Here is a 115,343-nt window from a genome sequence, read left to right as displayed (position 1 = left end):
ACTCGCGGTCGCTCACCTCCGAGGAGCAGCTCTTCGACATCACGCTCGAAGAGGCCCTGGCGATCTATGCCCAGCCCAAGCAGCGCGGCCGCGCCGCCGCCAAGCCGCCGCTGAAGGAACTGGGGACCGACCCGGTGAGCGGGGCCCCGGTCGTGGTGAAGGACGGGCGCTTCGGCCCGTACGTCACCGATGGTGAGACCAACGCCACGCTGCGGACCGGCGACAGCGTCGAGACGATCACGCCGGAGCGCGGCTACGAGCTGCTCGCCGAGAAGCGCGCCAAGGGGCCCGCCAAGAAGAAGACGGCGAAGAAGGCACCGGCCAAGAAGGCGACGGCGAAGAAGACGGCGGCGAAGAAGACGACCGCCAAGAAGACCGCCGCCACGAAGAAGACCGCGGCGAAGAAGACGACCACCGCGAAGAAGGCCACGGCCGCGAAGAAGACCACGGGGGCGACGAAGACGTCCGCGGCTTCCGGGGCGTCCGCGGAGAGCTGAGCGGGGCTGCCCGGGGCCGTACACGGGGCCGTACGGTCGCCTCGCCCGCAGGTCCGGGTGAGGCGGCGGGGCTGGGGCGTGGCAGCGGGATGGGCGAGGCGTGTAGGTCCGGGTGAGGTCCGCGGGACCGGGCGAGGCGGCAGGTCCTGGTGAGGCCGCAGGGCCCGGTGAGGCGGCGGGGCCGTGCCGTGGGGCCGTGACCGGAGTGTCCCGGCGGCCCGGTGCCGGAGGACGTGACGGTCGCCGAACGGGCCGGGCGGGCGCGTGGGCGCCCGGTGGCGGGTGCCGAACGGATTGTCACGGCGGTTCGGTGCGGCCGGTCCCGTTGCCTCGACGGAGTGGTTCCGCTTCCGGCCGGAGAGCGTCGGAGAGCACAGTGGTCGACCGGGGCAGCACGGCACTCCGCCCCGCCTCGGCGTCCACATGTTCGGGCGGGGCCTCCGGGGACCCCGCCGCTCCGGATAGGCTGGGCGGATGACGCGAGCCGAGCAGCCAACGGTCGTGAGCCCCACCTCCGACGCACTTGCCGCAGACTCACGCGAGCGCGCCGTACGAGCCCTGTTGCGTGTCCCGCCGCTGAAGCGGTTGTGGAGCGCCCAGCTCGTCGGCAGTATCGGCGATGCCCTCGCCCTTCTCGTGCTGGTGCTGATGTCGCTGCAAGCGGCGGTCCTGGAGGGCTCATTCGGAGCCGGGTACCGAGGGGCGGCATTCGCCGTCGCCGCGGTGTTCGGTGCCCGGATCCTTGCCACCTTGCTCTTCGGAGCCGTACTCCTCGGGCCGCTGACGACGCTCACCGCGCCGGGCGGGCCGCTGGACCGGCGGTGGCTGATGATCGGGACGGACGGGTTCCGGCTCGCACTGCTGGTCGTCGCACCGCTGTGGATCGACTGGATGCCCGAGCAGGCACTCATGATGATCCTCATCACCGTCTTCCTGGTCGGCGGGGCCGAACGCCTGTGGACGGTGGCCAAGGACGGCGCGGCCCCCGCACTGCTGCCCGGCCCGCCCCCGGAGGGCGCCGCGGTGCGCCCGCTCCCCGACCACCTCGACGCCCTGCGGCGGCTCTCCCTGCGCACCGACTTCGCCGCGATCCCCGCCGCGGCGGCCGTCCTGCTGGTCGCCACGCTGGTCGGCAACCTGCTGGGCTCGGGCCTGGACTGGTTCTCCGCCCACCAGGCGGCGCTCGGCTCGTACGTCGCGGCCGGTCTGTTCTCGGCCTCGATCTCCACCCTGTACTTCCTGCACCTGCCCGGTTCGCAGACGCCCCGCCCGCGCTCGCCGCTGGAGGGCCTGCGCCGTCCGTCGACCGGTGGCGCGCCCGACCGGGGCCGCACCGGGGTCCTGCCGGTGCTCGTCGGCGCCTCGTCCGCCGTCGCCGGAGCGATCGCCGCCGCGGCGGCAGCGTCCGTCCTGCACGCCGGGGAACTGGACGGCGGTCCCGTCACCTTCGCCCTGCTGATCCTCGGGCTGACCGGCGCCACCGGCATCGGCATCCGTACCGCGGGGAAGGTGCTGCCCACGCTGTCGCGGCGCCGACTGCTCGCGCTGGCCATCGCCGTCACCGGTATCGCGATCCTCGCCATGGGCCTGGTGCCGGACACCGCGACGGTCCTGCTGATCGCGGTCATCGCCGGATACGCGGCGGGTGTCTCCGCCCGCACCGGGCACATCCTGATCGACCAGGAGACCGAGGAGTCCCGCCGGGCCCGGACCACGGAACACCTCCAGGCCGTCGTACGGGTCCTCGTCGCGGTCGGCGCGCTCGCCGGCCCGCTGCTGTCCGCCGCGATCGGTGCCCACCGGCTGGCGTCCGGAGCCTTCGTCTTCGCCCACGGCGGGGCGGCCTTCGCGCTGATGCTGATCGGTGCGCTGCTGCTGCCCGTCGCCGTGATCGTCCTCGCCAAGACGGACGACCGCTCGGGCGTGCCGCTCCGCCGAGACCTGCGCGAGGCGCTGCGCGGCGGCGAGCCGGACGTCGCGCCCGCCGCGACCGGCTTCTTCATCGCCCTGGAGGGCGGCGACGGCGCGGGCAAGTCCACCCAGGTCGAGGCGCTCGCCGAGTGGATCCGGGCCAAGGGCCACGAGGTCGTCGTCACCCGGGAGCCGGGTGCGACCCCGATCGGCAAGCGGCTGCGCTCCATCCTGCTCGACGTGTCGTCGGCCGGGCTCTCCAACCGGGCCGAGGCGCTGCTGTACGCCGCCGACCGCGCCGAGCACGTCGACTCGCTCGTCCGCCCGGCCCTGGAGCGGGGCGCGATCGTCATCTCCGACCGCTACATCGACTCGTCCGTCGCGTACCAGGGCGCGGGCCGTGATCTCTCGCCGACCGAGATCGCCCGGATCTCGCGCTGGGCGACGAGCGGACTCGTGCCGCACCTGACCGTCCTGCTGGATGTCGACCCCGAGACCGCGAGGGAACGGTTCACCGAGGCGCCCGACCGGTTGGAGTCCGAGCCGCCGGAGTTCCATGCCCGGGTGCGGTCCGGCTTCCTGACGCTGGCCGCGGCCGACCCGACGCGCTACCTGGTGGTGGACGCCGGTCAGGACCCGGAGACGATCAGCACGGCCGTGCGCCACCGGCTCGACCAGCTCCTCCCGCTCTCCGAGGCCGAGATCAAGGCTCAGGAGGAGGCGCGCCGGAAGGCCGAGGAAGAGGCCCGGCGCAAGGCCGAGGAAGAGGCGGCCCGGAAGGCCGAGGAGGAGCGGCTGGAGCGCGAGCGGCAGGAGCAGCTCGCCAAGCTCCGGGCCGAGGAGGAGGAGCGCAAGCGCCGCGAGCTGGAGGAGGCGCGCAGGCGCGAGGCGGAGCGCCAGGCGGAGGAGGCCCGGCAGCGGGCCGAGGAAGCCCGCCGGCGGGCCGAGGCGGAGCGGGTCAAGCGGGAGGCCGAGGAGGCCGCCCGTGAGGCCGAGCAGGCCAGGCTGCGCAAGAAGGCCGAGGAGGAGGCCAGGCTGCGCAAGGAGGCCGAGGAGGCGCGGCTGGAGAAGCAGCGCCGGGCCGAGGAGGCTCTGGTGCGGGCCGAGGAGGCCCGCCGCCGGGCCGAGGCCGAGGCCGCCGCCACGGCGGAGGCGGCGAGGCAGGAGGCTGCCGCCGCGGCATCCGTGCCGGACAACGAGATCACGGTGCCGACGCCGATCATCGACCCGGACGACGTGACGCAGCAGGTGCCCTCGCCGACGAAGAGGCCCGCGCGGTCCGACGAGGCCGAGACGGCGATGCTGCCGAAGTTCCGGGATCCGTCGGACCGCCCCGGCGCCGGGGGCGCCGCGGACGAGACGGCGGTTCTCCCGCCGGTACGTGACGGGCGGGACGCGTACGACGCCCGTGGCGGGAGGGGCGTGCGCGACGCGGATCCGGCGGACCGGGTCCCGCGAGGCATCTTCCGCGACGAGCGTCGCCCGGCGGGTTCCTCGGCCGAGGGCGAGAACGAGCGCACGCGCGAGCTCCCGCAGATCGGCGACCCGCACGCGAACGGGCCGCAGCAGACGCAGGACCAGTGGGACGACCGGGAGTCGCGCGCCCGGCGCCCGCGCCCCGACTGGGCGGAGGAGACCCCGTTGGACGATCTGCCGACGCTGGCGGACGAGCTGCTGGGCGACCACCGGGACGACGACGGGCCGGGGCCCTCCGGCCGGGGACGCCGTCCGCGTCGCTGAGCGGGACGGCGCGAAGGCCGAGGGGGACGGGAGGGGACGGGACGTTGCGTTCGGCGGGGCCGCCGGAGTGCGGCCCGGCCGGGATTGTCGGACCCGTCCCCCACAATGGAAGCCGGACCGGGACCGGGACCGGCTTCCATCGTGGGGGAGCCGGAACGCACCGGACGGCCCGGGCGGCTGAACGGACGGCCCGGACGGAACGGGAAGGCCGGGAAGCCGGGGCCGGGCCGGGGCGAGAAGACCGGAGGGCCGGAGGCCCGGGGCGGGGCCACGTTGCGGAACAGCGACGTGGCGAAGCAGCGAAGTGGTGACGGGCGGCGCCGACCGGCCGCGTCGCCGCATCGCACGACGACAACCGTGCGGCCGCCTTGCCGCACACCACCGGAAGGGCGGTGACCCATGACCGTATGGGACGACCTGGTCGGGCAGGACCGGGTGCAGGAGCAGCTCGGTGCCGCCGCCCGGGACGCCGATGCGCTGGTCACCGCCCATGCCGGGGACGAGCCGGTGGAGCCGGGGTCGAAGATGACCCATGCCTGGCTGTTCACCGGTCCGCCCGGCTCCGGCCGTTCCACCGCCGCCCGGGCCTTCGCCGCCGCGCTCCAGTGCACCGGTCCCGACCGCGCACTGGGCGGTGCGCCCGGGTGCGGTTTCTGCGACGGCTGCCACACCAGCCTCATCGGTACGCACGCGGACGTCGAGGTGGTCCGTACGGACCTGCTGTCCATCGGTGTGAAGGAGACCCGCGAGCTGGTCCGCCGGGCGCAGCTCTCCCCGGCCGGGGGACGCTGGCAGGTCATCGTGCTGGAGGACGCCGACCGGCTCACCGAGGGCGCGGGGAACGTGCTGCTGAAGGCCGTCGAGGAGCCCGCGCCCCGTACGGTCTGGCTGCTCTGCGCCCCGTCCCTGGAGGACGTGCTGCCCACCATCCGGTCCCGTTGCCGCCACCTCACCCTGCGCACGCCCCCGGTCGACGCGGTCGCCGACGTGCTCGTCCGGCGCGACGGCATCGATCCCGAGCGGGCCGCGTCCGCGGCCCGTGCCACCCAGGGCCACATCGGCCGGGCACGCCGGCTCGCCACGGACGAGCGGGCCCGCTCCCGTCGTGTCGCCGTCCTGAAGCTGCCGCTGCGGATCGAGGACATCGGAGGCTGCTTCAAGGCCGCCCAGGAGCTGATCGACACCGCCACCGAGGATGCCAAGCAGGTCGCCGAGGAGGTCGACGCCAAGGAGACGGAGGAGCTGAAGGCCGCGCTGGGCGCCGCCTCCGGGGGCCGGATGCCGCGCGGCACGGCGGGTGTGATGAAGGAGCTGGAGGACCGGCAGAAGCGCCGCAGGACGCGTACCCAACGTGACAGCCTCGACCTCGCACTCACCGAGCTGACCGGCTTCTACCGCGACGTACTGGCCATGCAGATGGGTTCGCGGATCGCCATCGCCAACGGGGACGCGCAGGACGCCCTCGACCGGGTCGCCGAATCCTCCACGCCCGAGCGCACCCTGCGCCGGATCGAAGCGGTGATCGCCTGCCGACGGGCCCTGGATCGCAATGTCGCGCCGCTGCTCGCGGTGGAGGCGATGACGATGGCGCTGCGCGCGGGCTGAGGCGCCGGTCCCCGTCCGGGCGCGGCACCGACCGCGAGCCGTCCGCACCGACGCGCACGGCACAGCGGCCCGCCGTCGTCATCGCCCGTATCGGCCCTTTCACCCGTAAGGGCGGTAAGCGGGGCGATCCGTGCCCCGGCGGCTACGCTCCGGGGATGGACTCCAGGCGCCCGCTCCGCACCCTCGCCACCGCACTCTGCACGGCCGGTCTCCTCGTCTCCGGTTGCAGCAGTGGCGGGTCGGCGAGTTCCTCTCCGTCCGCCGCCGCCACACCCGCCGCGCTCCGGCCGTACTACGCGCAGCAGCTGAACTGGCGGGACTGCGGCGTCGAGGGGTTCCAGTGCGCGACGATGAAGGCCCCCCTGGATTACGCGAAGCCGGGTGACGGCGACATCGACCTCGCGGTCTCCCGCGCCGGGGCCACCGGTCCCGGTGAGCGGATCGGCTCCCTCCTGGTGAATCCGGGCGGCCCCGGCGGCTCCGCCATCGGCTATCTCCAGAGCTACGCGGCCATCGGCTACCCCGCCCAGGTCCGGGCCCGTTACGACATGGTCGCCATCGATCCGCGCGGGGTCGCCCGCAGCGAGCCCGTCGAGTGCCTCGACGGGCCGCAGATGGACGCTTACACCCAGGTCGACCAGACCCCGGACGACGCGGCCGAGGTCGACCGGCTCGGCAGCGCCTACCAGCAGTTCGCGAGCGGCTGCGAGCGGCACTCGGCCCGGATTCTGCCGCACGTCTCCACCGTCGAGACGGCACGGGACATGGACATGCTGCGGGCGCTGCTGGGCGACGAGAAGCTGCACTACGTCGGCGCGTCGTACGGCACCTACCTCGGCGCGACGTACGCGGACCTCTTCCCCGCCCGGGTGGGCCGCATGGTCCTGGACGGGGCGATGGACCCGTCGCTCCCCGCGCTCGATGTGAACCGCGACCAGACAGCGGGCTTCGAGACCGCGTTCCAGTCCTTCGCCGCCGACTGCGTGAAGAGGGCCGACTGCCCGCTCGGCACCACCTCCACCGCCGACGCGGCCACCCGCCTGAAAGGGCTCTTCGCCGCCCTCGACACCAAACCGGTCCCCACGGGCGACTCCCGCGAGCTCACCGAGTCGCTCGCGACCACCGGCGTGATCGCGGCCATGTACGACGAGTCGGCCTGGCCCCAGCTCCGCGATGCCCTCACCGGGGCGGCGAAGGGGGACGGCTCCGGACTCCTCTCCCTGTCCGACAGCTACTACGAGCGCGAGCCGAACGGCGCGTACGCGAACCTGATGTTCGCCAACGCCGCGGTGAACTGCCTGGACATGCCGCCCGCCTTCACCGGTGCCCCGGCCGTCACCCGGGCACTTCCCGACTTCGAGAAGGCGTCCCCGGTCTTCGGTCGTGCCTTCGCCTGGGCCGCCCTGAGCTGCGCCCACTGGCCGGTCCGCTCCACGGGCACCCCACACCGCATCGAGGCCGAGGGCGCCGCCCCGATCGTCGTGGTCGGCACCACCCGCGACCCGGCCACCCCGTACAAGTGGGCCGAGTCCCTGGCCGGCCAGCTCTCCTCCGGCACCCTCCTCACCTACCGCGGCGACGGCCACACCGCGTACGGGCGCGGCAGCGAGTGCATCGACGCGGCGATCAACACCTACCTCCTGGACGGCACTCCGCCGGACGACGGCACGCAGTGTTCCTGAGCACCTCCGCCGATCGGGCCACTGACCTGCGAGAACGGGCGGGAACGGGGATGGTGCGGAGCACCCCCGGAAACTGTGTAGACTTGGCGACGCTGCTGATCGCACCATAGTGCGACAGGGCGCGCCGCCTTAGCTCAGTTGGCCAGAGCAACGCACTCGTAATGCGTAGGTCTCGGGTTCGAATCCCGAAGGCGGCTCAGGCAAACCCCAGGTCAGGTAGTCGTTGACCTGGGGTTTCTTGTTTTGCTCGCACCTGGGCAGGGTGAATCGGGTGCTTGTGGTCAGGTCAATGTGTCGTCATGCGTGGGGCCGAGGACGACGTCCGGTTGCCGCATCGGTGCGCATGTAATGCGTATGCGATCCGTCGGCCCTCCATGTCGGGCCGACTCCACCATCACCATGAGGGACTTTCGACGCAGGGGGTACTCGCGTCTTTCCCTGCCTGTCAGGGGTGGGTGTGAGCGAGGGCGAGGGATGCGGACCGGCTTCGGGACGGAACCCGGGTGCGCCGCGCTGACGGTATGTCAAGACGAAGGGGCGGCATGGTGTGACGGACTGGTCGGCGTGAACATCTTCGGCGCGTGTCCGATCGGCGTCGTGCCGAGGCGGAACCCGAGTTCCGTGGGAATTCGACCCGGACGGCACTGGTGGCGGCGGTCGTCACCGGCTTGTCCGTCGTCGTGGGCCTCATCAGGGGGGGCGGACGAGTCCGGGCGGGCACGGAGGCCGTACAGCCGGGCCGAAAGGAAATAGTCGCGAACGAGACGACGCGCTGCTCGTGGGGCTCGGTGCGGCGTTCCCGTCGGACGGCGGTGTGGAGTTCCCGTCGGATGGCGAGGCGCTCGAAGCGGTGGAGCCGGGCGAGGGCTGTCCGACGACGTGACGGGGCTTGAGCAGGCCCTCGGTGATCGGAGCGCCCTTGTGGAAGGGCCGGGGCGGGCATGCTCCGACCCGGCCCTTCCACGACGGGGCGCGGCCGATTGTCGGATTCGCCGTCCGGGCCGGCGAGTCCGGTCAGGTGGCTGCGGCCGTGTTGCGGGACCACAGCAGGATCACCGCGACCAGCCCGGCGAGGGAGGGCAGTGCGCCGGCCAGGGTCATGAGGAACGGGTGCGGCTGGGTGAAGTGGTAGAGGGAGAGCGCCGTTCCGGCGACGAAGGCGCCGGTCGCGAGGGCTCGGGCCCGCGGCTTGCCGTTCCTGACTGCCCGCGCCGTCCACCACCACAGGCCGAGGCCGATGGCCTCAAGGGCGAAGAGGTAGGTCAGGATGCTGGATTCGGCGGTCTCGGCCCTGGTGGGGTCGGCGGGGTAGAGGGCGTGCAACTGGTCGGCGAGATCGCCGCTCAGGGCGACCGTGACGCATGCGCTGAGCAGAGTCAGCACCGCCCCGGCCCGCAGAGCGCCGATCGTCGTGCTTCGGTCGGACATGGTTCTCCCCGTTCTCGTCGTGCTTGTGCGTGTACTCCGAGTACTGTGAGCCTCAAGTTAGCAGACATGAAACTTGAAACACCATGTTTCATAGGAGACGAGTTGAAGAACGACGAGCAGCGCGGCGGGAACGGCGTCGAGGGCGCGCGGGGACAGGGCCCCACCGGCCTGGCGGGCCGACGGCGTCGGCTGTCGGACGCGGAGACCGCGCAGCGGATGCTCCGGTGCGCCCTGGCCATGGTCAACAGCACCGGGCTGACCGTGAGCCTGGAGCACATCAGACTGGAGGACGTCATCCGCGACGCGGGCGTCTCCCGGAGCGCCGTGTACCGACGCTGGCCGTACAAGGACATGTTCTTCAGCGACCTGCTGCGTGAACTCGCCAAGGCCGCGGCTCCGGCCGCCGTCTCCGACCGGGAGACGGTCGAGCGGGTCAGGGTCCGGGCGTTGGAGCGCCTTGACTGGTTCCGTACGCCCGCTTCCCGTCACGAACTCCTTGTCGAGCTGCTGCGGCACGGCGCCGAGCAGGACTTCGAGGCCATGCGCCGTTCGACGGAGTGGCGGACGTACCTGGCCCTGCACGCCACGTACTCAAGCCTCGACGACGGGGAACTGCGGGGTGATCTGCAACGGGCCCTCGCCGAGTCCGAGCGGGCCTTCGCCACCCGGATCGCGGGGGCGTACGGGCGGCTCGCGTCACTCGTCGGATATCGGCTCCGTCCCGGTGCGGGCGGGTTCGAGTCGTTGGCGGTGCTGGTCAACGCGACCATGCGGGGACTGGTGCTCACCGCGCTGTCCCTGCCCGACGCGGGTGAGCCGGTCCCGCAGTCGGCCCCGGCCGACGGCCCCGCGGGGGCGGCGACCGTGTCGGGGCTGCCCGCGGCGGGGGTCATCGGCATCGCCCTGGCCTTCTTGGAGCTGGACCCCGAGGTGGTCTGGGACGACGCGCGGATCGAGCGGGTGCGGGGTGTGCTGGAGACCGGAAGGGGGTTCGACCAGCTGGCGCCGGGCGGTGCGGGAGCGGTGTGAGGGGGGAGTGGGGAGGGGGATCCTGCTTGGTGCTTGGTGCTTGGTGCTTGGTGCTTGGTGCTTGGTGCGGGGTGCGGGGTGCGGGGTGCGGGGTGCGGGGCGCGTGGGGTGTGTGGGGGCGGGGTGTCGATGGGCCCGGGAGGCGGCGGGGGGCCGGGGTTGCCGATCCGGGTGGGAAGGCGTGAAACCGCAGTGAAAACCATGTGGAAGTGATGTCGGTGCGGCCGCTTATGCTGCACCCGACGTTCACGCGGGACCAGGGGAGGGCGCGGCATGTTGGGCAAGCTGTTCGGCAGGGGTGGGGAGGGGCCGGGGGCGGATGCGCATGCCCTTCCCGTGCCGCGCAGGCAGAAGAGCGGGATGTACACGCTGCGCGCGCTCGGGGACGTACGGGTGCTCGCGCTGGTGGAGGCGGCCGACGCGGGTGACTGGGAGGCGGTCAAGGAGGCGCTGGCCCCCTTCGATCTCGGCCGCGACCACCGGGTTCTCGGCGAACTCGCCGGTCTGGGCGGTGTGCAGGACTGGATCGGCCGGGCTGTGGAGGAGGACAAGGAGCACCGGGCGACGGCCCTCCTCATATCCGGGGCGCGCCACATCGACTGGGGCTGGGAGGCGCGCACCGCCGCGCGTGCCGTGGACGTCACGCAGGAGCAGTGGCGGGTCTTCCACGAACGGCTCGGCATCGCCGAGGAACAGTTGTTCGAGGCCGCCGAGTTGCGGCCGGAGTGGGCCGCGCCGTGGTGCCGCCTCCTCACCTCCGGGCGCGGGATGTCGCTGGGCCGCGCCGTCAACGAGACCCGGTTCGACGCGGCCCTGCGCCGCGATCCCCTGGGCCTGGAGGCCCACCTCGAATGGCTGTCGCAGGTGCAGCCCCGTTGGGGCGGCGAGCCGGGCCGGGCCCTGGCGTTCGCCCGCGACGCACTGGCCCGCGCCCCGCAGGGCCACCGGCTCGGCTGCGTGGTCGCCATGGCGCACATCGAGGAATGGGTCGAGTCGGACGACGGCGACTGCCTCGAAACCGCCGAGATCCAGGCCGAGTTGCGGGCCGCCGCCGATCACAGCATCCTGCACCCCGCCTACGACCGGCGTCCGGGCTGGCAGCACGACTTCAACATGTTCGCCATGGCCCTGTCGCTGGCCGGTGAGCGCCATACGGTCCGGCGCGTCTTCCAGGCACTCGACGGTGCCTACACCAGCTGGCCCTGGGCCTATTTCGCGGAGCCCGAGAAGCAGTTCGCCCGCAGCCACCGCCGCGCCTGAGCGCACGCCGGTGGCTGCTCCGTCCGCCGCTTGCCGTTACTGTCCTTCCTCCGCCGGTGGCTGCTCCGTCCGCCACCTGGCGATGCCGTCCTTCCTCCGCCGCCGATCCCGGTTCCTTCCTGCACCCGTCCCCCTGCCGCTCCTCCTCCTTCGGACTGCCCGATGACTTTGCCCGACACCGACACCGACACCGACACCGCCGCGAGCACGGCCGGCGCCGATCGCACCTTCCAGGTGGATCTGCGCGGCCTCGTCGATCTCCTCTCCCATCACCTCTACTCCAGCCCCCGCGTCTACCTGCGCGAACTTCTGCAGAACGCGGTGGACGCGCTGACCGCCCGGCGTGGCCTCGAACCGGACGCCCCCGCCGACGCGTTCGGCATCCGCCTGTACGCCGACGGTTCGGTGGTGCGCGTCGAGGACGACGGCGTCGGTCTCACCGAGGCCGACGTGCACACCTTCCTCGCCACGATCGGCCGCAGCAGCAAGCGCGCCGAACAGATCACCGAGCAACGCGGCGACTTCATAGGCCAGTTCGGAATCGGCCTGCTCTCCTGTTTCCTGGTCGCGGACGAGATCCACGTCGTGAGCCGCTCGGCCCGCACCCCCGGCGCCCCCGCCGTCGAGTGGCGGGGGCGCGGCGACGGCAGTTACACCGTCCGGACCCTGCCCGTATCGGCCCGCCCCCGGCCCGGTACCACCATCACGCTGACGCCGCGCGGCGACGCGGGCGAGTGGACCCGGCCGACGCAGGTGCACGCGCTGGCCCGGCACTTCGGTTCGCTGCTGCGCCACCCGGTGACCTTCGACGACGGCACGGGCGGCACGGGCGGCACGGGCGGCACGGGCGCGCCCGTCAACCCCGAGCCCGCACCCTGGGCACGTACGTACCCCACCCCGGGCACCCGTTCCCGCGCCCTTGCCGCGTACGGCGAGGAGGTCTTCGGGTTCACGCCGCTGGACACCATCGAGCTGGACCTGCCGGCCGTGGGCCTGAAAGGCATCGCGTGCGTGCTGCCCGAGGCGGTGCCGGCCGGGCGCCGTCACGGCCACCGCGTGCACGTCAAGGGCATGCTGCTGTCCGAGCAGGCCGAGGAGATCCTGCCGGACTGGGCGTTCTTCGTCCGCTGCGTCGTCGACGCGGAGAGCCTGCGCCCGACGGCGTCCCGCGAGTCGTTGTACGAGGACGACACGCTCGCCGCCGTGCGCGACGCCCTCGCCGAGCAGTTGCGCGCGTGGATCGCCCGTGCCGCCGCCGGTGACCCGGACCTGCTCGCCCGCTTCCTCCGGGCCCACCACCTCGCCGTGAAGTCGCTCGCGGTGCACGACGACGAGATCCTGCGGATGCTGCTGCCCTGGCTGCCGTTCGAGACCACCGACGGGCACACCACCCTCGACGAGTTCGCGCGCACCCACCGCACCGTGCTCGTGACGTCGAGCGTGGAGGAGTTCCGGCAGGTCGCGGCGATCGCCTCGGCCGCCGGACTCGGCGTCGTCAACGGCGGCTACACCTACGACCGCGAACTGGTCCACCGACTGCCCGAGATCAGGCCCGAGGCCGTTGTCGCCGACCTCGACCCGGCGACCCTCACCGCGCACCTCGACCCCGTCGACCGCGAGACGGAACTCGCCGCCGTTGCCTACCTCGCCCTGGCCCGCGACGCCCTCGCCGTCTTCGACTGCGACGTCGCGCTGCGCACCTTCCAGCCCGCCTCCGCCCCCGCCCTCCTCGTCGACAGCCGCGAGGCCCGGCACGAGCGCACGCGCTCCCAGCTGGCCCGCGAGCAGGAGGGCGGGCTGTGGGGCGACATCCTCGGCGCCCTGCGCCAGGAGGCGCCGCGGGCCCAGCTGATCCTCAACCAGCTCAACCCGCTGGTCCGCACCGCCGTCGCCATCGAGGAGCCCGAACTGGCCCGCACCAGTGCCGAAGCCCTCTACGGGCAGGCCGTGCTGCTGTCCCGGCGACCGCTGAGGCCCGCCGAATCGAGCCTCATCAACCGCTCCTTCCTCGACCTTCTCGCCCACGCCCTCCGCAAGGACAGCTGACGATGCCCACCGCACCCCGTCCCCAGAGCACCGACGAGCTGTACCAGGCGCTCCAGGAGAACGACCGGCGCCCCTACGGCCGCACCCGCACCATCATCGCCGAGGAACTCGTCGACGCCGCCGAGCAGTTCGCGGAGCCCGTCCCGCTGGTCCACGCGCTCTTCGAGCTCCAGGAGGCGTACACCTACGGCTCCGAGCCCCGCAAGTCGCCGGTCGTCTTCGCGCGCCTGCTCACCCTGTTCGACGAGCAGCCTGACGTCTTCGACGAGCGGCGGCGCCACACGTTGTTCTGGCGGTTCAAGTGGGTGTCCAACGCCCTGCGCGAGCTGCCCGAGATGCCGCTTGCCGCTCTGCGCCAGTGGCTGACGGAGATGCGCGACCGGTACGAGAAGGCAGGTCTGGGTCTCCAGCCCTACTACGGGGAGGCGTACCAGCTCGCCGCCCACGTCGGCGAGGACACCGCCCTCGCCTACGAGCTGTGGGCGGGCCGCTCGCGGACCCGGCTCAGCGACTGCGAGGCATGCGAGACCTGCGAGCGCGCCCTGTACCACCTCGGGGCGGGCGACGACGAGCGGGCGCTGGACGTCTGGGAGCCCGTCCTGGCCGGGACGGAATCCTGCCAGGAGGAGCCGGCCCGTTCCGTCTCGTACGCGCTGCTGCCCCTGCTGCGTACCGGCCGCGCCGACGTGGCGCGCGAACTGCACCTCGCCGGATACCGCAGCTGCCGCCGTAATCCCTCGATGTCCGGGGAGATCGGCCGGCACCTGGAGTTCTGCGCGCTGACCGGCAACGAGGCACGCGGTCTGGAACTCCTCGCCGAGAACCGCAGCCTGTTCGAGGAGGTGGACTCGCCGCTGGACCTGTTCGACTTCCTCACCGGCGTGGAGGTTCTGCTCCAGCGCGTCGAGGTCCTCGGCCGCGGCGGCCTTCCCACCGCCGGATACGCGGGCCGCACCTGGACGGTGGCCGGTCTGCGCGCCGAGGTGCGGGGGCGGGCCGACGACCTCGCCGCCCGTTTCGACGCCCGCAACGGAACCACGGCCCATGCCGACCGCCGCAGGGCCCGCCTGGACCGTGCCCCGCTCCTGGACGCGCTGGAACTGACCCTGCGCACCCGCAGCCTCGACGATGTGACCCCGGCCGCCCCGGTTGCCGCACGCACCCCCACCCGCGCGACCGCCGACGTCCCCCAGGCGCTGCCCGAACTCATCCTCCGGGCACGGGCGTTGGACGCGCAGGGCCACCCGGACGCGCAGGCGTGCTGGGCGCGGCTGCGCGGGCTGGTCGCCGCTCGCGACTACACCCACCCCGACGACCCGGCCGTGGGCCCGTTCGCACGGCTGCGAGCGGACCTGCTGAGCGAGGAGGCGGGCCGGACGGACCGGAAGGAGGGGTTCGCCGAGGCCGCCGCCCTCCACGAGGAGGCAGCGGACCTGTACGCCGACGCCGGGGTGCCGGGGGACGCGGCGTTCGCCCGTGCCTGCGCCCTGGTCTCCGCCGCCGAGGCGTCCGCGGAGGGTGCCGACGGTGCCGGGGCGAAGGCCGCCGCGCTGACCGCCGCCCACGCGTCGGTGGTCCGCCTGCACGAGGAGACGTCCGACCTCGTCCCCTACATCGAGGCCCGGCTGCTGCGGCTGCGGGCGACCGCGCTCGGCATGCGCCTGCAGACGACGGGGAACGAGGAACACGTCGCTCCGGTCCTTGCCGAGGTCGACCTGCTGCACGCGTTCGCCACCCGGCACGACATCGGCGGGCAGATCGCCAACGCCCAGCTGCTGCGGACCAGCACCCACGCCATCTCCGGCGACCTGCCCGCCGCGGCCATCGAGGCCGACGGCCTCCTCGACCGGCTGAGGACACACGGACCCGCCTGGCACCTGCCCCGCGCACTCGTGCTGCGCGGCAGGCTCCGGCTCGGCCTCCGGGACGTGCAGGGCGCCTATGCCGACCTGACCGAGGGACTGCGTCTGGCCGGTGACTGGCCGGCCGACGTGGTGGACGCGGCCCGCCTCCACGGCACGCTCGCCGAGGCATGCATGCACCTCGGCCGCCCCGACGACGCACTGCGGCACCTGACGCGCTCGGCGGAACTGGACCTGCGCCACGGCAGCCGGACCGAAGCGTTCTGCACCTACAGCAACGCCGCCCAGCTCTGCATCGACCTGGGCCGCGTCGAGGACTGCATCGCCCTGCTCGACTCCCTCCTCACCGAACCGGACGTCGCCGCCGGGGAGCTGGACGACCGGCTCGTCGCGCAACTGCGCCTCACCCGGGCCCGCGCACTGCACGCGGGGGAGGACCTCAAGGCCGCCACGACGGAGTTCGTCGCCCTCGCCGCCGAGTCGGCGGGCTGGGACGACGACCCGGGGAGCCACGCCATGATCGCCGCGGAGACTGCCGTACTCCTCGGCGAGGCCGGAGAGTTCGGCCGGGCCCGGGAGGCCGTCGGGCAGGCACTCGCGGCCCACGCCCGGGACCCGCGCTACGAGCAGCTCAGCAACTGCCTGCGCGAACTCGCCCGCCTCCAGGCCCAGCAGCAGGGCCCCGAGGGCCTGGCCGGTGCCCTCGGCCACCTCGCCGACGCGGGCCGGATCGCCGACGAGGCCCGTGCCGCCGAGTACGAGGCCCGCGGCCGTTCCCTGGACACCGCCCTGGCCTACGAACACGGGCGGGTCAACGCCTACGCCGGTGAGTACGAGACCGCCCTGGCCGCCCTGGAGAAGGCCCTCGCCCTGCTCGGCGAGCCGGGACCGGAGGACGACCGCGCCGGTGAATGGGCCGAGTGCGTCCGCCTCGCGGGTGCCGTGGAGGGGATCTACCTGGAACGCACCGCCCCCGCCCTCACCCGCCTCGACGCGGCGGTCTCCCGCCTCGCGGCCCTGGGCCACACCGAGGAGACCGAGCCGCTGAGCTCCTTGGCGGCCGATTTGCGCGACGAGGCGTGACGCGACCGGGGCCGTGTCCCGTTCCGGCGGGCGACGCGGGGGCGTCGACGGCGGCGTGACACGGCCCCGGACAAGGCGGCGGAGACACGGAAACATTGACCCCATAACGCGGAGGGAGGGGGAGAACGGGATCTCCTGGCAATGACGTGTACGCGGCTACGTTGACGGCAAATCCCCCGACGTCAAGGAGAGTTCCGTGGAGAGCGCCATCCTCCGCAGACGTGCCCTGGCCGCGTGTACCGCCACCGTGGCCATCGGCGCTCTCGCGTTGGCCGGTCTGACCGGCACCGCGTCCGCCGACCCCGCTGCCCCGCTCCCGACCCCCGCCGCAGATGCTCAGCAGCTCTCGCCCGGCCTGCTGAAGGCGATGCACCGTGACCTCGGGCTGACCGAGTCCCGGGCGCGCGCCAGGATCGGCCGGGAGGCCCGGGCCGCGGTCGTCGCCGCGGATCTGGAGCGTTCCCTCGGTGCCGACTTCGCCGGGGCCCGGGTGAGTGGCGACACCGCAGACCTGACCGTCGCCACCACCGATGCCGGCCAGGCCGCCCGGATCGGCAATGCCGGTGCCGAGGCCGTCGTCGTCGATCACAGCCTTGCCGAACTCAACACGGCCAAGGCGGCGTTGGACAGGCAGGCATGGCGGCAGGCGCCCAGCGGCGTGCCCGTCTGGTACGTCGACATCGCCTCCAACCGGGTGGTCGTCCAGGCCGCCGACGTCTCGGCCGCGGACGCCTTCCTCGCCGCCGCGGGTGTACGCGACGGCCTCGTGACGGTGCGTCGGACCAGTGAGCAGCCGCGCACGTTCGCCGACCTCCGGGGCGGTGACGCCTACTACATGAACGGGCAGGGGCGCTGCTCCATCGGCTTCCCTGTGAGGCGCGGTACCCAGTCCGGCTTCGTCAGCGCCGGTCACTGCGGCACGCCCGGGGTCAGCACCAGCGGCTACAACCAGCAGGCACAGGGCTCCTTCCAGGGGTCCACCTTCCCCGGCCGGGACTACTCCTGGGTCGCCACCAACGCCAACTGGACGCCGCGCGCCCTGGTGAACGGCTACGGCAACGCCGACGTGACGGTAGCCGGGTCCACCGAGGCCATCGAAGGCGCGTCGGTCTGCCGCTCCGGATCGACGACCGGCTGGCACTGCGGAACCGTTCAGCAGCGCAACACCAGCGTCACCTACCAGGAGGGCACCGTCTCCGGGGTGACCCGCACCAACGTGTGCGCCGAACCGGGGGACTCCGGCGGCTCGTTCATCTCCGGGAGCCAGGCGCAGGGTGTCACCTCCGGCGGCTCGGGCAACTGCTCCCAGGGCGGCACGACGTACTTCCAGCCGGTGAACCCGGCGCTCCAGGCGTACGGGCTCACGCTCGTCACCAGCGGCACCCCGACCGACCCGCCCACCAACCCGCCGACCGGTGGCACCTGGGCGGTCGGGGCGAACTACAACGCGGGCGATGTCGTGACCTACGGCTCGGACAGCTACCGCTGCCTCCAGGCGCACCTGGCGCAGACCGGCTGGACCCCGGCGGACACGCCCGCTCTCTGGCAGCGGATCTGACGGATCCGAGGGGCCCGAGGGCCTGGCCGGTCCGAGGGACCCGGTGGATTCGACGGGTCCGGATGCGCCGGAGGAACCAGGCCCCCGAGGGGTCGGAGGCCTGGTGGACCCGAGGTTCCGGCAGGGTCCCGGAGGGACCGGGGTCCACCTCCGGTCATCGCGCCGCCCGGCTCGCGCTTCGGCCTCCCGGCCGGGCGGCGCGTACCACCCCGTTGCCCGCTCGCCTCCCGGTGCACCCCGGTGAGCTCTTCCGCGGGCCCCGCCGCAGCTTCTCCGCGGCTTCGGCCTCTCCGCTCGATGTCATGCACGTGCCCTTCCCCCATACCGAGGAATCAGCCATGACTCCAGAAGTGCCCGAAGGTTCCGGCGACGACCGCCGGATCAGCCGCAAGACCCTGCTCAAGGCCGCGTTCGTCGCGGGCGCCGTCCCGCTGCTCGCCGGTGGTGGCGTCGCACTGGCCCGCGACGCCGGAAGCAGCGGCAAGCCCCTCGCACTCACCCCGGACTGCGACGACGGCGACGGTCCGACCCACGAGCAGATGGAGGGGCCCTACTTCAAGCCCAACTCCCCGCTCCGCACCAGCCTGGTGACCGCCGGTACCCCGGGTGTCCCGCTGACCGTCAGCGGCTATGTCTTCGGGCGGTCCTGCAAGCCGATCCCGGGAGTGCTCCTCGACTTCTGGCAGGCGGACACCAACGGCGCGTACGACATGAACGGGTTCGCCTTCCGCGGCCACCAGTTCACCGACCAGTCCGGGGCCTTCTCCCTGACCACGATCGTCGCGGGGCTGTACCCGGGCCGCACCCGGCACATCCACGTCAAGGTCCAGGCGCCCGGTTCGCGCATCGTGACCACGCAGCTGTACTTCCCGGACGAGCCGCGCAACAACACGGACATGCTCTTCGACCCGGCACTCCTGATGAACGTCAGGGACATCGGTTCCGGAAGGGAAGGGACCTTCGACTTCGTCCTCGACGTCGAGCAGGGCCCGACCAACCCGCCGACCGACCCGCCCACCGACCCGCCGACCGGTGGCACCTGGGCGGTCGGGACGAACTACAACGCCGGCGATGTCGTGACGTACGGCGGGGTCACGTACCGCTGTCTGCAGGCACACGCGGCCGCGCCCGGCTGGGAACCGCCGAACGTGCCCGCGCTGTGGGAACGCGGCTGAGAGCTGTCCGGCACCTGCACGTACCGGGCAGCGCGGCGTGCGCCGGGGTGTTCTCGCGGGGTGCGCGTCGCGCTCGGCCCGGACCGGAACGTCTTCCGGTCCGGGCCGAGCGCGTTCGTGCCGGGGGCGCCCACGCGTCCGCGCCGGGGCGGGCGGTTTCCGGGCGCTTGCGGGTTGCTTCCGGTTGCTTCCGGTTGTTGGGGGTTGTTCCGGGCGGTGGGCAGGGGCGGGGCACGGGGCGGCCGGATGCCGTCCGGGCGGTCGGGTGCCCGACCGCGGAGTAGCCTGGGGGTACGGCTTCCCGGCGAGGTGAGCCGGTTCGCGTCGCCCTGCACGTCGAAGGGGGCCGGTTACACATGGACACGCTGATCAATGTCGTGATCGTGCTGGCGATGATCGCGGTCGCGGCGTTCGTCATCCACCTGCTCAACACCCGGCATCGGCATCAGCATCTGCGCCCCGCGCACTACGATCACGGCCTTGCCGGTTTCGGGGACGGCTCCGGGAGCGGCCCGGCCACCGGTCGGCACCCGGAGCCGGGGACGGCGACTACTTCGCGTCCGAATAGCGCCGAACCACCGCCGTCGTGAACGGAAAACGCACCGGTGTCTCGCCGAAGGCGGTCCGGCCTGCCGTGCTGCCCGCCGCGCGGATCGCCGCCACGACCGCCTCCGCCTCCTCCTGCGGACAGTGGACGATCACCTCGTCGTGCTGGAAGAAGACCAGCTCGGCACGGAGACCCGCTGCACCGATCGACCGGCGCAGCGCCGCGAGGAGCAACAGGGCCCAGTCGGCGGCACTGCCCTGCACCACGAAATTGCGGGTGAAGCGCCCCCGCGCGCGGGCGTCGGACGAGGCGTAGCCGGGGGTGAACCCGCCGTCGGTGGAGGGCTGGGTGTCATCCTCCTGCGGAATACCGGCCTCGTCGGCTTCCCCGCTCCCGGCCGCGGGCGGACTGGTGCGGCCGAGCCACGTCCGCACCAGGCGTCCTTCCTCGCCCGCCTTCGCCGCGTCGTCGACGTACGCCACGGCCAGCGGGAACCGCCGGCGCAGGGCCGCGAGGTTCTTCAGGCCGTCGCCCGAGGTCTGGCCGTAGATCGCGCCCAGCAGGGCGAGCTTGGCGTGCTCGCGGTCGCCGTGGAAGGCCCGGTCCGACAGGGCCGTGTAGAGGTCGCCGTCATGGCCCGCGACCTCCATCAGCCCGGGGTCGCGGGAGATCGCGGCGAGCACCCTGGGCTCCATCTGGTCGGCGTCCGCCACGACGAGGCACCAGCCCTCGTCGGCGACGACCGCACGCCGTATGACCTTGGGGATCTGGAGCGCGCCCCCGCCGTTGGTCGTCCAACGGCCGCTGACGGCGCCGCCGGGTTGGTACTCGGGGCGGAAGCGGCCGTCGCGCACCCAGTCCTGGAGCCAGCCCCAGCCGTGCGCCGTCCAGATCCGGTACAGCTTCTTGTACTGGATGAGAGGTTCGACCGCGGGGTGGACCAGGCCCTCCAGCTCCCAGCGCCGGGTGGACTTCAGCTTGATTCCGGCCCGGGCGAACGCCTTCACGACGTCGGCGGGGAGATCGGGGCGGACCCGCCTGCCGAAGGCGGCCGAGATCTCGTCGGCGAGCTCGGCCAGCCTGCGGGGCTCCCCGCCGCCCGCGTACCGCTCGCCGAGCAGCTCCTGGAGCACTTCCCGGTGCACATCGGCGCGCCAGGGGAGACCGGCACGGTTCATCTCGGTGGCCACCAGCATGCCGGCCGACTCGGAGGCGGTCAGCAGGCGCATCCGGCCCGGGTGGGCGGCGGACTCGTGACGGCGGAGCTGGTCGGCGTAGACCTGGAGCAGACCGGTGAACGGCAGGTCCGTGCCGGGGCGTGGTTCGAAGAGGGAGGGCTGCGAGCCGGGCTCGGCGGCGCGGGGCGGGGGATCGGGCGGCACGGGGGCGTTGTGCCGGCGGGCATGGGCGGCGGCCGCGGAGCGGGGCTCGCCCAGCCGGCCCTCGTGGGCGAGGAGGAGCGACTCGGCGGCCTCGATGTCGTAACAGCGGTCCACGGCGACGCCCGCCGCGAGCAGCCGCGGATAGATCTCGGCGGTGGACCGCCACACCCAGCGGGCGACCTGCGGCCGGGAGCGGACGGCCGCCACGGGGTCGGGCTCGGACCGGACCGGGGCGGTGGGCAGGCCGGAGGCGTCCAGCGGGGCGAGGAGCGCGCCGCCGGTCTCCGTGATGGCCAGAGCCCAACGTTCGGTCATGCCGCCGAGTCTGGCACCCGGTACTGACAACGGGCGGGACACCGCCCAGGCGTGGCGACGACGCCGCCCAGGCGTGGCGACGAGGCCGCCCAGGCGTGGCGACGACGCCGCTCAGGGGTGTGGCGATGACGTCGCTCGGGTGTGGCGGTGGCCCGCGACGACTCGGCGGCCTCGTCCCGTCGTCGGCAGGGGAGGGGCCCGGCACGTCGCCGTCATGGTGGGCCCGCCCCGGGGAGGGGCCCGGCCCACGGAAAGGATTCGGCCGCCCACGGGAGGTGCCCGGTCCCGTTCACCCGTTCCGGGCCCTCGGGGCCTGTCGGCTCCGAGGGCCCGGGGGCTTCGGGACCCGGTGGCGTGTCACGCCTCGGATTCCGACGTCCAGGTGCCGAGCGATATCTCGGCGGTGATGCCGGGACCGAAGCCCGCCATCAGACCGCGATGGCCGTCCAGGGCCGATGCTTCGTCGAACATCCGGCCGAGGGCGTCGAGGACCACCGCGCTGGCTATGTTGCCGTACTCGGTGAGCGTCGCGCGGCTGAAGCGGAACGCTTCGGGCGGCACGTCCAGGAAGCGGCTCAGGTCGTCCAGGATGCGCGGCCCGCCCGCGTGGATGATGTAGAAGTCCATCTTCCCCGCGTTCCACTGGTGTTGTTCGGCGACCGCGTTCAGCGCCGGGGCGAGGGGCTCCATCGTGCCGGGCACACGCTTGTCGAGCTGGAAGTGGAACCCGGTCGACCGGACCGCGTAGGAGATCCAGTCCTCGGTGTCCGGGATGATGTACGAGCCATTGCGCTCCAGCCGGACGCCGGTGCCCCCGCTGCCCCGGAGGACGACGGCCGCGATGCCGTCGCCGAACAGGCCGTTGGACAGCAGCGAACCCACACCCAGATCGGTGGGCTGGTAGCAGAGCGAGCAGAACTCGCAGGCGACCACCAGCACATTGGCGTCCGGATACGCCGTGCAGAAGTCGTGGGCCCGGTTGACGGCTGCGCCCCCCGCGGCGCAGCCGAGCTGGGCGATGGGCAGCTGGCGGGTCTCCGGCCGGAAGCCCATTTCGCCGATGAGCCACGCGGTGGGCGGCGGCATCATGAAGCCGGTGCAGGAGACGTAGACGATCAAGTCGATCTGCCGCGGCTCCAGTTCGGCCTGGTCGAGCGCCCGACGCACCACTTGCGGAACGCGCGCCTTGGTGTGCTGCTCGTAGGTGATGCTGCGGGCGTCGAAGCCCGGGTGCTGGAGCACCTTGTCGATCGGCTGGATCAGGTGCCGCTTCTGCACCCCGGTGTGTTCGATCAGACGAAGGACGAGATCGATCTGCGGATGATCACCGTGCAATCGTCGAGCCAGTTCGAGGGTTTCCTCGTTCGTGATGACGTACTCGGGAACCTCGATCGCCGGCTTGCAGAGAACCGCCATGGAACTCCTCCTAGCGGATGTGGTCCACGCGACCGGGCCCGGACGATGTGAGGGGTGACCGCCGACGGCGGGAGGCGGCGGGGGCGGCGGGAACGGCCACCGCGGCCCCGGGCGCACGGCGCCCGCGCGATGCGGGGCAGCAGTGCGGGGGAGGGGTGGGGTTCCCGCGCCGGTTGCGATTCCCCTGGAACGGGCGCGGACGGGCCGACCGTCCGAAGACTGTGTTCTTGCCGTCGTTCTTGCCGTCTCGGGCGGATCCTGATCCGCCACGGCTTGGTGGCCGTCGGGATCACGCTACGGCAGGTCGATCGGGGCCGCATGTCGGGACGCCACACGGCCACAGCCACGGCCCGTGCGCACTGTTCGCGTCCAGTGTTCGCGTCCACGGCCCGCGCTCGCGTCCGCCGCCTGTGCTCGCGCGTACTGCCTGCGCCCACCGCCTGCGGCCCGCCCCCATGGCCCGCGTCCGCGGTGCGCGGTGGGTGCGGGTGGCGGGGCGGACCGCGGCGGGGCGGCCGAAGCGGGGCGGGAGGGGGCGTTCGGGACCGGGCGTCCGGGTTGCCGGGCCCCCGGCCCCGGCGCATCATCGATGACGGCCGCCGCCGGGGGCGGGTGCCGCACGGCCGGCATCGTGGTGACGGGCGTTCGCGACCGGCACCGGGGTGCGGGGCGGTCGCGCCACGGTCACCAGGTGACGGGGAGTTCGAGGGGATAGCGCCAGATCGACGTCCTGTTCCAGCGCACCTCCTCGGCGGGCGTCGCCAGCTTCAGTGCGGGGAAGCGCCGCAGCAGGGTGCCGATGGCGACCTGGAGTTCCGTGGTGGCGAGCGGGGCGCCGAGGCAGTGGTGACCGCCCCACCCGAAGGTCATGTGGGACGGGCCCTCGCGCTCCAGGTCGAGCTCGTCCGGCCGGTCGAACTTCCGGCCGTCGCGGTTGGCGGTCAGATAGGAGACGTGCACGATGTCCCCCTTCCGGATCAGCACCCCGCTCAGCTCCACGTCCTCCAGGGCGACCCGGGGGATGCCGACCCCCTTGCGGAAGGGGATGAAGCGCAGCAGCTCCTCCATGGCCTGGGGCAGCATCTCGGGCCGCTCGCGCAGCATGGCCAGTTCGTCGGGCCTGGTCAGCAGCGTGTAGGCGAGGTTCCCGATCTCGTACGTGGTGGTGTCCTGGCCGGTGATGAGCAGGACCATGGCCATCACGGTGAGTTCCTGGTCATTGAGGATCTCGTCGCCGTCGCGTGCCGTGGCCAGCGTGCTGATGAGGTCGTCGCCGGGGTTCGCCCGGCGCTCCGCGGTCAGCTTCTGGAAGTAGGCGCGCAGATCGGCCTTGGACCGCACCGCGTTGTCCCGGTTCTCGACGGTGGTGTCCATCATGGTGCGGGCATGCGTCCGCAGTTGCGCCTGGTCCGACTCGGGGATGTCGAGGACCTCGCAGATGGTGATCAGCGGCAGCGGGGCCGCCAGGTGCGCGAAGAGGTCCGCGGGAGCGCCGTGCTCCTCCATCCGGTCCAGCAGCCGGTCCACGACGTGCTGGGTGCGCACCTTCATGCGTTCGATGTGCCGGGGCGCGAACCCCTTGGAGATCAGGCTGCGCAGCCGGCTGCTTCCCGGCGGGTCCATCACGTTGATCGCTTCGTCCTGCACGATCGGCTCGGGCGTCATGCGCGGGAAGTTGCGGCCGATGATGGCGTGCCGGCTGAATCTCCGGTCGGTGGTCACCGTGCGCACGTCGTCGTATCCGGTGACGAGCCACGCGTCGCCGTCGCCATGCGGCAAGCGGATGCGCGAGACGGGTTCTTCGGTCATCAAGTGCCGGAGGACCGGGTCGAATTCGAGGGCCTCGGCGTAGTCGAACGGGCAGAGCCGGGCGCCGGTGGCTGGTTCCATGCGGAGCTCCAGGGGGAGAAACTGACGGGCGGTTCGGGAGGGGTGGGGTGGACGGGACATGGGTGCCCGGTCTCCCGCACGGGCACGCGCCGCCCGGGGCCGATTGGTCCATATGCGGAACGGATTCCACAGCCCGGGGTGTCCGGGGTCGCTGGACCGGCGGACCTGTGGACCGGGCGTACGGGCGTGGCGAGCGGTCGGGCGGTCAGGCGGTCGGGCGGTCAGGCGGACGGGCGGTCAGGTGGTCGGGCGCGGCGGCTCAGCCGAGCGTGCCCGGGACGACGTCGGTCGCGTCCAGGGCGGAGCGCGCCGTACGGGCGAGCGCGACGCCGTCGCCCACGGCCCAGAAATGGGTGAAGAACAGGCGGGGGTCCTCGTCGAGGTGGTGGTTGTGCAGCTCGACGAGCTTGATCCCGCCGCGCCGCAGGGCCTTCAGTACTCCCGGGACCTCGGCGGCGAGCATCGCACAGTCCCCGCTGAGCGCCGCCCGGCCGCCGCCCAGCGGCTGGAAGTTGAACGCACTGGTCGATCCCAGGCCGGACGGCAGGATCAGGTGCCCGTCCGCGATCGTCTCCCGGCGGACGAAGAGGACCTTGTAGAGACCGTCCTCGACGGACCCCTTCGCGCCCAGCACCGCCTCCATCCGGTCGGTGTCCAGATCGACCGGGGCCGGTGGCAGCGACGGCCGGGCGGGCGGGGTGCCGGTGCGGTCGAATCCGGCGCGCAGGCCGCGGGCCATCGCGACCGGGTCGTACCCGTGCGCGTGGACATGGGTCCACCAGATGTCGGGGGTCTGGGCGAGCAGGTGCTTGTGGAGCGCGGTCTGCTGGATACCGTGCGCCAGCCAGGCGTCGGTCACCTGCTGCAACTCGTCCTCGGCGACCACCACGTCACCCATCACCATCGTGCTGCCATCGGCGTAGCGGACGAAGGCCACGTGCGTGCCGAGGGCGAGGCCCGCGGTGACGAGCACGCCCTCGGAGACCACGTGCAGGTCCCGCCGGGGGAAGCCCGTGTGGTAGATCGTGTCGCGCAGCATGTTGCCGGGACGGCCCAGGGCCCTTGCCACGCCCGCCCAGTCCGCCAGGACGGTCGGCGCCGGTGCGACCCGTTCGTGGTGCCCCGGCCCGGGGTGGGGTGTGGGCCCGGCGGGCCGGCCGGGCAGGGCGTGTGCGGCGGGGGTCGGCCCCGCGACGGCCAGTGCCGGCGCGAGCGCGGCCGCCGCCGTCAGTACCCGCCGCCGAGAGGTGGCGGTCCGGGCGGGCCCGTGCTGCTGCCGTGCTGCGGCCCGCTTCCCGGCCGCGCCACCGGTCTCGGCCTCGGCGGTTTTCCCGGCGGTGTTCCCGGTTGTGTCATCGGTCTTCACGTGATCGCCTCCCATGACCGGATGAAATCACGCGAAAACGGCATAAAAGCACGGAAGTAGATGCCGTGTCAGGAGTTCGGGCCGGATGGACCAATCGCACCGTCGGCGGCCCGTCGAACGTTGCCCCGGGTGCCGGGTGCCGGGTGCCGGGTGCCGGGTGCCGGGTGCCGGGTGCCGGGTGCCGGGTGCCGGGCGGCGGGTCGGGCCTCGGGTGTCGCGCGGGGAGAATGATCTGTCCGTCGGTGGCTCTCTCACTCACCCACCCACCCGCTTCCGCGGGGACGACGCACGCGCGGCAATCGAGCGGAGGTGCGATATCCACAGGCTGTGGACGGGGCTGTGGGTGCCCCGTGGCCACGGGGCACCCGCCCACCCGGAGTCCCCGCCCGGGACGTGCCGCCCCCGGGACGTGCCGCCCCCGAAACGTCGCCCCGCGCGGCCGGTCCGGAGCCGGTCGGCCGCGGGTGTCCGGTACCCGGCGCCCTGCCTACGCTGATCCCATGGAATCGGTGATCGACAAGGCGTTCGCGGCGGCCCTCTACTCGGACGGCGACGCCGGACTCGACGCCGGGGCCTCGTTGCTGGCCGCCGATCCGGGGGCCGATGCGGAACTCGCCCGTCGGGGCGAGGAGTTCGTCCGTCGCGCCTGGGAGCGCGGCTGGCAGCCGGCGGATGTCGTGCGCCTCGTCCGCCGTGAACTCGACGAGACCGCGGCGGGGCTCGTCGCCGGGCTGATCCTCTCGGAGACCCGGCGGTACGAGTCGTTGCCGCCCCGATGGGGCTCCCAGCTCGACGGGCTCCCCAACGTGCCGCCCCGGAACCGGCCCGACCGGTTCTCCTACGCCTCCGCCCTCCTCGGGCTGTACCGGCTGCTGCTCCGGCTTCCCGCGATCGAAGCGGTGGGGCCGCCGCCCGGCGCCTCCCCGCTCGGACACCACCTGCCGCCCGCGCCCGGCGCACCCCGCATGCTGACCCGCATCCGCGCCCTGCTGGCCAAGGCGGAGGCGACCGGCTTCCCGGAGGAGGCGGAGGCGCTGACCACCAAGGCACAGGAGCTGATGGCCCGGCACTCCATCGACGAGGCCCTGCTCGCGGCCCGCACCCACAGCGGCGAGGCGCCGGGGGCGTGCCGGATCGGCGTCGACGCCCCGTACGAGACGGCGAAGGCGATCCTGCTCGACGCGGTCGCCTCGGCGAACCGCTGCCACGCGGTGTGGAACGGTGACCTCGGTTTTTCCACGGTGGTCGGCTTCGAACCGGATCTGGAGGCCGTGGAACTGCTGTACACGTCCCTGCTGGTGCAGGGCACGGCGGCGATGACGAAGGCGGAGGCCGGGCAACGGGCCGGTGGGCGTCGGCGCACGAAGACCTTCCGGCAGTCCTTCCTGATGGCGTACGCCCAGCGCCTGGGGGTACGGCTCGCCGCCGACACCGCCCGGGTCACCGCCGCCGAGGCGGACGCGGAGACCGGGACGGGAGCAGGGGAGGGAACGGAACGAGGAGTGTCGGAGTCCCGCCTGCTTCCCGTCCTCGCGGCCCGCGACCTGGCCGTCACGGATGCCGCCGAGCGGATGTTTCCGCAGACCACGACCACCCGGGTCCGGGGCGTCACCGACCTCGACGGATGGCACGACGGAACTGCCGCCGCGGACCGGGCCAGGACGGGTGCGCCGGGGCCCGGAATCCACGACGGGCGCGGGGCCCGCCCGAAGCGCGGCGGGCGGAGGTGACGGACGGGGGCGGCGGACAGCGGCGGCGGGCGGGGTGACGGGGGATGCGGACGGAGCCGGGGGCGGACGAGGGTTGCCTCATTGCTTATGCGTTATTGCGGCAAATCGGGGCGATCGGGGCATTCCGGATAGTCTCTGAGGTATGAGCTGGCTCCGGGCGCTGAAGGAGACCGCCCACTCGGGGCTGACGATCGAGCGGCGGCGTCTCGAACCGCTCGTCGCGATCCGCGGGGCGGCCGGGCTCGCCCTGGTCATCGGGATCAGCCTCGCGTGGTTCGGGCCCGTCGTCGCCGCGAGTTCCGCGTTCGGCGCGTTCCAGGCGGCCATCGCCTCGTTCCAGCGCAGCTGGCGTCCCCGGCCCGTGCTGGCCCTGGTCTCCGGGGCGAGCCTCGCCGGGTCGACGTTCCTCGGCTACCTCACCGGCTCCCATGTGGTGCTGTTCCTCGCCCTGCTGGTGCTGTGGACGTTCCTCGCGGGGCTGGCCTGGGCGGCGGGGCCGACGGGCGGACTCATCGCCTCCTCCAACGTGGCGATCATGCTGGTGACGGTCACGTTGCCCACCTCCGTCGCGAACTCGGCGGTGCACGCCGGGATGATCCTGTTCGGCGGGGTCGTGCAGGCGGCGCTGATCGTGTTGTTCCCGGTCCGCAGATGGGGCGCCCAGCGCGATGCCCTCGCCGACGCCCTGGCCGCCGAGGCCGACTATGCCCGTCGACTGCTCCACGACCCGCTCGCCCCCTTCGACCCGGTACCGCTGATGACCGCCCGCAGCGCCGCCGCCGTCACCCCCTGGCAGGCCCGGCGCCGCCCGCCGGAACTGCGGGGGTCGCGCGGGGTCGCCGAGCGGATCAGGCCGGTGCTCGCCTCGCTCGCGGACCCGGCGATGGGGGTGCCGGACGAGGGGCCGGAGCGCGACCGGGTCCGTGAACTCCTCGGCGCCGCCGGTTCCGTGCTCGATTCGGCGGCCCGCGCGATCCGCCACGGCGACCCGGTGGAGCTCGACCCGTCCGCCGTCGCCGCACTGCGGACCCCCGATACCCGTTCCCTGCTCACCGGCCCGCCCCGCCGCGCCGCCGGCCGGCTCGGGACCCTGCTCTCCGACGTCATCGAGACCGCCGAGGGCGAGGGGACGAAGGAGGAGGCCCGGACCGAGAGGGCCGTCGAGGACATCAGGACGGCGGGCGGGGAGACGTCCACCGCATCGCACCGGCGGGCCCCCACGCTGCTGCGGCTGATCCCCGTCGTGGTGCGGGCGATGCGCGCGGAACTGCGTCCGGGCTCCCCGATCCTGCGGCACGCCGTGCGGGTCGCCGTCGTGGTCGCGGTCGGCTATCTCATCGGCACCGCCCTGCCGTTCGGCCACGGCTACTGGGCGCCGATGGCTGCCGTGATGGCGATGCGGCCGGAGTTCTCCCAGACGTACGGGCGGGCCGTGGCCCGCTTCGGCGGCACGATCGTCGGGGTGCTGCTCGCCACCGTGATCGTCCGGACCGCCCATCCGGGCCTCACCTCGTCGGCGGTGCTCGCCGTGTGCTGCGCCCTGCTGATGTACCTGCTGATGCGCACCGGGTACGTCGTCGGCCAGGCGTGCGTCTCGGCGTACGTGGTCTTCCTGCTCGGCATGGCGGGCGACAGCTGGTCGCAGACCGCGTCGGAGCGGGTGGTGCTCACCCTCGTCGGCGGCCTCCTCGCGATGCTCTCGTACGCGGCCTACCCGGCCTGGGAGACCCCGCGGCTGCGCGGCAGGCTCGGGGACTGGTTGAAGGCGGACGGGCGGTACGCCGCCGCGGTCGTCGACCAGTACGCCGAACCGGTCGAGCACGGCCACGACGACGTCCGTACCGCTCTGCTCGACACTCGCGAGGCCCGGGTCGCCTGGCAGGAGGCGGCGGCCGCCGCCCAGCACGAACCGGTGCGCAGCCGCGGTCTCTCGCGCGCCGCCGCGGACGACACCGAGCACGCCCTGGCCGAGTTCGGCCGGGTCGCGATGTTGCTGGAGGCCCATCTCCCCGGCGGTGGTGCCACCCCCGTGCCGGAGGCGGCGGAGCTGGCCGGGGCGCTGCGCCGGGCCACCGAACGGGGCGCGAAGGAGGTGCGGGAGCGGCGTGTGCCGGATTGGGCGGAGGTGCGTGAGGCATTGGCGCGGTGGGACGCACGGCAGCGGGCGGGCGAGAGCGGGGCCGCCCCCTTCGTGCGGAACGGGGCCGGCCTGCTGCTCGAAGCCCTGGAGGAGTTCTCCCGGGGCCTGGACCCGCACCCGCAGCAGCGGCCGGGCCGGTGAACGGCCCTGGACGCCATCGGCGGAACACCGGTCCTCACCGGCTACCGGACCGCCGACAGCCCGACCGGACCGTCGGCAACTCGACCGGTCGCGGGGGCCGCTCGGCCGCAGGAGTTCGTCCGATCCGTGGGGACGTGTCCGGCCGGACGGCCCGCAGGGACGCATCCGGCCGGAGAAGGGCTCATCCGGCCGCAGCAGGGCTCGTCCGGTCGCCGAAGCCTCCGCGACCGCGCCGATGTGGTGGGCCGTCAGGAAGCCGGCAGGTCCGCCGGGCCCGGCAGATCCGGGAGGCCCGACGGGAGCGCGCCGGGCGCGGTCTTCGCCAGAGTGTCCTTCGTTCCGGCGTCCCACGAGATCTCGATGGTCTTGCCGTCGTTGGATGCCACCGACCCGTGGGTGCGGTCGGTGTCGCCGTCGGCGCACTTGAGCGACAGCACGACCTTGCCCGTGCTCTGCACCTCACCCGTGCAGGCGCGTTGCTCGGTGACGAGCACCGCCTTCCCGGCCGCGACGGACAGGACCACCGCCTTGCCGTCGGTCTTCCCGGCCCAGGCACCCTCCAGTGACCCGGCGTCGTTGCTCGAACCGCTCCCGGAGCCGTTGTCGGCGGGAGCCCGGCCGGAGTTCTCGGCGCCGGATCCGTGGTCCGTTTCGCTCTTTCCGCCGTCGCTGCCGCAGCCGGTCAGCACGAGTGAAGCGACGAGGCCGGCGGCGATCACGACGCCGGAGCGCACGACATTCCTCATCTGGAATTCCCCCTTGTTGCGACAAAAGACCGCGCCACGTTACCAGCGCGAGTCGACGGGATGGGTGGCCCGACTCGGGGTAAGCGGTGTCATGAGGCATCCCCAAGCCCTCTTCCTGCGTCTGAAACTGTAATCGCGGGAACACCCCGCGTGCACGTGCATCCGCTCATGCATCTGCTCATGCAGCGGTATCTGGAACAAGGTTATGATCCGAGACAGTTGACACTTGCACCTTGTAACTCGGGGAGCGTCCTGTGCACCACGTGTACAACGGCATGGCGGCCACAGAGCTTCGCGGAGTCGTCTGGCAGAAGAGCAGACACAGCAACTCCCAGGGATCGTGTGTGGAGTTCGCGAAACTGCCCGGAGGAGATGTGGCGATGCGGAATTCACGCCACCCCGACGGGCCGGCCCTGGTCTACACACCCGCCGAGATAGAGGCATTGCTGCTCGGGGTGAAGGACGGCGAGTTCGACCACCTCGTCGCAGGCGGCTGACCGCAGGTATCAACGCGCTTGCAGAGTACGGAAGTTCCATCCGGTGCGATGAGGTGCGCCGGATCTGCGCCGCCCGTCCCGCAGCCCTTTCCCGCCCGCGCCGCCCGATCGCGGTGCTGCGGCATGCCGCGCGGCGGGAGTCCGGCGGCGGTGCGGCACATTGCGCGGCGGGCGTGCCCGGTCGTGGTGGCGCGGCATGCCGCACGGCGCCGCCCCCGTGGGCCCGCCGGGCCGGTGCTGCCGGTACGGGGTGGCGCTCAGGCGTCCGGTGCCCGGCGGTGCCGCGGGCCGACCGTGCCGGTCAGGTCCCGTCGCACAGCCGGAACAGCGCCCAGACCACCTTGCCGCGCGGCACCGCCCCCGCGGCCGTGGTCTCCGGCCCCAGGACGGGGGAAGGGTGCCAGCCCCACGAGTCGCTGAAGGACTCCACCAGGAAGAGCCCGCGACCCGACTCCGCGGAGTCCGCCGCCTCCGAGGCGACCGGGCTCTCCCGACTGGGGTCGCGCACGGCGCACACCAGGCGTGAACTCCAGCGCATCAAGTGCAGCCGTACGGGTGGTTCCTTGGGGTCCGGGGCGGTGTCCCCGGGCAGGGCGTGGCGCAGTGCGTTGGTGACGAGCTCGGAGACGACGAGGGCGACGTCGTCGAAGCGGTCGTCCAGCCCCCAGCCGGTCAGCGTCGTTCTGGTGAACCGTCGTGCGCCGCTCACGGCTTCGTAGCGGGCGGGCAAGGTGCAGGTCGCCGAGCCGGAGACGGCTGTGGGATCGATGGGTGGAAGCCCTTGCCTTAACGGCGCGAGCATCGTCGATCCAATCGTCCCCATGCGAGGCACTCCCGGGATTCGCGGCTGTATCGGTACTGCGGGGGTACAGCGGCACAACACGAACGAGCACGCAGGTGCGCGATGGCCATGGTTCCGAATGCGCAGGGCAGATGCAAGGGCAGATGCACGTGCACGCGCCCGGCCTGTCCGAGCCCGTGCCGGTTCTTGGTCATTTCTTCCTGCGGGTATTTTCACAGCTTTACGGAGCCCTTCCCTTCTGCGTAATCGAATGAGTACGGGCTGAAGCGTTTTGATGGCAGAATCCGGCACTTGGGGTTCGGGGGGACCTCGTGTCCAGGGAAGCGATGGGGAGGATCGGGCCAGTGGCGGCAGGCGAGTCGAGTGGATCTGTGGTGCGGCGCATCCTGCTGGGCTCACAGCTCAGGCGGCTGCGCGACTCGCGCGGGATCACCCGTGAGGCGGCCGGCTACTCCATCCGGGCTTCCGAATCGAAGATCAGCCGCATGGAGTTGGGACGGGTGAGCTTCAAGGCCAGGGACGTAGAGGACCTGCTCACGCTCTACGGAGTCACGGACGAGGCGGAGCGCGACGCCCTGCTCGGTCTGGCGCGCGAGGCCAACGTGGCGGGATGGTGGCACAGTTACGGGGACGTGCTGCCCGGGTGGTTCCAGACCTATGTCGGGCTGGAAGGGGCGGCTTCGCTCATCCGAGTGTACGAAGTCCAGTTCATCCACGGTCTGTTGCAGACCGAGTCCTATGCGCACGCGGTCGTCACCCGGGGCATGGGCGACGCCGCCCCCGCCGTCGAGATCGAGCGCCGCGTCGCGCTCCGGCTGGAGCGGCAGAAGGCCCTCGTGGCCGAACGCGCCCCGCGCTTCCATGCCGTGCTGGACGAGGCGGCCCTGCGCCGCCCGTACGGCGACCGCGAAGTGATGCGTGGTCAATTGCGGCATCTGATCGAGATGTCGGAACACCCCAACATCACGCTCCAGGTGATGCCGTTCAGTTTCGGCGGACACGCGGGAGAGGGCGGCTCTTTCACGATGCTCCGTTTCCCGGAATCCGATCTGTCGGACATTGTCTATTTGGAGCAATTGACAAGTGCGCTCTATCTGGACAAGCGCGAAGAAGTCGCTCAGTACGAAAGGGTGATGAATCGGCTGCACGAGGACAGCCCGGGACCCGAGGAGAGCCGGGATCTGCTCCGTGGTCTCCTCCAACTCACCTGAATCATCAGTACGATGACGATTCGACAGGAGTCTGCACCTGAGTAAGGGATCGCATGTCCTTCTTCTACGAGCTGGCCGACCAGTACATCGACGGTGAGTGGCGGACCGGAAGCGGCTCGTGGGACATCATCGACTTCAACCCCTACAACGGTGAGAAACTCGCCGCGATCACCATCGCGACCGCGCGTGAGGTCGACCTGGCCTACCGTGCCGCCGAACGCGCCCAGCGCACCTGGGCCACCACGGGCCCCTACGAACGCCGCGGCGTACTGGAACGCGCCCTGGGCATCGTCGAGGAGCGGCACGAGGTCATCGTCGGGGCGATCACCGACGAACTGGGCGGCACCCGCGCCAAGGGCGAGTACGAGGTCCGCGCCGCCAAGGAGTTCCTGCGCGACGCGATGCATCAGGCACTGCGCCCCCGGGGCCGCCTCCTGCCCTCCCCGGTGGACGGCAAGGAGAACCGCCTCCACCGGAGTCCGGTGGGTGTCGTCGGCGTCATCAGCCCGTTCAACTTCCCCTTCCTGGTGGCGATGAAGTCCGTCGCCCCGGCGCTCGCGCTCGGCAACGCCGTCGTCGTCAAGCCCCACCAGAACGCCCCGGTCGTCGGCGGGGGACTGATCGCGAAGATCTTCGAGGACGCCGGTCTGCCCGCCGGGCTGCTCAACGTCGTGATCACCGATGTCGCCGAGATCGGCGACGCGTTCATCGAGCACCCGGTGCCCAAGGTGATCTCCTTCGCGGGTACGGACCGGGTGGGCCGGCATGTCGCCGCGACGGCGGCCGGACTCTTCAAACGGACGATTCTCGAACTCAGCGGCAACAGCGCCCTGGTGGTGCTGGACGACGCGGACGTCGACTACGCCGTCGACGCCGCGGTCTTCAGCCGCTTCGTGTACCAGGGGCAGGTCTGCATGGCCGCCAACCGCATCCTGGTGGACCGCGGTGTGGAGCAGGAGTTCACCGAGAAGTTCACCGCCCGGGTGGCCGCGCTCAGGACCGGTGACCCGCGCGACCCGGACACCCAGATCGGCCCGGTCATCAACGCCTTCCAGGCCGAGGCGCTGACCGCCCTGGTCGACCGGGCCCTCGACGAGGGCGCCACGGCCCTCGTCCGCGGCCGTACCCGCGGCAACCTCGTCGAACCGACCGTGCTCACCGGGCTGCCCGAGGGCTCCGCACTCCTGACCCAGGAGATATTCGGCCCGGTGGCGTTGCTGAGGGCGTTCGACGGCGAGGAGGAGGCCGTACGGATCGTCAACGACAGCCCGTACGGACTGAGCGGTGCCGTCCACACGCGCGGGATCGAGCGCGGGGTGCGGTTCGCGCGGCGCGTGGTCAGCGGCATGTTCCACGTCAACGACTCCACCGTCCAGGACGATCCGCTGGTGGCCTTCGGCGGCGAGAAGTCCTCGGGCCTGGGCCGGCTCAACGGCGAGGCCACGGTGGACGCCTTCACCACCCAGACCTGGACGTCCGTCCAGCACGGCCGGAGCACGTTCCCCTTCTGACCACTTTCGAGGAAGGCTTGCGGACAGGAGTTGACCGCAAGCCTTCCTAGTGTGGTCGGTGTCAGGAAACAACCGGCACCTTTCAAGGCGGACAGCATGGTCACTCACGTTCCCGCGGAAGCCCACGGCGACGAGCGCGGCGCGCTCCTCTCCTTCGTCGAGGCACAGCGCGGTGCGATTCGGCGCTCCCTGCTCGGACTGACCGAGGAGCAGGCGGCGAGCCGCCCCGGAGTCGGCGAGCTGTCCCTCTCGGGGCTGCTCAAGCACCTCGCCGAGGGCGAGCTCAACTGGCTGCGGATGGCCCAGCAGCGGCCGAGCGAGACCGTCCGCGACGAGGACACCTGGGCGGACAGCTTCCGCCTCGTCGGCGACGAGACGGTTCCGCAGATGCTGAAGTTCTGGGACGGCGTCGTCGCCGAGGTCGAGGAGTTCATCGGCTCGGTGCCGAGCCTCGACGACACCTTCCCGCTGCCGGACGCGCCCTGGTTCCCGAAGGACGGCCGGGTATCGATGCGGTGGATGCTGCTCCATCTCGTCGAGGAGTTCGCCCGGCACGCCGGGCACGCGGACATCCTCCGGGAGTCCCTGGACGGCCGGACCGCGTTCGAGCTGGTCGCCGAGGCCGGGGGATACGCTGATCGGACGTGACGGGACGAGGGGCGGTGGGTGACATGTCGGCGATCCGGCTGCTGGTGCTGTGCGCCGTGCGGCAGCACGGCCGGGCGCACGGCTACCAGGTCCGCAACGACCTGGAGTACTGGGGCGCGCACGAGTGGTCCAACGCCAAACCCGGGTCGGTCTACCACGCCCTGAAGCAGATGGCGAAGCAGGGGCTGCTGGTCGCCCACGAGACCGCCCCGAGCACGGCGGGCGGCCCGCCCCGCACCGAGTACGAGATCACCGCACTCGGCAACGAGGAGTACCTCGCCCTGCTGCGGGCGGCACTCACCTCGTACGACCAGAAGCCGGACGTGCTGGCGGCGGGTCTCGGCGGCATCGTCGACCTGGAGCGGTCCGAGGCCGTCGCGCTGCTCAGGGAGCGGGTGGCGGGCCTCGCCGCCTGGCGCTCCTCCGTCACCGAGTACTACACGCCGGAGGCGGGACCCGAGTCGATCGGCCACATCGGCGAGATCATGAACATGTGGGTCCATTCGGCGGACGCCGACGCCGAGTGGACCCGTGGTCTGATCGCCCGCATCGAGGGCGGGGCGTACACCTTCGCGGGGGAGGGCGAGCCGTTCGTCGGCGTGCTGGCCGAGGGGCAGGAGAACCCGTACGCGACCGGGGTCCGCGACCCCGGCGACGACGAGTGAGCACGCCGGACACCGTTCCTCCCGGACCTGCCGCCGACGGCACGGACACCGCGGTGCCGCCGTCCGCCGCGGGCGAGGCCGTCAGTGGTGGAAGGACGTCGCCGCCTGCTTGTCGTGACTCAACGGATGCGGCTGGCGGCGCAGGTCGGGCAGGATCAGCCGGAGGTCCTCCGTGAGCAGTTCGGCGAGGTCCGCCGTGAAGCCGTTGCGGCACACCACCCGCAGGACGGACAGGTCCTGACGGTTGGCGGGGAACGTGTACGCGGGGACCAGCCAGCCGCGCTCGCGCAGCCGCCGGGACACGTCGAAGACGTCGTACGCCGCCACGTCCGGCGCGGTCGTCAGCGCGAAGACGGGCAGTTGGTCGCCCCGGGTGAGGAGCCGGAAGTCGCCGAGCCCCTCGATCTGCTTCGCCAGCCCGACCGCGATGTCCCGGGACGACTGCTGGACCGCACGGTAGCCGTCGCGGCCCAGGCGCAGGAACGTGTAGTACTGCGCCACCACCTGGGCGCCGGGCCGGGAGAAGTTGAGCGCGAAGGTCGGCATGTCGCCGCCCAGGTAGTTGACCCGGAAGACGAGCTCCTCGGGCAGTTCGGCGGGCGAGCGCCACAGCGCCCAGCCGACGCCCGGATAGACCAGGCCGTACTTGTGCCCGGAGGTGTTGATCGAGGAGACCCGGGGAAGCCGGAAGTCCCACACCAGGTCCTCGTCGAGGAACGGCGCGATCATCGCGCCGGACGCCCCGTCGACATGGACGGGGATGTCGAGCCCGGTGCGCGCCTGGAGGGCGTCCAGGGCGGCGCAGAGATCCGCGATCGGCTCGTAGGAACCGTCGAAGGTGGAGCCGATGATGCCGACGACGCCGATGGTGTTCTCGTCGCAGAGGTCGGCCGCGGCCTGCGGGTCGAGGTGGAAGCGGTCACCCTCCATCGGGACCGTGCGCGGCTCGACCTCCCAGAAGGTGCAGAACTTCTCCCAGCAGACCTGCACATTGATGCCCATCACCAGGTTCGGCCGGGCGGTCGACGGGTACCGGTCGGCGTTCCGGGCCGACCAGCGGCGTTTCAGCGCGATTCCCGCGAGCATGCACGCCTCGCTGGAGCCGGTCGTCGAACAGCCCACGGTGGCCGACGGGTCGGGCGCGTTCCACAGATCGGCGAGCATCGCCACGCACCGCCGTTCCAGTTCGGCGGTGCGCGGGTACTCGTCCTTGTCGATCATGTTCTTGTCGCGGCACTCGTTCAGCAGTACCCCGGCCTGGGGCTCCATCCAGGTGGTGACGAAGGTGGCGAGGTTGAGCCGTGCGTTGCCGTCCAGCATCAGCTCGTCGTGGACCAGCCCGTACGCGATCGACGGCGCCATCGGCCCGTCGGGGAGCCGGTGCCTGGGGGGCGCCGACTCCATGCCGCCGATCGGGTCGGCCTCCCCGAAGAACGGGTTGAGGGCGAGCCGGCGGCGTTCCCGGGACGGTTCCGAACCGGGCGAACCCGTGTGGAGAGGCATCGGCGGACAGTCCTTCTCGGCTCTCGGCGGCCCCGCGGGGGCCGGACAGGGCGCGGGCGGGGGCCGGGCGGGGCCCGGTGGGAGGTGTCCCGGGAGCGTTCCGTGTCCCGGGAAAACCGCGTACCCCCGGACGTGGTGGACGCGCAGTGACGTGACGGGGCGGATCCGTATCCGTATGGGGGCGACGATACGGAAGGCGGCGGCTTCCGGCGCGTCGGGCGGGGCCTCGGGGTGACGCCGCGCGGAGCGGCGGCGTGCGGGACCGCGCGGGGCGGCGGTCGGACGGTGGGCGGGCGGTGGGGTGGTCGGTCGGGCGGGTGGTCGGGCGGGTGGCTTCCGAGGGCGGCAGGGCGGCCGGACCGGCGGGTGGCTTCCGGGTGCGGGCGGGCGCCGCCTGGATCACCTCAGCGGTGTGCCGTCCGCCCGCAGCTGCATCTGCTGCCGCCCGGTCACCAGCAGCCAGGCCGGCAGCGAGGCGACGCACAGCACCGGGAACACACCGGCGTCACCGACCAGCACGGCCGCCGTGAACAGGCTCAGCCAGCCCTGCCGGGTGATGGCCAGCAGCACCCCCAGCACCGCGCAGGTCACCGCGAGCGCCACCGGTACCGGGGTGACCAGTGCGTGGGCGCACAGGCCGAGCGCGACGCCCACGAAGACGGCGGGGAAGATCCGCCCGCCCCGGAAGCCGCAGCTCGCCGCGATCAGCAGAGCCGCCGTCTTCACCACGGCCATCACCGCGAACTGCCCCGCCGACCAGCCGTTCGGGTCGGCGGCGAGCTCCTTCACCTCGTCGAGTCCCTTGAACAGGGTGAGACGACCGCCCAGCACGCCCAGTACGCCGAGCAGCAGCCCGCCCAGGGTGAGGGCCGGGACGGGATGCCTCAGCGCCCGGAAGAACCGGTGCGCCGGGGGAAAGGCGCAGACCGCCAGCAGGCCGAGCGCCGCGGCCGCCGTCGCGATCACGGCCGAGGAGAGCAGATCGGCCCAGTGCGGCCGGGTGTAGGGCGGCAGCGAGAGGTCGAAGGAGGGATGGGCCAGCAGGGTCATGGTGAGCGCGCCCGCCGCGCCCGCCGCGAGCGGGCCGAAGAGGCGGTCCCAGAGCGCACCCGACCCGGGGCGGGCGGCGAGCGTCTCGGAGAGGATCAGGGCGGCGGCGACCGGGGTGCCGAACAGCGCGCCGACGGTTCCGGCCGCGGCGAGCGGGACCCACAGCCCCGCCGGGGTGCCCGGGGCGATGCGGCGGCCCAGCCAGAAGGCCAGCGCGATGTTGGCGGCCGTGACCGGATTCTCCGGGCCGAGGCTGATCCCGCCCGCCAGGGTGAGGACCGTGACGAGGAGCAGCCCCGGCACCACGCCCGCCGCGAGCGGCGGATCGACGAGCCCGGTGGTCGCCGGATCGGGACCGGCACGGCCGGGCACCACCCGGATGAGCAGTCCCGTCACCAGCCCGGTCGCGGTGAGCACCAGGACTGTCCAGAGCGCGGACCGGCGGCCGACCGAGAACGTGTCGGGAAGCGTCTCCCAGAGCACCTCCTGCAACCCTTCGGCCAGCAGGCTGATCCCGAGCAGGGCCAGGGCACAGGCGGTCCCGACGGCCAGGGCGGGCACGATGAGGGGCAGCAGGCGGCGTACGGGGGCGGACTCCGCAGCGGGCCCGGCGGCACCGGAAGAGCCGACGGTGCCGGAGGGATCGGTGACCATCGGCTCACCATAACGACGCAAAAGCCCCATAACTCGCCGAGCGGTGCCGTGGGCGGAGCCGTTTCCGGCTTGCGCCTCACGTGACGTCAGGGCTCAGGCTCGGGACGTACCCGAACGGAGAGGGGGCGGGGAAGCCGTGGACTGCTCCGTGGGACAGGTCGCCGGCCTCGCCGGGGTCACGGTGCGCACCCCGCACCACTACGACGCGCCGATGGAGGCCGGCGAACCGGCCGCCGGTGAGCGGGCGATGGAGCCGGCCGAGGCGCACCGGCAGCACATCACCGCATGGTTCCACGCGTGCACGCCCGAGACGCGCCGGGGGCCGGCCGAGACGTACGTGTCCGACCCACGGTTCCGCGCCTTCTACGACTCGATGCGGCCCGGCCTCGCCGAGCACCTGCGCGACGCCGTCGAGGCCGACGCGGCGCGCCTCGCGCAGCCCGGTACGGGGGCGGGGCCGTGCCGCCCGGCCGGTACGGCGGCCCGTCGGGACCGCCCCCCGTACCGGCCGGGTAGGCGGGCCGCCGCTCAGACCTTGCTGATCACGGCCGCCGTGCCGTACGCGCACACCTCGGTGCCCACGTCGGCGGCCTCGGTCACGTCGAAGCGCATCATCAGCACCGCGTTGGCGCCCCGGGCCCGCGCCTGCTCGACGAGGCGCTCCATCGCCTGGTTCCGGGTCTGGACGAGCGTCTTGGTCAGTCCCTTCAACTCGCCGCCGATCATGGACTTCAGCCCGGCGCCGATCTGGCTGCCGAGGTGGCGGGACCGCACGGTCAGGCCGAACACCTCGCCGATCACCCGGGTCACCTGATAGCCCGGAACGTCGTTCGTGGTGACGACCAGGACGTCGGACTGGTCCGCCTGTCCGCCGCCGAAATCTTCGATACTCATCGTGTTGGTACCTCCTGGAGAGAGCTTTGTCCCGGTTGGCCCGGTCCGCATTGTTGCGCGGGCCACTGGAACCCGACGATGTCATTCTGCGTTGATAGCTTTGGGCGGCCACGCAGCTTGCAGGCGGCCAGGCAGCCGCCTTCGACCGACCCCAGGAGCCCGGACCCTTGAATACGCTTGCGCTCGGACCGAGCTGGCTGGACCCGGACTATCTCATCGGGCAGTTCGGACTGCTCGGTGTGCTGGTCATCGTCTTCGCCGAGTCCGGCCTGTTGATCGGTTTCTTCCTGCCCGGCGACTCCCTGCTGTTCACCACGGGACTGCTGGTGACGACGGGCAAGCTGCACACGCCGCTCTGGGTGGTCTGCGTCCTGGTGGCGCTGGCGGCGATCATCGGTGACCAGGTCGGCTACCTCTTCGGCCGCAAGGTCGGCCCGTCGCTCTTCAAACGCCCGGACTCCCGCCTCTTCAAGCAGGAGAACGTCGAGAAGGCGCACGACTTCTTCGAGAAGTACGGCCCGAAGTCGCTGATTCTGGCCCGCTTCGTTCCCGTGGTGCGTACGTTCACGCCGATCATCGCCGGTGTGAGCCGGATGAACTACCGCTCCTTCATCACGTTCAACATCATCGGCGGTGTCCTCTGGGGCGTGGGCGTCACGCTGCTCGGGGCCGCGCTCGGGAAGATCGAGTTCGTCCACAAGCACATCGAGGCCATACTCATCCTGATCGTGCTGATCTCGGTGGTGCCGATCGCGATCGAGCTCCTGCGGGCCCGCTCCAAGGCCAAGAAGGAGGCGGCGGCCGGCGGCGAGGACGACGCGGCTGCCGTGGCCGACGGCGCGGCCACGGCCCAGCGAGGCCGTCACGCCAAGCGCTGACGCGGCCCCACCCGTAATCGACCACGGGCCCCGGTCCGGAACCGCATCGGTTCCGGACCGGGGCCCGTCCCGTGCCGTCCCGTGCCGTCCCGTGCCGGACCGGGGGCTGCGCGGGGTCGGCGCGGCACCCGCCTCAGAAGCCGCGGGTCCGCTTGGCCGCCCGGCGGTTCGCGCCGCCGACCGCTCCCGGCACCCGCATGAACAACCGGGAGATCTCGCTCCCGAGATTCACCCCGATCGCGATGGCCAGCGCCGTCGCCACAGCGGTCGACAATGAGACCAGCCCGGCGTTCACGTTCCCCTGCGCCACGGCCAGCAGACCGAAGTAGGTGGCCGAGCCCGGCAGCAGCGGCCCGATCGCCGCCGTGATGTACGGCAGCGACGAGGTGTACCGGTAGCGCGAGAACAACTGCCCGAACAGGCCCACCAGACCGGCCGCCGTCGCCGTCGCCAGCACCGGCGAGATATCGGCGGTACGGGCCATCGCCCCGAAGATCACCCAGGCCACGGCGCCGTTGAGGGTCACCGCGAGGACGGTGGACCGGTCCTGCTGGAGCAGGATCGCGAAGGCGAGACAGAGCGCCATGGACGCGAGGATCTGCACCACGGGCCGGTCGGGGGCGAAGAACCTGGTCCCGGGGTTCAGCTGGGCACCCAGCTGAACGCCCAGATACAGCACGAGCAGCACACCGACGACGATGCCGATGAACAGGTACATCACTTCGAGCAGGCGCGCGGCGGCCGTGATGTAGAAGCCGGTCAGCCCGTCCTGCACGCCCGCGACCAGGGCCCGCCCCGGCAGCAGCGCGAACAGCCCACCGGTGATGACCGCCGACGGCCGTACGTCCGACCAGTGCGTCAGGGTCAGTGCCACCCCCAGGGCGGCGGGCGGCATCGCCGCCACCACGAACTGGTAGAACTCCGGCAGCCCGCGCCCGGCGCACAGCCAGGCGAGCCGGTCGCCGAGCATCGCGCCGATCGCTGCCACCACGAACACCAGCGCACCACCGCCGACCAGCACCGACGCCGCGCCCGCCAGGCCGCCGCCGGCCAGCGTCAGCACCCAGCCGGAGTACGGGTGCCGGTTGCGCCGGATCTCCGCGAGGCGCCGGTAGGCGTCCTCCAGCGTGACCTCGACATCCCCGGCGGTGATGTCGTCGATGAGCCGGAAGACGGCGGCCAGCCGGGTGTAGTCGGTGCCCCGGCGGCGCACGGTCCGGCTCGCCGTCACCGGGTCGTCCACCAGCGACGGCTGGTGCGAGATCGACAGCAGGGTGAAGGTGACCGTGGGTTCGCTGCGGTCCAGCCCGTAGCTGCGGGTCACCGCGAACATCGCGGCCTCGACGTCCTCGGCCCCCTCGCCGCCGGCCAGCAGCAGTTCACCGATGCGCAGGGTCAGGTCCAGCACGCGCGGCACCGCCGGGCCCGCCTCGTCGGGCTTCTGCACCGGCTCGGGCGCGGGGCGTTCGGCGACCGGCATCCGCAGCATCGTGCGCATCCGGTCCTGCCAGGGCGCCTCCTCGGTCAGCCGGATCATCGGGACGCCGTGCGCCGGGGTGAAGGCGGGCGGCGAATGCCGGTCGCGATACGTCTTCGGTGGGGCGAAGGCGGAACCGATCGTGTCCGAGCCGGAGAAGGAAGAGGAAGAACCGGAACCGGTGCCGGAGGACGAACCGGAACCAGATCCCGAGGACGGGCCCGCACCCGTCCCCCGGGGTTCGGACCCCAGCCCGGCCGGAATGGCGAATTCCGATGTCGGCTGGTCGTCCTCGGGCGCAGACGTGCGCCGCTCCACCCCGGCAGGCGGGACAAAGGCGCTGCGCGCCTCGTCGGACTGGGGCTTCTGGTCCTCGGGACCGCCCGTTTCCGCCACCACTCGACCTCGCTCCCCATTGGCTGCGCGTCTTTGGTTGCGCTGCTGCCCAGTATGGCCACGAGCATGGGCGGATCACGCGGGACGGTCGGAATCACGGAGTCGCGGACCTGCCGTGCGGCCGGTGCGCGGTGCGTGCCGGGGAGCCGCGCGGTCGGCACGGGCGGCCTCATGCGGAATGCGGATGACGGCCTCATGCGGAACGCCTCCGACGCATGCCCCGGCGCGGACGCGCGACCCGACCCTTCCTGGGCGCGCACACATGCCCCGTCCCGGACGCGTGCCCCGTCCGGTCGTCGATGCGTGATCCGTTCCGGCCACCCATGCGGGACCCGTCCCGGACGCCGGCCCGTGGCACGGCGTGCGGCCCCGGGCGCGTGTGAGCGGCCGTGGCCGCCGCCGGGCCGCCCGTTCACGCGGAACGGGCGGCCCCCCGTCGAAAGGAGTGCCGCCCGTTCCCGGCGCGGAGCCGTACGGCGGCGCACCGCGCTGCCGAACCGTTCGGGTGCGACGCGACCGCGCCGCGGAACCGTGCCACGCGAACCGGCCGGAGGAACCCGGCCGCGACCCTCGGGTCAGTGCGCGTTGCCCTGCGCCTCAAGGCGCTTGTAGGAGGCCTCGATCTCGGCCTCGGCCTCGGCGCGGCCCACCCAGTCGGCGCCCTCGACCGACTTGCCGGGCTCCAGGTCCTTGTAGACCTCGAAGAAGTGCTGGATCTCCAGGCGGTCGAACTCCGCCACGTCCTGGATGTCGCGCAGGTGCTCCATCCGGGGGTCGCCGGCCGGCACGCAGAGCAGCTTGTCGTCGCCGCCCGCCTCGTCGGTCATCCGGAACATGCCGATGGCGCGGCACTTGATGAGGCAGCCCGGGAAGGTCGGCTCGTCCAGGATGACCAGCGCGTCCAGCGGGTCGCCGTCCTCGCCGAGGGTGTTCTCGACGAATCCGTAGTCCGCCGGGTAGCTCGTCGAGGTGAAGAGCCGACGGTCCAGGCGGATCCGGCCGGTCTCGTGGTCCACCTCGTACTTGTTCCGCGAACCCTTCGGGATCTCGATGGTGACGTCGAACTCCACGGGTGGCTCCTCCATGATCAAGACATACAACTGGTGATTAAGTGTCCCCCACGCAGATGAGTGCTCGCGAAAGGGGCTGGTCAACGGTGGACGAGCCGGTGAAGAGACCGTCGGTCAATCCACTGGACAGGCTGGGCGCGCTCGCCCGGCGGGGCGGTGCGATCAGGCTGAACGGACTGAGCGACCGGCAGTTCACGGCCGTTGCCGCCGGCCTCGGTCTGGTGCTCGCGGCCGGCGTCGCCCTTGCCGCCGGCCCCTGGGACTCGGGTCAGCGTAAGGCCGAGCGGGACTGGGTGGCCGCCCGCGGCGGAACAGGTGGCGCACATCACGCGGTCGGCACGGGCGGCCAGCCTCCCGCCCCCAGCGCCCCGCCCGTTCTGGCCCCCCTCTCCGCCGCGGTCGACAACTCCGCCCCCGACGCCGCCACCGCACCCGACCGGACCGCCCTGGGCACCGCCCTCGCCCCGCTGATGAAGGTCCCCGCCCTGGGCACCGTGCGCACCGGCGTCGTCATCGACGTCGCCACCGGCGAACGGCTCTACGCCCAGGGTGCCGACACGCCCATGACGCCGGCCTCCACCGTGAAGATCGCGACCTCGGTCGCCGCCCTGAGCGCGCTCGGCCCCGATCACCGCATCGACACGACGGTCCGGGCGTCGCCCGACTCCCGCACCCTCACCCTGGTCGGCGGCGGCGACCCCACCCTCGACCGGGCGGGACTGCGCGCGCTCGCCGCCGACACCGCCCGCGCGCTGAAGGGCCGGGGCGTGAAGGAGGCCCGCCTCGTGTACGACGCCTCCCGCTACTCCGGTCCCGCGCGGCACCCGATCGGCCCCAACGAGAACATCGCGCCCGTCAGCGCCCTGATGACCGACGAGGGCAGGCTCGACAGCAGCGACAGCGGACCCGCACCGCGCAGCGACGACCCGGCCGGTGACACCGCCCGCACCTTCGTCGGACTGCTCGGCGACGCGGGCATCGCCGTCCGGCCCGACCCGGCCGCCGGCCGCGCGGCCGGCGACTCCCGGCCCGTCGCCCGGCACCGGTCCGCCCCGCTCTCCGCCCTCGTCGAACGCGCCCTGACCAACAGCGACAACGACATCGCCGAGGCCCTCGCCCGGCAGACCGCCGTCGCCGCGGGCGCCCCGGCCGACTTCGCCGGGGCCCGGCGGGCCGTCACGGAACGGCTCGCCGCACTCCGCCTGCCGCTGACCGGCGCGAACCTCGCCGACGGCAGCGGGCTGAACCGGAAGGACAAGGTGACCGCCGGACTGCTGGCGGGGCTCCTCGCCAGCGCCGCCGACCCGGCCCACCCCGAACTGCGCCCGGTCCTCACCGGCCTCCCGGTGGCCGGGTTCACCGGGACGCTCAGCGACCGCTACACCGCGAAGTCCGCGGGCACCGGCCTGGTCCGGGCCAAGACCGGCACCCTGACAGGGGTCAACTCCCTCGCCGGCACGGTCGTCGACGCGCGGGGCCGACTGCTCGCCTTTGCCTTCCTGGCATCCGGCACGACCTCCCCGTCCGAGGCACAGTCCTCCCTCGACGCCCTCGCCACCCGCCTGGTGCGGTGACCCGAGGCCCGCACCGACCGACGGTCGCGGCATCGGCCGCCGCCGTCCGATGACCCGGTCAACACCCCACCACGGACGGACCCGAGCACGTACGGTTGACACATGACGAGCGTCGGTGGTGCCGAGATGGTCGACTGGAATCTCGCGGTCGCGACCGCGACCCGGCTTGTCCGGCCGGGGCCCGAGATCGGTCGGGAGGAGGCCCGCGAGGTCGTCGCGGAGCTGCGGCGGCACGCCAAGGCGGCGGAGGAGCACGTCCGTTCCTTCACCCGCATGATTCCCGAGGGGACCGAGGCGGAGGACACCCCGGTCCTGGTCGTGGACCGGGCCGGCTGGATCAGGGCCAATGCCGACGGCTTCCGCGAACTGCTCCGCCCCCTGCTGGAAAAGATGCGGGAGCGGCGTGGCAACGGTCCCGGCGGCGCCGTGATCGGCGCGGTCGGCTCCAAGGTGACCGGCGTCGAGGTGGGGATGCTGCTGTCGTTCCTGGCCTCGCGGGTGCTGGGCCAGTACGAGACCTTCGCCCCCGCGGGCCGCGAGTTCCCGGCCGCGGCCGACGGCGGCCGACTGCTGCTGGTCGCCCCGAACATCGTCCACGTCGAGCGCGAGCTGGCGGTCGACCCGCACGACTTCCGGCTCTGGGTGGCCCTCCACGAGGAGACCCACCGCACCCAGTTCACCGGGGTGCCCTGGCTCCGCGACCACCTCCAGGGCGAGATCCAGTCGTTCCTCGAAGAGACCGACGTCGACCCGATGACCGTGCTGGAACGGCTCCGCGAGGCCGCCCAGTCCCTGGCCGGCGGCCGACCCGAGGGCGAGCGGGGCGAGGACGAGGGAAGCAGTCTGGTCGAGCTCGTCCAGACGCCCGCCCAGCGCGAGATCCTCGGCCGGCTCACCGCCGTGATGTCCCTGCTCGAAGGGCACGCGGACTACGTGATGGACGGCGTCGGGCCCGAGGTCGTCTCCTCCGTCGCCGAGATCCGGGAGAAGTTCCAGCAGCGCCGGGCGCGCGGCGCGAGCCGCCTCGACCAGGCGCTGCGCAAGCTCCTCGGACTCGACGCCAAGCTCCGCCAGTACCGCGACGGCGAGCGATTCGTCCGGGCGGTGGTCGACGAGGTCGGCATGGACGGCTTCAACCGGATCTGGACCTCACCGAACACCCTGCCGACCAAGTCCGAGATCGCGAAGCCCGAGGACTGGATCGCGAGGGTGCACCGTAAGGCAGAGTCCTGATCTCGACGGCTCGGACGGCGCGCGACAGGACGGAAACGCGCCGGTAATCACCCATCCGAGGGACCGTAGAGGCATGGGAAGGCGTGCAATGCTCGATGGACGGCCTGCCTCTGTCACCATCGATGCACTCTGAGTGACGGAAATCACCACCGTTCCGCCGCTCCGAGGCACCTCCCGATACTTCACGAAGGGCACCGGACATGGGTCCCCATCCTGCGGTCGCGGCGATACGCCTGGCGGTCCGCCGCGTACTCCACGACGTACTCACCGAACACACCAGGAACGCCGAACACGCCCGGTGCGCCCCGCACGCCGAGCTCACCGAGGCCGGCGCGGGCCGACATCGCGCCGCACTCCCCGAACGCCCCGATACCCCACTGGTGCTCGTCGCATGCTCCGGCGGCGCCGATTCCATGGCCCTCGCCTCCGCCCTCGCCTTCGAGACGCGCAAACTCGACGTCCGGGCCGGCGGCATCACCGTCGACCACGGCCTCCAGGACGGCTCCGACACCCGGGCCGCCGAAGTCGTCGACCGCCTCACCGCCATGCGGCTCGACCCGGTCGAGTCCGTCGCCGTGCGGGTCGGCCACGCGGGCGGCCCCGAGGCCGCCGCCCGCGACGCCCGCTACGCCGCCCTGGACGCGGCTGCCGAACGGCACGGCGCCGCAGCCGTCCTGCTCGGCCACACCCGCGACGACCAGGCGGAGACGGTGCTGCTGGGCCTCGCCCGCGGCTCCGGCATCCGTTCCCTCTCCGGCATGGCCGCCGCGTCCGGCCCGGCCGGCCGCTACCGCCGCCCCTTCCTCCACCTCGACCGGCAGACCGCCCGCAAGGCATGCCTCGTCCAGGCGCTGCCCGTCTGGGACGACCCGCACAACATCGACCCCGCCTACACCCGTTCCCGACTGCGCCACGAGGGCCTGCCCGCCCTGGAGAAGGCCCTCGGCAAGGGTGTCGTCGAGGCCCTTGCCCGTACCGCACAGCTCTCCCGCGACGACGCCGACGCGCTGGACACCTGGGCCGCCGAGGCCGAACGCACCGTCCGCGACGAGGCGGGGCGGCTGGAGTGCGCCAAGCTGTACGCGCTGCCGCCCGCCGTGCGCCGCCGGGTGCTGCGCCGGGCCGCCATGGAGGCGGGCTCCCCGGCCGGTTCGCTCTTCGCCCGGCACATCGAGGAGGTCGACCGGCTGATCACCGGCTGGCGCGGCCAGCGGGCCATCAACCTGCCCGGCCGCGTCGAGGCCAGCCGTCAGGGTGGCAGACTGGTGATTCGGCAGAGCTGAAGCACGAGCGGCTGACACGCAGGCGAGCGGCCGCGCCGGGTACGGGGTACCACCTCCGGGCCCGGCAGGCACAGAAAGAGACGCGGGTGAACGAGAAGGACATGGGCACCGACCTCCAGTCGGTGCTCCTCACCAAGGACGAGATCGACGCGAAGCTCGTCGAGCTGGCCGGGAAGATCGACGCGGAGTACGCGGGCAAGGACCTGCTCATCGTCGGCGTCCTCAAGGGCGCGGTGATGGTGATGGCGGACCTGGCGCGCGCGCTGTCCACCCCCGTCACCATGGACTGGATGGCCGTCTCGTCGTACGGCGCGGGCACCCAGTCCTCCGGAGTCGTCCGGATCCTCAAGGACCTGGACACCGACATCAAGGGCAAGCACGTCCTGATCGTCGAGGACATCATCGACTCGGGCCTGACCCTGTCCTGGCTGATGTCCAACCTCGGCTCGCGCGAGCCGGCGTCGCTGGAGATCTGCACGCTGCTGCGCAAGCCGGACGCCGCCAAGGTCGCGCTCGACTGCAAGTGGGTCGGGTTCGACATCCCCAACGAATTCGTCGTCGGCTACGGGCTGGACTACGCGGAGAAGTACCGCAACCTCCCCTTCGTCGGCACGCTCGCCCCGCACGTCTACGGCGGCTGACGGCCTGCGGCGGCTGACGGCCTGGGGAGCGAGAGGGCGCCGGGAGCCCGCTCCCTCTCGCTCCCCAGGCCGTGACCCCGTCGCCCGACGGCCCCGCGGGGCCGTCCCCGGCCGCTCCGGTAGCCCGTAGCCCCGGGCCTGCCCGGTGGGGCCGGGCCCACCGGGAACCGGAATGCCCGGCCCCACCGGATACGGCGTAAGGGAACCTTTCACCGGATTCCCGTCGTTGAGACGTGGAAGGCGGGTTTTGACAGACGTCCCCGGCAGCCGCAGGTGACAATGCTGGGGTACCGTCCGAAGAACAGTCTTTTCTCACAGCAGCATTTACCTACGGGCAGGAGGGACGGGGCGGCATCGCCCCGTATGGATGGACGTGAAGCGATACTTCCGTGGGCCGGTCATGTGGATCGTGCTGGCCGTCCTCGCCGTGGTCGTGTTGATGCAAGTCGTCGGCTCGTCGGGCGGCTACAAATCGGTGGACACCGGCAAGGTGATCCAGGCGATCAGCAAGGACCAGGTGGCGCAGGCCAAGCTGACCACCGGTGACGAACAGATCATCAAGATCGAGCTGAAGAAGGACCAGAAGCTCTCGGGCGAGTCCGGCAGCAAGTTCCAGGCGAACTACATCGGCAACCAGGGTGTCCAGCTCGCCGACACGCTGCAGAAGAAGTTCGAGAGCGGCCAGATCGACAAGGGCTACACGGTCTCCCCGTCGAAGCAGTCCCCGTTCATCTCGATCCTCCTGTCGCTGCTGCCCTTCGTCCTCATCGTGGTCGTCTTCCTGTTCCTGATGAATCAGATGCAGGGCGGCGGCTCCCGGGTCATGCAGTTCGGGAAGTCCAAGGCCAAGCTCATCACCAAGGACACCCCGAAGACCACCTTCGCCGACGTGGCGGGCTCGGACGAGGCCGTCGAGGAGCTGGAGGAGATCAAGGAGTTCCTCCAGGAGCCGGCGAAGTTCCAGGCCGTCGGCGCGAAGATCCCCAAGGGTGTCCTGCTGTACGGGCCTCCCGGTACGGGCAAGACGCTGCTCGCGCGCGCCGTCGCGGGCGAGGCGGGCGTCCCGTTCTACTCGATCTCCGGCTCCGACTTCGTCGAGATGTTCGTCGGTGTCGGTGCCAGCCGCGTCCGCGACCTCTTCGAGCAGGCCAAGGCGAACGCCCCGGCGATCGTCTTCGTCGACGAGATCGACGCCGTCGGCCGGCACCGCGGTGCCGGAATGGGCGGCGGCCACGACGAGCGCGAGCAGACGCTCAACCAGCTCCTCGTCGAGATGGACGGCTTCGACGTGAAGGGCGGCGTCATCCTGATCGCCGCCACGAACCGGCCGGACATCCTCGACCCGGCGCTGCTGCGACCGGGCCGCTTCGACCGGCAGATCGCGGTCGACCGGCCGGACATGCAGGGCCGCCTGGAGATCCTCAAGGTGCACCAGAAGGGCAAGCCGGTCGCGAAGGACGTCGACCTCGGCGCCGTCGCCCGTCGCACCCCCGGCTTCACCGGTGCCGACCTGTCGAACGTGCTGAACGAGGCGGCGCTCCTCACGGCGCGCGGCAACCAGAAGCTGATCGACAACAAGACGCTCGACGAGGCCATCGACCGCGTCGTGGCGGGCCCGCAGAAGCGGACCCGGATCATGTCCGAGAAGGAGAAGAAGATCACCGCGTACCACGAGGGCGGACACGCCCTGGTCGCGGCGGCCTCTCCGCAGGCGGACCCGGTCCACAAGATCACGATCCTCTCCCGCGGTCGCGCCCTCGGCTACACGATGGTGCTCCCGGAGGAGGACAAGTACTCCACGACGCGCAACGAGATGCTCGACCAGCTCGCCTACATGCTGGGCGGGCGCGCGGCCGAGGAGCTGGTCTTCCACGACCCGACCACCGGTGCGGCGAACGACATCGAGAAGGCCACCGCCACGGCCCGCGCGATGGTCACGCAGTACGGCATGACGGAGCGGCTCGGCGCGATCAAGTTCGGCGGCGACAACACCGAGCCCTTCGTGGGCCGGGAGATGGGGCACCAGCGCGACTACTCGGAAGAGGTCGCGGCCCTCGTCGACGAAGAGGTCAAGAAGCTCATCGAGACCGCCCACAACGACGCGTGGGAGATCCTCGTCGAGAACCGTGACGTGCTGGACAACCTCGTTCTCCAGCTGCTGGAGAAGGAGACCCTCGGCAAGGAGGAGATCGCCGAGATCTTCGCCCCGGTCGTGAAGCGTCCGGCCCGTCCGGCGTGGACCGGCTCCGCCCGGCGCACGCCGTCGACGCGGCCGCCGGTGCTCTCGCCGAAGGAGCTCGCCCTCACCAACGGAGCCACCACGGCGAACGGCTCGGCCGTCCCCACGGACAGCGTTCCGGCCACCGAGGTGCTCCCGGAGGACCGCCCGGAGAGCTGACCCGGGTGTGTCCCCTGTCACGGGGGCCGGGCCGGGACCGGAATGGATGCCGCGCCCCCGCAGGTTTTAGCCTGTGGGGGCGCGGCATTTTCGTACGACCGTACGAGAAGTGTGCGGGTGACAGCTCAGAGGAACGAGGCACAGATGACCGACCCGGTGACGTTGGACGGCCAGGGGCCGATCGGCGAGTTCGACGAGAAGCGGGCCGAGGCCGCTGTGCGGGAGCTTCTCCTCGCCGTGGGCGAGGACCCGGACCGCGAGGGACTGCGCGAGACGCCGGGACGGGTGGCGCGGGCGTACAAGGAGATCCTGGCGGGTCTGCGGCAGGAACCCGAGGACGTTCTGACCACGACGTTCGACCTGGGGCACGACGAGATGGTCCTGGTGAAGGACATCGAGATCGTCAGCCTCTGCGAGCACCACCTGCTCCCGTTCCACGGGGTCGCGCACGTCGGCTACATCCCGGCGGAGAGCGGCAAGATCACGGGGCTGTCGAAGCTCGCCCGCCTCGTCGACGTCTTCGCCCGCCGTCCGCAGGTGCAGGAGCGGCTGACGACGCAGATCGCGGACTCGCTGATGCGCATCCTGGAGGCGCGTGGCGCGATCGTGGTCATCGAGGCGGAGCACATGTGCATGTCGGTGCGCGGCATCCGCAAGCCGGGCGCGAAGACGACCACCTCGGCGGTGCGCGGGCAGCTTCGCGACGCGTCCACGCGGGCCGAGGCGATGAGCCTGATACTGGCCCGCTGAGGGTCTGCCGGGCCCGCTGAGAGTCGGGCCGGTGCCGGGCACCGTACGGAGCCCCGGTCCTGCGTGCGGGGCCGGGAGGTGCGCGGGGCCGGGGAACGGACCGGGCGGGCCCGGACCGGGCGGGATCAGACCGAGGAACGGCTCTTGTCGTCGTCCTCGTCCTCCGGGAGCTTGCAGATGCGCTCCAGCCAGAGGGCGGCGGCGACCACCGCGGCACCGGCCAGGACCGCGAGACCGGCGTAGATCGCCTGGTCGCGGCGGGCCGGGACGTCGAGGGAGCCGAGCAGGAAGACGCCCGTGCCGCCGTACATCCCGGAGACCAGGGCGACGACCAGCGCGCTGGCCTGGCCGAAGACGACCGCCCGGGCAGCCATCAGCGGCTCGACGCCCTTGGCGCCCGGCCTGCGCTCGCGCTGGGCCCGCAGCCGGGAGCGGATGGAGAGCGCCGCCGCGCACAGCACGGCGGCGATCACCGCGAGCACGATCGGCGCGGCGAGGGGGATGCCCGGCAGGCTGCCCAGGGAGTCCCAGAGGCGGGCGCCGCCCCATGAGAGCACTCCGGCCGCCGCGAAGAGACCGATCAGTACCCCGAGCCGTAGTTGCTTCACCGAGTGATCCGCCCTTCGCCGCCAGTGGCCCCGCAGCCGGGGGCTCCCCGCCGCGGGTGATGTCCGTCGCCGGTGGTCCCGGTCGCCGGTGGCACCCACGGGTGTGCCTGCCGTCCGCGGACCCGTGTCCGTCGAGCCTATCGACTACCAAGCGGTGTCCCGTAATCCTTGGTGGGTCGGCGCGCGGCGTCGGATGCGGTGCATCGCAAGGCGGAGGGACGTCCGCATACCGGATGTATGTGGACGTTCCGACAACGCAGCGAGGTGCCGTAGCTGTCGTCGCGCGCCCGTCAAGGAGTACGGGACAGCGCTCAGGGCAGTCGGAGTTCCAGGTCGGGCCGGGGGAGCACGCCGTCCCGGCCGACGGCGGCCAGCAGCTGCGCCACGGGCCCGGCACCGGGCAGCTCCGCGTCGGGTTCGACGTCGTGCCACGGGGCGAGGACGAAGGACCGCTCGCCGGCCCGCGGGTGGGGGAGGGTGAGCACCGGGTCGTCGGAGACGACGTCCGCGTACGCCACGATGTCGACGTCGAGGGTGCGCGGGCCCCAGCGTTCCTCGCGGACGCGTCCGAAGCCCTCCTCGACGGCCTGGCCGCGCTCCAGCAGCGAGGTGGGGGGGAGCGTCGTCCGCACCACCACGACGGCGTTGAAGTACGAGGGCTGGGAGCCGGGCTCGACGCCCCAGGGCTCCGTCTCGTACACCGGGGAGACCGCCTTGACCCGCAGGCCGGGAGTGTCCTCCAGGGCGTCTATGGCCCCCTGGAGGGTCTCCAGGCGGTTGCCGAGGTTGGAGCCCAGGGAGAGCACGGCGCGTTTGGGGTTGGAGAGGGTGATGTCCGCCGCGTCCACCTGCTCGACCACGGAGGCGGGCACCGGCTGCACGGTCGGGTCGCTCTGCCCCTGCGTGGAAAATGCGGTCATACTCGGCTCCGGGTGATCGTGATGGTGACATCGTCGAAGGGGACGGTGATCGGCGCGTCCGGCTTGTGCACCACCACCTCCACCTCCTCGACTCCTTCGTGTTCGAGGCACTTCAGGGCGATGCGCTCCGCGAGCGTCTCGATCAGATCGACGGGCTCGCCCTGCACGACCTCGACGGCCTGCTCGGCGACGATGCCGTAGTGCACGGTCTTCGTCAGGTCGTCGGAGGCCGCCGCGGGGCGGGTGTCCAGGCCGAGCACCAGGTCGACGATGAAGGTCTGGCCCTCTTCCCGTTCCCGGGGAAAGACGCCGTGGTGTCCACGGGCCTTGAGGCCGCGCAGCGCGACACGATCCACGCGAATCACTCCTGCTGTCGTAGGGCGTAGAGACACGTGGCCGCGTACGGACGGCGAGGTGCTCTCTTTCGAATCTACCTGCGAGCACTGACAGTGCTCCCCCGTGGGGGCTATGGACAGGACCTCACGGGACTGGTAGCCGCTACTACCCGCGGTCGTGAATTCCAACCCTTCCGGTGGAGTGAGATATCCCGTCCGGGCGCGGCGTTTCCGTGCCGCTCACTTCCCTGTCCGGGACCGGAAGGACCCGTTCCCGTCCCGGCCGGGAGGGGGCTGCGTGCCCGGTCAGGAGGGGGAGGGCGCTTCCCCGTCCTCGTCGGAATCGGCGATCACGGGCGAGCCGTGGTGGGACCAGAGCTTCCAGCCGTCGGGGGTGCGACGGAACACGTTGGTGGCCACGACGAGCTGGCCGACCAGGGGCCCGAGCGCGTTGCCGTCCTCCGCGGGGCCGCCGCTGAGGATGTTCTCCGTGCAGGTCACCAGGGCCGTGTCACCGGTCATCGCCACCACGACATCGGTGAGGAAGAACTGGATGTACTCGGTGTTGGCCATGATCAGGGCGTAACTGCGCAGCACCTCGCCGCGGCCGGTGAGCACCGGCCAGCCGGGGTGGACGCAGGAGACGGTGAGGTCCTCGCCGGGCAGCCAGAGCGCGGAGAGCCCCTCCAGGTCGCCGTGCTCCAGCGACTCGTAGAAGGCGGTGTTGGCCTGCTCGACGGCCGCGATGTCGGCGGCGGCCTCCGCGTGCTCGTCGCGGGGGCCGCTCACGCGGCGCCCTCGACGGCGCGGGCCACCCGCACGGCGTCGGCCGTGGCCCGGACCTCGTGGACCCGGACGGCCCAGGCGCCCGCGCGGGCGGAGAGCGCGGAGACGGCCGCGGTGGCGGCGTCGCGTTCCCGGGCGGGCGGCGGCGCCGCACCCCCGCCGGCCAGCACGTGGCCGAGGAAACGTTTGCGGGAGGCGGCGACCAGCAGCGGGCGGCCCAGGGCGCGCAGCTCGTCGAGGTGGGCGACGAGGGCGAGGTCGTGGGCGGCCTCCTTGGCGAAGCCGAGGCCGGGGTCGATGACGATCCGTTCCGGGGCGACGCCGCCCGCGACCACGGCGTCCATCCGCTCGCGCAGCTCCCGGACGACCTCGGCGACCACGTCCCCGTACACGGCGCGGTTGTTCATCGACTCGCTGAAACCGCGCCAGTGCATCACGACGAACGGCACGTCGGCGGCGGCGACGACGCCGACCATGGCCGGGTCGGCGAGACCGCCGCTCACGTCGTTGACCAGGACGGCCCCGGCGGCGACGGCCTCCTCGGCGACCCGGGCCCGCATGGTGTCCACGGAGACCACGACCCCTTCGGCCGCCAGGCCGCGGACCACCGGGATCACGCGCCGCAGCTCCTCCGAGGCGTCCACCCGGCTGGCGCCGGGCCGGGTCGACTCGCCGCCGACATCGATCAGGTCGGCACCGCGGGCGACCAGGTCGAGGCCGTGTTTGACCGCGGCCGTGGTGTCGAACCAGCGGCCCCCGTCGGAGAAGGAGTCCGGGGTCACATTGACGACACCCATGACCGCGCAGCGGTCCCACTCCGGCAGGCCCTGGACCGTGCCTCGTCCACGCAACGTACTCATGCGACCAGCGTAGGCCCGCGCGGTGCGTCGTCACGCCGCGCGGGCACAGTGCTCCCCGTCACGCCGCGCGGACGTGGTGCTCCTGGCCGGTCTGCGGGGTGTGGGCGCAGGGGCGGGGCTGGTGCCGGGGGAACCGGCGGGCGAAGGGGCGCGGCAGCGCGACGTTCACGAAGCCCTCGGCCCGCATGGCGGCGAGCGAGATCCGGGGCAGGTCCCGGGCGGCGCGGTAGACCACGAAGCGGGGCTCCCAGCGGGGCCGGAACTTGGCGTTGAACTTGTACAGCGACTCGATCTGGAACCAGCGCGACAGGAAGATCAGCAGTCCGCGCCAGAGCCGCAGCACCGGTCCCGCGCCCAGCTTCTCGCCGCGGGCCAGTGCCGAACGGAACATCGCGAAGTTCAGCGAGACCCGGGCGACGGACAGCTGCGGGGCGGCCTGGAGCGAGGCGACGATCAGCAGTTCGTTCATGCCGGGGTCGGCGGCGCGGTCGCGGCGCATCAGCTCCAGGGACATGCCGTCGCGGCCCCACGGAACGAAGTGGAGCACGGCCTTCAGATCGCCGTACGGGGAGTCGGCGGTGTCCTCGTCGGACTTGTGGGCGGTGGCGATGACGCAGTCCCCGTCGGCCGGGTCGCCGATCCGGCCCAGCGCCATGGAGAAGCCGCGCTCGTTGTCGGTGCCGCGCCAGTCGGCGGCGGCCTGCCGGATGCGGGCCAGCTCCTCCTCGCCGATGTCACTCGCGCGCCGGACGCGGGTCTCGTAGCCGAGCCGTTCGATGCGCTTCACCATCTGGCGCACGTTGCGCATCGGGCGCCCGGCGAGCGAGAAATCCGCGACGTCCACCACCGCCTCGTCGCCGAGCTCCAGTGCCAGGAGCCCGGTCTCGCGGGTCCAGACCTCGCCGCCGGTCTCGCTGCACCCCATCACGGCGGGGGTCCAGGAGTGGGCCCGCGCCTCGTCCATGAAGCGCTCGATGGCGCCGGGCCATGCCTCCACGTCGCCGATCGGGTCGCCGCTCGCCAGCATCACCCCGGACACCACGCGGTAGCAGACGGCGGCCTTGCCGCTCGGCGAGAAGACGACGCCCTTGTCGCGGCGGAGTGCGAAGTGGCCCAGCGAGTCCCGGCCGCCGTGCTTCGCCAGCAGGGCGCGCAGCCGGGTCTCGTCGTCCTCGGTGAGGCGGGCGGCCGGGTGCTCGGGACGGAAGGCGAGGTAGATGGTGGTGACGGCGGTCAGCAGACCGAGGGCGCCGAGCGAGTACCCCACGGTCCAGGAGGTGTCCCCGGCGTAGTCCATGGGGCCCTCGACGCCGAACAGCCCGTACAGCACGTGCTGGAGCCGGTCGGTGATGCTGGGGCTGCCCACGACCCGGCCCGGGTGGACGCTGACGACGACCAGGCCCAGGCCGAGCGAACCGGCGCCGAGCAGGACGAAGTTGGCGAGCGCCCGCCAGCGGCTCCTGGGGTCGGGCAGTGCGGCGAACTCGCCGCGGTGGCGGACCAGCAGCAGGCAGAGCGCCAGGGAGACGAGCGTGCCGATGACCGAGTGCCGGTAGGCGAACTGCGCCAGCGCACCGGCCGGCAGCAGCACCACGGCGGCCCGCCAGGCCCGCCGCTTGCGCCGCTTGAGGCCGTGGGCGAGGAGCAGCAGCAGGACGCCGGCGCTCAGCGAGAGCGCGGCGGCGAACGGCCCGAGGGCGCCGGGGAGTACTTCGGCGAGGCTGTGCATCCGGCTGTGCCGGAAGCGCGGGAAGACTCCTGCGGCCACATCGATCAGGCCGACGACGGTGCAGGCGGTACCGATCAGTGTCGGCACGGTCTCGGGACGAGGACCGCGTGCGAACTTGCGTACGAAGTCGCGTGCGGGACTCGGAACCGATCCTGATTTATCCCCATCTAGCGTGACAGACATCGCTTCCCGTGGCTCCGCGAGAGATTCCTGAGTCCTTCGGCCGAGGCCGTTCGGACGATGTGCGCTCTGTAGGACGAGGCTTCCGGCCGGAGGGTTCACCCGCCGAACGGAAATTTCCAGACAAGAAAGCTCACCCCACCATGGGTCTCACCAGCAAGACGCTTCTGGCCGTGGTCATCCTGTTGGCCGCGGTTTCCTTCGCCGCGACGGTCTGGCTCTGGCCCCGGCTGGCCCGGCGCAGCGTCTCGGCGGTGTTCGGCAGGGTGGGGCTGCTGTTCGTGACCCAGGTGATGATCTTCGCCTCCGCCGGCCTGGCGGCCAACAACTCCTTCCTCTTCTACGGTTCCTGGGCGGATCTGCTCGGCCAGGAGCAGGAGATGGGCACGGTCATTGACCACGCGGTCAAAAGCGCGGCGTCCGGGAACATCGCCCGGATCGGGATGCAGCACACCGGAGTGCCCGGCAGCATGCGCCCCGCCAGGGCCGGGCGCATAGACAAGGTGGTGATAGCGGGCCGGAAGTCGAAGATCGACAGTCCGGCGTACGTGTACCTCCCGCCGGAGTACTTCCAGCCCGCTTTCGCCCAGCGGAAGTTCCCGGCGGTCGTCGTGCTCACCGGCTACCCCGGAACGGCGGAGAACCTCCTGAAGGGGCTCCGGTACCCGCAGACGGCGCACGAGCGGGTGAAGGCGGGGCGGGCGCAGCCGATGATCCTGGTGATGCTGCGGCCGACGGTCGCGCCGCCGAGGGACACCGAGTGCGTCGACATCAAGGACGGACCGCAGACCGAGACGTTCTTCGCCGAGGATCTGCCGCAGGCGGTCTCGGACATGTACCGGGTCGGCACGCAGTCGCGGAACTGGGGCATCATGGGCAATTCGACCGGCGGGTACTGTGCGCTGAAGATCGGGTTCCACCACCCCGACCGGTTCGCCGCCAGCGCCGGGCTCTCCGCGTACTACAAGGCGGCGGAGGACCCGACGACCGGTGACCTCTTCCACGGCGACCAGCGGGCCCGCAAGCGGGCCGATCTGATGTGGAGTCTGGACCACCTGCCGCAGCCCGCCGGGTCCTTCCTGGTCACGACCTCCAGGCAGGGCGAGGGGAACTACCGCTCCACGCAGCGCTTCATCGGCAAGGTGAAGGCGCCGGCCCGCGTCTCGTCGATCGTGCTGGAAAGCGGCGGGCACAACTTCAACACCTGGCGACGGGAGATACCGTCGACGCTGGACTGGATGAGCAGCCGGCTCAGCGACGGCTGACGACCGCGCGTCGGCGGGCGGCGCCCGGCAGGCGGGGGCGCGTCACCCGGCCGACGGTGCCCGGCAGGGCGGGGCGGCGTCACCGTTCCGGCCCGGCGAGGCTTCCCACGGACTCGACCGCCACCGCCGCACGCGGCACGTCCTGCGCGTCGGCGTCGATGGAGCGGCGCAGCGCCTCGTGGAGCCGGGCCGGGGTGAGCACGCCGAGGAAGCGACCGGTCCCCTCCTCGTCGATGACGGCGATCCAGCCCGCGTCGTGCTGGAGCATGGTGGCGAACGCCTGCTTGAGCGGGGCGCCGACCGGGAGCCACGCCTCCATCCGCCGGGCGTGCGCCCGGACCGTGTCCCCGGTGCCGGGGGCCGGGCCGGTGGTGCCCGCGGCGGTGGGCCGGTCGGCCGGGATCCAGCCGTGCAGGTTGTCCTCCGCGTCCAGCACGACCGCCCAGCGCGCGCCCTCGGCCCGCAGTCGCTCGGTGGCCCGGTCCAGGGAATCGTCGAGATGGACCACCGGCGGCTGGTCGAGGTCGCCCTTCTCGATGGGGGTCACCGAGAGCCGCTTGAGGCCGCGGTCGGCGCCCACGAAGTCCGCGACGTAGGGCGTGGCGGGCGCGCCGAGCACGGCCGCCGGTGCGTCGAACTGCTCGATGGTGCCCTGTCCGTAGACGGCGATGCGGTCGCCGAGCCGGACGGCCTCCTCGATGTCGTGCGTGACGAACAGGACGGTTTTGCGGACCTGCGCCTGGAGTTTCAGGAATTCTTTCTGCAGCCGTTCCCGGACGACGGGATCGACCGCGCCGAAAGGCTCGTCCATCAGCAGTACCGGCGGGTCGGCCGCCAGCGCCCTTGCCACGCCCACGCGTTGGCGCTGACCGCCGGAGAGCTGTTCCGGATAGCGGCCGCCATATACGGAGGGGTCGAGTCCGACCAGTTCGAGGAGTTCCGCCGCGCGCTCCCTGCCCTTTTGCCTTTTCCAGCCCAGGAGATGGGGCACCGTCGCGGTGTTTTCCAGGATCGTGCGGTGCGGGAAGAGGCCCACCTGCTGGATCACGTACCCGATACGGCGGCGCAGTTGGACGGGGTCGATGGCGGATATGTCCTCCCCGTCGAGGAATATCCGCCCCTCGGTCGGTTCGATCAGCCGGTTCACCATCTTCATGGTGGTTGTCTTGCCGCAGCCCGACGGTCCGACGAGCGTGATCAGTTCACCCTCGGCGACCTCGAAGGAAAGGTCGTCGACGGCGGTGGTGCCGTCCGTGTACCGCTTGGTGACATGCTCGAAACGGATCATGGTTCCCCATTGTCGCGGGTGTTCTGTGAAGGACATGTTGCTGGAACAAAACGGCCTCGGCGATTGTCGGTGGTCGGGGATAGGGTCGCCGGACATCGGCGACTTCGAGTACACCGGCCGCTCCGGGGTATTCGGTACGCCGGAGCAATCGGCGCGGCGCAATCGGTGCGTCCCGGTGCGGGTGTTCCGGCGTACGTCGTGACGAGGCGGTGAACGGGAGGTGGGGGACGGATGGCTGCCGCGCAGAACTGCATGGTGACGAACGACTGGATCTGCGGGGAGTATCTCCGTTCCCGCAGCCAGGAGTTGATCGACGCGACGATCCAGCATGTGGGGATCACGGCGGCGTCGGTGCTGATCGGATTGCTGGTGGCATTTCCGCTGGCGCTGCTGGCCCGCCGCGGCCGCCATTTCGCCGGGGCGGTCCTCGGGCTGACGACGGTGCTCTACACGGTGCCGTCGCTGGCCATGTTCTCGCTGCTGCTGCCGTTCTTCGGGCTGTCCGCGGCGCTGGTCGTCACCGGCCTCGTGCTGTACTCGCTGACCATCCTCGTCCGGAACATCCTGGCCGGTCTCGAAGCGGTGCCGCAGGAGGCGAAGGAGGCCGCGCGGGGAATGGGCTACGGGCCGTTCCGGCTGTTGTGGGAGGTCGAACTCCCCCTCGCCCTGCCCGCGGTGATGGCGGGCCTGCGCATCGCCACGGTCTCGACGGTCGCCCTGACCACGGTCGGTTCGATCATCGGCAGGGGCGGTCTCGGCAACCTGATCGGGGACGCCCTGCCCAGCTTCTTCAAGGCCCAGGTGCTCACCGCCTCGGTGCTGTGCGTCCTGCTCGCGGTCGTCGCCGATCTGCTCCTGCTGGGTCTCCAGCGCCTGTTGACCCCCTGGACCCGGATGGGCGGCGGGTCCGGGGGCGCCGGTGCCGGAACGGCCGGCTCCGCCGACACCGCGGCAAAGGCGGTCTGAACCATGGGAGTTCTCGGTCAGGCGTGGACCTGGCTCACCACCGGGGCGAACTGGACGGGGGAGAGCGGAGCCGCCCACCGGCTCGTCGAGCACCTCTACGTCAGCGGGGTCGCGCTCCTCGTGGCCTGCGCGCTCGCGCTGCCGCTCGCGCTGTACCTCGGGCACATCGGGAAGGGGGGTGCACTCGCCGTCAACATCTCCAACGTGGGGCGGGCGATCCCGGTCTTCGCGGTGCTGGCCCTCTTCATGGTGTCGCCGCTGCGCAACGCCGGGTACGTCCCCACGGTCACCGCGCTCGTGCTGTTCGCCGTGCCGCCGCTGCTCACCAACGCCTACGTGGGGATGACGGAGGTCGACCGTTCGGTGGTCGAGGCCGCACGGGGCATGGGGATGTCCGGCGGGCAGCTCTTCCTGCGGGTCGAACTCCCCCTGGCCCATCCGATGATCATGACCGGCCTCCGGTCGGCGGCGGTCCAGGTGGTGGCCACGGCGACGATCGCCGCGATGGTCGGCCAGGGCGGCCTCGGCCGGATCATCACCGCCGGCTTCAACACGTACAACACACCGCAGGTGGTGGCGGGGGCGCTGCTGGTCGCCCTGCTCGCCCTGCTGGTGGAGGGGGCACTGGTGCTGCTGGACCGGATGCTGTCGCCCCTGCGCCGCCGCGGGACGGCATGACGGCCCTCCGGCGCCCCGCCCCCGCTCCTGCCCACAGTCCTGTTCCATTTCCATCTCGTGCAGCCCTGTCGCTGCGGACGGAGAACAACAACGATGAGAAAGTCCTCGCGCGTGGTCGGCGCGGTCATCGGCGCGGTCGCACTGGCGGGTTCGCTCGCCGCCTGCGGCGGCGACAGCCTGGAGGAGAACAAGGGCGGCTCGGCCGCCGCCGGGGGCTCGGACGGATCCGGCGGCTCCGGCAAGAAGGGCTCGCTGGTCGTCGGCGCCGCCTCCTTCACCGAGTCCAAGGTGCTCGCGGAGCTGTACGCGCGGATCCTCGCCGACGCCGGATACCGCACCTCCGTCACGACCGTGGCCAACCGGGAACTGTACGAACCCTCCCTGGAGAAGGGCGAGATCGACGTCGTCCCGGAATACGCCGCGACGATCGCCGAATTCCTCAATGCGAAGGCGAACGGGGCGAAGGCGGCCGCGCAGAAGCCGGTCGCCTCCGGTGACGCGGCCGCCACGGTCGCGGCGCTGGAGAAGCTCGCCGCACCGCGCGGACTGAAGGTGCTTCCGTTCGGCGCGGCCGTCGACCAGAACGCTTTCGCGGTGAGCAAGGAATTCGCCGCCGAGCACAAGCTGAAGACGCTTTCGGATCTCGGCAGGTCGAAGACCGCAGTGAAGATCGCCGCAGGCGACGAGTGCGAGGTGCGGCCGTTCTGCGCGCCCGGTCTGGAAAAGACGTACGGCATCAATGTCACCGGTGTCGACCCCAAGGGAGTCGGCACGCCCCAGTCCAAGCAGGCGGTCGAGGACGGCAAGGACCACCTGGTCCTCACCACCACCACGGACGCCGTGCTGGACAGTTATGGCCTGGTCTTCCTGGAGGACGACAAGAAGCTCCAGAACGCGGACAACGTTCTGCCGGTCGTCAATGCGAAGGACGCGGGTTCGCAGGACGTCGCCGACGCACTCGGCAAGATCACCAAGGCACTCACCACCGCGGACCTCGCGGAACTCAACCGCAAGGTCGACGCGGAGCGCGCAAAGCCCGCCGACGTGGCCGAGGACTATCTGCGGTCCAAGGGACTCATCGGCAAGGGGTGAGGAACGAAACGGTGATGAAGGAGATGGGCGGAGCGGGAACGAGGGAAGCGGGAACGCCGTAGGGAATCGGGGTGACAGAGGGGTGTCAGGTAACCGGCAGGGAACAGATTGGCGGGCGGTCCCCCACGTGCCTGCTGCACACGGTAAATTTCAGGCCATGCCACGTGGACGTCATCGCCATTCGTCACCGCTGCACAGAATCCTTCCGCCCTCGGCCGTCGCCGGGGTTCCGATTCTGTGTGCCGCGGGCGCCTGGCTGCTCGCCGAGCCTCTGGTCCTGCGCGGTCTGACGGCCGTTGCGGCGGCCGCCGCCGTCACGGGTGCGTACCTGATGCGCAGGTGGGACCGGGAGGCGGACCGTCGTGTCGCGGAGCTGAAGCGGGCCCGTGCCCGTGACGAGTGGCGGGCCGAGGAGCGGACCGCCGAGCTGGAGTCCGACCTGGACGAGGCGCGGGAACTGCGCCACCGGCTGGAGACGAAGCTGCGGCGCAAGCGGGTGGAGCTCGCCAATCTGCGCGGCGAGCACGCCGCACTGCTGCGCCGGTACGCCAACGCCGAGACCGGGCGGGCCAGCGCGCTGGAGGGGCGTCGGCAGCTCGCGCTCGAAGCCGCCGGTCCCAAGGAACTGCCGCCCGCGCGCAGCACCCCGACCCCGGCCTCCTACCTGCGTGCCGCCCAGGCGCTGGAGGACCTGTCGCGCAACGGGGCGCTCCAGGAGGCCCGTCGTATCGCCGAGCAGGCGAGGGAGCGGGCCCGGGAGGCGGAGGAGCGCGGCGGGAGGCACGCGGTGGCCGCGGACGCGTCCGCGGCGAAGCACCTCCGCCCGCCGACCGCGCTTCCCGCGCCCCGGCAGTCCGCCGCACTGCCCGCGGCCCGCCCGGTGCCGGCCGCCAGTCCGGTCGCCCCGGACGCGGCACCGCGGCGCCAGCAGGTGCCGCAGGGCAGCTTCGACTTCTTCGGTACGCAGAAGGCACGCGCCGCGATCGAGTCCGTGCAGAACGAGGACCTCGCGGACGTGGTGGGCGAGGAGGCCCTGGCCGCGCACCGCACGGGCACCGACGGCAACCGGGCCGTCGGCAAGGTCATCGACCTGACCGCCCACGACGAGACGGAGCAGCTGGACATGGGGGAGCTGCGCAGCGCGATCTCGTAGCTGCGCGGCGGGCCGCCGCCCGCCGGGTGCCGTGCACCGCCCGCCGCCGTCCGCGCGCCTCGCGCGGACGGCGGCGGGCGTTCCGTGGGCCGGCCCACGGGACGGCGGCCTACTTGTCGATGTCGCCGACGACGAAGAAGAGCGAGCCCAGGATCGCCACCATGTCGGCGACCAGCGTTCCGGGCAGCAGCTCGCCGAGCACCTGGATGTTGTTGTACGAGGCGGAGCGCAGCTTCAGCCGGTACGGGGTCTTCTCACCCTTGGACACCAGGTAGTAGCCGTTGATGCCCAGCGGGTTCTCGGTCCAGGCGTAGGTGTGGCCCTCGGGGGCCTTCAGCACCTTGGGCAGCCGCTGGTTGATCGGGCCGGGGGCGAGGCCGTCCATCCGGTCCAGGCAGGCGTCCGCCAGGTCCAGGGAGTTGTGCGTCTGCTCCAGCAGGCACTCGAAGCGGGCCAGGCAGTCGCCCTCGGCGCGGGTGACGACCCGCAGCGTGTCGCCGAGCTCCCCGTAGGCGAGGTACGGCTCGTCGCGCCGCAGGTCGAAGTCGACGCCCGAGGCGCGGGCGATCGGCCCGGACACGCCGTACGCGTGCACGGCCTCGGCGGACAGCACCCCCACGCCGCGGGTGCGGCCCCGGAAGATCTCGTTGCCGAGCACCAGGTCGTCGTACACGTCCATCCGGGACCGGACCGAGGCGACCGCGTCCCGGGCACGGCCGAGCCAGCCCGCGGGGAGGTCCTCCTTGAGGCCACCGACCCGGTTGAACATGTAGTGCATCCGGCCGCCGGAGATCTCCTCCATCACGGTCTGGAGCTCCTCGCGCTCGCGGAAGGCGTGGAACACCGGGGTGATCCCGCCGAGTTCGAGCGGGTACGAGCCGAGGAACATCAGGTGGTTCAGGATGCGGTTCAGCTCGGCGAGCAGGGTCCGCGTCCAGACCGCGCGCTCCGGGACCTCCATGCCGAGCATCCGCTCGACGGCCATGACGACGCCCAGTTCGTTGGAGAACGCCGACAGCCAGTCGTGACGGTTGGCGAGCATCACGATCTGCCGGTAGTCGCGGGCCTCGAACAGCTTCTCCGCGCCCCGGTGCATGTAGCCGATGACCGGTTCGGCCTGCTGGACGCGCTCGCCGTCGAGGACGATGCGCAGACGGAGCACGCCGTGGGTGGAGGGGTGTTGAGGACCGATGTTGAGCACCATGTCGGTGCTCTCCGCCGCGCCGCCGATGCCGACTGTCGTCTCCGTCATGCGGCCAGTATTCCCTGAACGGCGGGGTGACGAGGCGGTGGGTGGTGCGGGGTACGGACCCCGCTCCCCGTGCCGCTCAGCCCGTGTGCGCGGGGTGGTGCGCGGGCCGTGGACGGTGCTCGCGGTCCGCCCGGTCGACGCGTTGCATCAGCCAGCCGAAGTCGCCGAGGCCGCCCCGGGCCGTCAGCTCCGCGGCCTCGCCCGCCGCGGCCAGGGCCCGTACGTACCCGGCCGGGTCGGTCGACGCCCGGGTCAGGGGCGGGCGGGCGCCGTCGATGCCGAGGCGGTGCAGCGCCTCGCGCTGCGTCAGCACCTCGGGCCGGTGCCGGACCGCCGGTCCGGCATCCGTGCCCGGCCCGCCCGGCGCCCCGGCCGCCGCGCAGGCGTCCAGCGCCACGTGCGAGGTGAGGTCGCAGCTGCCGTCCGGCACCGGCCGCACCTCGCGGCCCGAACGGAAGCCGGTGAGCGTCCCGAAGGGGGGCCGCGCCCCGAGCTCGTGGGCGTAGTCCACCGCGACCGCGAGCCCGCCGTCCAGCGTGGACACCGCCCGCGCCCACGCCTCGTCGCGCGGGCGTCCGATCTCCGCCCGGCGGCCCGGTCCGTCCGACGGCCACCACCGCCGCAGCCACCGCGCGTCGGCCCCGGTCACCGGCTCGCCCAGCCGCTCCGCACCGTCCGCGGCCCGGACCAGGACATAGCGGTCGACGCCGTCCGCGTCCGTCTCGGCGACATCGGTCGGCACGTTGTCCAGCCACTCATTGGCGAACAGCAGCCCGCAGATGTGTTCCGGCGGTTCGGCGCACCACTCGATCCGGGGATCGAGACCGTCCGGCGCGGCGGCGCGTTCCACGGCGCACGCCCGCACCACGAGCCCGTCGGCGCCCTCGTCCGGCAGCGCCGCCAGCACCCCGGTCAGCAGCTCACCGCGCCCCGCCCCGACGTCGACCAGGTCGACCTCGTCGGTGCCCAGCTCCCGCGCCGTCCGCACCAGCAGCCGGGCGACGGCGGAGGCGAACAGCGGGGACGCGTGGACCGAGGTGCGGAAGTGCCCGGCCGGCCCCTCGGGACTCCGGTAGAACCCCGTTTCCCCGTACAGGGCGGCCTCGGCCGCCTCCCGCCACCCACGCCACTCCTCCATCACGTTCCCCAGTCTCCACCTTGGGGAGTACGGCCCCGGAAGCCGGATCGGCCCTTCGGCTGACCCGCCCGCCTTCCGCCTTTCCCTACGCTGGGCCACGTGCAGCGTCTCTACGACCTTCTCCGCAGACACCCGACGGGCGTCGACACCTTCTGGGCTGTCTTCCTCCTCGGGCTCTCCGGCCTGACGGTGGTGGCAGAACCGTGGCGCGGAACCCGTCTGCCGGTGGCCGTGCTGATCGTTCTCGGCCTGTGCACCGTCGTGGCGCTGCGCCGCCGCGCACCCGAGAAGATGCTGCTGCTCACCATCGGGGCGGGCCTCGCGCAGATGCTGTTCGGCGTCAGGCCGGGCCCCATGAACTTCGCGATGCTGGTGATCGTCTTCACCGTCGCCGCCATCGGGGAGCGCTGGGCGTCGCGGCTCGCCCTGGTCTGCAGCCTGTGCGCGGCCGGGCTCGCGCAGCTGCGCTGGTCGCAGCCGGAGTCGGACGTCGGCTTGGCGCAGCAGACCTTCATGGGCGTCGTGATGACCGTGCCGTTCGTGCTGGCATGGGTGCTCGGCGACTCGATGCGGACCCGTCGCGCCTACCTCACCCAGCTGGAGGAGCGTGCCGCGCGGCTGGAGCGGGAGCGCGAGGCGCAGTCGAAGGTGGCGGTGGCGGCCGAGCGGGCCCGTATCGCCCGTGAGCTGCATGACGTGGTCGCGCACAACGTGTCGGTGATGGTGGTGCAGGCCGACGGCGCGGCGTACGTCATGGACGCGGCCCCTGACCAGGCCAGGCAGGCCCTGGAGATCATCTCCGGCACCGGCAGGCAGGCCCTCGCCGAGATGCGGCGACTGCTCGGGGTGCTGCGGACCGGTGACGCCGAGGAGGCCGGGGAGTACGTTCCGCAGCCGGACGTGGACCAGATCGAGGTCCTGATCGAGCAGGTCCGGCAGGCCGGGCTCACCGTCGACTTCAAGATCGAGGGCACCCCGCGCCCACTGCCCAGCGGCGTCGAGCTCACCGCGTACCGCATCGTGCAGGAGGCGCTGACGAACACCCGCAAGCACGGCGGCCCGGACGCCGGGGCCAGCGTGCGGCTCGTCTACTTCGACGACGGCCTCGGGCTGCTCGTCGAGGACGACGGCCGGGGCGCCTCGCACGAGCTGTACGAGGACGGGGGCGCCGACGGTGCGGGACACGGGATGATCGGGATGCGTGAACGGGTCGGCATGGTCGGCGGCACGCTGGACGCCGGGCCCCGGCCCGGCGGCGGCTTCCGGATCAGTGCGCTGCTGCCGCTCAAACCGGCCCGTTAGCGCCGGGAGCGGCACCGGGGCCGGGAGGCTTTCGGGTCCGGCGGCTCACGGCCCTGCGGACGACCGCACCGCACGACCGGGAAGACTGCACGCACCGGGAAGACTGCACGCACCAGGAACACCGCACGTGCCGGGAACACCGGTCCATTCGGACCTCACGCTTCGGACGAAGCGGGACAGACAGGAGACAGAACCCTCATGGCGATCCGCGTGATGCTCGTCGACGATCAGGTGCTCCTGCGCACCGGCTTCCGGATGGTGCTCGCCGCGCAGCCGGACATGGAGGTCGTGGCCGAGGCCGGAGACGGCGCGGAGGCGGTCGACATCCTGCGCTCCACCGCCGTGGACGTGGTGCTGATGGACGTCCGGATGCCGCGGCTGGACGGTGTCGAGGCCACCCGGCGCATCTGCGCGGAGCCGGGCGCGCCCAAGGTGCTCATACTGACCACGTTCGACCTCGACGAGTACGCGTTCTCCGGGCTGAAGGCCGGGGCCAGCGGTTTCCTTCTCAAGGACGTGCCGCCCGCCGAGCTGCTGAGCGCGATCCGCGCGGTGCACAGCGGCGACGCCGTCGTCGCCCCGTCCACCACCCGCCGGCTGCTCGACCGCTTCTCCTCGATGCTGCCGAGCGGCACGAGCGAACCGCGGCACAAGGGCATCGCACGGCTCACCGAGCGCGAGCGCGAGGTGATGCTGCTGGTCGCGCAGGGCCTGTCGAACGGTGAGATCGCGGCGCGGCTGGTGCTCTCCGAGGCGACCGTGAAGACGCACGTCGGCCGCATCCTCACGAAACTGGGACTGCGCGACCGGGTGCAGGTCGTCGTCCTCGCGTACGAGTCGGGGCTGGTCCGGGCCGGGGGGATGGGCGGCGCGGGCTGATCGGCGGGGCCGGACCGGATCAGCGCAGGATGCCCTCCAGGAAGTCGCTGCCGAGCCGGGCCACGGTGGTCAGATCCAGCTGGTGCAGCACGTACCTGCCGCGCCGCCGGGTGGTGACCAGGCCCGCCTTCTTCAGCACCGACAGGTGCCGGGAGACCTCGGGGGCCGTGATGCCGTGCGTGTCGGCGAGTTCGCCGGTGGTGTGCGCGGAGCGGGCGAGATGGCGGCACAGGCGCATCCGCATCGGGTGGGCCAGCGCCTCCATGCGCAGCTGGAGCAGTTCCACGGAGGCCGGGCAGGGCAGCTCCGGCTGGTGCACCGGGTAGTGGATCACCGGACGCCAGCCCGGTGCGTGCAGCAGGTTCAGGTGCGGCCAGCCGAAGGTGGACGGGATGAGGGTGAGCCCGAGCTCCACGGCGCTGGTCCGGCCCTCGGACAGCTTGTCGGCGCTGATCCTGCTCCCGGCCTCGTCGACGCTCAGCGCCGCGGATACCGCCTCCAGCGCCTCGGCGAGCCCCTTGCGCCGCAGCAGATCCGTCTTGTGCCGCGCGTCGGCGACCAACTGGACCCGGACCCGCTGCCAGGTGTCGGCGAAGAACGCCCGGTCGCAGTCCTCGAACAGGCGCCGGACCCAGCGGCGCACCGGGGCGGGGTCGGCCAGCAGCTGCTGGGTGAACTCCACCTGGCGGGGGCCGCGCGCCGCCGCCATCTCCAGGGCCCTGGCGCTCATCGTCGCGTTCCCGAGCGGGGAGGGCGCGCCGACCCCGTACAGGCTGGTGCAGGTGAACTCCAGGGCGGCGGTGACGAACCGTTCGTCGTCGAGGCGGTCGAGGATGTCCAGGTCCTCGGCGAGGTTCGCGCCCGTCCTGCCGTTGCCGCCGCGGACCCCGGCGAACGCCATGAAGATGTCCGAGAACGTGTGGCGCCACAGGAAGTCGGCCTCGTGCAGCCGGTCGGCCAGATCGGGCTCCAGCGCGCTGGCGGTCGCCGTGGCCCAGCCGTGCAGGCCCGGGTGGTGGCCGGGTTCGGAGAGGGCGTGCAGGGCCAGGCACAGCTCGGCGAGGGGAGAGGTCTCGAAGACGATGCGTTCGGGGGCCAGCCCCGTGATGTCGATGTGCACGCTCACCCCTCCATGGTGCGGGGTGCGCGCGGGAGGCCCCCGTCGTTTGACGGGGGCCGTCAAACGACGGGGCGGGTCGGCCGGGTCCGGCCCAGGGTGGGCTCATGGACGCCATTCAGCAGCAGATGTTCGACAGCTACCGTGCGGCCCGGCGGGGCGAACTGCCGCCGCCGCTGCCGGGCCGGCACGACTGGGAGGTGGTGCGCGGGGCCCGCGACCGGCGCCGTTTCGCCGCGGTGATCGCGGAACGCCCGGCGCGCGGCCGGTGGCGGACGGCGCTGCGGGCGCTGCTCACCGGCCGCCGTGCCCGTGCTCCGTTCGCCCGCCGCGTCCGGGCCGTGCGGTGAGCCGGCCGGTGCGGCGCGCGCCGCACCGGGGCCGTCCGGGCCGTGCGCGGCGACAGGACCTCAGGCGGGCTCCACCAGTTCCAGGAACGCCGCGACCGCCTCCCGGACGTCGGCCGCCGTCCACTCCAGCCCTTCCCGCCCCACCGTGATCTCGGTGAAGGCCACACCGGGCGGCCCGGCCGACGCGGTGTGCCAGTTGGCGAAGAGCGCGACCCCCGTCTCCTCCGCCTGCCGCACCGCCGCCTCCGTCAGGACGCGCGCCGGGTACGGCAGCCACACCTGGAACTGGTGTGTGTGCGGCGGCTCCGGATGCACCCGGTACCAGCCGACGCCGGCCGCCGCGAACCCCTCCGCCAGCGCCTCGGCCACCACCTTCGCGTGCGCCACGTACGACGGCAGCGGGGGCAGTTCCCGGTCCAGTCCGACCAGCGCGGCGAGCGCCGCCGGGAACTGCTGGAACACCTGGCCGCCGTACCGGTGGCGCCAGGTGCGGGCCTCGTCGATCAGGGACGCGGGACCGGCCAGCGCGGCCCCGGAGAGCCCGCCCAGGGTCTTGTAGAACGACACGTACACGCTGTCCGCGAGCGCCGCGATCTCCGGCAGCTCCCGCCCGAAGTGCGGGGCGCACTCCCACAGCCGAGCACCGTCGACGTGGACCACGGCATCGCGTTCCCGCGCCGCCGCCACCACGTCCTGGAGCTCCTCCCAGGTGGGCAGGACGAAGCCCGCGTCGCGCAACGGCAGCTCCAGCATCAGCGTGCCGAACGGCTCGTCGAGGTCACGGATCTCCTGCGCAGTGGGCTGCCGGGGCTCGGACGTCGGATGGACGGTGCGCAGGCCGCTCACCGCGCCCAGCGCGCCGCGCTCGTGCACCTCGGGGTGGGCCAGCGGGTGCAGGGCGACCACGGGACTGCCCGTCCGTCCGGCCCAGCAGCGCAGCGCGACCTGCTGGGCCATCGTCCCGGTCGGGAAGAACGCCGCGGCCTCCATGCCCAGCAGATCCGCTATCCGCTCCTCCAGCTCGGCGACCACGCCGTCGCCGTACATGTCGGTGGGCCGGTCGAGATCGGTGACGGACCCGGCCCCCGCCGCCAGGTCCGCCAGGCGCTCGCCGAGCGAGAGGTGCATGGGCGGCCGGCTCAGGACCCGTTCGGCCGAGCGCAGGGCCCGCAGCCTGCGCTGCCGCTGCTCCTCGCGCGAGGCGCGGGCGTCCTCCGGCGGCTGTCCGTCCGTCGGCGGCTGTCCGTCCGCCGCCGGGGTGTCGTGTCGGGGCCGCGCCCGTCGTGCTTGCTCGCCGGTGTCTGCCGTATCCGTATCCGTCATGGCACGATCATCACGCAGTGCGGGGCCCGGCCCCGCATGGTTTTCCGGCCGCGGACGGGCCGACGCGGACGGGCCGACGCGGACGGGCCGATGCGGAGGGGTCGACCGGGCGTCGGCGGCCGGTCGCGCACACACCGCGGAGACCGGAGCGTCGGACTCCGCCCGTGCGCCGGTGGGCTTCGTCCGCGGGCTTCCACATCCCGTCCTGAGGGCCCGCACCCGGGCGCGCCGGTCCGCGGGCTTCCTCCACAGGCTGTGGACGCTCAGGGGTCCGGGCGAAGCGCTGGCGTAGCATGCAGAGGAATCGTCCGGTACCCGCTGCGGACTGGAACGGAAGGCCGTCGCCACGTGAACGCAACCAATTCTCAGGCACCCCTCGAAGCGAGGGACCGCCCCGCCCGGCTCACGGTCGGCGTCGTGGGCGCGGGCCGGGTCGGCCCCGCACTCGCCGCCTCGCTGCGCCTCGCCGGGCACCGCCCGGTCGCCGCCTCGGGAGTCTCCGACGCGTCCGTGCGCAGGGCCGCCGAGCTGCTTCCCGAGGTACCGCTGGTGCCGCCCGCCGAGGTGCTCGCCCGCGCCGAGCTGGTCCTGCTGACCGTGCCCGACGACGCCCTGCCCGGACTCGTCGAGGGCCTGGCCCAAACCGGTGCGGTACGGCCCGGCCAGCTCCTCGTCCACGCGTCGGGGCGGTACGGGACGAAGGTGCTGGACCCCGCCCTGCGGGCCGGTGCGCTGCCGCTGGCCCTGCACCCGGTGATGACGTTCACCGGCACCCCCGTCGACGTCCAGCGGCTGGCCGGCTGCTCCTTCGGCGTGACCGCGCCCGAGGAACTGCGGCTCGCCGCCGAAGCGCTGGTCATCGAGATGGGCGGGGAGCCCGAGTGGATCGCGGAGGAGGCCCGCCCGCTCTACCACGCGGCGCTCGCCCTCGGCGCGAACCACCTGGTCACCCTGGTCGCCCAGTCGATGGAGCTGCTGCGCACGGCCGGGGTCGCCGCCCCCGACCGGATGCTCGGTCCGCTGCTCGGCGCCGCGCTCGACAACGCCCTGCGCTCCGGCGACGCCGCCCTGACCGGCCCGGTGGCCCGCGGCGACGCGGGCACGGTCGCCGCGCACATCGACGAGCTGCGCAGGCACGCGCCGCAGGCGGTGGCCGGCTACGTCGCGATGGCCCGCGCCACCGCCGACCGCGCCCTCGCCCACGGCATGCTCAAACCGGAACCGGCCGAGAACCTGCTCGGTGTCCTGGCCGACGACCCCGGCACCACCGGCGGCGCCGGACCCCGGGAGTCCCGATGACCCACATACCGGGCGGTTCCGGGGCCACCCACGCCCCCGCCGCCGACAACATGCCCCGCCCCACCACCGACAACACCGCCGCCACCGACAACACCGCCGCCATGACCACCACCTCCGCGTCCGCCGCTTCCGCGTCCGCCGCCTCCGGGCCGATCGCCTCCGCGTCCGACTCGCACGCGTCCGCCGCCTCCGGGTCCGCCTCCCGGGCCTCCGACTCGCACGCGTCCGCCGGGACCCCGGCGGCGGCCCTGCTCCGCACGGCCGCCGAACTCGTCGCGTTCGCCCCGCGCAACGGCCCCCGGGCCGTCGTCATGACCATGGGCGCCCTGCACGAGGGCCACGCCACCCTGATCCGTGCCGCGCGCGCCGCCGCGGGTCCGGACGGCCAGGTCGTCGTCACCGTCTTCGTCAACCCGCTCCAGTTCGGCGAGGCCGCCGACCTGGAGCGCTACCCCCGGACCCTCGACGCCGACCTCGCCGTGGCGGGCGCGGCCGGGGCCGACGCCGTTTTCGCGCCGTCCGTCGACGAGGTCTACCCCGGCGGCGAACCGCAGGTCCGGATCTCGGCAGGTCCCATGGGCGAGCGGTTCGAGGGCGCCAGCCGCCCCGGGCACTTCGACGGCATGCTCACCGTCGTCGCCAAGCTCCTCCACCTCACCCGCCCCGACCTGGCGTTCTACGGGCAGAAGGACGCCCAGCAGCTGGCACTGATCCGGCGCATGGTCCGCGACCTGAACTTCCCCGTGGAGATCGTCGGCGTGGCGACGGTCCGTGAGCCGGACGGCCTCGCCCTGTCCAGCCGCAACCGCTTCCTGGACGCGGCGGAACGGCGCACCGCCCTCGCCCTGTCCCGGGCCCTGTTCGCGGCGCACGACCGGCTCGCCGCCCAGCAGGCGCTGCACGCCCGCGCGCAGACCACCGCGGCGACCACCGGCCGGGCCGCCGCGCTCACCGCGCTCGGCGAGGCCCGCGCCGCCGCCGACACCCAGGCGGTGGCCCTGGCCCGCCCGGTCGACGGACCGGCGGCGGTGCGGGCCGCCGCGCGGCTGGTCCTCGACGACGCGGCCGCCGAACAGCCGCCGCTGGCCCTGGACTACCTCGCGCTCGTGGACCCTGCCGACTTCACCGAGATCCCCGACGACCGCACCACCGGCGAGGCGATCCTCGCCGTCGCCGCGAGGGTCGGCACGACCCGCCTCATCGACAACATCCCGCTGACCTTCGGAGCCACCCCGTGACCGGAATACGGCTGACCGCCCCCGCCCCCGGCTGGTCCATCGACGCCGACGTCGTGGTGGTCGGCTCGGGCGTGGCAGGTCTCACCGCCGCACTGCGCTGCGCCGCCGCGGGCCTCGCCACCGTCGTCGTCACCAAGGCCCGTCTCGACGACGGCTCCACCCGCTGGGCGCAGGGCGGCATCGCCGCGGCCCTCGGCGACGGCGACACCCCGCAGCAGCACCTGGACGACACCCTGGTCGCGGGCGCGGGTCTGTGCGACGAGGACGCGGTCCGAGCCCTGGTCACCGAGGGCCCGGACGCGGTGCGCCGGCTCATCGGGACCGGTGCCCGCTTCGACACCACGGACGGCGGCGACATCGCGCTGACCCGCGAGGGCGGCCACCACCGCCGCCGCATCGCCCACGCGGGCGGCGACGCCACGGGGGCCGAGATCTCCCGGGCCCTGGTCGGGGCGGTCCGCGAGGCCGCCCTGCGCACCGTCGAGAACGCCCTCGTCCTGGACCTCCTGACCGACGCCGAGGGCCGTACCGCGGGCGTCACCCTGCACGTCATGGGCGAGGGCCGGCACGACGGCGTCGGCGCGGTCCGCGCCCCCGCCGTGGTCCTCGCCACCGGTGGCATGGGCCAGGTCTTCTCCGCCACCACCAACCCGGCGGTCTCCACCGGCGACGGCGTCGCCCTGGCCCTGCGGGCCGGCGCCGAGGTCTCCGACCTCGAATTCGTCCAGTTCCACCCCACGGTGCTCTTCCTCGGCGCCGACTCCGAGGGCCAGCAGCCCCTGGTGTCGGAGGCGGTACGGGGTGAGGGCGCCCACCTCGTCGACGCGTCGGGCACCCGCTTCATGCTCGGCCGGCACGAGCTCGCCGAACTCGCCCCGCGCGACATCGTCGCCAAGGCCATCACCCGGCAGATGGAACTGCACGGCACCGAGCACATGTACCTCGACGCCCGCCACTTCGGCGCCGAGATGTGGGAGCACCGCTTCCCCACGATCCTCGCCGCCTGCCGCGCCCACGGCATCGACCCGGTCAGCGAGCCGATCCCGGTGGCGCCCGCCGCGCACTACGCCTCCGGCGGCGTCCGCACCGACCTGCGGGGCCGCACCACCGTCCCCGGCCTGTACGCCTGCGGCGAGGTCGCCTGCACCGGCGTGCACGGCGCCAACCGGCTGGCGTCCAACTCCCTGCTGGAGGGCCTCGTCTTCGCCGAGCGCATCGCCGCGGACATCGTCGGACACCGGCCCCGCGCGGGCGCCGCGGTCACCGAGCCCGGCCCGGCCCCCTCCCCGCTGCTCGACCCCGAGGCCCGGACCGCCGTCCAGCGGATCATGACCCGGGGCGCCGGTGTCCTGCGTTCCGCCGAGAGCCTGGCCGCATCCGCCGAGGCGCTCGAAGCCCTCCACGACGACGCCGTCCGGGCCGCGGCCGGGGACGCGGACGGGGCCGGGCCCAAGCCCGTGGAGCCCGGCGTCCACGCGTGGGAGGCCACCAACCTGCTGCTCGTCTCGCGCGTCCTGGTCGCCGCCGCGCAGCGCCGCGAGGAGACCCGCGGCTGCCACTGGCGCGAGGACCGGCCCGAGCGCGACGACGAGAACTGGCGCCGCCACCTCGTCGTCCGGCTCACCCCGGAGCGCCGCCCGGTGCTGCGCCGGACGGAGACCGAGGCATTCGGCCCCGTGGACCCCGCGCAGCCGTCACACTGCGCAGCAGCACCCCCGAACCACCCCGCCGACGTCACCGAGGAGTCGTAACCGTGAGCACGCCCGAAGAGAACCCGCGCCCCGAACCCGTGGACGTACCGCTGATCCAGATCGGCGTGCCCGCACCGTCCGCGGGCGGCTGCGGGGACGGCTGCGGCTGCGGCGGGGACGTCGACGAGCTGGAGTGCGGCCTCGACCCCGACCTCGCCCGGCTCCTCGCCGACGCGGGGCTGGACCCGGTCCAGGTCGAGGACGTCGCGCACGTCGCCCTCGCGGAGGACCTCGACGGCGGCATCGACGTCACCACCGTCGCCACCGTCTCCGAGGACGCCGTGGCCACCGGTGACTTCACCGCCCGCGAGAACGGCGTCGTGGCCGGGCTGCGGATCGCCGAGGCCGTCCTGTCCATCGTCTGCACCGACGAGTTCGCGGTCGAGCGGCACGTCGAGGACGGCGACCGGGTCGTCCCCGGCCAGAAGCTGCTGACCGTCACCACCCGCACCCGCGACCTGCTCACCGGCGAGCGCAGCGCGCTCAACCTGCTGTGCCGGCTCTCCGGCATCGCGACCGCCACCCGCGCCTGGGCCGACGTGCTGGAGGGCACCAAGGCCGAGGTCCGCGACACCCGCAAGACCACGCCGGGCCTGCGCGCCATGGAGAAGTACGCGGTGCGCTGCGGCGGCGGCGTCAACCACCGCATGTCGCTGTCGGACGCCGCCCTGGTCAAGGACAACCACGTCATCGCGGCGGGCGGGGTGGCCGAGGCGTTCCAGCGGGTCCGGGACGCGTTCCCGGACGTGCCGATCGAGGTCGAGGTCGACACCCTGCAGCAGGTTCGCGAGGTCATCGACGCGGGCGCCGACCTGATCCTGCTGGACAACTTCACCCCCTCACTGACCGCCGAGGCCGTCGCCCTGGTCGGCGGCCGCGCGGTCCTGGAGTCGTCCGGCCGGCTCTCCCTCGACACCGCACGCGCCTACGCCGAGGCGGGCGTCGACTACCTGGCCGTCGGCGCGCTCACCCACTCCTCGCCGATCCTCGACATCGGCCTGGACTTCCGCGACACCGACGGGGCCGAAGCCTGATGCTGCTCACCATCGACGTCGGCAACACCCACACCGTCCTCGGCCTGTTCGACGGCGAGGAGATCGTCGAGCACTGGCGGATCTCCACCGACGCCCGCCGCACCGCCGACGAGCTCGCGGTCCTGCTCCAGGGCCTGATGGGCATGCACCCGCTGCTCGGCGAGGAGCTGGGCGACGGCATCGAGGGCATCGCGATCTGCTCCACGGTCCCTGCCGTCCTGCACGAGCTGCGCGAGGTGACCCGCCGCTACTACGGCGACGTGCCCGCGGTCCTCGTGGAGCCCGGCATCAAGACCGGCGTGCCGATCCTGATGGACAACCCGAAGGAGGTCGGCGCGGACCGCATCATCAACGCGGTCGCCGCCGTCGACCTGTACGGCGGTCCGGCGATCGTCGTCGACTTCGGCACGGCCACCACCTTCGACGCGGTCTCCGCCCGCGGCGAGTACGCGGGCGGCGTGATCGCGCCCGGCATCGAGATCTCGGTCGAGGCGCTCGGTGTCAGGGGTGCCCAGCTCCGCAAGATCGAGCTGGCCCGGCCGCGCAGCGTGATCGGGAAGAACACGGTCGAGGCGATGCAGGCGGGCATCATCTACGGCTTCGCCGGCCAGGTCGACGGGGTCGTCGCCCGGATGAAGAAGGAGCTGGCGGCCGACCCCGACGACGTCACGGTCATCGCGACGGGCGGCCTTGCTCCGATGGTGTTGGGCGAGTCCTCCGTGATCGACGAGCACGAGCCGTGGCTGACCCTCGTCGGCCTGCGCCTGGTGTACGAGCGGAACGTCTCCCGGATGTAGCCGGACCCCGGCGCACCTGCGGGAACGCGGCGGCGCGGGGGCTGGAGCCGCCGCGCCGCCGGTGACCGGTTAAGCCGATTTTGTCCAATTAGCACGTATGGTCGCGCCATGCCCACGCCTTACGGAACACGCGGCGGTATGGCGTTCGGCGCGGACGAGTTGCGTGTGCTCCGGCGCGCCCTCGCCGTCGCCCTCCATCCCGCTCCCCTGCCCGACGAGGACGTCCAGGAGTGCCTGCGCCTGGCCGGCGCGGTCGACGAGGCGGTCGGGGAGGCGGGACGGCTGCGCGCCTTCCTCCTCGCCGACCTCGCCCGCTACCGCGACGCCCTGCCCGGCTCCGTCGCCGGTTACCTGGAACTCCTCCAGGACGCGCTGGCGGGCGGGTACGATCCCCGCCCCGACGACCTGGCCGCCCTGCGCGCCCTGCGTCACCGGCCGGTGGCGGCGGCACTCCTGGAACGCTGCCAGGTGCTCGCGGAACGGTCGGTGCGGGCCCGGCTCGCCGGGCGCGTCGCCTCCGCGACGGCCCCCGCGCCGCGCAGCCGCCTGCTGGCCCTGCCCGGCGGACGGGGTGCCGACACCGGCGGCACCGGTGCCGAGCCCGAACAGCCCAAGGTGCCCCGGACTCCGCCCCGGCCGGCCGCCCCCTCCGAACGCCCGGCGCCCAAGCCGTCCGAGGTGTTCCCGCCGCGTCGGCGCCCGGCCCCGCCGCCCCGGCAGCGGGCCGCCGGATAGCGGGCCGCAACGCGGAGGGTGCGCGCGGGACCCGGCACCGGCCTCGCTACTCTGGACGCCATGGACTATGTATCGGCGCTCGTGCCCCCCGTGGTGATGGCCGTCTTCTTCATCGGCCTCGTCGTGACGATCATCAAGAGCCAGGGCGGCCCCAACAAGGCCAAGGAGGACGCGGCCGTGGACGCGGCGATCGGCCGCGCCGAGTCGGTCCGGCAGACCCCGAGCGGCGGCGCCTGAGCGTCCCGCTCTCCCGCAGTGCGTGAAAGGGCGCACGGCTCATGACGAGCCGTGCGCCCTTTTGTCGCATGAATACCCGGTCATTTCGGGCAAGTGGTACTAAGGTGACATTGTGCCCCGTCAATTGGGAGAACTGGAAGACGCCGTGATGACACGGGTCTGGCAATGGAACCGCCCGGTCACCGTGCGGGAAGTCCTCGAAGACCTTCAGCGGGAACGCTCCATCGCCTACACCACCGTCATGACGGTAATGGACAATCTCCATCAGAAGGGCTGGGTGCGCAGGGAAGTCGACGGCCGCGCATATCGATATACGGCGGTCTCCACCCGTGCCGCATACTCGGCCGCACTGATGAACGAAGCCTGGTCGCGCAGCGACAACCCGGCGGCCGCCCTTGTCGCCTTCTTCGGGATGATGTCGGCCGAACAGCGCGAGGCGCTCCAGGACGCCATGCGGATCATTGTTCCGGACCTCCAGGGCGTTTCGGCGGCATCGGGGCGCGAGATGCCGGACGGCGGAGCCGAAGCCCCGGCGGAGGCCGAGTCCCGGGACGAACGGGCAGGCGGGCCGGCGGATCGACCGAACGGACGGACGGGCGCCGATCGGGACGTGGAGCAGAGCGCGGAGAGGGCCGAAGTTCCGGGCGATGAAGCGCCTCCGGAGGCCGGGCGATAGCGTCGGGGTATGTCCTCAGAGCTTCCGCATACCGATTTCCGTACCGAGCCGTCGGTTATAAACGTGGCGGTCACCGTCCGACGTGCCAGGACCAGTGATGTGGCGTCGGTCCGCCGTCTCCTCGACGGATACGTACGCGAAGGGATCCTGCTCGACAAAGCGACGGTGACGCTTTACGAGGACATCCAGGAGTTCTGGGTCGCGGAACGCGACGAGGACGCCCGGGTCATCGGATGCGGCGCCCTGCACGTGATGTGGGAAGACCTGGCCGAAGTGCGTACTCTCGCCGTCGATCACAGCATCAGGGGTGCCGGTGTCGGGCATCAAGTCCTTGACAAGTTGTTGCAGACCGCTCGATGGCTGGGCGTACGGCGAGTTTTTTGTCTGACCTTCGAAGTCGACTTCTTCGCGAAGCACGGCTTCGTGGAGATCGGAGAGACACCGGTCGACGGAGATGTCTACAGCGAGCTGCTGCGTTCCTATGACGAGGGCGTGGCGGAGTTCCTCGGTCTCGAACGGGTGAAGCCGAACACCTTGGGCAACAGCCGGATGCTTCTGCACCTGTGACGGTCACAAGAAGCCGTGACTCTATGTCCGAATCGCGCATGTTTCCCGGCTTCTTGTGCTCCTGAACCTCTGCCGAGGGTTTGTGTTTTCCGGGGAAAAGCGGTTTCCTTTCCGCGTACTGCATTTTCGATGAAAGGAAATCCGGTGGCACAGAAGGTTCAGGTCCTTCTTGTGGACGACCTCGACGGCGGCGAGGCGGACGAGACGGTCACGTTCGCCCTGGATGGCAAGACGTACGAGATTGACCTCACCACGAGCAACGCGGACAAGCTTCGCGGTCTTCTTGAGCCGTACACCAAGAGCGGTCGGCGTACGGGTGGCCGTGCCGCGGCCGGTCGCGGCCGGGGCCGCGCGGTTGCCGGTGGCAACAAGGACACCGCCGAGATCCGTAAGTGGGCCCGCGAGAACGGGCACAATGTGAATGACCGCGGCCGTGTTCCCGCGGAGATCCGTGAGGCTTACGAGAAGGCCAACAGCTGAGCGGTCGACCGATGGGTCGACCGCCCTGTTGGGCACGCGACAACCGGACCCGGTGGCATTCCTCCGCCATCGCGTCCACGAGCCGCACGAGACCGGGAGCGCCCTCGTCGCCGCTCCCGGGACCGACGAGATCCGGGAGCACCGGCTCTCCCCTCGTGCGGCAGCCCGGGGGCCGCAGCCGTACGGCGGCCTCTGACCGCTGTGCCGCCTCTGCCCGGGGCGACGGAGCGGTGATCCGGCCGCCGCTGCCGAAGGCGGCCGGCGGGAGGACGTCCCCGCCCCGCTTCGGCCGTCCGGTCGAGCGGTCCGGGCAATGCCCCGGCGGTTCGCGCTGTCACCGGTGGGCCCGTCCGGCCGACGACCGGCTGCACCGGCCCGGTGCGATCGACCTGTGCGCCGTGTGCCCGGTCGGCGGACAGGGGTGCTGCGGGGATGCCGAACCGCGGCCCGGCCGGCAGTCGTACCGGCGCGGTGTCGGCGCGATGTCCAAGTCCTCTGTCCGAGTCCGTGCTCGTGCCGTCGCGCCCGGCGCGCGCCCGCGTCCCGGCTCCTCCGCCCGCCGTCGGGCACCGGAGGGGGATCCGGACGGTGACGAACCCGCCGGAGGGGCGGACGGCGACCTCCAGGGGTTACGCAGAGTCCGCTTGGGATGCGCGACATGTCCGAAATGCGGTTTTATGGGCGTGTGAGGCGGCGCAAAAATGTTCGCCCATAGCGGAGGGAACCGGCATGCGCCGCATGGACTGTCTGTAATTGCGGGTAAGACATGACTGGTGGGGAGGGGCGACACGCAGGTTCGGGCGTCTCACGTTCGCCATCGGCGTACTGGCGATAGGCGTATCTGCCTGGCCTGCGGGAACATCGTCTCGCACCATCGGGTTGGAGCAGATGTCGGCGTTCGGGGCAGGAGGCCAAGGACGGTGGCGGCAGTTGGAATGAGCGGTCCCCGCTTGCGGGACTAAGCTGCGGAAGGACAGGGAGGGGACCGACCCCTTACTGCCTGACCGCTCTGAGGAGCGATTAACGATGTTCGAGAGGTTCACCGACCGCGCGCGGCGGGTTGTCGTCCTGGCTCAGGAAGAAGCCCGGATGCTCAACCACAACTACATCGGCACCGAGCACATCCTCCTGGGCCTGATCCACGAGGGTGAGGGTGTCGCCGCTAAGGCCCTGGAGAGCCTCGGGATTTCGCTCGAGGCGGTCCGCCAGCAGGTGGAGGAGATCATCGGCCAGGGCCAGCAGGCCCCGTCCGGGCACATCCCCTTCACACCCCGGGCCAAGAAGGTCCTGGAGCTGTCGCTCCGCGAGGCCCTTCAGCTCGGCCACAACTACATCGGCACCGAGCACATCCTGCTCGGCCTGATCCGCGAGGGCGAGGGCGTCGCCGCCCAGGTCCTCGTGAAGCTCGGCGCCGACCTCAACCGGGTGCGGCAGCAGGTCATCCAGCTGCTCTCCGGGTACTCCGGCAGCAAGGAGGCGGCCACAGCGGGCGGCCCCGCGGAGGGCACCCCCTCCACGTCCCTGGTGCTCGACCAGTTCGGCCGGAATCTCACCCAGGCGGCCCGCGAGTCCAAGCTCGACCCGGTCATCGGGCGCGAGAAGGAGATCGAGCGGGTCATGCAGGTGCTGTCCCGCCGTACCAAGAACAACCCGGTTCTCATCGGCGAGCCCGGCGTCGGCAAGACGGCGGTCGTCGAGGGCCTGGCCCAGGCCATCGTCAAGGGCGAGGTGCCCGAGACCCTCAAGGACAAGCACCTCTACACCCTCGACCTCGGCGCGCTGGTCGCCGGCTCCCGCTACCGCGGTGACTTCGAGGAGCGCCTGAAGAAGGTCCTCAAGGAGATCCGCACCCGCGGCGACATCATCCTGTTCATCGACGAGCTCCACACCCTGGTGGGTGCGGGTGCCGCCGAGGGCGCGATCGACGCCGCCAGCATCCTCAAGCCGATGCTGGCCCGCGGTGAGCTCCAGACCATCGGTGCCACCACGCTCGACGAGTACCGCAAGCACCTGGAGAAGGACGCCGCGCTGGAGCGCCGCTTCCAGCCCATCCAGGTCGCCGAGCCGTCGCTGCCGCACACGATCGAGATCCTCAAGGGTCTGCGCGACCGCTACGAGGCCCACCACCGCGTCTCCATCACGGACGAGGCGCTGGTCCAGGCCGCGACCCTGGCGGACCGCTACATCTCCGACCGCTTCCTGCCGGACAAGGCGATCGACCTGATCGACGAGGCCGGTTCCCGGATGCGCATCCGCCGGATGACCGCGCCGCCGGACCTCCGCGAGTTCGACGAGAAGATCGCGGGCGTCCGCCGCGACAAGGAGTCCGCGATCGACTCGCAGGACTTCGAGAAGGCCGCGTCCCTGCGGGACAAGGAGAAGCAGCTCCTCGCCGCGAAGACCAAGCGCGAGAAGGAGTGGAAGGCCGGCGACATGGACGTCGTGGCCGAGGTCGACGGCGAGCTGATCGCCGAGGTCCTCGCCACCGCGACCGGCATCCCGGTCTTCAAGCTGACGGAGGAGGAGTCCTCCCGTCTGCTGCGCATGGAGGACGAGCTCCACAAGCGCGTCATCGGTCAGAAGGACGCCATCAAGGCCCTCTCGCAGGCGATCCGTCGTACGCGAGCCGGTCTGAAGGACCCGAAGCGCCCCGGTGGTTCGTTCATCTTCGCCGGCCCGTCCGGTGTCGGTAAGACCGAACTCTCCAAGACGCTCGCCGAATTCCTCTTCGGCGACGAGGACGCGCTGATCGCTCTCGACATGTCGGAGTTCAGCGAGAAGCACACGGTTTCCCGCCTCTTCGGTTCGCCCCCCGGTTACGTGGGTTACGAAGAGGGCGGCCAGCTCACCGAGAAGGTGCGCCGCAAGCCGTTCTCCGTCGTTCTCTTCGACGAGGTCGAGAAGGCCCACCCCGATATCTTCAATTCCCTGCTCCAGATTCTGGAGGACGGTCGTCTGACCGACTCCCAGGGTCGGGTCGTGGACTTCAAGAACACGGTCATCATCATGACGACCAACCTCGGGACCCGGGACATCTCCAAGGGCTTCAACCTGGGCTTCGCCGCCCAGGGCGACGTCAAGACCGGGTACGAGCGGATGAAGAACAAGGTCAACGAAGAGCTCAAGCAGCACTTCCGCCCCGAGTTCCTCAACCGTGTCGACGACACCGTCGTCTTCCACCAGCTCAGCGAGGACGACATCATCCAGATCGTCGACCTCATGCTCGCCAAGGTGGACGAGCGCCTCAAGGACCGCGACATGGGCATCGAGCTGAGCTCGGAGGCCAAGTCGCTCCTGGCGAAGAAGGGCTACGACCCCGTGATGGGCGCCCGGCCGCTGCGCCGGACGATCCAGCGCGAGATCGAGGACGTCCTCTCCGAGAAGATCCTCTTCGGCGAGCTGCGCCCCGGCCACATCGTGGTCGTCGGCACGGAGGGCGAGGGCGAGGAGAAGACCTTCACCTTCCGCGGCGAGGAGAAGTCGGCCCTGCCGGACGTCCCGCCGATCGAGCAGGCTGCGGGCGGTGCCGGTCCGAACATGTCGAAGGACGTGTGAGGGACGCGCCCGGGCGCGTGAGCGCCTGAGCCGAATTGTTCGAAGGGGGCTGCCCCGGACCGTGGAAACGGTCCGGGGCAGCCCCCTTCTCGCGCCCGGTACGGTCAGGGGTCGACCACCAGGCCCTCGCCGCCGACGGACTGGTGGTTGCCGGTGATGGCGACCCTCAGCCCCCGCAGGGCTTCGAGCGGCGTCAGGTCGATGGGCTCCCCGAATGCGGGAGGCGTGAAGAGGAACGACCTCAGCGCCGGGAAGATCCGGGGGATCTGTTCGAACCCACCGGTCGTGTCCGTCTCGCAGCGGAGCACCAGTTCCTTGACGGACGGCACGGCCGCCTCGCCCTCGAACTCGGTCAGCGACACCACCCGCATCGTGACGTCGACAACGCGCGGGGCCCGGCGCAGGGCCGCGAGCAGGGGCCGCACCGGAGTGAGCGTCTCCAGGTGGAGGCTCTCCAGGTGCGTCCAGCCCTGGAGCGAGTCGACCTCCACGAGGCCCGTCCCGCGGATGCCCAGGGAACGCACCTGCGGATGGGAGGGCAGCCGACTGAGCCGGCCGGCCGTCACGTTGCGCAGGTCGAGGTAGCTCAGCCGGCCCGAGGCGGAGGCCAGCACCGAGAGCGCGGTGTCGGGCAGCCGGCTCACGTCCAGCTGGAGCGAGCGCAGCGCGCGGAGTCCGACGAGCGGACCGAGATCCTGCACGGCCGGGCAGTCGTGCAGAGACAGGTCCCTGAGCTGCTCCCCGCAGTCCGCCAGGAACGCCAGATCCGTCACGAGGGGGTTCTCCGCGATGACGAGATCGGCCCAGGCCCTGCCGCGCAGCGCCGCCCGGAGCTCGGCGGAGGTGAAGCCGCCGGTGATCCGCAGGTTCCGGGCGGACGGCAGATGACGCAGGGCGGACAGCTGTTCCCGGGAGGTGATCTTCAGCAGCTCGTACCCCAGGTCGAAGGTGGCGAGGACCCGCTCGGCGTACTCGGCGACCGGGTACCTGTGCCAGCTCTCCCGGAACCGATAGCTGAGGTTCTGATGGGCGAGCGCCCAGCGGCGGGCGTACGGCACGGCCTTCGCACCGCCCACCTCGTTGATCAGTTCCGCGGCGGTCCGGGCGTCCTCGGGGGTGAGCCCGGCGGTCGACGGATCGGGCAGGTGGTTCAGGGCGGCCGGTCCCAGGCGGGCCAGCAGCCGGATGTCCCGGTCGGACTTCGGCGGGAACAGCGCGTCCACGACGGCGCGGACCCGGTCGCGGGTCCGTTCGTCCAGCCAGGTCGCGTGCTGCGCGCAGAGGGCGGCGAGGATGTGGATCTCGTCCGGGGAGACGGTGTCGGAGGGGCCGAGCCGCGCGTCGAGCAGGCCGTTGACCAGGACGGGGTGTTCGCGCCGCCCGCAATGACCGGCGGCCAGCAGGATGACGTCGTGCCACTGCTGGGATCCGGCCCGGCCGAGCAGTTCGTTCAGCTGGTCGCCCTCGACGAATTCCTTGGCGGCGAGGAAGTCCTGGAAGGTGCGGTGGGCGAACTGGTAGACGCCGTCGGCGCGTTCCTGGAGGACCCCGCTGCGGTTGAGCAGATGGGTGAGGATCTCCTCGGCCGAACCCTGGCTGCGGACCTGTTCCATTCCGGGCAGTGCCCGTTCCAGCTGGCGCAGTGCCTGGGAGCGCCGGAGCTCCGACTGGCCGCCGCGCACCAGCCAGATGGCGATGCGCTGGAGGAGCTGTGCCTGCTCCTCCACGTTCATCTCGATGCCTTCGGGGGCCTCGATCCTGCGCTGTTTGTCGCGGTCGCCGAGCAGCATGGTGAGTGCCGAGTCGTACAGGCTCCAGCGGGTCTCCGGCAGGATGCCCTGGCGGCGTCGGTGCAGGGCGCAGATCACCGCGCAGAGCAGCGGGGTCCGGGCCAGGTTGCGCAGCGCGGGGTTCTGGGCGAACTGCTGGGTCAGGTCCTGTTCGAGGCGGCGCAGGGTGTCGTGGTCGTCGTCGTCCAGCCGGGCGGCGCGGTGCCAGGCGGTGACGAATGCCTCGATGTCCTCGTTCCGCATCGGCAGCAGCCGCAGTTCCTCGAAGTCCTGCGAGACCAGCCAGTCGGGCTCGACGGCCAGCGGGCGGACCGTGACGACGCAGCGGATGTCCGGGTACCGGGCGAGGAGGCGGGACAGCCAGTCGTGCGCCTGCTCGCGGTCGTCCTGGGGGACCTCGTCCAGCCCGTCGACCAGCAGCAGGGCCCGGCCGGACTCCAGGACCCGGCCGACCCAGCCGTCCGGTGCCTCGTCGATCACCAGCCTGGCCGCGGCGGGCAGCTGGGCGGGGGCGGGGAAGGTGCCGCCCTGGGCGCGCAGGGTGCGCAGCGGGACGACGAAGGGCACCAGGCCGTTGAGCGCGGCCAGCCGGGGGCTCAGGGTGCGGGCCGAGGCGTGTGCGGCCAGCCACCACAGCAGTGTGGTCTTCCCGGCGCCCGCCTCGCCGCGCAGCAGTACCCGGGGGCGGTCGGAGAGCAGGGCGTCGATCCGCTGCGGCGACCGGACGGCGCGCGGGGCCGGTCCGGCGGGGTTCTGCTGGGCCTCCAGGCTGAGATAGGCGGTGTCGAGGTCCCATTCGGAGTCGCGTCGGCCCAGCTCGTCCAGTCCGAAGATCTTCGTGCGCCGGTAGGCGGCGCCGAGGGCGGTCGCGTACTCCTCCTCGTACCGTGCGTCGCGGGGGAAGTGGCCGTGGACGCGTTCGTGGCGCAGGGGCGTGCCGGACTGCCGGAAGACGCGTTCGAAGGGGCGCGAGGCGAGGAGCGGGGCGAGCGGTACGCACTCCACGCGCCGGCCGTCGCGCTGCCGGGGGATCTGCCGCGCGATGCCGAGCAGGACGTGCCCGGCGAAGAGCGGTCCGCCGGACAACCCGCGCAGCGACGGGGGCCGCGATCCGTTCCCTTCGGGCGGCGGGCCGTCCAGTTCGCAGACGAGCAGGCCGCGCAGCTGCCCGGCCATCGGCAGCACGGTGGCCGCGTACTGGTCGGCCTCCAGATGACGTTCGGGTCCGTAGCGCTGGATGTCGGGGAAACCCGTGACCTCGCAGCCGGGGAGCACCTGTTCGCCGCCGAGGACTCCGAGCCGCACCGGGGAGAGCGGAAGTACTGGTTCCGGGGCCAGCAGGAGTGCGGCGTCGAGGTCGTGGTCGATCCACGCGACCGCGGTCGTGGTGCGGTCCGCCAGCAGGGGGTGGACGACACGGGCATGACTGCCGCCGCGCACCACGTGGGCACAGGTGAGGACCAGCCGGTCGGTGAGCAGCACGCCGCTGCCCTGGACGCCCCCGGAGCCGAGGACGACGACCGTGCGGGATTCGGACGACGCGGGCGCCGGGGGGCGTGCCGTGCTCACGGCCGTGCCGGTCCGCGGCCGAAGTGCGCCGTGCTGCCCGCGTCCTCGTGACCGATCCGCCAGGGCTCGCCGGTCGCGGCATCGCGCGGTTTCAGGGTGAACGCCACCTTGTGGGTGCGGCCGGTGGTGCGGGAGGCGTCGGCACCCGCGTCGACCACCCATGCCTTCACCCTGGTGCCGCCCTTGAACTCCTTGCGGAGTTCAAGGGTGAACTCCATCTGGATGTCGCCGACCTCGAAGGCCACGGGGCGGCCGGTCGCGCGGCCCGCGGCGTCGATGAGCTGGTTGCGGATCGACTCGACGGCGTCGGCGAGCTCGATGCCGTCGATGTCGCTGCCGTTGTCCCTGCCGCTGTCCCCGGTGCTGTTCCTGTTGCCGTGCCTGTCGCCTGTCGCATTGCCGGTCATGGCCGCGTCCCCCCGGGAGCCGATTCGGTTGCCGTGCCAGCGTAAGCGGTGTCCCGTAATCCCTGGTGGGCGCGCGACGACAGCTACGGCACCTCGCCGCGTTGTCGGAACGTCCACATACATCCGGTATGCGGGCGTCCCTCCGCCTTGCGATGCACCGCATCTGACGCCGCGCGCTGACCCACCAGGGATTACAGGACACCGCTTGGCCGGGCGGCGGGCCGAAGGTCCCGAAACGGACAGGCTCGGGGCCTCCGGCGGTGACAAGGCACACAGCCCGTTTCGGGCCTACTACGGGCGATAGGGGGGTGCGCGGTGCGCGCGGCGGCGGCCGGTGCCCGGGTGAGGGACGGGGTGCCGCACCCGAAGGGGAAAGAATTCTGGATAGATAGGTTTAGTCCGTTTTTGGGCTTTTGACCTGCGGTGGGGTCCGTCCGGAGCGCGCCGGATCCGAGGGGTGGGTGGGGGAGGTCCGTGGTGTATTCCCGGGGCCGTTGTTACGGCTTTTGTTCGTAGATGGGGTGTTTGGGTGGAGATGGGGTTGCGGGTTACCAAGGGATGGCCAGCCCGGCTGAAGCGTCGGGTCCCGTCATCTCCGGAGGATTTCCGCATATGTCGAAGCGCGTTTCGTTCCAGCACTCCCGCCGCCCGTCCCTGTCCCGTGTCCGTGGCGCCGTGGTGGCCGCCGGTCTGGGGACGACGATGGTGTTCGGTGCGGGCGCTGCGTTCGCGGCCGGCACGGCGGGCGCCCCCCAGGTCGCGAACCTGATCGACGGCGCGGCTGCCGACTCGGTCGCCCGACAGGCGGCAGCGCAGGGCAAGGCTGCCGAGACCGCCAAGGCCGAGCGCGCCGCCGCCGAGAGGGCGGCCGCGAAGAAGGCGGCCGGCTGGGAGAGGCCGGTGAGCCGCTACGAGCTGAGCGCGAGCTACGGCAACGACGGCAGCCGCTGGGCCCACAAGCACTCCGGCCAGGACTTCGCCGTCCCGGTCGGCACGAAGGTCGAGGCCGCGCACAGCGGCACCGTCGTGAAGGCCGGCCCGAACGGCGGCGGCGACGGCCCGGCGTACGGCAACGCGGTCGTGATCAAGCACGGCAACGGCACGTACTCGCAGTACGCGCACCTCTCGCAGATCGACGTGCGCATCGGCCAGACCGTGAAGACCGGTGACCGGATCGCGCTCTCCGGCAACACCGGCAACTCCAGCGGCCCGCACCTGCACTTCGAGATCCGCCACACCGCCGACTACGGCTCCGCGGTCAACCCGGTCTCGTTCCTGCACCAGAAGGGCGTCAAGGTCTGACCCGACCGGTCGGACGGCCTCGTCCGGCGTCTCCCGGCCGGACGTCCCCGACCGGCCCGAAGCAAGCCGTCGTGCGGCGTGTCCGCGGTGCCCGGCGACCGGGGGGCGACGGGGGGCGGGCTCCCGGCGTCCTACGACTCCCCCTTGCTCCCCGGGGTGTCGGCGCCGGTGCGCGCGTCGTGGGCCCGGGTCACCAGCTCGACGGCGACTTCGAGGACGGCCGCCTGCTTCTCCTCGGGGCTGCCCTCGGCGTCCCTGAGGGCGAACATGCCCGCGTGCATCGCGAAGAGTGCGGTGAAGCAGCGCACCTGATCGGCCAGGGGCGCGTCGGGCTCCCTGATCAGGTCGACCAGCGCGACCACGCGGTCCTTCATGGTCGTGCCGATGCTCAGGTCGCGCACGGCCGCCTGGTTCTCCTGCATGAAGCGGAACAACGGGGCCGCGGAGGTCAGCGCCTCGCCGTAGCGGCGCAGGATCTCCCTCCTGGTCTCCAGGGTGCGCGGCTGCTGCCCGCCCCACTCGATCAACTCCTCGACCGGCCGGTTCAGGTCGTCGAAGATGCTGACCAGGATGTCCTCCTTGGTCTTGAAGTGGTAATACAGCGCGGCCTTGGTGACCTCCAGCCGCTCCGCGATCTCGCGCAGCGAGGTCTTCTCGTAGCCCTGCTCGGCGAAGAGTTCCAGGGCGACGTCCTGAATCCGCTGGCGCGTGTTGCCCCGGCGTGGCTGCGGCGTGCTGCCCATGGCTCTCTCCTCGAAACTTACTTGACGACCGGCTAGCAGCAGGTCTACTTTGCCCAGTGTAATCAACTAGCCGGGCGGCAAGTAAGCGCCGGGTGCGTACAGGTGAACAGGGGAGTGGGGGACGGACATGTCCGACACGGTGAAAACGGCGGGCGCCGGGGTGGAGGCCCCGCCCGGCGACAGTTCCGGGAGCAGGCAGCGCAGTGTCCGGGTGGTGATTCTCGCCCTGATGATCACGATGCTGCTCGCCATGCTGGACAACCTGATCGTCGGCACGGCAATGCCGACGATCGTCGGCGACCTCGGCGGCCTGGCACACCTGTCCTGGGTGGTCACCGCGTACACCCTGGCGACCGCGGCCTCCACCCCCATCTGGGGCAAGCTCGGCGACATGTACGGGCGCAAGGGCATATTCCTCATGTCCATCGTGATCTTCCTGATCGGCTCGGTGCTGAGCGGGATGGCCCAGGACATGGGGCAGCTGATCGGTTTCCGCGCGGTGCAGGGGCTCGGCGCGGGCGGTCTGATGGTCGGCGTCATGGCGATCATCGGCGACCTGGTGCCGCCCCGGGAGCGCGGCAAGTACCAGGGCATGATGGCCGGTGTCATGGCCATCGCCATGATCGGCGGACCGCTGGTCGGCGGCACCATCACCGACCACCTCGGCTGGCGCTGGAGCTTCTACATCAACCTGCCGCTGGGCGCGGTCGCCCTCGCCATGGTCACCACCGTGCTGCACCTGCCGAAGCGGGAGCACGCCCGGAAGAAGGTCGACTACCTCGGCGCCGCGCTGCTGACCGTCGGCATCACCGCGATCGTGCTGGTCACGACCTGGGGCGGTACGGAGTACGCCTGGGGCTCCGCCATGATCATGGAACTCGCCGCGATCGGCGTCGTCGCGCTCATCGGCTTCGTCCTCGTCGAGACGCGGGCCGCGGAGCCGATCATCCCGTTGCACATCTTCCGCAACCGCAACTTCACACTGATGTCCGTGGTCGGCTTCATGGCCGGGTTCGTGATGTTCGGCGCGGTGCTGTTCCTGCCGCTGTACCAGCAGGCCGTCCAGGGCGCCTCGGCGACCAACTCGGGACTGCTGCTCCTGCCGATGCTGCTGGCGATGATGTTCGTGTCGCTGATCGCCGGACGTGTCACCACCAGCACGGGCAAGTACAAGGTCTTCCCGATCCTGGGGTCGGCACTGATGGTGACCGGCCTGTTCCTGCTCTCCCGGATGGACACCGACACCACCCGGCTCACCTCGGGCGTCTACATGGCGGTGCTCGGCGCGGGCATGGGCTTCCTGATGCAGATCACGATGCTCGTCGCGCAGAACAGCGTGGAGATGAAGGACATGGGCGTCGCCTCCTCCGCGACCACCCTCTTCCGCACGCTGGGCAGCTCGTTCGGCGTCGCGATCATGGGCGCGCTGTTCACGGGGCAGGTGCAGGACGAGATGGTGGCCCGGGGCGGCGGGGCGGCCACGGCCGGTTCGGCGCAGCTGGACGCGGCGAGCCTGGCGAAGCTGCCGGAGGCGGTGCACGAGGCGTACCGGTTCGCGGTGTCGTCCGGTACGCACCTCGCGTTCCTGGTGGCCGCCTCGGTCGGAGTGATCGCCCTGCTCGCGGCGGTGTTCGTCAAGGAGGTGCCGCTGCGCGGCACGGGTCCGGGCGCCGGACAGAAGGAGGTGCCGTCGCGCGACGCGGATCCGGTCGTCGGGCGGGCACCGGCCGCCCGATAGGCGTCGGTTGTCAGGTGGGGCCCTCGGGATACGTCCCGAGGGCCCCACCGCGTGCTCGGGGCGGTCCCGTACCGGTCCTGGTCCGGCCGGTACCGGCCGCGGGTTCCTCGTGGTTCCCGGGAAGCCCCGCATGGGCCCGTGTCCGACCGGCACCGGCCGAGGGCACGTTCGACCTGCCGGGGCAGGTCCTGCCGAGTGTTCTCCGGCGGGTTCTCATCCTGCTGGTGTTCTCCGGCGTGTTCTTCGGCCGGGAGCGTGCGCGCCGGGGCGTGCCGCCCGATCGGGAGGCCGCCCCGGCGGGCTCTCAGCCGCCCGACCGGCGAACGCCCGGCTCCACGCCCTCGGGCGCCCCGGCGTCCGCCGCCCCGCCGTCCGCCGCCCGCTGTCCGGACACGCGCAGGATGGGGAAGCTCCCGGTGTTCGTCGGCGCGTGCTCGGGCAACCACAGCACGGCGATCGCCCCGCCCGCGCCCTCCGCCGCCCCCTCCGGGCCCGCGTTGCGGAAGGTCAGCCGGGCGCCGAGGACCCGCGCCTGACCGGCCGCGATCGTCAGGCCCAGACCGTGTCCCTGTCCGGCCCGGTCGCTGCTCCCGGTACGGAACCGGCTCGGCCCCTCGCGCAGCAGCGCCGCCGGGAACCCGGGACCGTGATCGCGGATCCGCACGACCCGGCCCTCGACCGTGACCTCCACCGGCGTGGCACCGTGCTTGGCGGCGTTCCCCAGCAGATTGCCGAGGATGCGCTCCAGCCGACGTGGATCGGTGCTGACCCACGACTCGTGGACCACCTGCACCCGCACATCCGGGTCCAGCAGCGCGATCCGCCGGCTGACGAACTCGCCCAGCGCGATCTCCTGCAGTTCCGCCCGCTCCGAGGCGCTGTCCAGCCGGGCCACCTCCAGCACGTCCTCGACCAGGGTGCGCATCGCCTGCGCCCGGTCCCGCACCAGTTCGGTGGGGCGGCCGGGCGGCAGCAGCTCGGCGGCGGTCAGCAGACCGGTCACCGGGGTCCGCAGCTCGTGCGCGATGTCCGCGGTGACCCGGCGTTCGGCCTCGATCCGTTCGTTCAACGCGTCCGTCAGCGCGTCCACCGCGCGGGCCAGCTCGTCGGTCTCGTCGAGGACGACACCGCCGACGGCCTCCCTGACCCGTACGTCGGTGTTGCCCTGGGCGACGGTGCCCGCCGCCGCGGCGGCCTTGCGCAGCCGACGCGACAACTGCCCGCCGATCAGCACGCCCAGCGCACAGCTGCCGAGCACCACCGAGACCGAGCCGATGATCAGAGCCCGGTCCAGATCGTCCATGATCTTGGCACTGCGGCCGGTGAAGCGGGTGTGCAGCGAGAGCACGTCGCCGTTGCCGACCGGCACGGCCGCCCACACGTCGGGCACCCCGTTCCGCAGCACCTCGACATGGGTGGCCCGGCGGTTCTTCCCGGTCTCCGCACGCAGGCTGCGCGGCATCAACGGGTCGTTGAGCTTGGCACCGAACCGGGGGTCGGTCTTCTGCGTCTTCTTCGCCTCGTACAGCAGCTGCGCGTACGTCAGCCGCGTCAGCTGGATCTCGCGCGCGTTCTCCAGCATCGAGACCCGGGCGGCGTTGTGGACGACGAGGCTGAGAGCCACCGCGGTCAGCGCCCCGACCGCGGCGATCGCGATACTGATCTTCCAGCGGACACTCGTCCGCAGCGCCGGCCGCCTCATGGCCGGAGCTTGTAACCGAAACCGCGGACGGTCTCGATCCGGTCCTGCCCGATCTTCGTGCGCAGCCGCTGCACATGGACGTCGACGACGCGGGTGTCCCCGCCCCAGCCGTAGTCCCAGACCCGCTCCAGGAGCTTGTCGCGGGAGAGCACCGTGCCGGGCGCCGCGGAGAACTCCAGCAGCAGCCGCATCTCGGTCGGGGTCAGCGCCACCTGCTCGCTGCCGCGGCGGACCTCCATGCCCTCGGTGTCGACCTCCAGGTCGCCGAAGACCAGCACCCCGTCGGCCGGACGCGGATCCTGCTCGCCGCCCGGCCGGTCCCCCGCAGCGTGACCGAAGCGGCGCAGCACGGCACGGATCCGGGCGACCAGGACCGCGCCGTCGAAGGGCTTGGTGACGTAGTCGTCGGCACCGGCCTCCAGCCCGAGCACCACGTCGATCGAGTCGGCCCGCGCCGACAGCATGATCACCGGGACTGTCGACTCGTCGCGGATGCGACGGCAGAGGCTGACCCCGTCGAGGCCCGGAACCATCACGTCGAGCAGGGCGATGTCGGGGCGGTCGGCCCGGAACGCGTCGAGGCCCGACAGGCCGTCGGGCATCGCGGTGACCGCGAAACCGTCACGCTCCAGCGCCAGCTGGGTGGCCTCGCGGATGACGTCGTCGTCCTCGACGAACAGGACATGGGTCTCGGCCATCGGACTGCTCTCAGTTCCCCGCCGGCTCGGCGGATTCCGGAAGTCCGGCTGTTCCGCTGCCGACGGCTCGGTTGAAGTCGTTGTGGACCCGGTCGCGCTCGTCGAACCGGCTGTCCGCCCAGCGGTACGTGATCACTTCCTCGCCGGAGGGGTACGCGACCGCGTCCTTCTTCTCGTACACCTGGGCCGTCACCACCAGTTCGCCGCGGTCGATGGTGCCGTACACCGCGGGCTGCTCCATCGCGAAGACGTTCTCGTACTTCCCGCCGGACTCCCGGCGGTACACATAGGTGCCGACGCCCACCGAGTCGCCGCAGGTCATCACGTTCACCACGACATCGGGCGAGGTGCCGCCGGTGAGCGTTCCGTACGAGGAGTCCACCGGGTACTCGGAGCCGGTGCAGGGCTTCAGGTCGGTCCTGACCCGCTCACTCACCTTGGAGTCGCCCTTGATCAGCGTCACCGGGTCGATCCGGGGCGTCGGTTTCGCCGTGGACGTGGGGGCGGCGCTCGGCGTGATCTCGGCGGCCGGCTGGGTGCCGGCCGGACCCTCGTCCCGGGTGCCGGTCCCGCCGCTGGAGCAGCCGGCCGCGAACAGCCCGAAAGCGGCGAGCCCGACCAAGGTCGTGGTGCTCGCCGCCCATCCGGTCAGGGACCGGCCGCGCCGGACGGCGGCCCCGCGGCCGCCGCCGTCCTCGCCGTCGGCGAAGTCGTCCCTGCGGGGAACGCCGTCGTCGCGGCCGTTGTCGCCGCTGGCTGTCAGGCCGCGCACCGCTCCCGCCCCCGTTCGTCCACATGCCTGCCCGCCTGCGCCCGCGTCCGGGCGGGCGCCGTCCGCGCGCGCACCGCGGCGCCGACGGCCGGAGCACGCTCGTCCGTCGCCGGGCGCCGCTCCTCCCGGAGCGCGGCCTCCCGGCTCGCCGCCTCACGGTTCTCCAGCTCCTGGCGCAGCCGCGCGAGTGCGCGGTGCAGCGTGCTCTTCACCGTACCGGCCGACATGCCGAGCGCGGCAGCCGTCTCCTCCGTACTCATCTGCTCCCAGTGTCGCAGCACGACAACGCTGCGCTGCTTGGGAGCCAGGACGCCGAGCACGTCCATCAGCAGGGCGCGGTCGGCGCGCTGCTCGGTGCCGTCCTCCACGCTCGCGTCGGGCAGCTGTTCGGTGGGGACCTCGTCCAGCTTGCGGGCCCGCCACCACTCGGTACGCGTGTTGATCATGACGCGGCGCAGGTAGGCGTCGGCGAGGGACTTGTCGGCGATGCCGTCCCAGCGACCGTACGTACGGGCCAGGGCGGTCTGCAGCAGGTCCTGCGCGTCCACCGGGTCGGGGACCAGCCGGCGTGCGCTGCGCAGCAGCGCGTCCTGCCGGGTGCGTACGTACTCCTCGAATTCGAGCACCTCGCCCTGCGCCATTCCAACCGCCTCCGTCCCCGTGGAACCCCGTCTGACCCGCCGCCGCCCATCGATCGGTCGGGACGGCGTCGACGACGTTACGGAGGCGTTGTCACGAGGTTGTGCGGAGCAGCCATACGCCGACGCACGGCTGTCCATCGGTTGTGTAACAGCGGGCGCGGAGCCGGTCGCGCGTCGACGGGGAACGCCCGGTCGGCGACGGGCGGGCGTCCTGTCGCGTGCCGACGGGGCATTCGGCCGTGCGACAACGACGCGGCGGCGACGTGCGTTCCCGGAGCGGACCGGGTGAGCGGACCGGGTGAGCGGACCGGAGGCGGGCGTTCCTGGGCGGGTGCGTCGGCTCAGCTCAGCGGCAGTCGGTACAGGCCGCCGGACAGCGGTTCGACCAGGCCGTCCGCGACCAGGCCGTCCAGCGCGCGGGCGCGTTGCACCGGCTCGTCCCACACCGCGTCCAGGGCTGCCTGCGGCACCGGTGCCACGGCCTCCCGCAGCACGGCGAGCAGCCGCCCGCGCACCTGCCGGTCGGTTCCCGCGTAGGTCTGACCGCGGCGCGCGGGCCCTTGGTGGGCGGGCTTGCCGGCCAGCCGCCAGGCGCACTGCGCGGCGATCGGGCACCGCGTGCAGTCCTCGTTCCTGGCGGTGCAGACGAGGGCGCCGAGCTCCATCGTCGCGGCGGCCCAGCGGGCGGCCCGTTCGTCCTCCTCGGGGAGCAGGGCACGGGCCAGCTTGCGCTCGGCGGCGGTGGTCGCGTTCGGCGGGTACTGGACGCCGGTGGCGGCCCGTGCGAACACCCGGCGCACGTTCGTGTCGAGCACGGCATGGCGCTGTCCGTACGCGAACGAGGCGACGGCCGCCGCGGTGTACTCGCCGATCCCGGGCAGCGCGAGCAACTGCGCGTGCTCGCTCGGTACGTCGCCGCCGTGCCGTTCCGTTATTGCCTGTGCGGCCCCGTGCAGGCGCAGTGCCCGGCGCGGGTAGCCGAGCCGGCCCCAGGCGCGGACAGCCTCACCCGGCGGTTCGGCGGCGAGATCGGCCGGGCGCGGCCAACGGGCCATCCACTGTTCGTAGACCGGGAGGACCCGGTTGACGGGGGTCTGCTGCAGCATGAACTCGCTCACCATCACACCCCAGGCGCCCGCTTCGGGGCGGCGCCAGGGCAGATCGCGGGCGTGCTGTTCGAACCACCCGATGACGGGAGTGTGAAGGGGGGAGGGGGACGTCTGTGTCGCAGTCATGGCAGTCATCGCACCGACGATCCTGGCACGGAAGTACGGACGACGGCTCCGTGCACGGTGGTGTCGCCCGTCCTGAGGGCCCTTGGGGTGATATTGCCACTCGTCTTGTCCCCCCGATGTCCGGCAACCGGCCCAAGGGTCTCCGGGCCCTCCGGGGCGGGGCCGACGAGCCGGGGCGGGGTCGGGCCGGGCAGAGCGCCCGGCCCGGTCCGACTCGCCACCGCCACGTCGGGCCGCGTCGCGTCGGGCCGCGTCGCGTCGGGCCGCGTCGCGTCGAGTCGTCCGACGGTGCGGCGCCCCCCACACGCCGCGGCGAGCCGTCGGACCGGTGCGTCGCCCCCGCGCCGTCAGCGGCGACCGGTCCGGCGCCGCCGTCCCCGGCCGCCGGTACGCGGACCGGCCGCCGTGCCCGTGCCCGGTCCGGAGACCAGAGCCGCCACCGGCGCCGTGCTGCCGCGTACCGTCAGGGCCAGCGCACGCGCCGGACGGCGCAGCACCAGGACCGCCACGGCCGACACCACCGCGCCCAGCACCAGCCCGACCGCCACGTCGTGCGGATAGTGCACCCCGACGAAGACCCGGGAGAAGGCCATCAGCAGCGCCATCGGCACGGTCAGCCAGGCCAGCACGGGCCGGGCGATCGCCACCGCGACGGCGGCCGCGCCGGCGATCGCGGAGTGGTTGCTGGGGAACGACCAGTCGCCGACCGGCGGGCACGACACCAGCGAGGCCGCCGCACCGGTGACGGCCCGGCAGGGGCGCTCCTCGTTCACCATCGACTTCAGCACCTCGCTGACCACGTAGCCGAAGCCCGTCGCGAGGGGTGCGAGCACCGCCAGAGCCAGGGCGGCCTCGTCCCCCCGACGGGCCCGCCACCACCCGGTGATGAACAGGACGCCGAAGACCAGGAGGCCGAACTCCGTCCATCCCGCGGCGAGATGCTGAACCCATGACGGCGTGTCATGCGCGAAGTCGGTGACGTCCCGATAGAGCGGGGCAGTGACTGAACTATCCATGTGACAGAGGGTAGTCAACCGAACGGGGTGCTCCTCCCGGTGATCCCGAAGTCGGTGGACAAGCGGGGCGCACCGGGATGATGATCCGTAAAACTTCGCGGCTCGACGGCGGGTGGGGCGGGAGTTGGTGCGGATCTCTCGTAGAGTTTGCGGCGTGGGATCTTTGCGTAATCCGATCGGGCCGCTTCCCTCCACCATCTACTGGCGACGGAGGGCCGTGGCGCTGGCGCTGGTCGCGCTGCTCGCGGCGCTGATCGTATGGGCCGTCACCTCCCGCGGCGGCAAGGGGACCACGGACGACTCGCGGTCCGGTGCGTCGAATCCCGCGCACGCGATCACGCCGGGCCCCACCCCGTCGGGCTCGGCCATCACCCAACAGCCGGGCGGCCGCGACGAGTCGGACGACTCCGAGGACGGGGACACCGGTGGCGCGGGAGCCGGGTCCGGCGGCGGTGCGGGCACCGGCGGGAACGGCGCCGTCGGTACCGGCACCGGTTCCGGCAGTGCGGGCGGCAGCGGTGCGACGGCCGCCCGTCAGATCCCGGCCGGATCCCCGCTCCCCGACTGCACCCCGGGTTCGCTGCAGTTGACCCTGAACACCGAGGTCAGTTATGCCCCCGGCGAGAAGCCGAAGTTCCGGCTGATCGCCAGGAACACCTCGACCGCCACCTGCAAGGCCGACTTCGGACCGAAGAGCGCGGTGCTCACCGTCACCGAGGCCGGTGGCGACGACAGCCAGGTCTGGTCCACCCAGGACTGCCCGCGCACCCCGGGAAACCTGCTGCTGGAGTTCCCGGCGGGCGCGACCGTCGTCCATACCGTGGAGTGGGACCTCAGGAAGAGCGTCGCGCAGTGCGCGACCCCGGCCGTGGGCACCGCGGGCCCGGGGACGTACCTGGTCGAGGCGAAGGTGTCGGGCCAGCCGGTGCGCAAGGGGACCCCGCCGCGCGCCTCGTTCGTCCTCGCGAAGGACTGACGAGGGCAGACGAGGACCGGGGCGAGGGCAGACGAGGACTCGCAGGGACCGACGAGGACTCGCAGGGACCGACGAGGACTCGCACGGTGCTACGTCCGACGCCGCACGGCATGTGACCGTGCGGCGTCGGACGCACCGTTTCCCGGAGGCCCGGAGGCCCGGAGGCGTCGGGGGCCGGGTGTTTTAGACGTACCGTTCGAGGATCGACGACTCCGCCAGCCGCGAAAGGCCTTCGCGCACGCTGCGCGCCCGCGCCTCGCCCACCCCGTCGACCGTCTGGAGGTCGTCCACGCTGGCGGCGAGGAGCTTCTGCAGGCCGCCGAAGTGCTCCACCAGCCGGTCGATGATCGCGCCGGGGAGTCGCGGCACCTTCGCCAGCAGCCGGAAACCGCGCGGCGAGACCGCCGAGTCGAGCGTCTCCGGCGAACCGCTGTACCCCAGCGCTCTCGCCACCACCGGGAGTTCGAGCAGCTCCGTGTGGGAGAGCGCGTCGAGTTCGGTCAGTGCCTCGGCGACCGTCCGGGACCGCTTGGCGGTCGGCTCCGGCACGTAGTCGCGCACGACCAGCTCGCGCTCCGGCTCGACACCCGCGATCAACTCGTCGAGCTGGAGCGAGAGAAGCCGGCCGTCGGTGCCCAGCTCGACCACGTACTCCGCGATCTCGGTCGCGATCCGGCGGACCATCTCCAGGCGCTGCGCGACGGCCGTCACGTCCCGGACAGTGACCAGGTCCTCGATCTCCAGCGCGGACAGCGTGCCCGCGACCTCGTCGAGGCGGAGCTTGTACCGCTCCAGGGTGGCGAGTGCCTGATTGGCCCGGGAGAGGATCGCCGCGGACTCCTCCAGGACCCGGCGCTCGCCGTTCACGTAGAGCGCGATCAGGCGCATCGACTGCGAGACCGAGACGACCGGGAAGTTGCACTGCTTGGAGACCCGGTCCGCCGTGCGGTGGCGGGTACCGGTCTCCTCCGTGGGAATGGAGGCGTCCGGGACCAGCTGCACACCCGCGCGCAGGATCTTGGTCATGTCCTTGTCGAGGATCAGCGCACCGTCGAGCTTGGCCAGCTCGCGCAGGCGCGTCGCGGTGAACTCCACGTCCAGCACGAATCCGCCGGTGCACATGGATTCGACGGTCTTGTCCATGCCGAGCACGATCAATCCGCCGGTGTTGCCGCGGAGGATGCGCTCCAGGCCGTCGCGCAGGGCCATTCCGGGCGCGACGGAGGACAACGAGGTACGCATCAGCGCCTCGTTGCCGGTGCTTTGGCCGGACTTTCCGGGCGATGCTGCCCGGTCGCTGGCTGCCACTGCACTCCTCCGGTCGCGGGTTGGCGGTGCCCTTACGTCCCTCATACCGTTCGTACGGGCGGGCGAGACCAGGGCAAAGTCTACCGGCGTGCGCCCTCCTCCTGGGGGGCCTGTGCGCGAGACCGGCGCGGCAGCACTCTGAGCGCATCACCCATGTCGGCGACTTCTGTGACCTTCATACCGGCCGGGACCTTTCCCGGGTCGGGCGGAACCAGGGCGTGCGTGAAGCCCAGACGGTGCGCCTCGGCGAGCCTGCGCTGGACCCCGGTGACCCGCCTGACCTCGCCCGCGAGGCCCACCTCGCCGATCGCGACGAGGTTCTTGGGGAGGGGGGTGTCGCTCGCCGCGCTGGCCAGCGCCAGCGCGACCGCGAGGTCCGCCGCGGGCTCGGAGAGCTTCACGCCACCGACCGTCGCGCTGTAGATGTCGCGCTTGCCGAGCGCGCTGATCCGGCCGCGCTGCTCCAGCACGGCGAGCATCATCGACACCCGGGACGTCTCCAGGCCGGAGGTGGTGCGCCGGGGCGAGGGGATCTGGGAGTCGACCGTCAGCGCCTGCACCTCGGCGACGAGCGGGCGCTTGCCCTCCAGGGTGACGGTCAGGCAGGTGCCCGGCACGGCTTCGTCGCGACGGGTGAGGAACAGCCCGGACGGGTCGGCGAGGCCGGTGATGCCCTCGTCGTGCAGCTCGAAGCAGCCGACCTCGTCGGTCGCGCCGTACCTGTTCTTGACCCCCCGTACGAGCCGCAGGCGGGCGTGGCGGTCGCCCTCGAAGGACAGCACCACGTCGACGAGGTGCTCCAGCAGCCGGGGCCCGGCGATCGCGCCGTCCTTGGTGACGTGGCCGACCAGGAGCGTCGCCATGCCGCGCTCCTTGGAAGCCTTGATGAGCGCGCCGGCGACCTCCCTGACCTGGGCCATGCCGCCCGGTGCCCCGTCGATCTCGGGGGAGGCGACGGTCTGCACGGAGTCGAGGATCAGCAGCGACGGCTTGACCGCGTCCAGATGCCCGAGGACCGCGGACAGGTCGGTCTCGGCGGCGAGGTACAGATGGTCGTTGATCGCGCGGATGCGGTCGGCGCGCAGGCGTACCTGGCTGGCGGACTCCTCGGCGGTGACATAGAGCGTGCGGTGGTCGTCGCTCGCCGCCTTGGCGGCCACGTCCAGCAGCAGCGTCGACTTCCCGACCCCCGGCTCGCCCGCGAGCAGCACCACGGCGCCCGGCACGAGACCGCCGCCGAGCACCCGGTCCAGCTCGCCGACACCGGTCGAGCGGGCGGTGGCCTGCCGGCTGTCGACCTGGCCGATGGGGAGCGCGGCGGTGCTGACCCGGCCGGCCGCGGTGGTCCGCACGGCGGGGGCGCCGCCGAACTCCTCGACCGTGCCCCACGCCTGGCATTCGGGGCAGCGACCGAGCCATTTGGCGGTGGTCCAGCCGCATTCGGTGCAGCGGTAGGACGGTCGGTCCTTCGCGGATTTCGTACGGGCAGCCATGCCGCAACCGTATAGGTGGGGTCCGACAGCGCCGCCGGGCACGGTCGGACCCGGCGTCCGACGGCACGGATCGGACACGACCTGGCGGGGGAACAGATTCCAACGTGCTGAATCAAGGGTTCCTGTCCTCTTTTGAGCGATACGTTCACCCGTAAGGATTAAATGCGCTGAAGCGGCGCTAAAGGTGTGCTCAGTGCTGCCTACGGTCACCGGATGACGAGCAGCAGGCTGGAGCCCCCCACGCACACCACCGGCGCACACCGGGCGAGGCGTCGTGCGCCCCACTCCTCGACGCAGCCTGCGCCGCAGCACCCCTCCGTACATGACGAGCCGCATCTCGATGGCCTGTTCACCTACTGCCTCTCCGTGCTCTGCGACCACGACGCCGCCACCGAGGCGCTCGGCGGCGTGCTGGCGATCGCGGAACGGCAGGGCGGACGGTGTCCGGCAGGGGCGGAGGAACGTAAATCCTGGCTGTACGCGCTGGCCAGGTGGATGTGTCTGCGCAAGCTCGCCGAGCGGAAGCAGGGGTACCGGGCGCACCGCCACGGGGCCAAGCCGTCCGCGAGACAGTCGGTCGCCCGGGGGGTGCGCGCCGCGCGCCGCACGCCCCCCGCCCCCGTCGCGACGTCGCCCGCCCCCTTCGCGCCGGGTGGTGCGTCCTCAGGCCGTGCGTACGCCCTCGCGTCCGACCCCGCCGCCGCGTCCGAGACGGTGTCCGTCCCCGTCCCCGACCCCGACCCCGACCCCGTCCCCGGGGCCGTCGCCGAGGCGCACCGTCGTGAACTCGCCCAACTGGCCTGGCCGGAGGCCGCGGGCACCACCCCCGAACAGCGCGAGGCCCTGGAACTCGCCGTGCGTCACCGCCTCGCCCCGCGCGCCGTCGCCTCCGTCCTGGGCCTCGAACCGGCGGCCGCCCGCGAGCTCCTGGCCGCCGCGGCCTGCGAGGTGGAGCGCACCCGCGCCGCTCTCGCCGTCGTCGAGTCCGGCAACTGCCCCACCATGGCCCGGCTCACCGGCGGCCACCGCGTCCTGCTCTCGGCAACCCTGCGCCGGGAGCTCGTCCGTCATGTCGACGACTGCCCGCGCTGCCGCCGGGCCGCGGAGCGGGTCGGCGCCCGGGGCCCCTGGCCGGGGGCCGCCGTCACCCCGGGTGCGGCCCTGCCGGTCGTACCGGCGCCGCGGCCCTCCGCGTACGTCGCGATGGCCCATGCCCGGCGCAGCCGGTCCGGCGGGCCGCGCTTCGACCGGGCCGGGTTCCCCATGCACCCGAAGGACCGCGCCGCACGCCGGGACCGGATGCGGGCCAGGGTGGTGACGACGACGGTGGTGGCCACGGTCGTCGCGGCCCCGGTGATCGCGCTGTGGACCGCCTACCGCGGCGCTCCGCAGACCGGTGAGGGGCACGAGGGCTCCTCGGTCGCGGCGACCGGTACGGACCTCCGCCGCCTCGACGACCCGCGGGGCCACTACGAGAACGCGGGCAACGTCCGGCCTCGGGCCGGGCACCGCCCGGGGACGGGCCGGGCACCGGAGGTCTCGGCGGAGGTGATCAGCCCGGGACCGGTGCCGGCCGGCGCCGACGGACTCACCGTCGAGGCCCGCTCGTCCGACTCCACGACACTGCTGCGGCTGACCGCCACGGGCGGCGTCCCGGTCACCTGGTCGGCCCGCGCGGACGTGTCGTGGCTGCGCCTCAGCCGGTCCTCGGGCATGCTCGCCGCGGGCGAGAGCGTCACCGTCCGGGTCCGGGTGATCCATCTTCGGGAGCCCCACGGCCACTGGAGCGCGCGCATCACCCTCGCCCCCTCGGGGTCCGTCGTGGCCGTCCGGGGAAACGGGAGGACGGGGGCCCGTCCCGGTCACGCGGGCGGGTCCGTCCCCTACGACCCGTCCGAGCCCCCGCACCGGCCCCCGTCCTCCCCGAGGCCCACGCGGACGACCGATCCGACATCCGCACCGGCCGACCCCGCGCCGTCGCCGACGCAGCCGTCACCGACCGACCCGGCACAGTCCCCGGACCCCACCACCCCGCCGCCCCCCACCGGCGCGGGCACCCCCGCCCGCACCGACTGACGCCCCGGGCGCCCCGCCCGCGCCCCGCCCGCGCGGAAACATCGCAGGAGACGGCCCCCTGCCGAAGGCCGGCGGCACGCCGCCCGCGCGGAACCCCGGGGCTACGGGCACGGACCGGATGCCGGCCGGCACGTGCCCCGTACCGTCGCCGCTCGTGCTGCCGTAGCTCGTACCGTCGCCGCTCGTGCTGCCGGTGCCCGTACTGCCGGTGCCCGTGCCGCCGGTGCCGGAGGGCCGGGCGTCAGGCCGGATCGGCCGGGTCCGCCGGATGCGGCGCCATCGGCAGCAGCGAGGAGAGCCGTTGCTCGCACAGCTCGACGAGCCGGTCGTACCCCTCCTTGCCCATCAGCTCGACGAGCTCCGGACGGTACGACACGTACACCGGCTCCCCGGCCCCGTGCGCCGACGTCGCCGAGGTGCACCACCAGTGCAGGTCGTGACCGCCCGGGCCCCAGCCCCGGCGGTCGTACTCACCGATCGACACCTGGAGCACGCGGGTGTCGTCGGGCCGGTCGATCCACTCGTAGGTGCGCCGGACCGGCAGCTGCCAGCAGACGTCCGGCTTGGTCTCCAACGGCTCCCGGCCCTCCCGCAGCGCCAGGATGTGCAGCGAGCAGCCCGCGCCCGCGGCGAAACCGGGACGGTTCTGGAAGATGCACGAACCCTTCCAGCGCCGGGTCTGGCGCTCGCCGTCCTCGTCGACCTCGACCCAGCCGGTCTCGGTACCGACGTCGTGGAACTGCCACAGCTCGGGGGTCAACCGTGCGACGTGGCCCGCCACCCGCTCCTCGTCGTCCTCGTCCGAGAAGTGCGCGCCCAGCGTGCAGCAACCGTCGTCCGCGCGGCCCGCCTGGATGCCCTGGCAGCCGCTGCCGAAGATGCAGGTCCACCTGGACGTCAGCCAGGTCAGGTCGCAGCGGAAGATCTGCTCGTCGTCGGCCGGGTCGGGGAACTCGACCCAGGCGCGTGCGAAGTCGATGCCCGTCTCGTCCTCCGCCCGGACCGCCCCGTTCGCATCCTGCTGGTGCATTCGCTTCGTTCCCCGCTGCTCCGTCGCCGACCGCTTCGCGTCCCGCTCCGCGTTCTTCTGCTTCGCTTCCCGCTGCTTCGTGTTCGGCTTCTTCGTTGTTTTGCCCGGCTTCGCCTTTTTCGTCTTTGGCACGGGGCCAAGGGTAAGTCTGCGCTCCCGGTAGCGTTCCGGGTATGAGACTCGGAGTCCTCGACGTCGGTTCGAACACGGTGCACCTGCTGGTGGTGGACGCGCACCCCGGCGCACGCCCGCTGCCCGCGCACTCGCACAAGGCGGAACTGCGCTTGGCCGAACTCCTCGACGAGGACGGGGCGATCGGCCCCGAGGGGGTGGACCGGTTGGCCGCCACGGTCACCGACGCGCTCCAGGCAGCCGAGGACAAGGGGTGCGAGGACGTCCTGCCGTTCGCCACGTCCGCGGTGCGGGAGGCGACCAACGCCGATCAGGTGCTGGCTCGGGTGCGGGACGAGACCGGCGTCGACCTCACCGTGCTCAGCGGTGTGGAGGAGGCCCGGCTCACCTTCCTCGCCGCGCGCCGCTGGTTCGGCTGGTCGGCCGGACGGCTCCTGGTCCTGGACATCGGGGGCGGTTCGCTGGAGATCGCGTACGGCATCGACGAGGAACCGGACGCGGCGGTGTCGCTTCCGCTCGGGGCGGGCCGACTCACCGCCGGGTGGCTCCCGGGCGATCCGCCGGACCCGGCGGACGTGAGGGCGCTGCGTCGGCACGTCCGCGCGCAGATCGCCCGGAGCGTGGGGGAGTTCACCCGCCTCGGACGTCCGGACCATGTCGTGGCCACGTCCAAGACCTTCAAGCAGCTCGCCAGGATCGCGGGCGCGGCACGCTCCGCCGAGGGCCTCTACGTCCAGCGCGCCCTCACCCGCAAGGCGCTGGAGGAGCGGATGCCGGAACTGGCGGCGATGTCCGTCGCGCAGCGCGGCGGCCTGCCCGGCGTCTCCGAGGGCCGGGCCGGCCAACTGCTGGCCGGGGCCCTGGTCGCGGAGGGGGCCATGGACCTGTTCGGGGTCGAGGAGTTGGAGATCTGCCCCTGGGCCCTGCGCGAGGGCGTCATCCTGCGCCGCCTGGACCACCTTCCGGCGGAACGGGCCGCCCTGGGCTGATCGCGGTCCGGCCCGCCCCGTCCGGCCCGGTCGTCGTCGGACCTGATCGTCATCGGACCCGGTCGTCGTCCAGCTCGATCATCGTTCATCCCGGTCGTTGTCTCCGCCCGGTCGTCGTCCACGCCGACAGCCGTGTGGACGGGCAGCCACTGACGCGGACGCGCAGCCGGTCGCGGCCGGGCAGTCACTCGTGCGGCCGGTCGGCGCGAGGCTCCCGTCATATCTCCTGCCGTGCCCCCTGCCGTGCCCCCTGCCGTGCCCCCTGCCGTGCCCCCTGCCGTGTTACATGTCATGGCCTGCGTCATGGCCTGCGTCGTGCCCCTCGTCACTTTCCGCCGAGGGCCTTCGGCGGGGCCCATCCGTGCCCGTACGCTGTTCCGGTGGCAGAACCAGTGGTGCGCATCCCGGATGCGAAGGTCGCCCTGTCGACGGCCTCGGTCTACCCGGAGTCGACGTCGACGGCCTTCGAGATCGCCGCGCGTCTCGGTTACGACGGGGTCGAGGTCATGGTGTGGACCGATCCGGTCAGCCAGGACATCGAGGCACTGCGACGGCTCTCGGACTACCACCAGGTGCCGATCCTGGCCGTCCACGCGCCCTGCCTGCTGATCACGCAGCGCGTCTGGTCCACCGATCCGTGGGTGAAGCTCCAGCGCGCCCAAGCCGCCGCGGAGAAACTCGGCGCGACGACCGTCGTCGTCCACCCGCCGTTCCGTTGGCAGCGCGGTTACGCGCGCGATTTCGTCACCGGCGTCTGGCGCATGGCGGACGAGACCGAGGTCCGGTTCGCTGTCGAGAACATGTATCCCTGGCGCTACCGGGACCGCGAGATGCTCGCGTACGCACCCGACTGGGACGTCACGCACGACGACTACCGCCACTTCACCGTGGACCTCTCGCACACCGCGACGGCCCGCACCGACGGCATGGCGATGGTCGGGCGGATGGGCGACCGGCTCGCCCACGTCCACCTCGCCGACGGCAAGGGCTCCAACAAGGACGAGCACCTGGTCCCTGGGCGGGGCGACCAGCCGTGTGCCGAACTCCTCGAACATCTGGCCCGCACCGGCTTCGACGGTCATGTCGTCATCGAGGTCAATACCCGCCGTGCCATGTCCACCGCCGAACGCGAGGCCGACCTGGCGGAGGCGCTCGCGTTCACCCGGCTCCACCTCGCGTCGTCCTCGACCGGGGCGCCGCGTTCCTGACCGCCGCCCCTCCCGCGCGGCGTCCCGGCCCGGTCCCGCCGCGCGATCCGCGGCGCGGCCCGCCGCGACGGCACGGATCGTCCTCGCCGTGTCCTCGTGAAACCGTCACGAGGAGCCGCGCCGGGCCCGCGAGGAGCCGCGCAGGCCCCGCGAGGACTCCCGGGGCCCACCGGCGGAACCCCCGTCCACCCACCGAGCACCCGTCCCGCATACCGGACACCGTGTCCAGATCTTGGAGCCGGGGGCGTACGCTCGGAAACAGTCTTTTCATGTCGAAGGAGCGAGAGACGATGCCCCAGCTGAGGTCCCGCACTGTCACCCACGGCCGCAACATGGCGGGCGCCCGCGCCCTTATGCGGGCCTCGGGCGTAGCGAGCGAGGACATCGGCAAGCCGATCATCGCGGTCGCCAACTCCTTCACCGAGTTCGTCCCCGGCCACACCCACCTGGCCCCGGTCGGCCGGATCGTCTCCGACGCCATCAAGGCCGCGGGGGCCGTGCCGCGCGAGTTCAACACCATCGCCGTCGACGACGGCATCGCGATGGGCCACGGCGGAATGCTGTACAGCCTCCCCTCCCGCGACCTGATCGCCGACTCGGTCGAGTACATGGTCGAGGCGCACTGCGCGGACGCGCTGATCTGCATCTCCAACTGCGACAAGATCACGCCCGGCATGCTGATGGCCGCAATGCGCCTCAACATCCCGACCGTCTTCGTCTCCGGCGGTCCGATGGAGGCGGGCAAGGCCACCCTCGTCGACGGCACCGTCCGCAAGCTCGACCTGATCAACGCGATCAGCGACGCGGTCGACGAGAACATCTCGGACGAGGACATCCTCCGCATCGAGGAGAACGCCTGTCCCACCTGCGGCAGCTGTTCCGGCATGTTCACCGCCAACTCGATGAACTGCCTGACCGAGGCCCTCGGCCTGTCCCTCCCCGGAAACGGCTCCGTCCTCGCCACGCACACCGCCCGCAGGGCGCTCTACGAGGAGGCGGGCCGCACGGTCGTCGAGATCGCCCGGCGCCACTACGAGCAGGACGACGCGACGGTCCTGCCGCGCTCCATCGGCACCCGTGCCGCGTTCGAGAACGCCATGGCGCTCGACATCGCCATGGGCGGCTCCACCAACACGATCCTCCACCTGCTCGCCGCGGCCCAGGAGGCGGAGCTCGACTACGACCTCGGCGACATCGACGCGATCTCGCGCCGCGTCCCCTGCCTGTCGAAGGTCGCGCCCAACGTCGCCCCCGGCGGCACGTACTACATGGAGGACGTGCACCGGGCCGGCGGCATCCCCGCCATCCTCGGCGAACTGCACCGCGCCGGGCTGCTCAACGAGGACGTGCACGCGGTCCACTCCGACTCCCTCGCCCAGTGGCTGAAGGACTGGGACGTGCGCGGCGGCTCCCCGTCCCCGGAGGCCGTCGAACTGTGGCACGCGGCCCCCGGATGCGTCCGCTCCGCCACCGCCTTCTCGCAGTCCGAGCGCTGGGAGAGCCTCGACGTGGACGCGGCCGGCGGCTGCATCCGCGACCTGGCGCACGCCTACTCCGCGGACGGCGGCCTCGCGGTTCTCAAGGGGAACCTCGCCGAGGACGGCTGTGTCGTGAAGACGGCGGGCGTCGACGAGTCGATCTGGACCTTCGAGGGCCCGGCGGTCGTCTGCGAGTCGCAGGAGGAGGCCGTCGACAAGATCCTCCGCAAGGAGATCAAGGAGGGCGACGTCGTCGTCATCCGCTACGAGGGCCCGCGCGGCGGCCCCGGCATGCAGGAGATGCTCTACCCGACGTCCTTCCTGAAGGGCCGCGGCCTCGGCAAGAGCTGCGCCCTCGTCACCGACGGCCGGTTCTCCGGTGGCACCTCCGGCCTCTCCATCGGGCACGCCTCGCCCGAGGCGGCCTCCGGCGGCACGATCGCGCTCGTCGCGGACGGCGACCGGATCCGGATCGACATCCCGAGCCGTTCGATCGAGCTCCTGGTGCCCGATGCCGAGCTGACCGCCCGCCGCGAGGCACTGAACGGCGTGTACGCCCCGAAGAACCGCGAACGCAAGGTCAGCGCGGCCCTGCGCGCCTACGCGGCGATGGCGACGAGCGCCGACCGGGGCGCGGTGCGGGACGTGTCCAAGCTGGGCTGACGCCTCTCCCGGCCGGCGGCAGGAACCCGGACGCGAGCCGCACCGGCACGGACCGCGACGGTGAACGACGACCGCGACCGGCGACGGCGAACGACGACCGCGACGGTGGACGACCACGGCGACCGCGACGAACGGCGACCGCGACGACGAACCAGGACCCCGCTCTCACCAGCGAGCGGGGTCCTCGTTGTCGACGGCGAACACGGAACCGTCGGGCGCGGTAGCGAACACGGTCCGGCCCACGGCAACCGGCGCGGGCAGCTCCGAGGCGTACGCGAGCTTCCCGTCCCGCAACCGGGGCGCCGTCTGCCCCAGAAGCTTCCCGCGCGCGGTGTCCACGGCCAGCAGCCGCCCGTCCGCCGCCGAGAAGTAGATCCGGTCCCCGGCGGCCAGGACGGGCGCCGAGGCCCGCCCGGCCGCGGTCTCCAACTGCCAGCGGACCGCGTCGCCGCCGCCGGACGCGGCGAGGTCGACGGCGACCAGGGTCCCGCCGCGGGCCAGCAGATAGGCGGTGTCCGCGTCCACCACCGCCTCCGGCTCGTTCATCCGGAACGGCAGCGCCACGCGGGTGACGCGCCGGGACTCCGGTTCGTAGCGGACGATGCCGACCGTCTGGGCGTCCCCGTTCATGGCCGTCAGCACGAGGGCCCCGCCCGAGACCCCCACCGGCGTGAGCATGCCGTCCAGCCGCCGCTGCCACGCCGGGCGCCCCGACTGGACGGAGACGGCGGTGATCAGCGTGGTCGACCCGTAGGCCGAGTGCTCGAAGGCGTAGACCAGCCCCGGCCCGCCGTCGTACAGCGCGTAGTCGGGGCGCTGATGCCCCGTGAGCGTGTGCCGCCAGCGGGACACGCCGGTCGCGGAGTCGAGCGCCTCGGTCGTGCCGTCCTCGGCGGTCAGCAGCAGCGTGTCGCCCGCGGCGAAGGGTGCCCCGAGGTACGGGGACAGACTCGCCTCCCAGACCTGCTCACCCTTGACGGGGTCGTACGCGCGCACCTTCCGGCCCGGCACCGCCGTCTGCACCAGCCCGCCGGACACCGACACCGTGCCCGTCGCCGGGGTGGTCCCGGCGGATCGGTGGGACCACAGCACCCGGCCGTCCGCCGGGTCCAGCCGGGCGGCGGCGACACCGTCCGCGGCGCAGTACAGCGCGGCGGACGGACCGGCGTCGTCCTCGTCGGCGGCCCCCGCCCCGTAGCAGGCCGGTGTGGAACTCCCGGAGGCCGGGAGCGAGGTGTGCCACGGCGCGGACGCCACCGGGCCCTTCGCCGCGACCGGGGCGCCGGGGCCGCCCGGTTCGCCCGCGCCGCCGGAGCCCCCCACGGCACCGGTCGCCCACACGCCGCCGGCACCCACGACGACCAGCGCGGCAATGGCCGCCCGCCACCGCTTCCGCCCGCCGCCGCCCGCGCCCGTTCGTCCGTTCCGCCCGGCCGCACCCGCGCCCACATGCGTGTCGGCCTCAGCCCCGGAGCCGTTCACACGGGCTGCGACGGAACCGGCGCCGCCCGTTCCGGCCGTTCCGGAGGCGGCCGGATTCCCTTCCGCGGCCCCGGCCCGTACCTCCGCCGTCCGCCGCCGCTGCGGCGGTATGAACGCGGCGGCGTCGTACGACGGAGGGCGCAGTTCCGCCATGACCTCGTCCGGGGTGGGCCGCTGTGCCGGATCCTTCGCCAGGCACCGTGCGATCAGCGGAGCCAGGTCCCCGGGGACCCCCGCCAGATCGGCCTCGTCGTGCACCACCTGGTAGGCCACGATGTACGGGCTGTCCGAGTCGAACGGCCCCCTGCCGGTCGCCGCGTGGACGAGCACCGCACCCAGCGCGAACACGTCGGCGGCGGGCCCGACCTCACGCGGCCGCTGGAACTGCTCCGGCGCCATGTACGGCGGCGAGCCGATCAGCTTGCCCGTCTCGGTGCGCAGATCGCTGTCGTACGGGCGGGAGATCCCGAAGTCGATGACCTTGGGCCCGGAGTCGGAGAGCAGCACGTTGCTCGGCTTGAGGTCGCGGTGGATCACCCCGGCCCGGTGGATGTCACGCAGTGCCTCGGCCAGGCCCGCCGTCAGCCTGCGCAACTCGGCCGGGACCATCGGCCCGTTCCGCTTCACCTGGTCGGAGAGCGTGGGACCGGGCACGTACAGGGTGGCCATCCAGGGCCTGGCGGCATCCGGATCGGCGTCGACGACCGATGCCGTGAAGGCGCCGCTGACCCGCCTCGCCGCTCCGACCTCCTGGCGGAAACGGGCCCTGAACTCCGGGTCCGTCGAATAGCGTTGGTGCACGACCTTGACGGCGAGCTGTAGCCCCGAGGCGGAGCGGGCCAAGTGCACGACCCCCATGCCACCCGCGCCGAGACAGGCTTCAAGACGGTACTGACCGGCGTACTCCGGATGCTCCGCTTCCGGATTGGCCCCAGCACCTCGCAGCGGCGGCATCGCCCACCCCCGTGTGATTCGTCCGCAAGCGCGACGCACGGAGCCTAGTCGATGATGCGTGCGATACGGATGGGGCTTGTAGCCTGCGCGTCGTAGACATCGTCTCTCAACGGGGGAGGGCCTCATGGCCATGGACGAGCACATCGAAACGACCACCGCCGCAGAAGGGGAAGCCGCCGAGGACGTCACCGCGCTCGCGGACGACGACGTCTTCCGGTACCCCATCGCACCCGGCTACCGCGTCAACGTCCGCAGGGGACCCGGCACCCAGTACGGCATCGTCAGGACGCTGCCATACGGAATGAAGGTTCCGGTCTACTGCCAGAAGCCGGGGGAGCGGGTCACCGGCCCGTACGGCACCTCGAACATCTGGGACAACATCGCCAACGGACAGTTCGTTTCGGACGCCTACGTCCACACCGGTAGCGACGGCTACGTCGCCCCGCGCTGCGACTGACCGGGGCGTGCTGCCCGGCGGAGTGCGCCGTACCGGGCGCTTTGCCGGGCTCCGGACCGGCCCGGGGATAATCGACGTCGTGAGCGAGAACAGCGAAGCCCCCGACGTCGACGCCACCCCGGCCGGAGCCGCGGCCGGCCCGCGGCCCGAGCCCCTGTTCCTCTTCGGCACGACCTGGGTCGACCGCAGCGGGGGTTACGGGCTGCGCCGGGCCGGGGCGGCGGTCGGCTCGCTCGTCGCGACGGTCGCCGCCTGCTTCGTGCTCCGGTTCGCCTACCAGGGGCTGGAGATCGCCGATGTCGGCAACACCGTCGGCATCCTGGTCGTCGTGATGTTCGCGATCTGCAGCGCCGTCGCCTTCCGCAAGACCTGGGAGGGATTCGGCAGGCGGCCCGCCGATCCGGCACGCGAGGCCAGTCTGCGCGGGCTCAAGACGATCGGCTTCATCGGCTCGCTGCTCGCCTACTTCCTCCGCACGTTCATGGAGGCCCCGGGCGAAGGACTGCGCCGCGCGGAGTACGAGACGGCCCTGGCCCGTTACGAGAAGCGCCGTGCGGCACGCACCGGGAACCCGGCCGCCCGCCGGACCACCAAGGGCAAGCGCCCGAAGCGCAAGTAGCCCGGGGCACGAGCGGCACGGACACCCCGGGGCACGACGCCCCCGCGACCACGGGACGGGGCACACCCGCATGGGACACGATGCATCCATGTCCCCCTCCGAGACCGACAGCACCGAAGAACCGGACGAGGCCACTGCTCCCTCCGTCCCGGAACCCGTCCCGGAACCCGCCCCGGAACCGGCCCGCGCGCTCTCCTTCGACCGCGCGGCCGCCCAGTACGCCGCGTCCCGCCCCGGCTACCCGCCCGCCCTCCTCGACGCCGTCGAGGAACTGGCGGGCCGTCCACTGCACGGGGCCCGCATCGCCGACGTCGGCGCGGGCACGGGCATCGCCACCCGGCTGCTCCACGACCGGGGGGCCCACGTCGTCGCCGTCGAACCGGGACCCGGCATGGCCGCCGAGCTGCACCGGGCACTCCCGCACACGCCGATCGTGCGCGGCGACGGAAACCGCCTCCCCCTCGCCACCGCGTCCGTGGACCTCCTCACGTACGCCCAGTCCTGGCACTGGACCGACCCGAGCAGATCCGTCCCTGAGGTGCTGCGGGTCCTTCGCCCCGGTGGGGCCCTCGCCCTCTGGTGGAACGTGTCCGACCACCGCGTCCCGTGGATCGCCGAACAGGACGCCCGGCTGCGCAGCTTCCTCGGCGCCGGCGACAGCGCCCACGGATCCGCGGTCCGCTCCCGGGACCTGCCCTCCGCACTCGGTTTCGCACACCGCTCGGTGTCCTGGACACGGTGCGTATCCCTCGACACCCACCTCGCCAACCTCGGCAGCCACTCCGCCTTCATCGTCCGCGGCGACGAGTCCACACGGCGATTCCTCGCCCGGGAACGCGACCTGCTCGCGGTGCCCTTCCCGGACGGCACGGTCGAGGAGAGCTACGTGGTCGAGCTGAGCGTCGCGGTCCGCCCGGTCCGCCCCGCGTCCGCGATGCGAGGATGACGCACACGCACACCCCGCGCGTGCACACACGTGCACGCGCACCTCAGCACCCACCCACGCACCCCCCGCACCGAGAACCGTGAGCACAGCCCGGAGGGCGAAACACATGACCCAGACAGTTGCCGTCCTCGGCACCGGCAAGATCGGCGAGGCCCTGCTCAGCGGCATGATCCGGGCGGGCTGGCGCCCGGCGAACCTGCTGGTCACCACCCGCCGCTCGGAACGCGCCGAGGAACTCCGCAGCCGCTACGGCGTGGACTCCGTCGGCAACGCCGAGGCCGCCGCCCGGGCCGACATCCTCATCCTCGCGGTGAAGCCCCAGGACATGGGCCGGCTCCTCGACGAACTCGCCCCCCACGTCACCGCCGATCGCCTGGTCATCAGCGCCGCCGCGGGCATCACCACCGCGTTCATCGAGGACCGCCTCGCCGCGAACACCCCGGTCGTGCGCGTCATGCCGAACACACCCGTACTCGTCGACGAGGGCATGTCCGTCATCTCCGCGGGCAGCCATGCCACCACCGAACACCTCGCGACCGCCGAGGAGATCTTCGGCGGCGTCGGCAAGACGCTCCGGGTGCCCGAGTCCCAGCAGGACGCCGCGACCGCCCTCTCCGGATCGGGACCCGCGTACTTCTACTTCCTCGTCGAGGCGATGACCGACGCGGGCATCCTGCTCGGCCTGCCCCGTGCCCAGGCCCACGAACTGATCGTCCAGGCCGCCATCGGCGCCGCCGTGATGCTCCGCGACAGCGGTGAGCACCCGGTCAAGCTCCGCGAAGCCGTCACCAGCCCGGCCGGCACCACCATCAGCGCCATCCGTGAACTGGAGAACCACGGCGTACGGGCCGCGCTCATCGCCGCCCTCGAAGCCGCCCGCGACCGCAGCCGCGAACTCGCCTCCGGCAACGGCTGAACACGCCACCGGAGGACGGCCGCCGCTATCCGGCGGCCTCGATCAGTTCCGCGGTGCGCACGACCTTCGCGAACCCACCGCCGTGCAACGACACGGCGGTGGCACGCGCCGGCCCGTCCGCGTCCAGCTGCCACCCCCACGGCCCGACGAGGTCGAAGGTGTACGTGGCATCCAGCGCGAAGAACACCTCGTACCCGAGGTTCCCGGCCATCCGGGCCGTCGTCTCCGCACACATATTGGTCTGGATGCCGGCCACGACGATCTGCCGCACCCCCGCCCGGTCCAGCCACTCGGCCAGGTCGGGCGTCCCGTAGAACGCGGAGTTCACGGACTTCGCCACCAACAGCTCGGGCCCGCTCCCCTGTCCCCGCCGCTTTTCCACGTACCCCTTGAAGGCATTGCCGGGCTGCCCCGCACGCAACGGCGAGTCCGGCTTCTGCGAGTCGTGCCGCACGAACACCACGGGCCGACCGGTCGCCTGCCAGGCATCGATCAGCGCCGCGATGTTCCCGTCGGCCCCGGGGTTGTTCCGCGTCCCCCAGTACGCGACCTCCTCGAAACCTTCCTGCACATCCACCACGACCAACGCCGCGTCCCGCTCACTCTCACCGCTGACCGCACCCTCGCCTGACTGGCCCGCGCCGACCTGATCGTGGTCCCCGGCCTCGACGACCACCTCACCCCCGCACCTGCGCCGGTACTCGAAGCCCTGCGCCGCGCCCACGCCCGCGCCGTCCCCATCGCGGCTCTCTGCGGCGGAGCCTTCACCCTCGCCCAGGCGGGTTTCCTCGACGGCCGCCGAGCCGTCACCCACTGGAACTTCGCCGACCTCCTGCGCACCCACCACCCCCGGGTGACCGTCGTCCGGGACGCGTTGTTCCTCCGCGACGACAACATCTGGACATCCGCCGGCATCGACCTCTGCCTCCAACTCGTCCGCACGACGCACGGCGCCGAGACGGCCCCGACGATCGCCCGTTCGATGGTCACGGCCTCGTTCCGCACCGGCACCCAGGCCCAGTTCATCGAGCACTCCACGCCCCACACCGACCGCGATGCCGACGTCCTCGCCTCGGTGCGCGCCCACGCCCTGGCCCATCTGGCCGAACCGCACACGATTGCCGCGCTCGCCGCCCGAGCGGGCATGTCTCCGCGCTCCTTCGCCCGGCACTTCAGGGCCACCACCGGCACGACCCCGCTCCGCCGGCTCATCGCCCAGCGCATCGCCGCAGCCCAGAAGCTTCTGGAACAGACGGACCTGCCCCTGCCCGAGGTCGCCCGGCGCACCGGCTTCGGCAGCGAGGTCACCATGCGCCAGCCCTTCGCCGCCCACCTCTCCACCAGCCCCCGCGACTACCGGCCGGCCTTCCACCGGACCCTTGACCAGCCGGAGGTTGACACGACACGCCCACGCCCGTAAGGTTCTCCGAGTTGTCCGACGTGAGCGCCGATCCGTCGGTCCCCGGACGACCATTCCGCAGTAACCACATTCGGTCGGCGACACCTGTCGCCAGCCTCTCTGTGCGCATTTGCGAAATGAGGAATCCGCGTTCGAAGGAGCGCGACCCCGATTAGCGTCGGGACACGTGATTCCGCTAAAGTCTCACTCGTCGGAACGGCCCAACGGCCGGGAAGACGAACCCCGCTGACTGGGAATCAGGCCCGAAAGGATCTGATAGAGTCGGACTCGCCGGAAAGGGAAACGCGAAAGCGTGGAACTGGAAAGCAA

At 72.3% G+C, this 115,343-nt stretch carries 93 protein-coding genes, 1 tRNA gene and 2 pseudogenes (1 of these 96 running past the window's edge); 59 read left to right on the top strand and 37 right to left on the bottom strand.

Translation table 11 applies throughout. From position 1 onward, the window contains the following. The 5 genes from topA to ACFC79_RS14865 form a co-directional block, all read left to right on the top strand. Positions 1 to 497, top strand: the final stretch of a protein-coding gene (gene topA / locus ACFC79_RS14885) for a type I DNA topoisomerase (protein WP_376239821.1). 2,428 nt of this gene lie to the left of the window's left edge; the window shows 497 of its 2,925 coding nt (coding positions 2,429–2,925); its start codon lies off the left edge, out of view; the stop codon is at positions 495 to 497. 474 nt (positions 498 to 971) lie between these two features. Beyond that, positions 972 to 4,148: a dTMP kinase gene (gene tmk / locus ACFC79_RS14880; protein WP_376239818.1), complete on the top strand. Its 3,177-nt coding sequence runs from the start codon at positions 972 to 974 to the stop codon at positions 4,146 to 4,148. A gap of 399 nt (positions 4,149 to 4,547) precedes the next feature. Continuing rightward, on the top strand, positions 4,548 to 5,753 hold the full coding sequence (locus ACFC79_RS14875) for a DNA polymerase III subunit delta' (protein WP_376239816.1): 1,206 nt from the start codon (positions 4,548 to 4,550) through the stop codon (positions 5,751 to 5,753). A gap of 155 nt (positions 5,754 to 5,908) precedes the next feature. After that, positions 5,909 to 7,435: an alpha/beta hydrolase gene (locus tag ACFC79_RS14870; protein WP_376239813.1), complete on the top strand. Its 1,527-nt coding sequence runs from the start codon at positions 5,909 to 5,911 to the stop codon at positions 7,433 to 7,435. A 123-nt stretch (positions 7,436 to 7,558) separates the two neighbouring features. Further along, positions 7,559 to 7,632: transfer RNA gene (locus ACFC79_RS14865), tRNA-Thr, on the top strand. 817 nt (positions 7,633 to 8,449) lie between these two features. Here ACFC79_RS14865 and ACFC79_RS14860 read toward each other — a convergent pair. Then, positions 8,450 to 8,863, bottom strand: a complete 414-nt coding sequence (locus tag ACFC79_RS14860) for a hypothetical protein (protein ID WP_376239810.1) — start codon at positions 8,861 to 8,863, stop codon at positions 8,450 to 8,452. 102 nt (positions 8,864 to 8,965) lie between these two features. Here ACFC79_RS14860 and ACFC79_RS14855 point away from each other — a divergent pair, with 102 nt between their 5' ends. The 7 genes from ACFC79_RS14855 (at position 8,966) to ACFC79_RS14825 (ending at position 19,466) form a co-directional block, all read left to right on the top strand. Then, entirely contained in the window at positions 8,966 to 9,892 is a 927-nt protein-coding gene (locus ACFC79_RS14855) for a TetR/AcrR family transcriptional regulator (RefSeq protein WP_376239807.1), read from the top strand. A gap of 273 nt (positions 9,893 to 10,165) precedes the next feature. Further along, positions 10,166 to 11,152 carry a hypothetical protein gene (locus tag ACFC79_RS14850; protein ID WP_376239804.1) on the top strand — a complete coding sequence of 329 codons (987 nt, stop codon included), beginning with the start codon at positions 10,166 to 10,168 and terminating at the stop codon, positions 11,150 to 11,152. Between the two features lie 162 nt (positions 11,153 to 11,314). Further along, the gene (locus tag ACFC79_RS14845; protein WP_376239802.1) at positions 11,315 to 13,198 is read left to right on the top strand and encodes an HSP90 family protein; all 1,884 of its coding nucleotides are present in this window, start codon (positions 11,315 to 11,317) and stop codon (positions 13,196 to 13,198) included. A 2-nt stretch (positions 13,199 to 13,200) separates the two neighbouring features. Continuing rightward, positions 13,201 to 16,143, top strand: coding sequence for a hypothetical protein (locus ACFC79_RS14840; protein WP_376239799.1), 2,943 nt, complete (start codon positions 13,201 to 13,203; stop codon positions 16,141 to 16,143). Between the two features lie 196 nt (positions 16,144 to 16,339). After that, the gene (locus tag ACFC79_RS14835; protein ID WP_376239796.1) at positions 16,340 to 17,701 is read left to right on the top strand and encodes an alpha-lytic protease prodomain-containing protein; all 1,362 of its coding nucleotides are present in this window, start codon (positions 16,340 to 16,342) and stop codon (positions 17,699 to 17,701) included. A gap of 338 nt (positions 17,702 to 18,039) precedes the next feature. Then, positions 18,040 to 18,876 carry a carbohydrate-binding protein gene (locus tag ACFC79_RS14830; RefSeq protein WP_376239793.1) on the top strand — a complete coding sequence of 279 codons (837 nt, stop codon included), beginning with the start codon at positions 18,040 to 18,042 and terminating at the stop codon, positions 18,874 to 18,876. A 356-nt stretch (positions 18,877 to 19,232) separates the two neighbouring features. After that, positions 19,233 to 19,466 carry a hypothetical protein gene (locus ACFC79_RS14825; protein WP_376239790.1) on the top strand — a complete coding sequence of 78 codons (234 nt, stop codon included), beginning with the start codon at positions 19,233 to 19,235 and terminating at the stop codon, positions 19,464 to 19,466. On the opposite strand, the gene ACFC79_RS14820 is transcribed toward ACFC79_RS14825, so the two are convergent. The 4 genes from ACFC79_RS14820 to ACFC79_RS14805 all read right to left on the bottom strand — a co-directional run bounded on the left by ACFC79_RS14820 (position 19,426) and on the right by ACFC79_RS14805 (position 25,792). Then, on the bottom strand, positions 19,426 to 21,120 hold the full coding sequence (locus ACFC79_RS14820; RefSeq protein ID WP_376239787.1) for a bifunctional 3'-5' exonuclease/DNA polymerase: 1,695 nt from the start codon (positions 21,118 to 21,120) through the stop codon (positions 19,426 to 19,428). The genes ACFC79_RS14825 and ACFC79_RS14820 overlap by 41 nt on opposite strands. Before the next feature lie 357 nt (positions 21,121 to 21,477). Next, positions 21,478 to 22,536 (bottom strand): type III polyketide synthase, encoded by a 1,059-nt coding sequence (locus ACFC79_RS14815; RefSeq protein ID WP_376239784.1) that lies wholly within the window; start codon positions 22,534 to 22,536, stop codon positions 21,478 to 21,480. Between the two features lie 684 nt (positions 22,537 to 23,220). Beyond that, a complete protein-coding gene (locus ACFC79_RS14810) occupies positions 23,221 to 24,426 on the bottom strand; it encodes a cytochrome P450 (protein WP_376239781.1) in 1,206 nt (401 codons plus the stop codon). Between the two features lie 259 nt (positions 24,427 to 24,685). Then, positions 24,686 to 25,792: a DUF1259 domain-containing protein gene (locus tag ACFC79_RS14805; protein ID WP_376239778.1), complete on the bottom strand. Its 1,107-nt coding sequence runs from the start codon at positions 25,790 to 25,792 to the stop codon at positions 24,686 to 24,688. Between the two features lie 500 nt (positions 25,793 to 26,292). Here ACFC79_RS14805 and ACFC79_RS14800 point away from each other — a divergent pair, with 500 nt between their 5' ends. Together ACFC79_RS14800 and ACFC79_RS14795 are read left to right on the top strand one after the other, a co-directional pair. Next, positions 26,293 to 27,522 (top strand): DUF2786 domain-containing protein, encoded by a 1,230-nt coding sequence (locus ACFC79_RS14800; RefSeq protein WP_376239775.1) that lies wholly within the window; start codon positions 26,293 to 26,295, stop codon positions 27,520 to 27,522. A 142-nt stretch (positions 27,523 to 27,664) separates the two neighbouring features. Then, positions 27,665 to 29,803, top strand: a complete 2,139-nt coding sequence (locus tag ACFC79_RS14795; RefSeq protein ID WP_376239773.1) for an FUSC family protein — start codon at positions 27,665 to 27,667, stop codon at positions 29,801 to 29,803. Positions 29,804 to 30,051: 248 nt separating this feature from the next. On the opposite strand, the gene ACFC79_RS14790 is transcribed toward ACFC79_RS14795, so the two are convergent. Next, the gene (locus tag ACFC79_RS14790; protein WP_376239770.1) at positions 30,052 to 30,549 is read right to left on the bottom strand and encodes a hypothetical protein; all 498 of its coding nucleotides are present in this window, start codon (positions 30,547 to 30,549) and stop codon (positions 30,052 to 30,054) included. A 254-nt stretch (positions 30,550 to 30,803) separates the two neighbouring features. Between ACFC79_RS14790 and ACFC79_RS14785 the strand changes: the two genes are divergently transcribed. Then, the gene (locus ACFC79_RS14785; RefSeq protein ID WP_376239767.1) at positions 30,804 to 31,046 is read left to right on the top strand and encodes a DUF397 domain-containing protein; all 243 of its coding nucleotides are present in this window, start codon (positions 30,804 to 30,806) and stop codon (positions 31,044 to 31,046) included. A 301-nt stretch (positions 31,047 to 31,347) separates the two neighbouring features. On the opposite strand, the gene ACFC79_RS14780 is transcribed toward ACFC79_RS14785, so the two are convergent. Further along, complete coding sequence (locus tag ACFC79_RS14780; protein ID WP_376239764.1) at positions 31,348 to 31,848, bottom strand: ATP-binding protein; 501 nt, start codon at positions 31,846 to 31,848, stop codon at positions 31,348 to 31,350. A gap of 326 nt (positions 31,849 to 32,174) precedes the next feature. On the opposite strand from ACFC79_RS14780, the gene ACFC79_RS14775 reads away from it, so the two are divergent. From ACFC79_RS14775 to ACFC79_RS14760, 4 genes are all read left to right on the top strand, one after another. After that, on the top strand, positions 32,175 to 33,059 hold the full coding sequence (locus ACFC79_RS14775) for a helix-turn-helix domain-containing protein (RefSeq protein ID WP_376239761.1): 885 nt from the start codon (positions 32,175 to 32,177) through the stop codon (positions 33,057 to 33,059). A gap of 53 nt (positions 33,060 to 33,112) precedes the next feature. Further along, the gene (locus tag ACFC79_RS14770; RefSeq protein WP_376239758.1) at positions 33,113 to 34,570 is read left to right on the top strand and encodes an aldehyde dehydrogenase family protein; all 1,458 of its coding nucleotides are present in this window, start codon (positions 33,113 to 33,115) and stop codon (positions 34,568 to 34,570) included. A gap of 96 nt (positions 34,571 to 34,666) precedes the next feature. After that, the gene (locus tag ACFC79_RS14765; RefSeq protein WP_376239755.1) at positions 34,667 to 35,218 is read left to right on the top strand and encodes a DinB family protein; all 552 of its coding nucleotides are present in this window, start codon (positions 34,667 to 34,669) and stop codon (positions 35,216 to 35,218) included. 23 nt (positions 35,219 to 35,241) lie between these two features. After that, complete coding sequence (locus ACFC79_RS14760; protein ID WP_376240178.1) at positions 35,242 to 35,883, top strand: PadR family transcriptional regulator; 642 nt, start codon at positions 35,242 to 35,244, stop codon at positions 35,881 to 35,883. 81 nt (positions 35,884 to 35,964) lie between these two features. On the opposite strand, the gene ACFC79_RS14755 is transcribed toward ACFC79_RS14760, so the two are convergent. Together ACFC79_RS14755 and ACFC79_RS14750 are read right to left on the bottom strand one after the other, a co-directional pair. Further along, complete coding sequence (locus ACFC79_RS14755) at positions 35,965 to 37,386, bottom strand: glutamate decarboxylase (protein WP_376239752.1); 1,422 nt, start codon at positions 37,384 to 37,386, stop codon at positions 35,965 to 35,967. 399 nt (positions 37,387 to 37,785) lie between these two features. Continuing rightward, the gene (locus tag ACFC79_RS14750; RefSeq protein ID WP_376239749.1) at positions 37,786 to 39,090 is read right to left on the bottom strand and encodes an ion channel protein; all 1,305 of its coding nucleotides are present in this window, start codon (positions 39,088 to 39,090) and stop codon (positions 37,786 to 37,788) included. A 211-nt stretch (positions 39,091 to 39,301) separates the two neighbouring features. Between ACFC79_RS14750 and ACFC79_RS14745 the strand changes: the two are divergent. Continuing rightward, positions 39,302 to 39,496, top strand: a pseudogene (locus tag ACFC79_RS14745) (TipAS antibiotic-recognition domain-containing protein); the annotation flags it as partial. A 122-nt stretch (positions 39,497 to 39,618) separates the two neighbouring features. Here ACFC79_RS14745 and ACFC79_RS14740 read toward each other — a convergent pair. Further along, positions 39,619 to 39,984: a YbjQ family protein gene (locus ACFC79_RS14740; protein ID WP_376239746.1), complete on the bottom strand. Its 366-nt coding sequence runs from the start codon at positions 39,982 to 39,984 to the stop codon at positions 39,619 to 39,621. Between the two features lie 167 nt (positions 39,985 to 40,151). Between ACFC79_RS14740 and ACFC79_RS14735 the strand changes: the two genes are divergently transcribed. Beyond that, positions 40,152 to 40,862, top strand: a complete 711-nt coding sequence (locus ACFC79_RS14735; RefSeq protein WP_376239743.1) for a DedA family protein — start codon at positions 40,152 to 40,154, stop codon at positions 40,860 to 40,862. A gap of 133 nt (positions 40,863 to 40,995) precedes the next feature. Here the strand turns inward: ACFC79_RS14735 and ACFC79_RS14730 are convergent, their stop codons facing one another. Then, on the bottom strand, positions 40,996 to 42,738 hold the full coding sequence (locus tag ACFC79_RS14730; protein WP_376239741.1) for a threonine/serine exporter ThrE family protein: 1,743 nt from the start codon (positions 42,736 to 42,738) through the stop codon (positions 40,996 to 40,998). A 572-nt stretch (positions 42,739 to 43,310) separates the two neighbouring features. Then, entirely contained in the window at positions 43,311 to 43,805 is a 495-nt protein-coding gene (locus ACFC79_RS14725; RefSeq protein WP_376240175.1) for an inorganic diphosphatase, read from the bottom strand. Positions 43,806 to 43,891: 86 nt separating this feature from the next. On the opposite strand from ACFC79_RS14725, the gene dacB reads away from it, so the two are divergent. From dacB to folE, 6 genes are all read left to right on the top strand, one after another. Continuing rightward, positions 43,892 to 45,379 carry a D-alanyl-D-alanine carboxypeptidase/D-alanyl-D-alanine-endopeptidase gene (dacB, locus tag ACFC79_RS14720; RefSeq protein ID WP_376239738.1) on the top strand — a complete coding sequence of 496 codons (1,488 nt, stop codon included), beginning with the start codon at positions 43,892 to 43,894 and terminating at the stop codon, positions 45,377 to 45,379. Between the two features lie 102 nt (positions 45,380 to 45,481). After that, the gene (locus tag ACFC79_RS14715) at positions 45,482 to 46,612 is read left to right on the top strand and encodes a zinc-dependent metalloprotease (RefSeq protein ID WP_376239735.1); all 1,131 of its coding nucleotides are present in this window, start codon (positions 45,482 to 45,484) and stop codon (positions 46,610 to 46,612) included. 200 nt (positions 46,613 to 46,812) lie between these two features. Continuing rightward, entirely contained in the window at positions 46,813 to 47,895 is a 1,083-nt protein-coding gene (gene tilS / locus ACFC79_RS14710; protein ID WP_376239733.1) for a tRNA lysidine(34) synthetase TilS, read from the top strand. A gap of 101 nt (positions 47,896 to 47,996) precedes the next feature. After that, positions 47,997 to 48,536 carry a hypoxanthine phosphoribosyltransferase gene (gene hpt, locus ACFC79_RS14705; protein ID WP_376240173.1) on the top strand — a complete coding sequence of 180 codons (540 nt, stop codon included), beginning with the start codon at positions 47,997 to 47,999 and terminating at the stop codon, positions 48,534 to 48,536. 367 nt (positions 48,537 to 48,903) lie between these two features. Beyond that, positions 48,904 to 50,934, top strand: coding sequence for an ATP-dependent zinc metalloprotease FtsH (gene ftsH, locus ACFC79_RS14700; protein ID WP_376239730.1), 2,031 nt, complete (start codon positions 48,904 to 48,906; stop codon positions 50,932 to 50,934). 144 nt (positions 50,935 to 51,078) lie between these two features. Further along, on the top strand, positions 51,079 to 51,684 hold the full coding sequence (gene folE / locus ACFC79_RS14695) for a GTP cyclohydrolase I FolE (protein WP_376239727.1): 606 nt from the start codon (positions 51,079 to 51,081) through the stop codon (positions 51,682 to 51,684). Positions 51,685 to 51,809: 125 nt separating this feature from the next. Here the strand turns inward: folE and ACFC79_RS14690 are convergent, their stop codons facing one another. The 6 genes from ACFC79_RS14690 to ACFC79_RS14665 form a co-directional block, all read right to left on the bottom strand. Then, the gene (locus tag ACFC79_RS14690; protein WP_376239724.1) at positions 51,810 to 52,292 is read right to left on the bottom strand and encodes a DUF3180 domain-containing protein; all 483 of its coding nucleotides are present in this window, start codon (positions 52,290 to 52,292) and stop codon (positions 51,810 to 51,812) included. Positions 52,293 to 52,603: 311 nt separating this feature from the next. After that, a complete protein-coding gene (folK, locus tag ACFC79_RS14685; protein ID WP_376239721.1) occupies positions 52,604 to 53,212 on the bottom strand; it encodes a 2-amino-4-hydroxy-6-hydroxymethyldihydropteridine diphosphokinase in 609 nt (202 codons plus the stop codon). Continuing rightward, entirely contained in the window at positions 53,209 to 53,568 is a 360-nt protein-coding gene (gene folB, locus ACFC79_RS14680; protein WP_376239718.1) for a dihydroneopterin aldolase, read from the bottom strand. Before folB ends, folK begins: the two co-directional genes overlap by 4 nt. A 285-nt stretch (positions 53,569 to 53,853) precedes the next feature. Continuing rightward, positions 53,854 to 54,336, bottom strand: a complete 483-nt coding sequence (locus tag ACFC79_RS14675) for a nuclear transport factor 2 family protein (RefSeq protein WP_376239715.1) — start codon at positions 54,334 to 54,336, stop codon at positions 53,854 to 53,856. Further along, positions 54,333 to 55,130, bottom strand: a complete 798-nt coding sequence (gene folP / locus ACFC79_RS14670) for a dihydropteroate synthase (RefSeq protein ID WP_376240170.1) — start codon at positions 55,128 to 55,130, stop codon at positions 54,333 to 54,335. Before folP ends, ACFC79_RS14675 begins: the two co-directional genes overlap by 4 nt. 121 nt (positions 55,131 to 55,251) lie before the next feature. Next, on the bottom strand, positions 55,252 to 57,105 hold the full coding sequence (locus tag ACFC79_RS14665; RefSeq protein ID WP_376239712.1) for a phosphatidylglycerol lysyltransferase domain-containing protein: 1,854 nt from the start codon (positions 57,103 to 57,105) through the stop codon (positions 55,252 to 55,254). Positions 57,106 to 57,245: 140 nt separating this feature from the next. Here ACFC79_RS14665 and ACFC79_RS14660 point away from each other — a divergent pair, with 140 nt between their 5' ends. Next, the gene (locus tag ACFC79_RS14660; RefSeq protein WP_376239709.1) at positions 57,246 to 58,367 is read left to right on the top strand and encodes an alpha/beta hydrolase; all 1,122 of its coding nucleotides are present in this window, start codon (positions 57,246 to 57,248) and stop codon (positions 58,365 to 58,367) included. Positions 58,368 to 58,446: 79 nt separating this feature from the next. Here ACFC79_RS14660 and ACFC79_RS14655 read toward each other — a convergent pair whose 3' ends face one another. Continuing rightward, on the bottom strand, positions 58,447 to 59,655 hold the full coding sequence (locus ACFC79_RS14655) for an ABC transporter ATP-binding protein (RefSeq protein WP_376239706.1): 1,209 nt from the start codon (positions 59,653 to 59,655) through the stop codon (positions 58,447 to 58,449). A 231-nt stretch (positions 59,656 to 59,886) separates the two neighbouring features. On the opposite strand from ACFC79_RS14655, the gene ACFC79_RS14650 reads away from it, so the two are divergent. The 4 genes from ACFC79_RS14650 to ACFC79_RS14635 all read left to right on the top strand — a co-directional run bounded on the left by ACFC79_RS14650 (position 59,887) and on the right by ACFC79_RS14635 (position 63,544). Further along, positions 59,887 to 60,621 (top strand): ABC transporter permease, encoded by a 735-nt coding sequence (locus ACFC79_RS14650; protein ID WP_376239703.1) that lies wholly within the window; start codon positions 59,887 to 59,889, stop codon positions 60,619 to 60,621. 3 nt (positions 60,622 to 60,624) lie between these two features. Then, positions 60,625 to 61,299 carry an ABC transporter permease gene (locus ACFC79_RS14645; protein WP_376239700.1) on the top strand — a complete coding sequence of 225 codons (675 nt, stop codon included), beginning with the start codon at positions 60,625 to 60,627 and terminating at the stop codon, positions 61,297 to 61,299. 93 nt (positions 61,300 to 61,392) lie between these two features. Continuing rightward, positions 61,393 to 62,391, top strand: coding sequence for an ABC transporter substrate-binding protein (locus tag ACFC79_RS14640; RefSeq protein WP_376239697.1), 999 nt, complete (start codon positions 61,393 to 61,395; stop codon positions 62,389 to 62,391). Between the two features lie 157 nt (positions 62,392 to 62,548). Next, positions 62,549 to 63,544, top strand: coding sequence for a hypothetical protein (locus ACFC79_RS14635; protein WP_376239695.1), 996 nt, complete (start codon positions 62,549 to 62,551; stop codon positions 63,542 to 63,544). A gap of 109 nt (positions 63,545 to 63,653) precedes the next feature. Here the strand turns inward: ACFC79_RS14635 and ACFC79_RS14630 are convergent, their stop codons facing one another. Both ACFC79_RS14630 and ACFC79_RS14625 read right to left on the bottom strand, forming a co-directional pair. Continuing rightward, positions 63,654 to 64,796, bottom strand: coding sequence for an NADH-quinone oxidoreductase subunit D (locus ACFC79_RS14630; protein WP_376239693.1), 1,143 nt, complete (start codon positions 64,794 to 64,796; stop codon positions 63,654 to 63,656). Positions 64,797 to 64,872: 76 nt separating this feature from the next. Further along, positions 64,873 to 65,937, bottom strand: a complete 1,065-nt coding sequence (locus tag ACFC79_RS14625) for an SAM-dependent methyltransferase (protein WP_376239690.1) — start codon at positions 65,935 to 65,937, stop codon at positions 64,873 to 64,875. A 96-nt stretch (positions 65,938 to 66,033) separates the two neighbouring features. Between ACFC79_RS14625 and ACFC79_RS14620 the strand changes: the two genes are divergently transcribed. Beyond that, positions 66,034 to 67,236 (top strand): sensor histidine kinase, encoded by a 1,203-nt coding sequence (locus ACFC79_RS14620; protein WP_376239687.1) that lies wholly within the window; start codon positions 66,034 to 66,036, stop codon positions 67,234 to 67,236. A gap of 198 nt (positions 67,237 to 67,434) precedes the next feature. Next, a complete protein-coding gene (locus ACFC79_RS14615) occupies positions 67,435 to 68,115 on the top strand; it encodes a response regulator (protein ID WP_376239685.1) in 681 nt (226 codons plus the stop codon). Between the two features lie 19 nt (positions 68,116 to 68,134). Here ACFC79_RS14615 and ACFC79_RS14610 read toward each other — a convergent pair whose 3' ends face one another. After that, entirely contained in the window at positions 68,135 to 69,235 is a 1,101-nt protein-coding gene (locus ACFC79_RS14610; RefSeq protein ID WP_376240167.1) for a DUF5937 family protein, read from the bottom strand. A gap of 104 nt (positions 69,236 to 69,339) precedes the next feature. On the opposite strand from ACFC79_RS14610, the gene ACFC79_RS14605 reads away from it, so the two are divergent. Then, positions 69,340 to 69,582: a hypothetical protein gene (locus tag ACFC79_RS14605; protein ID WP_376239682.1), complete on the top strand. Its 243-nt coding sequence runs from the start codon at positions 69,340 to 69,342 to the stop codon at positions 69,580 to 69,582. Positions 69,583 to 69,642: 60 nt separating this feature from the next. On the opposite strand, the gene ACFC79_RS14600 is transcribed toward ACFC79_RS14605, so the two are convergent. Further along, on the bottom strand, positions 69,643 to 70,905 hold the full coding sequence (locus ACFC79_RS14600) for a threonine aldolase family protein (RefSeq protein WP_376239679.1): 1,263 nt from the start codon (positions 70,903 to 70,905) through the stop codon (positions 69,643 to 69,645). 348 nt (positions 70,906 to 71,253) lie between these two features. Here ACFC79_RS14600 and ACFC79_RS14595 point away from each other — a divergent pair, with 348 nt between their 5' ends. The 12 genes from ACFC79_RS14595 to ACFC79_RS14540 all read left to right on the top strand — a co-directional run bounded on the left by ACFC79_RS14595 (position 71,254) and on the right by ACFC79_RS14540 (position 83,274). Next, complete coding sequence (locus ACFC79_RS14595) at positions 71,254 to 72,204, top strand: Rossmann-like and DUF2520 domain-containing protein (RefSeq protein WP_376239678.1); 951 nt, start codon at positions 71,254 to 71,256, stop codon at positions 72,202 to 72,204. Next, positions 72,201 to 73,442, top strand: a complete 1,242-nt coding sequence (gene panC / locus ACFC79_RS14590; RefSeq protein WP_376239676.1) for a pantoate--beta-alanine ligase — start codon at positions 72,201 to 72,203, stop codon at positions 73,440 to 73,442. The genes ACFC79_RS14595 and panC overlap by 4 nt, the downstream gene beginning before the upstream one ends. Continuing rightward, positions 73,439 to 75,193: an L-aspartate oxidase gene (locus ACFC79_RS14585; RefSeq protein WP_376239674.1), complete on the top strand. Its 1,755-nt coding sequence runs from the start codon at positions 73,439 to 73,441 to the stop codon at positions 75,191 to 75,193. The genes panC and ACFC79_RS14585 overlap by 4 nt, the downstream gene beginning before the upstream one ends. A 2-nt stretch (positions 75,194 to 75,195) precedes the next feature. Continuing rightward, the gene (gene nadC, locus ACFC79_RS14580) at positions 75,196 to 76,227 is read left to right on the top strand and encodes a carboxylating nicotinate-nucleotide diphosphorylase (RefSeq protein WP_376239672.1); all 1,032 of its coding nucleotides are present in this window, start codon (positions 75,196 to 75,198) and stop codon (positions 76,225 to 76,227) included. After that, positions 76,227 to 77,024 (top strand): type III pantothenate kinase, encoded by a 798-nt coding sequence (locus ACFC79_RS14575; protein ID WP_376239669.1) that lies wholly within the window; start codon positions 76,227 to 76,229, stop codon positions 77,022 to 77,024. Before nadC ends, ACFC79_RS14575 begins: the two co-directional genes overlap by 1 nt. A gap of 138 nt (positions 77,025 to 77,162) precedes the next feature. After that, entirely contained in the window at positions 77,163 to 77,759 is a 597-nt protein-coding gene (locus ACFC79_RS14570) for a hypothetical protein (RefSeq protein WP_376240165.1), read from the top strand. A gap of 60 nt (positions 77,760 to 77,819) precedes the next feature. Continuing rightward, entirely contained in the window at positions 77,820 to 77,996 is a 177-nt protein-coding gene (locus ACFC79_RS14565) for a hypothetical protein (protein ID WP_376239667.1), read from the top strand. Between the two features lie 112 nt (positions 77,997 to 78,108). Continuing rightward, positions 78,109 to 78,672, top strand: a complete 564-nt coding sequence (locus ACFC79_RS14560; protein ID WP_376239665.1) for a BlaI/MecI/CopY family transcriptional regulator — start codon at positions 78,109 to 78,111, stop codon at positions 78,670 to 78,672. A 9-nt stretch (positions 78,673 to 78,681) separates the two neighbouring features. Further along, positions 78,682 to 79,239 carry an amino-acid N-acetyltransferase gene (locus ACFC79_RS14555; protein WP_376239663.1) on the top strand — a complete coding sequence of 186 codons (558 nt, stop codon included), beginning with the start codon at positions 78,682 to 78,684 and terminating at the stop codon, positions 79,237 to 79,239. A 144-nt stretch (positions 79,240 to 79,383) separates the two neighbouring features. Next, on the top strand, positions 79,384 to 79,719 hold the full coding sequence (locus ACFC79_RS14550; RefSeq protein ID WP_376239660.1) for an Lsr2 family protein: 336 nt from the start codon (positions 79,384 to 79,386) through the stop codon (positions 79,717 to 79,719). 52 nt (positions 79,720 to 79,771) lie between these two features. Continuing rightward, entirely contained in the window at positions 79,772 to 79,915 is a 144-nt protein-coding gene (locus ACFC79_RS14545) for a hypothetical protein (protein ID WP_376239657.1), read from the top strand. 830 nt (positions 79,916 to 80,745) lie between these two features. Continuing rightward, positions 80,746 to 83,274 (top strand): ATP-dependent Clp protease ATP-binding subunit, encoded by a 2,529-nt coding sequence (locus ACFC79_RS14540; RefSeq protein ID WP_376239655.1) that lies wholly within the window; start codon positions 80,746 to 80,748, stop codon positions 83,272 to 83,274. Positions 83,275 to 83,378: 104 nt separating this feature from the next. Here ACFC79_RS14540 and ACFC79_RS14535 read toward each other — a convergent pair whose 3' ends face one another. Both ACFC79_RS14535 and ACFC79_RS14530 read right to left on the bottom strand, forming a co-directional pair. Then, positions 83,379 to 86,633 (bottom strand): NACHT domain-containing protein, encoded by a 3,255-nt coding sequence (locus ACFC79_RS14535; RefSeq protein ID WP_376239653.1) that lies wholly within the window; start codon positions 86,631 to 86,633, stop codon positions 83,379 to 83,381. Beyond that, complete coding sequence (locus ACFC79_RS14530; RefSeq protein WP_376239650.1) at positions 86,630 to 87,040, bottom strand: trypco2 family protein; 411 nt, start codon at positions 87,038 to 87,040, stop codon at positions 86,630 to 86,632. Before ACFC79_RS14530 ends, ACFC79_RS14535 begins: the two co-directional genes overlap by 4 nt. Positions 87,041 to 87,652: 612 nt before the next feature. Between ACFC79_RS14530 and ACFC79_RS14525 the strand changes: the two genes are divergently transcribed. Further along, positions 87,653 to 88,342: a M23 family metallopeptidase gene (locus ACFC79_RS14525; RefSeq protein WP_376239649.1), complete on the top strand. Its 690-nt coding sequence runs from the start codon at positions 87,653 to 87,655 to the stop codon at positions 88,340 to 88,342. A 131-nt stretch (positions 88,343 to 88,473) separates the two neighbouring features. Here ACFC79_RS14525 and ACFC79_RS14520 read toward each other — a convergent pair whose 3' ends face one another. Then, a complete protein-coding gene (locus ACFC79_RS14520) occupies positions 88,474 to 89,085 on the bottom strand; it encodes a TetR/AcrR family transcriptional regulator (protein ID WP_376239647.1) in 612 nt (203 codons plus the stop codon). Between the two features lie 127 nt (positions 89,086 to 89,212). On the opposite strand from ACFC79_RS14520, the gene ACFC79_RS14515 reads away from it, so the two are divergent. Further along, on the top strand, positions 89,213 to 90,823 hold the full coding sequence (locus ACFC79_RS14515; RefSeq protein ID WP_376239645.1) for an MDR family MFS transporter: 1,611 nt from the start codon (positions 89,213 to 89,215) through the stop codon (positions 90,821 to 90,823). Positions 90,824 to 91,127: 304 nt separating this feature from the next. Here the strand turns inward: ACFC79_RS14515 and cseC are convergent, their stop codons facing one another. From cseC to ACFC79_RS14485, 6 genes are all read right to left on the bottom strand, one after another. Next, positions 91,128 to 92,525 carry a two-component system sensor histidine kinase CseC gene (cseC, locus tag ACFC79_RS14510; protein WP_376239643.1) on the bottom strand — a complete coding sequence of 466 codons (1,398 nt, stop codon included), beginning with the start codon at positions 92,523 to 92,525 and terminating at the stop codon, positions 91,128 to 91,130. Then, a complete protein-coding gene (gene cseB, locus ACFC79_RS14505; RefSeq protein WP_376239641.1) occupies positions 92,522 to 93,223 on the bottom strand; it encodes a two-component system response regulator CseB in 702 nt (233 codons plus the stop codon). Before cseB ends, cseC begins: the two co-directional genes overlap by 4 nt. A gap of 10 nt (positions 93,224 to 93,233) precedes the next feature. Beyond that, positions 93,234 to 93,995, bottom strand: a complete 762-nt coding sequence (locus ACFC79_RS14500) for a hypothetical protein (RefSeq protein ID WP_376239638.1) — start codon at positions 93,993 to 93,995, stop codon at positions 93,234 to 93,236. Further along, positions 93,983 to 94,636: a SigE family RNA polymerase sigma factor gene (locus ACFC79_RS14495; protein WP_376239636.1), complete on the bottom strand. Its 654-nt coding sequence runs from the start codon at positions 94,634 to 94,636 to the stop codon at positions 93,983 to 93,985. The genes ACFC79_RS14500 and ACFC79_RS14495 overlap by 13 nt, the downstream gene beginning before the upstream one ends. Before the next feature lie 341 nt (positions 94,637 to 94,977). Beyond that, positions 94,978 to 95,880: an A/G-specific adenine glycosylase gene (locus tag ACFC79_RS14490; protein ID WP_376239634.1), complete on the bottom strand. Its 903-nt coding sequence runs from the start codon at positions 95,878 to 95,880 to the stop codon at positions 94,978 to 94,980. Between the two features lie 338 nt (positions 95,881 to 96,218). Next, a complete protein-coding gene (locus ACFC79_RS14485; RefSeq protein WP_376239632.1) occupies positions 96,219 to 96,887 on the bottom strand; it encodes a phosphatase PAP2 family protein in 669 nt (222 codons plus the stop codon). A 154-nt stretch (positions 96,888 to 97,041) separates the two neighbouring features. Here ACFC79_RS14485 and ACFC79_RS14480 point away from each other — a divergent pair, with 154 nt between their 5' ends. Further along, a complete protein-coding gene (locus ACFC79_RS14480) occupies positions 97,042 to 97,863 on the top strand; it encodes a hypothetical protein (protein ID WP_376239630.1) in 822 nt (273 codons plus the stop codon). Between the two features lie 183 nt (positions 97,864 to 98,046). Here the strand turns inward: ACFC79_RS14480 and disA are convergent, their stop codons facing one another. Further along, positions 98,047 to 99,171, bottom strand: coding sequence for a DNA integrity scanning diadenylate cyclase DisA (disA, locus tag ACFC79_RS14475; protein WP_376239628.1), 1,125 nt, complete (start codon positions 99,169 to 99,171; stop codon positions 98,047 to 98,049). Positions 99,172 to 99,251: 80 nt separating this feature from the next. Then, positions 99,252 to 100,664, bottom strand: a complete 1,413-nt coding sequence (gene radA, locus ACFC79_RS14470) for a DNA repair protein RadA (RefSeq protein ID WP_376239625.1) — start codon at positions 100,662 to 100,664, stop codon at positions 99,252 to 99,254. Positions 100,665 to 100,877: 213 nt separating this feature from the next. Here radA and ACFC79_RS14465 point away from each other — a divergent pair, with 213 nt between their 5' ends. Then, complete coding sequence (locus ACFC79_RS14465; RefSeq protein WP_376239622.1) at positions 100,878 to 102,740, top strand: hypothetical protein; 1,863 nt, start codon at positions 100,878 to 100,880, stop codon at positions 102,738 to 102,740. Between the two features lie 241 nt (positions 102,741 to 102,981). Here ACFC79_RS14465 and ACFC79_RS14460 read toward each other — a convergent pair whose 3' ends face one another. After that, positions 102,982 to 103,770: a hypothetical protein gene (locus ACFC79_RS14460; RefSeq protein ID WP_376240163.1), complete on the bottom strand. Its 789-nt coding sequence runs from the start codon at positions 103,768 to 103,770 to the stop codon at positions 102,982 to 102,984. A gap of 173 nt (positions 103,771 to 103,943) precedes the next feature. On the opposite strand from ACFC79_RS14460, the gene ACFC79_RS14455 reads away from it, so the two are divergent. The 3 genes from ACFC79_RS14455 to ilvD all read left to right on the top strand — a co-directional run bounded on the left by ACFC79_RS14455 (position 103,944) and on the right by ilvD (position 108,240). Next, positions 103,944 to 104,891 carry a Ppx/GppA family phosphatase gene (locus ACFC79_RS14455; RefSeq protein WP_376239620.1) on the top strand — a complete coding sequence of 316 codons (948 nt, stop codon included), beginning with the start codon at positions 103,944 to 103,946 and terminating at the stop codon, positions 104,889 to 104,891. A gap of 380 nt (positions 104,892 to 105,271) precedes the next feature. Next, a complete protein-coding gene (locus ACFC79_RS14450) occupies positions 105,272 to 106,099 on the top strand; it encodes a sugar phosphate isomerase/epimerase family protein (RefSeq protein WP_376239618.1) in 828 nt (275 codons plus the stop codon). Between the two features lie 290 nt (positions 106,100 to 106,389). After that, entirely contained in the window at positions 106,390 to 108,240 is a 1,851-nt protein-coding gene (gene ilvD / locus ACFC79_RS14445; protein ID WP_376240160.1) for a dihydroxy-acid dehydratase, read from the top strand. A 165-nt stretch (positions 108,241 to 108,405) separates the two neighbouring features. Here the strand turns inward: ilvD and ACFC79_RS14440 are convergent, their stop codons facing one another. After that, positions 108,406 to 110,676 (bottom strand): protein kinase, encoded by a 2,271-nt coding sequence (locus ACFC79_RS14440; protein ID WP_376239616.1) that lies wholly within the window; start codon positions 110,674 to 110,676, stop codon positions 108,406 to 108,408. A 124-nt stretch (positions 110,677 to 110,800) separates the two neighbouring features. Between ACFC79_RS14440 and ACFC79_RS14435 the strand changes: the two genes are divergently transcribed. The 4 genes from ACFC79_RS14435 (at position 110,801) to proC (ending at position 113,614) form a co-directional block, all read left to right on the top strand. Further along, positions 110,801 to 111,133: an SH3 domain-containing protein gene (locus ACFC79_RS14435; RefSeq protein WP_376239614.1), complete on the top strand. Its 333-nt coding sequence runs from the start codon at positions 110,801 to 110,803 to the stop codon at positions 111,131 to 111,133. A gap of 79 nt (positions 111,134 to 111,212) precedes the next feature. Beyond that, positions 111,213 to 111,752, top strand: coding sequence for a hypothetical protein (locus ACFC79_RS14430; RefSeq protein ID WP_376239613.1), 540 nt, complete (start codon positions 111,213 to 111,215; stop codon positions 111,750 to 111,752). Between the two features lie 88 nt (positions 111,753 to 111,840). Next, the gene (locus ACFC79_RS14425; protein WP_376239611.1) at positions 111,841 to 112,698 is read left to right on the top strand and encodes a class I SAM-dependent methyltransferase; all 858 of its coding nucleotides are present in this window, start codon (positions 111,841 to 111,843) and stop codon (positions 112,696 to 112,698) included. 106 nt (positions 112,699 to 112,804) lie between these two features. Continuing rightward, positions 112,805 to 113,614, top strand: coding sequence for a pyrroline-5-carboxylate reductase (gene proC, locus ACFC79_RS14420; RefSeq protein WP_376239608.1), 810 nt, complete (start codon positions 112,805 to 112,807; stop codon positions 113,612 to 113,614). Positions 113,615 to 113,639: 25 nt separating this feature from the next. Here the strand turns inward: proC and ACFC79_RS14415 are convergent, their stop codons facing one another. Further along, entirely contained in the window at positions 113,640 to 114,200 is a 561-nt protein-coding gene (locus tag ACFC79_RS14415) for a cysteine hydrolase family protein (protein WP_376239605.1), read from the bottom strand. Between the two features lie 12 nt (positions 114,201 to 114,212). Here ACFC79_RS14415 and ACFC79_RS14410 point away from each other — a divergent pair. Continuing rightward, a pseudogene (locus ACFC79_RS14410) lies at positions 114,213 to 115,034 on the top strand (GlxA family transcriptional regulator); the annotation flags it as partial. Positions 115,035 to 115,343 lie beyond the last annotated feature (309 nt).

The sequence above is a fragment of the Streptomyces sp. NPDC056061 genome (genome assembly GCF_042266885.1).
GTDB lineage: Bacteria > Actinomycetota > Actinomycetes > Streptomycetales > Streptomycetaceae > Streptomyces.
This window is presented reverse-complemented; position numbering and strand designations above follow the sequence as displayed.

What these genes read in the sequence shown, in the direction of transcription:
- radA (WP_376239625.1), bottom strand. Translation starts at nt 100,664, where the DNA reads ATGGCTGCCCGTACGAAATCCGCGAAGGACCGACCGTCCTACCGCTGC.
- folK (WP_376239721.1), bottom strand. Translation starts at nt 53,212, where the DNA reads ATGACCGCATTTTCCACGCAGGGGCAGAGCGACCCGACCGTGCAGCCG.
- ACFC79_RS14825 (WP_376239790.1), top strand. Translation starts at nt 19,233, where the DNA reads ATGGACACGCTGATCAATGTCGTGATCGTGCTGGCGATGATCGCGGTC.
- ACFC79_RS14530 (WP_376239650.1), bottom strand. Translation starts at nt 87,040, where the DNA reads ATGACCGGCAATGCGACAGGCGACAGGCACGGCAACAGGAACAGCACC.
- ACFC79_RS14425 (WP_376239611.1), top strand. Translation starts at nt 111,841, where the DNA reads ATGTCCCCCTCCGAGACCGACAGCACCGAAGAACCGGACGAGGCCACT.
- ACFC79_RS14515 (WP_376239645.1), top strand. Translation starts at nt 89,213, where the DNA reads ATGTCCGACACGGTGAAAACGGCGGGCGCCGGGGTGGAGGCCCCGCCC.
- ACFC79_RS14435 (WP_376239614.1), top strand. Translation starts at nt 110,801, where the DNA reads ATGGCCATGGACGAGCACATCGAAACGACCACCGCCGCAGAAGGGGAA.
- ACFC79_RS14555 (WP_376239663.1), top strand. Translation starts at nt 78,682, where the DNA reads ATGTCCTCAGAGCTTCCGCATACCGATTTCCGTACCGAGCCGTCGGTT.
- ACFC79_RS14740 (WP_376239746.1), bottom strand. Translation starts at nt 39,984, where the DNA reads ATGAGTATCGAAGATTTCGGCGGCGGACAGGCGGACCAGTCCGACGTC.
- ACFC79_RS14790 (WP_376239770.1), bottom strand. Translation starts at nt 30,549, where the DNA reads ATGAGGAATGTCGTGCGCTCCGGCGTCGTGATCGCCGCCGGCCTCGTC.
- ACFC79_RS14815 (WP_376239784.1), bottom strand. Translation starts at nt 22,536, where the DNA reads ATGGCGGTTCTCTGCAAGCCGGCGATCGAGGTTCCCGAGTACGTCATC.
- ACFC79_RS14615 (WP_376239685.1), top strand. Translation starts at nt 67,435, where the DNA reads ATGGCGATCCGCGTGATGCTCGTCGACGATCAGGTGCTCCTGCGCACC.
- ACFC79_RS14650 (WP_376239703.1), top strand. Translation starts at nt 59,887, where the DNA reads ATGGCTGCCGCGCAGAACTGCATGGTGACGAACGACTGGATCTGCGGG.
- ACFC79_RS14775 (WP_376239761.1), top strand. Translation starts at nt 32,175, where the DNA reads ATGGGGAGGATCGGGCCAGTGGCGGCAGGCGAGTCGAGTGGATCTGTG.
- ACFC79_RS14605 (WP_376239682.1), top strand. Translation starts at nt 69,340, where the DNA reads ATGGACGCCATTCAGCAGCAGATGTTCGACAGCTACCGTGCGGCCCGG.
- folP (WP_376240170.1), bottom strand. Translation starts at nt 55,130, where the DNA reads ATGGGTGTCGTCAATGTGACCCCGGACTCCTTCTCCGACGGGGGCCGC.
- folE (WP_376239727.1), top strand. Translation starts at nt 51,079, where the DNA reads ATGACCGACCCGGTGACGTTGGACGGCCAGGGGCCGATCGGCGAGTTC.
- ACFC79_RS14645 (WP_376239700.1), top strand. Translation starts at nt 60,625, where the DNA reads ATGGGAGTTCTCGGTCAGGCGTGGACCTGGCTCACCACCGGGGCGAAC.
- ACFC79_RS14575 (WP_376239669.1), top strand. Translation starts at nt 76,227, where the DNA reads ATGCTGCTCACCATCGACGTCGGCAACACCCACACCGTCCTCGGCCTG.
- ACFC79_RS14765 (WP_376239755.1), top strand. Translation starts at nt 34,667, where the DNA reads ATGGTCACTCACGTTCCCGCGGAAGCCCACGGCGACGAGCGCGGCGCG.
- ACFC79_RS14760 (WP_376240178.1), top strand. Translation starts at nt 35,242, where the DNA reads ATGTCGGCGATCCGGCTGCTGGTGCTGTGCGCCGTGCGGCAGCACGGC.
- ACFC79_RS14870 (WP_376239813.1), top strand. Translation starts at nt 5,909, where the DNA reads ATGGACTCCAGGCGCCCGCTCCGCACCCTCGCCACCGCACTCTGCACG.
- ACFC79_RS14810 (WP_376239781.1), bottom strand. Translation starts at nt 24,426, where the DNA reads ATGGAACCAGCCACCGGCGCCCGGCTCTGCCCGTTCGACTACGCCGAG.
- ACFC79_RS14455 (WP_376239620.1), top strand. Translation starts at nt 103,944, where the DNA reads ATGAGACTCGGAGTCCTCGACGTCGGTTCGAACACGGTGCACCTGCTG.
- ACFC79_RS14570 (WP_376240165.1), top strand. Translation starts at nt 77,163, where the DNA reads ATGGCGTTCGGCGCGGACGAGTTGCGTGTGCTCCGGCGCGCCCTCGCC.
- tilS (WP_376239733.1), top strand. Translation starts at nt 46,813, where the DNA reads ATGGGTCCCCATCCTGCGGTCGCGGCGATACGCCTGGCGGTCCGCCGC.
- ACFC79_RS14640 (WP_376239697.1), top strand. Translation starts at nt 61,393, where the DNA reads ATGAGAAAGTCCTCGCGCGTGGTCGGCGCGGTCATCGGCGCGGTCGCA.
- ACFC79_RS14495 (WP_376239636.1), bottom strand. Translation starts at nt 94,636, where the DNA reads ATGGCGCAGGGCGAGGTGCTCGAATTCGAGGAGTACGTACGCACCCGG.
- ACFC79_RS14460 (WP_376240163.1), bottom strand. Translation starts at nt 103,770, where the DNA reads ATGCACCAGCAGGATGCGAACGGGGCGGTCCGGGCGGAGGACGAGACG.
- ACFC79_RS14490 (WP_376239634.1), bottom strand. Translation starts at nt 95,880, where the DNA reads ATGACTGCCATGACTGCGACACAGACGTCCCCCTCCCCCCTTCACACT.
- hpt (WP_376240173.1), top strand. Translation starts at nt 47,997, where the DNA reads ATGGGCACCGACCTCCAGTCGGTGCTCCTCACCAAGGACGAGATCGAC.
- ACFC79_RS14830 (WP_376239793.1), top strand. Translation starts at nt 18,040, where the DNA reads ATGACTCCAGAAGTGCCCGAAGGTTCCGGCGACGACCGCCGGATCAGC.
- ACFC79_RS14525 (WP_376239649.1), top strand. Translation starts at nt 87,653, where the DNA reads ATGTCGAAGCGCGTTTCGTTCCAGCACTCCCGCCGCCCGTCCCTGTCC.
- ACFC79_RS14795 (WP_376239773.1), top strand. Translation starts at nt 27,665, where the DNA reads ATGAGCTGGCTCCGGGCGCTGAAGGAGACCGCCCACTCGGGGCTGACG.
- ACFC79_RS14440 (WP_376239616.1), bottom strand. Translation starts at nt 110,676, where the DNA reads ATGCCGCCGCTGCGAGGTGCTGGGGCCAATCCGGAAGCGGAGCATCCG.
- ACFC79_RS14600 (WP_376239679.1), bottom strand. Translation starts at nt 70,905, where the DNA reads ATGACGGATACGGATACGGCAGACACCGGCGAGCAAGCACGACGGGCG.
- ACFC79_RS14660 (WP_376239709.1), top strand. Translation starts at nt 57,246, where the DNA reads ATGGGTCTCACCAGCAAGACGCTTCTGGCCGTGGTCATCCTGTTGGCC.
- ACFC79_RS14850 (WP_376239804.1), top strand. Translation starts at nt 10,166, where the DNA reads ATGTTGGGCAAGCTGTTCGGCAGGGGTGGGGAGGGGCCGGGGGCGGAT.
- ACFC79_RS14860 (WP_376239810.1), bottom strand. Translation starts at nt 8,863, where the DNA reads ATGTCCGACCGAAGCACGACGATCGGCGCTCTGCGGGCCGGGGCGGTG.
- ACFC79_RS14755 (WP_376239752.1), bottom strand. Translation starts at nt 37,386, where the DNA reads ATGCCTCTCCACACGGGTTCGCCCGGTTCGGAACCGTCCCGGGAACGC.
- ACFC79_RS14635 (WP_376239695.1), top strand. Translation starts at nt 62,549, where the DNA reads ATGCCACGTGGACGTCATCGCCATTCGTCACCGCTGCACAGAATCCTT.
- ACFC79_RS14780 (WP_376239764.1), bottom strand. Translation starts at nt 31,848, where the DNA reads ATGCTCGCGCCGTTAAGGCAAGGGCTTCCACCCATCGATCCCACAGCC.
- ftsH (WP_376239730.1), top strand. Translation starts at nt 48,904, where the DNA reads ATGGACGTGAAGCGATACTTCCGTGGGCCGGTCATGTGGATCGTGCTG.
- ACFC79_RS14750 (WP_376239749.1), bottom strand. Translation starts at nt 39,090, where the DNA reads ATGGTCACCGATCCCTCCGGCACCGTCGGCTCTTCCGGTGCCGCCGGG.
- ACFC79_RS14655 (WP_376239706.1), bottom strand. Translation starts at nt 59,655, where the DNA reads ATGATCCGTTTCGAGCATGTCACCAAGCGGTACACGGACGGCACCACC.
- ACFC79_RS14845 (WP_376239802.1), top strand. Translation starts at nt 11,315, where the DNA reads ATGACTTTGCCCGACACCGACACCGACACCGACACCGCCGCGAGCACG.
- ilvD (WP_376240160.1), top strand. Translation starts at nt 106,390, where the DNA reads ATGCCCCAGCTGAGGTCCCGCACTGTCACCCACGGCCGCAACATGGCG.
- ACFC79_RS14800 (WP_376239775.1), top strand. Translation starts at nt 26,293, where the DNA reads ATGGAATCGGTGATCGACAAGGCGTTCGCGGCGGCCCTCTACTCGGAC.
- ACFC79_RS14770 (WP_376239758.1), top strand. Translation starts at nt 33,113, where the DNA reads ATGTCCTTCTTCTACGAGCTGGCCGACCAGTACATCGACGGTGAGTGG.
- ACFC79_RS14520 (WP_376239647.1), bottom strand. Translation starts at nt 89,085, where the DNA reads ATGGGCAGCACGCCGCAGCCACGCCGGGGCAACACGCGCCAGCGGATT.
- ACFC79_RS14485 (WP_376239632.1), bottom strand. Translation starts at nt 96,887, where the DNA reads ATGGATAGTTCAGTCACTGCCCCGCTCTATCGGGACGTCACCGACTTC.
- cseB (WP_376239641.1), bottom strand. Translation starts at nt 93,223, where the DNA reads ATGGCCGAGACCCATGTCCTGTTCGTCGAGGACGACGACGTCATCCGC.
- proC (WP_376239608.1), top strand. Translation starts at nt 112,805, where the DNA reads ATGACCCAGACAGTTGCCGTCCTCGGCACCGGCAAGATCGGCGAGGCC.
- ACFC79_RS14875 (WP_376239816.1), top strand. Translation starts at nt 4,548, where the DNA reads ATGACCGTATGGGACGACCTGGTCGGGCAGGACCGGGTGCAGGAGCAG.
- tmk (WP_376239818.1), top strand. Translation starts at nt 972, where the DNA reads ATGACGCGAGCCGAGCAGCCAACGGTCGTGAGCCCCACCTCCGACGCA.
- ACFC79_RS14465 (WP_376239622.1), top strand. Translation starts at nt 100,878, where the DNA reads ATGACGAGCAGCAGGCTGGAGCCCCCCACGCACACCACCGGCGCACAC.
- ACFC79_RS14565 (WP_376239667.1), top strand. Translation starts at nt 77,820, where the DNA reads ATGGACTATGTATCGGCGCTCGTGCCCCCCGTGGTGATGGCCGTCTTC.
- ACFC79_RS14630 (WP_376239693.1), bottom strand. Translation starts at nt 64,796, where the DNA reads ATGACGGAGACGACAGTCGGCATCGGCGGCGCGGCGGAGAGCACCGAC.
- ACFC79_RS14715 (WP_376239735.1), top strand. Translation starts at nt 45,482, where the DNA reads ATGACGAGCGTCGGTGGTGCCGAGATGGTCGACTGGAATCTCGCGGTC.
- panC (WP_376239676.1), top strand. Translation starts at nt 72,201, where the DNA reads ATGACCCACATACCGGGCGGTTCCGGGGCCACCCACGCCCCCGCCGCC.
- cseC (WP_376239643.1), bottom strand. Translation starts at nt 92,525, where the DNA reads ATGAGGCGGCCGGCGCTGCGGACGAGTGTCCGCTGGAAGATCAGTATC.
- ACFC79_RS14665 (WP_376239712.1), bottom strand. Translation starts at nt 57,105, where the DNA reads ATGTCTGTCACGCTAGATGGGGATAAATCAGGATCGGTTCCGAGTCCC.
- ACFC79_RS14820 (WP_376239787.1), bottom strand. Translation starts at nt 21,120, where the DNA reads ATGACCGAACGTTGGGCTCTGGCCATCACGGAGACCGGCGGCGCGCTC.
- ACFC79_RS14540 (WP_376239655.1), top strand. Translation starts at nt 80,746, where the DNA reads ATGTTCGAGAGGTTCACCGACCGCGCGCGGCGGGTTGTCGTCCTGGCT.
- ACFC79_RS14840 (WP_376239799.1), top strand. Translation starts at nt 13,201, where the DNA reads ATGCCCACCGCACCCCGTCCCCAGAGCACCGACGAGCTGTACCAGGCG.